This window comes from Kistimonas asteriae, assembly GCF_018263925.1.
Lineage (GTDB): Bacteria > Pseudomonadota > Gammaproteobacteria > Pseudomonadales > Endozoicomonadaceae > Kistimonas > Kistimonas asteriae.
The window spans coordinates 1-115,343 of sequence record NZ_JAEVHF010000009.1; the positions used below are offsets into that span (position 1 = coordinate 1).

95 protein-coding genes and 1 pseudogene (1 of these 96 running past the window's edge) are annotated in these 115,343 nt (G+C 49.9%); 24 read left to right on the plus strand and 72 right to left on the minus strand.

Annotation, left to right across the window (positions count from 1 at the left end; genetic code table 11):
• A pseudogene (locus KHS78_RS11330) lies at positions 1-122 on the plus strand (IS1595 family transposase); the annotation flags it as partial.
• Between the two features lie 328 nt (positions 123-450).
• Here the strand turns inward: KHS78_RS11330 and KHS78_RS11335 are convergent.
• The 8 genes from KHS78_RS11335 to KHS78_RS11370 all read right to left on the minus strand — a co-directional run bounded on the left by KHS78_RS11335 (position 451) and on the right by KHS78_RS11370 (position 8,280).
• Positions 451-1,179 carry a class I SAM-dependent methyltransferase gene (locus tag KHS78_RS11335; protein ID WP_211828548.1) on the minus strand — a complete coding sequence of 243 codons (729 nt, stop codon included), beginning with the start codon at positions 1,177-1,179 and terminating at the stop codon, positions 451-453.
• Positions 1,180-1,747: 568 nt separating this feature from the next.
• A complete protein-coding gene (locus KHS78_RS11340; protein ID WP_211828550.1) occupies positions 1,748-2,812 on the minus strand; it encodes a hypothetical protein in 1,065 nt (354 codons plus the stop codon).
• Positions 2,813-2,815: 3 nt separating this feature from the next.
• Complete coding sequence (locus KHS78_RS11345) at positions 2,816-3,754, minus strand: glycosyltransferase family 2 protein (protein WP_211828552.1); 939 nt, start codon at positions 3,752-3,754, stop codon at positions 2,816-2,818.
• A 2-nt stretch (positions 3,755-3,756) separates the two neighbouring features.
• A complete protein-coding gene (locus KHS78_RS11350; protein WP_211828554.1) occupies positions 3,757-4,620 on the minus strand; it encodes an SDR family oxidoreductase in 864 nt (287 codons plus the stop codon).
• A gap of 2 nt (positions 4,621-4,622) precedes the next feature.
• Complete coding sequence (locus KHS78_RS11355) at positions 4,623-5,027, minus strand: WxcM-like domain-containing protein (protein WP_211828556.1); 405 nt, start codon at positions 5,025-5,027, stop codon at positions 4,623-4,625.
• Positions 5,015-6,136 carry a CDP-glucose 4,6-dehydratase gene (gene rfbG / locus KHS78_RS11360; protein ID WP_211828558.1) on the minus strand — a complete coding sequence of 374 codons (1,122 nt, stop codon included), beginning with the start codon at positions 6,134-6,136 and terminating at the stop codon, positions 5,015-5,017. The genes KHS78_RS11355 and rfbG overlap by 13 nt, the downstream gene beginning before the upstream one ends.
• On the minus strand, positions 6,115-6,894 hold the full coding sequence (rfbF, locus tag KHS78_RS11365) for a glucose-1-phosphate cytidylyltransferase (protein ID WP_211828560.1): 780 nt from the start codon (positions 6,892-6,894) through the stop codon (positions 6,115-6,117). The genes rfbG and rfbF overlap by 22 nt, the downstream gene beginning before the upstream one ends.
• A gap of 114 nt (positions 6,895-7,008) precedes the next feature.
• Positions 7,009-8,280 carry a lipopolysaccharide biosynthesis protein gene (locus KHS78_RS11370; RefSeq protein WP_211828562.1) on the minus strand — a complete coding sequence of 424 codons (1,272 nt, stop codon included), beginning with the start codon at positions 8,278-8,280 and terminating at the stop codon, positions 7,009-7,011.
• Positions 8,281-8,841: 561 nt separating this feature from the next.
• On the opposite strand from KHS78_RS11370, the gene KHS78_RS11375 reads away from it, so the two are divergent.
• Complete coding sequence (locus KHS78_RS11375) at positions 8,842-10,050, plus strand: O-antigen ligase family protein (protein ID WP_211828564.1); 1,209 nt, start codon at positions 8,842-8,844, stop codon at positions 10,048-10,050.
• A gap of 31 nt (positions 10,051-10,081) precedes the next feature.
• Here KHS78_RS11375 and KHS78_RS11380 read toward each other — a convergent pair whose 3' ends face one another.
• The 27 genes from KHS78_RS11380 to gyrA form a co-directional block, all read right to left on the minus strand.
• A complete protein-coding gene (locus KHS78_RS11380; RefSeq protein WP_211828566.1) occupies positions 10,082-11,065 on the minus strand; it encodes a glycosyltransferase family 2 protein in 984 nt (327 codons plus the stop codon).
• 224 nt (positions 11,066-11,289) lie between these two features.
• Positions 11,290-12,153: a glycosyltransferase family 2 protein gene (locus KHS78_RS11385; protein ID WP_211828568.1), complete on the minus strand. Its 864-nt coding sequence runs from the start codon at positions 12,151-12,153 to the stop codon at positions 11,290-11,292.
• Positions 12,150-13,577 carry a mannose-1-phosphate guanylyltransferase/mannose-6-phosphate isomerase gene (locus KHS78_RS11390; RefSeq protein ID WP_246506382.1) on the minus strand — a complete coding sequence of 476 codons (1,428 nt, stop codon included), beginning with the start codon at positions 13,575-13,577 and terminating at the stop codon, positions 12,150-12,152. Before KHS78_RS11390 ends, KHS78_RS11385 begins: the two co-directional genes overlap by 4 nt.
• 37 nt (positions 13,578-13,614) lie before the next feature.
• Positions 13,615-14,580, minus strand: a complete 966-nt coding sequence (gene fcl / locus KHS78_RS11395; RefSeq protein ID WP_246506384.1) for a GDP-L-fucose synthase — start codon at positions 14,578-14,580, stop codon at positions 13,615-13,617.
• A 54-nt stretch (positions 14,581-14,634) separates the two neighbouring features.
• Positions 14,635-15,735 carry a GDP-mannose 4,6-dehydratase gene (gene gmd / locus KHS78_RS11400; RefSeq protein WP_211828570.1) on the minus strand — a complete coding sequence of 367 codons (1,101 nt, stop codon included), beginning with the start codon at positions 15,733-15,735 and terminating at the stop codon, positions 14,635-14,637.
• Between the two features lie 85 nt (positions 15,736-15,820).
• Complete coding sequence (locus KHS78_RS11405) at positions 15,821-16,699, minus strand: alpha-1,2-fucosyltransferase (protein WP_211828572.1); 879 nt, start codon at positions 16,697-16,699, stop codon at positions 15,821-15,823.
• 49 nt (positions 16,700-16,748) lie between these two features.
• A complete protein-coding gene (locus KHS78_RS11410; protein ID WP_211828574.1) occupies positions 16,749-17,750 on the minus strand; it encodes a glycosyltransferase family 2 protein in 1,002 nt (333 codons plus the stop codon).
• 29 nt (positions 17,751-17,779) lie between these two features.
• Positions 17,780-18,880, minus strand: coding sequence for a DegT/DnrJ/EryC1/StrS family aminotransferase (locus KHS78_RS11415; protein WP_211828576.1), 1,101 nt, complete (start codon positions 18,878-18,880; stop codon positions 17,780-17,782).
• Positions 18,881-18,916: 36 nt separating this feature from the next.
• On the minus strand, positions 18,917-19,576 hold the full coding sequence (locus tag KHS78_RS11420) for an acyltransferase (protein ID WP_211828578.1): 660 nt from the start codon (positions 19,574-19,576) through the stop codon (positions 18,917-18,919).
• A 40-nt stretch (positions 19,577-19,616) separates the two neighbouring features.
• On the minus strand, positions 19,617-20,186 hold the full coding sequence (locus KHS78_RS11425) for a GNAT family N-acetyltransferase (RefSeq protein WP_343216904.1): 570 nt from the start codon (positions 20,184-20,186) through the stop codon (positions 19,617-19,619).
• Entirely contained in the window at positions 20,187-20,582 is a 396-nt protein-coding gene (locus KHS78_RS11430; RefSeq protein WP_211828580.1) for a sugar 3,4-ketoisomerase, read from the minus strand.
• Positions 20,579-21,451 carry a glucose-1-phosphate thymidylyltransferase RfbA gene (gene rfbA / locus KHS78_RS11435; RefSeq protein WP_211828582.1) on the minus strand — a complete coding sequence of 291 codons (873 nt, stop codon included), beginning with the start codon at positions 21,449-21,451 and terminating at the stop codon, positions 20,579-20,581. The genes KHS78_RS11430 and rfbA overlap by 4 nt, the downstream gene beginning before the upstream one ends.
• Positions 21,452-21,453: 2 nt before the next feature.
• Positions 21,454-22,533, minus strand: a complete 1,080-nt coding sequence (gene rfbB, locus KHS78_RS11440; RefSeq protein WP_211828583.1) for a dTDP-glucose 4,6-dehydratase — start codon at positions 22,531-22,533, stop codon at positions 21,454-21,456.
• Positions 22,534-22,548: 15 nt separating this feature from the next.
• On the minus strand, positions 22,549-23,667 hold the full coding sequence (locus KHS78_RS11445; RefSeq protein ID WP_211828584.1) for a glycosyltransferase: 1,119 nt from the start codon (positions 23,665-23,667) through the stop codon (positions 22,549-22,551).
• A gap of 23 nt (positions 23,668-23,690) precedes the next feature.
• Positions 23,691-24,599, minus strand: a complete 909-nt coding sequence (locus KHS78_RS11450) for a glycosyltransferase family 2 protein (RefSeq protein ID WP_211828585.1) — start codon at positions 24,597-24,599, stop codon at positions 23,691-23,693.
• 532 nt (positions 24,600-25,131) lie between these two features.
• Positions 25,132-25,605: a transcription termination/antitermination NusG family protein gene (locus KHS78_RS11455; RefSeq protein ID WP_211828586.1), complete on the minus strand. Its 474-nt coding sequence runs from the start codon at positions 25,603-25,605 to the stop codon at positions 25,132-25,134.
• 19 nt (positions 25,606-25,624) lie between these two features.
• Positions 25,625-26,341 carry an orotidine-5'-phosphate decarboxylase gene (gene pyrF / locus KHS78_RS11460; RefSeq protein ID WP_211828587.1) on the minus strand — a complete coding sequence of 239 codons (717 nt, stop codon included), beginning with the start codon at positions 26,339-26,341 and terminating at the stop codon, positions 25,625-25,627.
• A gap of 162 nt (positions 26,342-26,503) precedes the next feature.
• Positions 26,504-27,679, minus strand: coding sequence for a lipopolysaccharide assembly protein LapB (gene lapB / locus KHS78_RS11465; RefSeq protein WP_211828588.1), 1,176 nt, complete (start codon positions 27,677-27,679; stop codon positions 26,504-26,506).
• Between the two features lie 3 nt (positions 27,680-27,682).
• Positions 27,683-27,994 carry a LapA family protein gene (locus KHS78_RS11470; RefSeq protein ID WP_211828589.1) on the minus strand — a complete coding sequence of 104 codons (312 nt, stop codon included), beginning with the start codon at positions 27,992-27,994 and terminating at the stop codon, positions 27,683-27,685.
• Positions 27,995-28,014: 20 nt separating this feature from the next.
• Positions 28,015-28,317: an integration host factor subunit beta gene (locus KHS78_RS11475; protein ID WP_211828590.1), complete on the minus strand. Its 303-nt coding sequence runs from the start codon at positions 28,315-28,317 to the stop codon at positions 28,015-28,017.
• A 228-nt stretch (positions 28,318-28,545) separates the two neighbouring features.
• A complete protein-coding gene (gene rpsA / locus KHS78_RS11480; RefSeq protein ID WP_211828591.1) occupies positions 28,546-30,225 on the minus strand; it encodes a 30S ribosomal protein S1 in 1,680 nt (559 codons plus the stop codon).
• 333 nt (positions 30,226-30,558) lie between these two features.
• Positions 30,559-31,248, minus strand: coding sequence for a (d)CMP kinase (cmk, locus tag KHS78_RS11485; RefSeq protein ID WP_211828737.1), 690 nt, complete (start codon positions 31,246-31,248; stop codon positions 30,559-30,561).
• A complete protein-coding gene (locus tag KHS78_RS11490; protein WP_211828592.1) occupies positions 31,244-33,496 on the minus strand; it encodes a bifunctional prephenate dehydrogenase/3-phosphoshikimate 1-carboxyvinyltransferase in 2,253 nt (750 codons plus the stop codon). Before KHS78_RS11490 ends, cmk begins: the two co-directional genes overlap by 5 nt.
• Positions 33,486-34,610, minus strand: a complete 1,125-nt coding sequence (gene hisC / locus KHS78_RS11495; RefSeq protein WP_211828593.1) for a histidinol-phosphate transaminase — start codon at positions 34,608-34,610, stop codon at positions 33,486-33,488. The genes KHS78_RS11490 and hisC overlap by 11 nt, the downstream gene beginning before the upstream one ends.
• A 51-nt stretch (positions 34,611-34,661) precedes the next feature.
• Positions 34,662-35,756 (minus strand): prephenate dehydratase, encoded by a 1,095-nt coding sequence (pheA, locus tag KHS78_RS11500; RefSeq protein ID WP_211828594.1) that lies wholly within the window; start codon positions 35,754-35,756, stop codon positions 34,662-34,664.
• A gap of 74 nt (positions 35,757-35,830) precedes the next feature.
• A complete protein-coding gene (gene serC, locus KHS78_RS11505; protein ID WP_211828596.1) occupies positions 35,831-36,913 on the minus strand; it encodes a 3-phosphoserine/phosphohydroxythreonine transaminase in 1,083 nt (360 codons plus the stop codon).
• A gap of 186 nt (positions 36,914-37,099) precedes the next feature.
• Entirely contained in the window at positions 37,100-39,703 is a 2,604-nt protein-coding gene (gene gyrA, locus KHS78_RS11510; RefSeq protein WP_211828598.1) for a DNA gyrase subunit A, read from the minus strand.
• 513 nt (positions 39,704-40,216) lie between these two features.
• Between gyrA and KHS78_RS11515 the strand changes: the two genes are divergently transcribed.
• The 4 genes from KHS78_RS11515 (at position 40,217) to KHS78_RS11530 (ending at position 43,944) form a co-directional block, all read left to right on the plus strand.
• A complete protein-coding gene (locus KHS78_RS11515; protein ID WP_211828600.1) occupies positions 40,217-41,560 on the plus strand; it encodes a TRZ/ATZ family hydrolase in 1,344 nt (447 codons plus the stop codon).
• 11 nt (positions 41,561-41,571) lie between these two features.
• Positions 41,572-42,291 (plus strand): bifunctional 2-polyprenyl-6-hydroxyphenol methylase/3-demethylubiquinol 3-O-methyltransferase UbiG, encoded by a 720-nt coding sequence (ubiG, locus tag KHS78_RS11520; protein ID WP_211828602.1) that lies wholly within the window; start codon positions 41,572-41,574, stop codon positions 42,289-42,291.
• Positions 42,292-42,379: 88 nt separating this feature from the next.
• Positions 42,380-43,096 carry an HAD family hydrolase gene (locus KHS78_RS11525; RefSeq protein ID WP_211828605.1) on the plus strand — a complete coding sequence of 239 codons (717 nt, stop codon included), beginning with the start codon at positions 42,380-42,382 and terminating at the stop codon, positions 43,094-43,096.
• A 62-nt stretch (positions 43,097-43,158) separates the two neighbouring features.
• A complete protein-coding gene (locus KHS78_RS11530; RefSeq protein ID WP_211828738.1) occupies positions 43,159-43,944 on the plus strand; it encodes a YciK family oxidoreductase in 786 nt (261 codons plus the stop codon).
• A 66-nt stretch (positions 43,945-44,010) separates the two neighbouring features.
• Here the strand turns inward: KHS78_RS11530 and KHS78_RS11535 are convergent, their stop codons facing one another.
• The 4 genes from KHS78_RS11535 to KHS78_RS11550 all read right to left on the minus strand — a co-directional run bounded on the left by KHS78_RS11535 (position 44,011) and on the right by KHS78_RS11550 (position 48,073).
• Positions 44,011-44,874 carry a nuclear transport factor 2 family protein gene (locus tag KHS78_RS11535; RefSeq protein ID WP_211828607.1) on the minus strand — a complete coding sequence of 288 codons (864 nt, stop codon included), beginning with the start codon at positions 44,872-44,874 and terminating at the stop codon, positions 44,011-44,013.
• Between the two features lie 239 nt (positions 44,875-45,113).
• Complete coding sequence (nfi, locus tag KHS78_RS11540; protein ID WP_246506392.1) at positions 45,114-45,830, minus strand: deoxyribonuclease V; 717 nt, start codon at positions 45,828-45,830, stop codon at positions 45,114-45,116.
• A 93-nt stretch (positions 45,831-45,923) separates the two neighbouring features.
• Positions 45,924-47,357: an ATP-binding protein gene (locus KHS78_RS11545; RefSeq protein WP_211828608.1), complete on the minus strand. Its 1,434-nt coding sequence runs from the start codon at positions 47,355-47,357 to the stop codon at positions 45,924-45,926.
• Positions 47,358-47,380: 23 nt separating this feature from the next.
• Positions 47,381-48,073: a response regulator gene (locus KHS78_RS11550; RefSeq protein ID WP_211828610.1), complete on the minus strand. Its 693-nt coding sequence runs from the start codon at positions 48,071-48,073 to the stop codon at positions 47,381-47,383.
• 541 nt (positions 48,074-48,614) lie between these two features.
• Here KHS78_RS11550 and KHS78_RS11555 point away from each other — a divergent pair.
• Together KHS78_RS11555 and KHS78_RS11560 are read left to right on the plus strand one after the other, a co-directional pair.
• Positions 48,615-49,844: an efflux RND transporter periplasmic adaptor subunit gene (locus KHS78_RS11555; RefSeq protein WP_211828612.1), complete on the plus strand. Its 1,230-nt coding sequence runs from the start codon at positions 48,615-48,617 to the stop codon at positions 49,842-49,844.
• A complete protein-coding gene (locus tag KHS78_RS11560; RefSeq protein ID WP_211828614.1) occupies positions 49,844-52,993 on the plus strand; it encodes an efflux RND transporter permease subunit in 3,150 nt (1,049 codons plus the stop codon). Before KHS78_RS11555 ends, KHS78_RS11560 begins: the two co-directional genes overlap by 1 nt.
• A 63-nt stretch (positions 52,994-53,056) precedes the next feature.
• Here KHS78_RS11560 and KHS78_RS11565 read toward each other — a convergent pair whose 3' ends face one another.
• From KHS78_RS11565 to KHS78_RS11580, 4 genes are all read right to left on the minus strand, one after another.
• Positions 53,057-53,722, minus strand: a complete 666-nt coding sequence (locus tag KHS78_RS11565) for a two pore domain potassium channel family protein (RefSeq protein ID WP_211828616.1) — start codon at positions 53,720-53,722, stop codon at positions 53,057-53,059.
• Positions 53,723-53,807: 85 nt separating this feature from the next.
• Positions 53,808-55,556 (minus strand): gamma-glutamyltransferase, encoded by a 1,749-nt coding sequence (gene ggt / locus KHS78_RS11570; protein WP_343216907.1) that lies wholly within the window; start codon positions 55,554-55,556, stop codon positions 53,808-53,810.
• A gap of 142 nt (positions 55,557-55,698) precedes the next feature.
• Positions 55,699-56,436, minus strand: coding sequence for a glutathione peroxidase (locus KHS78_RS11575; RefSeq protein ID WP_211828618.1), 738 nt, complete (start codon positions 56,434-56,436; stop codon positions 55,699-55,701).
• A gap of 106 nt (positions 56,437-56,542) precedes the next feature.
• Positions 56,543-58,315 (minus strand): acyl-CoA dehydrogenase C-terminal domain-containing protein, encoded by a 1,773-nt coding sequence (locus KHS78_RS11580; protein ID WP_211828620.1) that lies wholly within the window; start codon positions 58,313-58,315, stop codon positions 56,543-56,545.
• Positions 58,316-58,544: 229 nt separating this feature from the next.
• Here KHS78_RS11580 and KHS78_RS11585 point away from each other — a divergent pair, with 229 nt between their 5' ends.
• Positions 58,545-58,970 carry a YbaN family protein gene (locus tag KHS78_RS11585; protein WP_211828622.1) on the plus strand — a complete coding sequence of 142 codons (426 nt, stop codon included), beginning with the start codon at positions 58,545-58,547 and terminating at the stop codon, positions 58,968-58,970.
• Positions 58,971-59,081: 111 nt separating this feature from the next.
• Here the strand turns inward: KHS78_RS11585 and KHS78_RS11590 are convergent, their stop codons facing one another.
• Together KHS78_RS11590 and trhO are read right to left on the minus strand one after the other, a co-directional pair.
• Positions 59,082-60,905, minus strand: coding sequence for an ABC transporter ATP-binding protein (locus KHS78_RS11590; protein ID WP_246506394.1), 1,824 nt, complete (start codon positions 60,903-60,905; stop codon positions 59,082-59,084).
• Between the two features lie 135 nt (positions 60,906-61,040).
• Positions 61,041-61,970 carry an oxygen-dependent tRNA uridine(34) hydroxylase TrhO gene (trhO, locus tag KHS78_RS11595; RefSeq protein WP_211828624.1) on the minus strand — a complete coding sequence of 310 codons (930 nt, stop codon included), beginning with the start codon at positions 61,968-61,970 and terminating at the stop codon, positions 61,041-61,043.
• Between the two features lie 209 nt (positions 61,971-62,179).
• On the opposite strand from trhO, the gene KHS78_RS11600 reads away from it, so the two are divergent.
• The gene (locus tag KHS78_RS11600; protein ID WP_343216908.1) at positions 62,180-62,818 is read left to right on the plus strand and encodes a phosphoadenosine phosphosulfate reductase domain-containing protein; all 639 of its coding nucleotides are present in this window, start codon (positions 62,180-62,182) and stop codon (positions 62,816-62,818) included.
• A 251-nt stretch (positions 62,819-63,069) separates the two neighbouring features.
• The gene (locus KHS78_RS11605; RefSeq protein ID WP_211828626.1) at positions 63,070-63,687 is read left to right on the plus strand and encodes a LysE family translocator; all 618 of its coding nucleotides are present in this window, start codon (positions 63,070-63,072) and stop codon (positions 63,685-63,687) included.
• A gap of 50 nt (positions 63,688-63,737) precedes the next feature.
• On the opposite strand, the gene KHS78_RS11610 is transcribed toward KHS78_RS11605, so the two are convergent.
• The 3 genes from KHS78_RS11610 to KHS78_RS11620 form a co-directional block, all read right to left on the minus strand.
• Complete coding sequence (locus KHS78_RS11610; protein WP_211828628.1) at positions 63,738-65,195, minus strand: catalase; 1,458 nt, start codon at positions 65,193-65,195, stop codon at positions 63,738-63,740.
• A 227-nt stretch (positions 65,196-65,422) separates the two neighbouring features.
• On the minus strand, positions 65,423-66,820 hold the full coding sequence (gene nhaD / locus KHS78_RS11615) for a sodium:proton antiporter NhaD (protein WP_211828630.1): 1,398 nt from the start codon (positions 66,818-66,820) through the stop codon (positions 65,423-65,425).
• A gap of 96 nt (positions 66,821-66,916) precedes the next feature.
• A complete protein-coding gene (locus tag KHS78_RS11620; protein WP_211828632.1) occupies positions 66,917-68,089 on the minus strand; it encodes an amidohydrolase in 1,173 nt (390 codons plus the stop codon).
• 257 nt (positions 68,090-68,346) lie between these two features.
• Here KHS78_RS11620 and KHS78_RS11625 point away from each other — a divergent pair, with 257 nt between their 5' ends.
• Positions 68,347-68,844: an aminoacyl-tRNA deacylase gene (locus tag KHS78_RS11625; RefSeq protein WP_211828634.1), complete on the plus strand. Its 498-nt coding sequence runs from the start codon at positions 68,347-68,349 to the stop codon at positions 68,842-68,844.
• 183 nt (positions 68,845-69,027) lie between these two features.
• Positions 69,028-69,381: a hypothetical protein gene (locus KHS78_RS11630; protein WP_211828636.1), complete on the plus strand. Its 354-nt coding sequence runs from the start codon at positions 69,028-69,030 to the stop codon at positions 69,379-69,381.
• Positions 69,382-69,413: 32 nt separating this feature from the next.
• On the opposite strand, the gene KHS78_RS11635 is transcribed toward KHS78_RS11630, so the two are convergent.
• The gene (locus KHS78_RS11635; protein WP_211828638.1) at positions 69,414-70,409 is read right to left on the minus strand and encodes an ion channel; all 996 of its coding nucleotides are present in this window, start codon (positions 70,407-70,409) and stop codon (positions 69,414-69,416) included.
• A gap of 200 nt (positions 70,410-70,609) precedes the next feature.
• Here KHS78_RS11635 and KHS78_RS11640 point away from each other — a divergent pair, with 200 nt between their 5' ends.
• Positions 70,610-71,101 carry an aminoacyl-tRNA deacylase gene (locus tag KHS78_RS11640; RefSeq protein ID WP_211828640.1) on the plus strand — a complete coding sequence of 164 codons (492 nt, stop codon included), beginning with the start codon at positions 70,610-70,612 and terminating at the stop codon, positions 71,099-71,101.
• Here KHS78_RS11640 and KHS78_RS11645 read toward each other — a convergent pair whose 3' ends face one another.
• The 3 genes from KHS78_RS11645 to KHS78_RS11655 all read right to left on the minus strand — a co-directional run bounded on the left by KHS78_RS11645 (position 71,102) and on the right by KHS78_RS11655 (position 74,894).
• Positions 71,102-71,884, minus strand: coding sequence for a sulfite exporter TauE/SafE family protein (locus KHS78_RS11645; RefSeq protein WP_246506398.1), 783 nt, complete (start codon positions 71,882-71,884; stop codon positions 71,102-71,104).
• A gap of 181 nt (positions 71,885-72,065) precedes the next feature.
• A complete protein-coding gene (pyk, locus tag KHS78_RS11650; protein WP_246506400.1) occupies positions 72,066-73,523 on the minus strand; it encodes a pyruvate kinase in 1,458 nt (485 codons plus the stop codon).
• Between the two features lie 51 nt (positions 73,524-73,574).
• A complete protein-coding gene (locus KHS78_RS11655; protein WP_211828642.1) occupies positions 73,575-74,894 on the minus strand; it encodes a Na+/H+ antiporter NhaC family protein in 1,320 nt (439 codons plus the stop codon).
• 254 nt (positions 74,895-75,148) lie between these two features.
• Between KHS78_RS11655 and brnQ the strand changes: the two genes are divergently transcribed.
• From brnQ to KHS78_RS11705, 10 genes are all read left to right on the plus strand, one after another.
• Positions 75,149-76,522, plus strand: a complete 1,374-nt coding sequence (brnQ, locus tag KHS78_RS11660; protein ID WP_246506408.1) for a branched-chain amino acid transport system II carrier protein — start codon at positions 75,149-75,151, stop codon at positions 76,520-76,522.
• A 24-nt stretch (positions 76,523-76,546) separates the two neighbouring features.
• The gene (locus KHS78_RS11665) at positions 76,547-77,233 is read left to right on the plus strand and encodes a putative ATP-dependent zinc protease (protein ID WP_211828644.1); all 687 of its coding nucleotides are present in this window, start codon (positions 76,547-76,549) and stop codon (positions 77,231-77,233) included.
• Positions 77,234-77,388: 155 nt separating this feature from the next.
• Complete coding sequence (locus KHS78_RS11670) at positions 77,389-78,558, plus strand: alpha-hydroxy acid oxidase (RefSeq protein WP_211828645.1); 1,170 nt, start codon at positions 77,389-77,391, stop codon at positions 78,556-78,558.
• A gap of 304 nt (positions 78,559-78,862) precedes the next feature.
• Complete coding sequence (locus KHS78_RS11675; RefSeq protein ID WP_211828646.1) at positions 78,863-80,689, plus strand: diguanylate cyclase; 1,827 nt, start codon at positions 78,863-78,865, stop codon at positions 80,687-80,689.
• 172 nt (positions 80,690-80,861) lie between these two features.
• The gene (locus tag KHS78_RS11680; RefSeq protein ID WP_211828647.1) at positions 80,862-82,754 is read left to right on the plus strand and encodes a hypothetical protein; all 1,893 of its coding nucleotides are present in this window, start codon (positions 80,862-80,864) and stop codon (positions 82,752-82,754) included.
• Positions 82,755-83,069: 315 nt separating this feature from the next.
• Complete coding sequence (locus tag KHS78_RS11685; RefSeq protein ID WP_211828746.1) at positions 83,070-84,650, plus strand: cytochrome ubiquinol oxidase subunit I; 1,581 nt, start codon at positions 83,070-83,072, stop codon at positions 84,648-84,650.
• A 16-nt stretch (positions 84,651-84,666) separates the two neighbouring features.
• Positions 84,667-85,800 carry a cytochrome d ubiquinol oxidase subunit II gene (cydB, locus tag KHS78_RS11690; protein WP_211828648.1) on the plus strand — a complete coding sequence of 378 codons (1,134 nt, stop codon included), beginning with the start codon at positions 84,667-84,669 and terminating at the stop codon, positions 85,798-85,800.
• Positions 85,801-85,823: 23 nt separating this feature from the next.
• Complete coding sequence (gene cydX / locus KHS78_RS11695; protein WP_211828649.1) at positions 85,824-85,946, plus strand: cytochrome bd-I oxidase subunit CydX; 123 nt, start codon at positions 85,824-85,826, stop codon at positions 85,944-85,946.
• A gap of 761 nt (positions 85,947-86,707) precedes the next feature.
• Positions 86,708-86,977 carry a hypothetical protein gene (locus KHS78_RS11700; RefSeq protein ID WP_211828650.1) on the plus strand — a complete coding sequence of 90 codons (270 nt, stop codon included), beginning with the start codon at positions 86,708-86,710 and terminating at the stop codon, positions 86,975-86,977.
• A gap of 31 nt (positions 86,978-87,008) precedes the next feature.
• On the plus strand, positions 87,009-87,788 hold the full coding sequence (locus KHS78_RS11705) for a phage antirepressor KilAC domain-containing protein (protein ID WP_211828651.1): 780 nt from the start codon (positions 87,009-87,011) through the stop codon (positions 87,786-87,788).
• Between the two features lie 147 nt (positions 87,789-87,935).
• On the opposite strand, the gene KHS78_RS11710 is transcribed toward KHS78_RS11705, so the two are convergent.
• From KHS78_RS11710 to KHS78_RS11805, 20 genes are all read right to left on the minus strand, one after another.
• The gene (locus KHS78_RS11710) at positions 87,936-89,000 is read right to left on the minus strand and encodes an MrcB family domain-containing protein (RefSeq protein WP_211828652.1); all 1,065 of its coding nucleotides are present in this window, start codon (positions 88,998-89,000) and stop codon (positions 87,936-87,938) included.
• Between the two features lie 199 nt (positions 89,001-89,199).
• The gene (locus KHS78_RS11715; protein ID WP_211828653.1) at positions 89,200-89,607 is read right to left on the minus strand and encodes a hypothetical protein; all 408 of its coding nucleotides are present in this window, start codon (positions 89,605-89,607) and stop codon (positions 89,200-89,202) included.
• 268 nt (positions 89,608-89,875) lie between these two features.
• Positions 89,876-90,244 (minus strand): hypothetical protein, encoded by a 369-nt coding sequence (locus KHS78_RS11720; protein WP_211828654.1) that lies wholly within the window; start codon positions 90,242-90,244, stop codon positions 89,876-89,878.
• 129 nt (positions 90,245-90,373) lie between these two features.
• The gene (locus KHS78_RS11725; protein WP_211828655.1) at positions 90,374-90,811 is read right to left on the minus strand and encodes a hypothetical protein; all 438 of its coding nucleotides are present in this window, start codon (positions 90,809-90,811) and stop codon (positions 90,374-90,376) included.
• The gene (locus tag KHS78_RS11730; protein WP_211828656.1) at positions 90,804-92,603 is read right to left on the minus strand and encodes a GmrSD restriction endonuclease domain-containing protein; all 1,800 of its coding nucleotides are present in this window, start codon (positions 92,601-92,603) and stop codon (positions 90,804-90,806) included. The genes KHS78_RS11725 and KHS78_RS11730 overlap by 8 nt, the downstream gene beginning before the upstream one ends.
• A gap of 174 nt (positions 92,604-92,777) precedes the next feature.
• On the minus strand, positions 92,778-93,299 hold the full coding sequence (locus KHS78_RS11735) for a hypothetical protein (RefSeq protein ID WP_211828657.1): 522 nt from the start codon (positions 93,297-93,299) through the stop codon (positions 92,778-92,780).
• A gap of 11 nt (positions 93,300-93,310) precedes the next feature.
• On the minus strand, positions 93,311-94,327 hold the full coding sequence (locus tag KHS78_RS11740; RefSeq protein WP_211828659.1) for a hypothetical protein: 1,017 nt from the start codon (positions 94,325-94,327) through the stop codon (positions 93,311-93,313).
• A gap of 417 nt (positions 94,328-94,744) precedes the next feature.
• A complete protein-coding gene (locus KHS78_RS11745) occupies positions 94,745-103,981 on the minus strand; it encodes an LPD38 domain-containing protein (protein ID WP_211828660.1) in 9,237 nt (3,078 codons plus the stop codon).
• Positions 103,982-104,092: 111 nt separating this feature from the next.
• Entirely contained in the window at positions 104,093-105,229 is a 1,137-nt protein-coding gene (locus KHS78_RS11750; RefSeq protein WP_211828661.1) for a hypothetical protein, read from the minus strand.
• Positions 105,229-106,062 carry a hypothetical protein gene (locus KHS78_RS11755; protein ID WP_211828662.1) on the minus strand — a complete coding sequence of 278 codons (834 nt, stop codon included), beginning with the start codon at positions 106,060-106,062 and terminating at the stop codon, positions 105,229-105,231. Before KHS78_RS11755 ends, KHS78_RS11750 begins: the two co-directional genes overlap by 1 nt.
• Before the next feature lie 2 nt (positions 106,063-106,064).
• The gene (locus KHS78_RS11760) at positions 106,065-108,161 is read right to left on the minus strand and encodes a hypothetical protein (RefSeq protein WP_211828663.1); all 2,097 of its coding nucleotides are present in this window, start codon (positions 108,159-108,161) and stop codon (positions 106,065-106,067) included.
• A 2-nt stretch (positions 108,162-108,163) separates the two neighbouring features.
• Positions 108,164-109,933, minus strand: coding sequence for a hypothetical protein (locus tag KHS78_RS11765; RefSeq protein WP_211828664.1), 1,770 nt, complete (start codon positions 109,931-109,933; stop codon positions 108,164-108,166).
• A 7-nt stretch (positions 109,934-109,940) separates the two neighbouring features.
• Positions 109,941-110,609 (minus strand): acyl-CoA desaturase, encoded by a 669-nt coding sequence (locus KHS78_RS11770; RefSeq protein ID WP_211828665.1) that lies wholly within the window; start codon positions 110,607-110,609, stop codon positions 109,941-109,943.
• On the minus strand, positions 110,606-111,085 hold the full coding sequence (locus tag KHS78_RS11775) for a hypothetical protein (RefSeq protein ID WP_211828666.1): 480 nt from the start codon (positions 111,083-111,085) through the stop codon (positions 110,606-110,608). Before KHS78_RS11775 ends, KHS78_RS11770 begins: the two co-directional genes overlap by 4 nt.
• Positions 111,082-111,294: a hypothetical protein gene (locus KHS78_RS11780; RefSeq protein WP_211828667.1), complete on the minus strand. Its 213-nt coding sequence runs from the start codon at positions 111,292-111,294 to the stop codon at positions 111,082-111,084. Before KHS78_RS11780 ends, KHS78_RS11775 begins: the two co-directional genes overlap by 4 nt.
• On the minus strand, positions 111,291-112,676 hold the full coding sequence (locus KHS78_RS11785) for a hypothetical protein (RefSeq protein WP_211828668.1): 1,386 nt from the start codon (positions 112,674-112,676) through the stop codon (positions 111,291-111,293). The genes KHS78_RS11780 and KHS78_RS11785 overlap by 4 nt, the downstream gene beginning before the upstream one ends.
• Positions 112,677-112,678: 2 nt before the next feature.
• Complete coding sequence (locus KHS78_RS11790; RefSeq protein WP_211828669.1) at positions 112,679-113,794, minus strand: collagen-like domain-containing protein; 1,116 nt, start codon at positions 113,792-113,794, stop codon at positions 112,679-112,681.
• The gene (locus tag KHS78_RS11795; protein ID WP_211828670.1) at positions 113,791-114,114 is read right to left on the minus strand and encodes a hypothetical protein; all 324 of its coding nucleotides are present in this window, start codon (positions 114,112-114,114) and stop codon (positions 113,791-113,793) included. The genes KHS78_RS11790 and KHS78_RS11795 overlap by 4 nt, the downstream gene beginning before the upstream one ends.
• Complete coding sequence (locus KHS78_RS11800) at positions 114,114-114,716, minus strand: hypothetical protein (RefSeq protein WP_211828671.1); 603 nt, start codon at positions 114,714-114,716, stop codon at positions 114,114-114,116. Before KHS78_RS11800 ends, KHS78_RS11795 begins: the two co-directional genes overlap by 1 nt.
• A gap of 3 nt (positions 114,717-114,719) precedes the next feature.
• On the minus strand, positions 114,720-115,343 hold the 3' portion of the coding sequence (locus KHS78_RS11805) for a phage adaptor protein (RefSeq protein WP_211828672.1). 30 nt of this gene lie beyond the right edge of the window; 624 of the gene's 654 nt are visible here — the last part of the coding sequence; its start codon lies beyond the right edge, outside the window; its stop codon occupies positions 114,720-114,722.

The window sequence follows — 115,343 nt, forward strand, 5'->3', positions numbered from 1 at the left end:
ACTGTTATCGATTTAACCGGCGCTTTGATTTGAAGGCGATGGTATCAAGGCTGGGTTACATGGCTGCGCGAACCTGCCCCATGCCAGCAAGGCTTCTCAAGCTGGCTGAGCCACAGTGGTAATCAGGAAGAGCCATTAACGTTCACTCTTAGGTCGTTACGTGTAACGTTGCATTGAAATTGTGGAAGCAGTCATATGGACATCATACATTCTATCAATAATCCTGACTCTAAGAATTAAGTCTACTTATACAATACGGTTCAATTAGTTCAAAATCGTGCTCTGCAAGTATGAAACTCAACAAATCTATAAAAAATATGACCTATTACCAAAAAACTTTTTAGTCATAATAGAAGTCGATCTCTCTAGTAACAATACTTCCAATTACCGTACTTCATGGGGCATAGAACTTATCTTTATCTCTGGATTCAGCGCAAAGTTAATTGAAATTTATTTGCGTGCTTCTATATAAAGAGAGCCTGGCTTATACTGGTTTCCATCACTGTCATTATCCAAACCATATTCATTCCAATTTGGAATCTGGCTTGAATTGTATTTTTGCTCGAAAACTTCTTTATATCCGCAGCATATTAATTTTTCTTTCAAGTTTATTCTATCGTACATCCACTGATGATTTTCACCTCTTCGTCGAGAATCACCAAGAACAATTTTTTCAAGAAATCGTCTTAATGGTTTCTGTTGACTTGTACCAAATGATTCCTTTCTTACTGACTGTTCAATCATTGAAGCAATATAAGAATCGTGTTTTTTATGTTCATCTGGGTTTATTTCACACAAAGCGATATGATCGACATAAGCACTACAGATCTCTTCTAAATTTGGAACTACAATGCGATGTATACCCCCGACCTTAAGGACTCTTTTAACTTCTATTAAGAACTTTTCTGCAACATCTCTGTCCAGATGTTCAAGCATATGTGAATGGTAAACTACATCAATCGAATCTGAGCTGAATGGTATACCTTTGGCTAGATTATATACCATAATATTGTCTGGGAGTGATCTAAATCTATTTAAACGTTCTCCCCTGAAAAACAGAGGTAAAAATGATGACAACATCTTCTTATTTTTTAGTCGTAAATAAATTGACCAGTCAATGTTAGTTACACCAATCTTATCGCTAGTTTTTACACCACAGCCTAAATTAAGTATCTTCATAGCACTCCATATTTATATATTTCTAAATGTTGAATATAAGATTAGTGAAGCCTGTAAAAATTTATGAATGAATAATACAATATTTTCATTTTGCACTGATTAGTTCAGTTTAAACTTCATACAGACGTGTTAGCTATGTCACTTTTACAAAACATAGCATCAATAGTATTCATAGATCCTTTTAGCTCTAATAACTCTAACAATTCAGAGATGGCTGTAAACAAATTGCTAATTTCGTCGGTCTTAATCTAGCCAAGAGCAACATCATCGACCACTGCAAAAACGCTTACTATGTGGAAAAACACACATCTGCGACCTTTGTCGTACAAGCTTCTGGCAGTCTTTCCGTCTATTACAATGACTTCATTATGAATGCCTTGGTGACAGGATTTCGTCCAGTCGAAAAAACTTTTAAACTTCCTAGGTTTCACGACACTGTCAGTTTTAGCTGAAGTCAATTGTCTACGAAATCATTGGTATCAATACATTCATGATCTTCCTCTGCAGCCTTCTGGCTTGATCGCTTATGGAATAATGATACGAATCCAGGCCATTTTAAATTTTGAACCTATGAACATTTTTTAAAGATTACCATATGCCTATTAACTAATAATTTCATCAAATTAGCTCTTAAATCATCTAACGTTGTTTCATTTGTAACACATAGATCAGAATCTTTTTGCTCTACTTTTTTAAAAACAATCCCACCTCTCTCCATTACCTTATGCTTATCTTTAATACCTTGAATGTTGTTTTTGTAAAAGTCCCAACAATAGATAAAGCCTTCTTTTTGCATATTGGTTAATACAGCCTTTAATTTATTTTTATCTCCTGCATTAGAAAAATATACATTAACAATAAAACCACACTGCCTTGTAAAGTATGTCCGAATGTAATCATTTACTCGTAAGAATGTTACGAATAACATTTTGTATTTAAGAGAATGGATTTTTTTAAAAAAAAATTTAAGCCTTACTCGAAACATCAGCTTTTTAAATAACTTATAGTTTTTATTTTTTAGCTGCTCAATAGCATTGATCATCTCTTGATCAAAAAATTGTAAAACAATATTTTTAAAATCTTGATTATAATCAGAGTATTTTAAAACTAGCTCCCTGTATCTTTCTATCTTATCCTCATATAGCTTGCGATTTTGCAACAACTTATTCACCTGAAACATTCTATAGATATTCTGAATAGATGTATTTATGTGATAAATATTATTGTTTTTATTATACTCTCTAGACTCTATCAAATACTCTTGATCCCAAATGGGTAAGCCAAGCAAAATTAAACTATTAAATAAATCTATTTGAATATAGGTGTTACTCTCAAAATGATATGCTCTAAAAACATTAATATGGAACGTTGATTCTGATGATTTAGACCAATGATCACATTCCGTTAAATAATCCCAACCTAAGCTCTCACATACAGTTATTAAAATGCTTCTACATTTATCTATTTTTTTACTATCTATAACTAAGTCTATATCATGCGAAAAAAACGGGAACTTTTCATAATTGCGTAATATTGCATACTCTACTCCTGAATCATTTAGCAAAGAAAATAATTTCAGTACAAATTTACTTTCGACTGATTTGTGGAGATTGCATTCTATAATTTTTACCATGCTTTATCTTCTAATAACTTGACTATAAATTCTTTTGAAAAAAAACTCTGGCTTGATAAGCATTGATAAAAACAAGTTTGGCATCAACCATAAATATTTATTTTCTCCGAAACAGATACCTGCTTTTTTATAGAAAAGCATTGCCCAATCAGTTCTTAGTTTTCTTATTCTATAAAAGATATTTCCCCAAATAGATTCACAGTACACATCCCATGAAACCTCTTCCGCCCCTTTCCGTCTAAGTCTCATATTATAGTTGATAAAATGTGTTTTTTTTCTTTGTAACATTAGTCGTTTTACAGAGTCAGAGCTATCATGCACTCTGTATTTAAATAAGAATTCTGGTATAACTACAACAGCTTTTCCTGCTTCAGCAATTCTGTACCACAGATCAAGATCTGCTGCTGGAACAGTGTAAGATCGATAACCACCTGCTTTATAGAATGTGGGCAAATGAATTATAGCCGTAGGATCAATTAAACCTATCGTCTCGTTAGTACTATTTAGCTTTTTAAATTCTTCTATAGTACGAGCACCAAATGTACTGTTTGCGAGAATTCTACCTTTTTTATTTATTTGCTTCGCCCAAACACCAATAGCGCCGAGTTCATTGCCATATTTTAATACTGCATCGATTTGTTTCTCAAGACGGGTCGGTTCTGATATATCATCAGCATCCATAAGGGCAACCCATTCTGTTGTTACTTGTTCAAATGCAAGCATTCTTCCTTCAACATAGGTATAGGGGAGAGTGTTCGTTATTACTTCTATACGAGAATCCTGGTTTCGATAATACTCAAGTATCTCAGCAGTTTTATCTGTTGAATTATTATTAACAATAATGAATTTATAATCTCTATATGTCTGATTTAGTATGCTCTCTATAGCTTCTGATAAATAAGGCTCACCGTTTTTAACGGACATAATGACAGTCAGTAACATAGTTATATTTCCGAACTCTTCAGTATATTTATATATTTTTCTAGGCTTTCATTCCAATCGCCCATAATATTTATACCCAGCAAATTGAGTTTTAAGTTTTCAGCAGATTCATTGTATGATACAGGAGCCACCCGCTTGAACATTCCTTCTGGAGCTGGCTCTACCTGACAGTCTAGGTCAAATAGCGAAATGATTTTTTTAACATACTCGAACCGTGTTACGTTATTAGCAAAATTAACACAGTTGTAAATACCATGATATGGCCCTTCTATAAGTATATTTATTTGACTTGCTAGATCATCAACATATGTTGGATTGCCAACCTGAGTTGGATCAGAATATATCTTGCTATTTGATAAAGCTTCTAAATACCTTTTGTAAACGAAATTTTTTTCATTTTCGATACTACCACCAAACAGCCAACCAGTTCTTATTACAAGGAATCTATTTAAATGATTGATTACTATTTTTTCAGCTTCAAATTTTGACTTGTGGTGTATTGTCGTCGGTATAGCATTATCAAATTCATTGTACGGATAGTTTGTTTTTTTTGTTCCATAGATTCCTGTACTTGATATGTAAACGAATAAAACATCATTATTAATGCAATAGTCGACCAGGTTTTGTGTACCTATAATATTGACTAAATAAGCCTTATCTTCATCAATCTCTGACTGTTCAACATTTGTATATGCAGCAGCATGGATGATAACTTTTGGTTCAATATCTTTGAGTGTGCTGTTTGTTTTTTCTCTATTAGTAATATCTAATTCTTCACGACCAAAAGCAAAAACCTCATGATTTTTTAATATTTTTGATAGTGAAGAGCCCAGCATGCCGTTTGAACCCGTTATTAGTACTCTCATAGCTACCACATATAAGGAATATCATTTAGTTCGCGTGTTTCAGACTCGTGTGGATCATGCTCAATATTGGCTATATTCAGGATAATGCTATCGCGAGGCGATAGCCCCCTAAATGCAACCCAGATACTTGGCGATACAGTTAACCTAAAGTAATTTTTAGGTGACAATACAATTCTTTCAAACTCAATGCCATTATACAAAACAAACTCAACTTCACCTATTGGTACTATTAGGTTTAAAGTCATCTCGTTATGTTTTTTCCACCCCTTAATGGCTCCCGTTTTTATTGAAGAGAAATAAGCTTCACCAAATCCAGCAAAGCCATTATCACTTTTTTTCATCGCATGGTATATATTGCCTTTAGAATGCGTAATTTCTTTCAGAGGCGTTATTATCAGCCCGTCCATGACATTTTCTTACCTGTTGCAATTTCATGGTATTTGCAAATTTGCTTCTTAGTAAGATCAAGCATATCGTCTTTTCCTTGATAAAAAGCAAAGTACCATTCACTAACAAACTTTATGCATTCCTGATAATTCAATGTGGCTTCCCATTTCAAATTAAATAACGCTTTATCACAATTCAGCTTCAAAAGACCTGCTTCATGAAATGGTAAATTATCTGTCACAATATAAGCGTCTTCTGGCTTGTTAAAATCCCAATAGCCAGATAAGTCATGAATCAGCTCTCTTACCGTATGATTTACTTCAGATCTAGGGCCAAAATTATATTGTTCTCCATCATTTTTAATGTTTTGAGCCAAATTCTGCCCCAATAGCAGGTAGCCGCTTAATGGTTCGAGTACATGCTGCCAAGGCCTGGTTGCTGCTGGACAACGGATTTCAACATGCTCAGAGCTACTCCAAGCCCTCATACAATCTGCTACGATCCGGTCAACAGCCCAATCACCACCTCCAATCACATTACCAGCTCGCCCTGTAGCCATGCGTATATGTTCATTCTCTCCACTAAAGAAAGACTGCTGATATGCATGAAATATTATTTCAGCAGCACCTTTGGAACCACTATAAATATCCCGGCCACCCATATGATCGGTTTCTTTATATCCCCATACCCACTCAACGTTTTCGTAGCACTTGTCACTTGTTATTATTACAGCATTACATGGATGATTAAGAGAACGTAAACACTCTAGTAAATTTGCTGTACCAATCACGTTAGATGAAATTGTCTCTAATGGCTGTTTATAAGAAATTGAGACAATCGGTTGAGCAGCCAAGTGGAATATGTAATCTGGTTGAAAGGCTGTGATAACCTCCTTCAGATGTTCTAAATTTCGTATATCACATATATTATGATTTATCTTTTTCTCTAAACCAAGCTCTTCAAACATTGATGGCTTCGTAGGTATATCTTTTGAAATACCACAAACTATGGAACCTAATTCCAGCAACCATGTTGTTAGCCAGCTTCCCTTAAAACCTGTGTGGCCTGTTACAACTACCTTTTTTCCGTTATAAATATTATCAAACATCACTGTACCCAAACCTTCCATGGAGCCTTACCGTTATCCCACATTTCAGTCAGCTTTATTTTATCCCTAAGCGTATCCATTGGTTTCCAGAAACCATTGTGTTTATAGGTGTAAATTTGCCCCTCATGTGATAGACGTTTCAAAGGCTCTTGCTCAAATACTGTAGAATCATCATCATTAATATAATCGAATACAGATGCTTCACAAACAAAATATCCTGCATTTATCCAGTTGCCATCTCCTTTTGGCTTTTCCATGAAACTCTCCACTTTGTCATCTTCAGTTGTTATCAATGCTCCGAAGCGGCCTTCTGGTTGCGAGGATGTCATAGTCATTGCCTTACCATGACTTTTATGAAATTTGACTAGTTCTTTAATATTGATATCCGAAACGCCATCGCCATAAGTAAGCAGAAAAGGATTATTACCAACTATCTTTTGAGCTTTTTTTATTCTAGCGCCTGTCATAGCATTTAACCCCGTATCAATGAGCGTCACCTTCCACGCTTCACTTGTGTTCTCTAGTATTTCCATAGAGTTATTTTTTAGATCGATCGTTACATTACTTTGATGTAAGAAATAGTTAGCAAAATATTCCTTTATAAGATAGCCCTTGTAACCTAAAAGGATTACAAAATCATCATAACCGTGTTCAGAGTAGAGTTTCATTATATGCCATAGAATAGGCTTACCACCAATTTCCACCATTGGTTTTGGACGAATATCCGTCTCTTCGCTTAATCTTGTACCGTAACCGCCTGCCAACAATAATACTTTCATATTACTCTCACTTGGAATTTGTTTGATTAGTGTTTATTGAGAATTAGAGCTTATTAATTATATCTACAAATTGAAACGAATAATTGGCGGCAAATTTCAGAATACCTCATTGAGCTATGTATGATTTTTGCCAAGCCTCGCTATATTAATCAATAAGTAGACGCCTAGAACGCAGAATATTATTAATTGAGACAATATACTTCCTATAATTACGCCTAGCTCACTATATGAAGTAATAATCGGCTTCGCACTAAGTAAAGAGAAACCCGTAGATATAATATATCCATAAAAAATCACACTGTTTTTCTCAACAGCTCTTAGCCCTGCTCTTATGGGCAAGGATAAATATGACAGGCAGTACAAAACTCCAAACCAGTTCATCAGGTAGGAATATTCCAAGTACTCTTCACCATAGACAAGCGTTATAAGTGGCTCTGAGAATAAAACAACAATTATAATAATTAAACCAGTACCAATCCCACCTATACAAACAAGCTTCAGTAGATAATTTTTTAATTCTTTTATCCCTTTACGGAGTGCTCGGGTAGCCTGTGACGGAACAAAATTCTCCATGGCCTGAAATAATATGTGTGTTATACCAATAATGTTCTGACAAGCTTTTACAGCGCCAACGGCTATAGGGCCTAGTAACACACCCGCGACAACAAAGAAGTAATTACCTGTTGTCCATTGCAATAGTGCCGAACCTAGTAGCCATTTAGAAAAATCAAAGTTTTCCTTAAAGTTTAATAGGTGATGAGAGTGAAACAGTTTGATACTATTTCTTATTCTGAACGAAGGTACTATTGCGACTAAACTCACAAATGTAATTGCATAAAGCGTATTTGTTATAGTCAGTTTACCAAAGTAATAGAGGAGAAGAAATACAGATATCCTACCAAGATAGCTGATTGAATCACTTAGAAATGCTTTTGTTGGTTGTGATAATGTAAAAAAGAGTCTTCTAATAAAATCCTGTATTTGAAAAGCAATAAGAACAGAGAAAACTGGCACAATATATTCACTGATCTCACTAATACTTTCAAATTGATTTTGAAAAAAAATGCCAATACAAATTATGAGCAGATAAATTATGATCCATAACAGTTGGATAAATAGCATTGAGCCATAAAACTCTTTTAGCTTGTCACCCTCGTATTTCGGAGATAAACTCATCAATGGCTGTATTATCGTTGCGAGCTGTAGGCTGTTAAAAAATAAGACAACTAACCATGCAAGCGTGAAAACCCCATAAGATTCAATACCTAAAAGTCGCGCCAAGACAATTCCGGTTAAGAAATTCGCCCCACTAACTAATGTTTGATCAGCAATTGCCCAACTCACTTGAGAATTTTTCAATATCCGATTTTTTACATATGAAATCATGCAATGCGTTCACTGAAATCTATCATTGTTATCATGCATACAAACATCAACGTGACCTATTTTAACTATACAGTAACCTTTACAATGCAAATCCTGCCAGTATCGAAAATAGTATTCATCATTTGCATTCCTATTAGAGAAATGAATTCTCAACAAATTCCTTTTTTGCTATCGATAAAATCTATAGGAATACAAGCTCAAATAAACCTGCGTTATAAAATGCAGTAATTTATCTTTTAATAAAATTGTCTCTAGCCACATAACAAGGTTCGCACAAAAATCTACACGTTATCATTTAAGTCGATAAGTGTTTTCTAAAACCTTTATATATTGAAGTAATAACGCCTCGTTTTTCAATAGACTATTGAATGATAGTATTACTAGCTTCGCATACACCTTAGTAAGTACTTTACGAAAAAACCACACAACATCCTAGTTGGAGATTAATCTCTCTGACTGTTGCGTATTATAGTGATAACATTAGCGCCTTTCATTTATTTCTCATGACCACGGTACAGCAGCTTAATGAATAACATACTACTTAACGACTCGACCTCAAACATGAGGCACTTAGACAAGGCTGATGACTTCATCACCCGCTACCTCCTGCCATTCGGTCTTTTCGTCCAGCTAACCGCCATTACCTGGCTTGGAAAAGGTGGTGCTATATCTCAAACATACGTCTGGCTTATCTTGCCGGCCTTCATTTCAGCTCTATTGAAACTCCGGCATTTTCGTCACCTCAAACCTGGTATCCTTGAAGCAGCCTTTTTCATGTTTGTTGCCTGGGCTGCATTATCCTGGTTTTGGAGCGATACCGAGACAGAGCTTAATGACTTATTAAAGCGTTGTCTGTATGTACTGTTGTATGTATATGCTATTGTCCAATGCGCTAAGGACGCCTATAAACTGGAAAAGCTGCTGTTATTGGCGACGCTTGTTATCACCATCAGTGCTGCTTTCGCACTCATCAACCACTACATCATTCAAGATCACCAACTTGCTTATCGTTCATATAGACTTTTTAGTATGGGAATAGGTAAGTATGGTGATTTCAAACATCCCATCAATGCAGGTATTTTTTATGGTGTTTATGCTGTTTATCTCTTTACCTGGTTAGCTACAAGGGCAAAGACAAAACTTGCAATGACCGCTGCAATTATCGGAATCAGTGTTCTGTCTTTCTATGTTCTGATGACATGGTCAAGAGGCCCCATCATTGCGCTCATCACGTCTTTTGCTGTGATTTCTATTGTTATACGTAATTCAAAAACCAATATCGCCCTACTGGTTGGAGCATTGGGCGTATTATTTGTTGCGGTAAATTATGGCCATGCTCTGCTTTCACCAAAAATATTCGACACTGGTATGAATAATCGTACTAACATATGGCAGGCAGTAATTGAACTAATACGTCAATCCCCACTAGTTGGCTACGGTTTTGAACACCAAACCAATATTTGGATTGGTAATTGGTTAGTCCCTCACGCACATAACCTGCCTCTTCAAATGGTTCTTAACTATGGTTTAGTCGGGATAACTTTACTTATAGCAATGGCTGTCGGCATGCTCTTAGCCATAAAACGCTTTTGGGGCAATCCTCTGGCAAAATATGCATTTGCCTTAATGCTATTTGGAAGTGTCAGTATGGTATCTGATGTTTATAGCCTGATTAACCGACCAGGTGAATTCTGGCTGATTACATGGTTACCATTAGGTTTGGCTATTGCTGCAAAGCAAGTTCATTTAACTAAACAGCACACAAAATAGTATTACATTTTTAGGGTGACTCATCTTCACCCTAAATTTTCAATGCTGTTTTAATACCCAACTCCAATTTCTGCCTTGCAGTTGGGTTTTCTGCACTTTTGAGAAACAAATCTTTTACCATGAAACCATGAAATGCATTCTTTTTGCAGACTTCATAATACTTATCATTCAAATAGCTTAGGTTAATTTTATTTATAGAAAGGTAATCTCTAATCTTCCCAATAAAACTACTATAATCAATAAGATCCTGAAACGAACTTCTCTTTCGTGATTTAGACAATATATAGTTAGCGCTTAACTCTTGATTGGTAAAGATCCCACACTGCTCTCTAAGAAAATAATCGGTTGCACTTATTGTTGACGCTACCTGCTGTTGTTTTTTTTCTTTTGACGTTTGTTTTCCATGCACCCTGTAATTCAAAAGAATATCAGGACAATTTCCCAATCTGTAATTAGAGCCAAATGCAATATCTAACCAAAGAGCAAGATCTTCAGCATAGGGAAATCTATTAGTATAAGAGTGGGATCGTAGAACTTCAGCCTTCATCAAGACTGTCGGATGTGGAATTGTCTTTCCATAAAGTGCAAGATTAGTAATCAATTCATCATGGCTTGTAGGGTACTTTTTTATTCTAGAGCTACTACCAAACAGTTTCATTGCACTACCACAGAGATCCAGATTGTTTTCATCCATGAATCTCAGTTGAGTGGATAATCTATGCCCCATACATATATCATCTGCATCCATCCTCGCTACAAAATCACCGTTTACGTGCTGAAAACCATAATTTAGCGTATCAACGATTCCGCTATTTTCTTTTTTAAGAAAAACTATCCTTTTATCTTCTTTTTCAAAACCACGTATGATTTCAAGACTAGCATCCGTAGAACCATCATCTACGATGATAAATTCTATTTCTCTATAGTCCTGATCAAGAACAGAGCGAATTGCGTCAATAAGGTACAACTCTGCATTATGAACGGGCATTAACACACTGATCAGTTTTTTTTCCATTAATTCATTACTACTTAATAAGTATTATGCACGATAACATAGCACATTGAGACAATTGACATTCTTCAAATAATGAATGGATTATATATCAGCCGTGCGCACATAATTTCAGTTGAGAACATATGGCCATTACTGATTATTACGCACTCCCCACCTCACAACAGGTGGGCATGTTTAACGGTAGTAAGAGCACCAATCAAAATCATCTTATTCACAGCTAGAAATTAACCGGCAATCAATCTCACAACACCTTTTGATATTTTAAGTGGCGCATCAAAAAATGATATCTGACCCAGCAGCTCTTTCGCAAATAGTTTGTCTCGATTAGCGGTTTTGACAAACGTGCTTATGAGTAATCGTTTTTTTACTTCATTGTACTTTGGATGAGACGCATACGAGCCAATAATTCTCAGTTCATTTTCAAGCATGGACTTATAGTTAGAATGGAAGTTTCCGGTATGTTTACGATAATAGGCCAACACGTCATTTAAAATATAAATTTTATGCCCTGCATGTGTAATCTTAAGCCACATATACAAGTCTTCGATGCGTATGTCCGGATCATAGTGACCCACTTCATCAATAACCGATGAACGAATCATAGCAGTAGGCGCAGCAGGACCTGGAATTTTACGCCAGAACAAATCATCAAAATCAACTTCGCGAGCCGGTCTAATCTTCAGGCTTGACGCAATCTCTCCTGTTTCACTAATCGCAATCATATTACCGGCACAGACAGCAACATCAGGACGGGACTCAAGTAATGCTACTTGCTTTTCAATACGATCAAGAAACATCACGTCGTCCGATGCAAAGGGACAAATATATTGTCCTTTCGCGAGTGAAAGACCTTTGTTCAACGTGCCATTGAGCCCCATATTCTGCTGGTGCTCATAATAAAAACCGTGTTTTTCAGAAAGCTCTGCCAATATAGCCGGGCTGTTATCCGTTGAACCATCATCCAACACAATGAGTTCGATATTGGAATAGGTCTGATTCAGTATGCTGTTTATTGCATCCTTCACATAATTCTGGTGGTTGTAGCACGGTACAAGAACAGAAACTAAGGGTAGCGCTTTCATATTCATCGGGTACGGCCGTAATTATCTTCCAGGCGGACGATATCATCTTCACCAAGGTAGGCGCCGCTCTGCACTTCGATTAACTCCAGATCAACTTTACCCGGATTTTCAAGACGATGAATTGTACCAATCGGAATATATGTCGACTGATTTTCTGTCAGTAATATTTCCTGCTCACCATTGGTCACCAGTGCCGTGCCACGCACTACGATCCAGTGCTCCGCACGATGATGATGCTTCTGCAGCGAAAGGGTTGCTCCGGGTTTGACGGTTATTCGTTTGACCTGGAACCTATCACCCGCATCAATCCCATCATAATGCCCCCAGGGACGGTACACTTTTCGATGAGCACACGCCTCACTGCGTTGCGACTGAAGTAGTCTCTCAACAATCCGCTTTACATCCTGTGACCGGTCTTTACGAGCCACGAGAACCGCATCATCTGTGTCAACCATCACAAGATCATCAACACCTACGGCTGCAATCAACTTGCGGGATGAACGAATATAATTGTTATGGCAATCTTCCAACATAACATCGCCATTCACTACGTTGCCCTGACCATCTTTTTCGGTAATTTCCCACAGGGAAGACCATGATCCTACATCAGACCAGCCAGCGTCCAAGGGGATAACTACGGCATCTGCCGTATTTTCCATTACAGCATAGTCAATTGAATCTGATGGGCAGGATTCAAAAGCGGTCTTTTCCGGGCGTACAAAGTCCAGATCAATGGTCGCGTCAGACATAGCCTGTCTGCATGAAGACAGAATATCAGGGCGGAACGTTTCAAGTTCTTCAAGATAGCGGGATGCTTTTAACAGGAACATGCCTGAGTTCCAGTAATAGGCACCTGAATCGATGTATTCAACCGCTGTCGCTTCATCCGGTTTTTCGACAAACGCTTCAACAGAATAGATACATCCGCCATGAATGTCCCTGTCTTGTACAGCCTTGATATACCCGTAGCCTGTTTCAGGCTTTGTTGGGACTATCCCGAAGGTCACCAGCTGCCCATCATTTGCCGCCGGTATCGCCTGGGAGACAGCCTGCTGAAATGCTTCTACATCACGGATGTCATGGTCTGCAGCCAGAACAAGCAGCAACGGATCTTCATCACTATGATTTGATAAAGCTCTCAGCGCTGCAATGGCCAGCGCAGGCGCAGTATTACGGGCACAGGGCTCAAGAATAATGCTTGAGTAATCCTGCCCGGCTGCACGCAATTGCTCAGCCACAATGAAGCGGTGATCCTCATTACAGATCACCATAAGTGCCGAGCAGTCACTGATACCAGCCAAACGGCCAACTGTATTCTGAATCATGGATTCATTACCAGTTAACGGTAGAAACTGTTTGGGGTATTGCGCGCGTGACTCAGGCCATAAACGACTTCCTGAACCGCCGCTTAATATGACGGGTATTAGCAAAATATTCTATCCTGTTTAGCGTCTGGCCAGGGTCTTATCATGCACGTAATGTACGGCTGTTTTCTCGGAACCATTCATAAGTATCAGCCAACCCTTGTTCAAGGGGAATGGATGATTCCCAGCCCATACTACGGATTCTACAGACATCCAGAAGTTTCCTGGGTGTGCCATCCGGCTTGGACGTATCAAACCGGATATTACCTGTAAATCCGGTTACCGTAGCCATGGTTTCTGCAAGCTCCCTGATTGTGCAATCAACACCAGTGCCAATGTTGATATGCGACATCATTGCTTCTGTATTTGCTTCATAGATGGATTTATCCAGGTTCATGACATGCAGGCAGGCAGCCGCCATATCATCAACATGAAGGAATTCCCGCATCGGCTTTCCTGAACCCCAAACAACAACTTCACTGTCATTGGCGGATGCAGCCTCATGGAAGCGACGCATCATGGCAGGTATGACATGACTATTTTCTGGATGAAAATTATCATTCGGTCCATACAGGTTCGTAGGCATTACCGAGCGATAATCAACACCGTATTGCCGGTTATAAGACTCACAAAGCTTAATCCCGGCAATTTTGGCAATGGCATACGCTTCGTTTGTTGGTTCTAATGCGCCGTTTAACAGTTCTGTTTCAACGATCGGCTGTTGCGCATACTTTGGATAGATACAACTGGAGCCAAGAAAAAGCAGTTCCCTGACACCCGACGCATAGGCCTGATGGATGATATTCGACTCAATCATCAGGTTTTCGTAAATAAATTCAGCCGGATAGGCATTATTCGCATGAATACCCCCGACTTTTGCTGCAGCCAGATATACCTGATCAATACGTTCGCTGGTGAAAAAATCGCGAACCGATTGCTGATTGGTAAGATCAATCTCATTCCGATCAGCAACCACAATTCGATGTTGAGCAGATTGCTGTCTCAGCTGGCGGATAATGGCCGAACCGACCATTCCCTTATGACCTGCGACAAAAATATTTTTTTGCATAATTTATCCTGGTGTCTTCCTGTCAAATCATTAAAAGCGTCGACTGACAGGCTCTTACTCCCGGGATACTTTCACATTGAAGCCATGTTGCTTAAGCAATGCATGGCGTTGAGCGGATTCAAGGTCATTATCGACCATTTCACTCACCATCTCTTCCAATGACGTAGACGGTGTCCAGCCCAGCTTTTCCTTAGCGCTTGTAGGGTCGCCCAACAGTGTTTCGACCTCAGCAGGACGGAAATACCGGGGATCTACAGCAACAACCTTCTGCCCGATGGTTAGCGCATGTGCCCTGTCACCAGATATTGTTTCAACATAACCACATTCATCGACGCCATTTCCTTCCCAGCGTATCGTAATACCCAGGTTTTTAGCTGTCAGTTCAACAAACTGACGAACGGAATATTGAACACCAGTCGCAATGACAAAATCTTCAGGTGTTTCCTGCTGGAGCATCAACCATTGCATCTCGACATAGTCTTTGGCATGCCCCCAGTCACGCAGTGCATCCATGTTACCCAGATACAGACACTGGTCCAGACCCTGTGCAATATTACTCAGGGCCCGGGTGATTTTACGCGTGACAAAGGTTTCCCCACGGCGCGGGGACTCATGATTAAAAAGAATGCCATAGGCTTCCCGGTAGTTCACCGTAATCCAGTAGGCATATAGTTTTGCCACAGCATAGGGGGAACGCGGGTAGAATGGCGTCGTTTCCTTTTGAGGCACTTCCTGAACCAAACCATACAGTTCGGAGGTAGAAGCCTGATAGAAACGTGTTTTTTTCTCCAGCCCGAGAAAACGAATAGCTTCCAGCAAACGCAATGTACCTAAAGCGTCAACATCTGCGGTATATTCTGGCGACTCAAATGATACTGCAACATGTGATTGTGCTGCCAGATTGTACACTTCATCTGGCTGGATCTCATTGATAATGCGAGTCAGGTTTGAGCTATCGCTCAAATCACCATAATGTAATATGAAACGTTGATTATTAATATGGGGATCTTCATAGATATGATCTATACGATCGGTATTAAAGGATGATGCACGTCGCTTTAGACCATGCACTTCATAGCCTTTATTTAACAGAAACTCCGCAAGATAAGAGCCATCTTGACCGGTAACACCTGTGATAAGCGCTTTTTTTGTCATTTCAGTATTCTTTTTGCAAAATTATAATGAATAGGTTGGCGATATGATTTCACTAGTCAACAAGGAAAATAACTTGCTAGCTGTTTTAAAGTCTGACCCAACTGTCAGGTGCAATATCAGAATCACTGAATTTATCATCTACACACCACACTTTAGGCATACAAACAATTTTATCCGAATAATCTGATAGATAGGCTGGCCAACGACTAAACCCACTATTCGCTATAATGAAATGATGACATTGCTGCATAAGGTGGAAGTCAAGGTGTCCATCATAAGGGCTATGGCAATCCACATAATGTACAGGAAGTTCAGTGTTCAAATGGGCTTTAACCCAATCAATTTCATCAGAAAAAACAAAAAGTTCAGGGGCATCCAGATTACTCGCCATATACGACATTGCTTTCTCATAGTACGATAAATCCAATAAACCATGATAAGCCTGAACCTTGGGATCCGTATAATCACCCCGCCTTATATGCAGACAAACACTATCTCTAGTGTTCCTGATTTTATCTTCCCAATTACGTGTTTCCAGCGTTCCTTGGCTTTTAACTGTAAACTCCGCCTGTAAAACACTCTTAATTGGCTCATAGTAAACAATACTCGGAAAATTACCTTTCAAATACTGTTTACCGGGAAGATTAAAAAAATCTGGATCAAATGTGAGCGAATGTTCTTTATATTCACCCCATGTATTCAATCCAAATTTCTTTTTTAGCTTTTTCTTTATACTGTTAAACCATGGATAGTCACTTAATCCAATAACCTCTTGAATCTCATGATGAGTTGCAATGTCCGTCTTAATGTTCAAATGCTTCAGTCTGAACTCTGTTAACGTCCCTTCGCTGCAGTCACTGACATCGACTTTCAACGTGACATTATGATGGGTGGCTAAAGCCTTGGCAGCAGCATATACGCCCATCTGGTTCGCCAGTCCACCAACTGGTTTGGCAATAATCATTTACAACCACCTCATTTATTATATTTATATGCAGCGACTGAATTAAAACTTATTTTCTTACCAAATTGCAATTGAGTTTATATAAATAATACTCAATCCTAAAAAGAGTCAGAATTGACTGAAATCTATACTTAACCTTATATTCTGTAGAAAAGATAATTTTAAAAAGAAGACCCTTAGGAATATTGCGCGACGCTAACTTTATTTTTCTTTCAGCATTGATCACTTCTGCTTTCGTAAAGCTCTTTCTATAAAGCCTCAACTTTTTATTTAATATTCTTATCCACTTAAACGTCCCTATTACCCACTCACAACCCATCTCATCAATCAAATCTTCAGATTTCAAAAATGAAAAAAGTTCATATTGTGTATCCAAAAACTCCAGATGCCTTATATTGAACTGTCGAGTCAGTGAGGTCGGCTCACTAAAATAATAATACTTTCCAGATGCACGTGAAACTTTTGGCGCTTTATATAAGAGAACCCTTGTAACATATTCATCCGCATTATATAAATCAACACGACAATGATTATAGCAACTAGAATATAGTTCTTTTTTGTAAAGTCCTGCCCCATGTAACATCCAACTAGAAAGCGTTAACTGCATTGCAAGACGACCTTCCATTGGCCACTTGAAACAATCCAAATCTATTAGTTTTTCTCTCTTACCATCAGACGAATCGGAATAAAGATCCAACAAAACTATTGCTGAATCTGTGTTTATAGCCTCTTCGTAGGAAGTCTCCAAAGCATCATCACTGATAGAATCATCATGATCTAGCGGTAAGACATAATCAGCTACTGCATGATTCACAGCTGTTTTTCTCGCTCCTCCAACGCCTGTATTTTCTTGTCGTACCAGCTTGATTCTCTTATCAACTGCTCTTCTTTGTTCTATTATGTTTACACTATTATCTGTCGAACCATCATCAACGCATACGACCTCAAAATCTTTCATTGTTTGTTTTGAGAGTTTTTCTAGCGTGTTACCTATAAATTTTCCAGAATTATAAACTGTAATTAACACACTAACTTTAGGTACTGTAAGCATTACCAAATCATACTCAAAAAAATGCAAAATTACTGAAATGAGTTAATTGCCATTGTTATTTTTGATATTTGATCTGACATCATAACAGGACTAATTGGTAGACTAAGGACTTCTCGATGTAGCATTTCAGAAATAGGAAGCTCAATTCCATTTAAATTTTCATAAGCACCTTGCTGATGCGGTGGAATAGGATAATGAACAATCGTTTGTATACCATGTTCACTTAGATAGTCTACAAGTCGATCACGTTCATGAATTCGAACAACATATAAATGCCAGACATGCGCATTACTGTCATGCATAATTGGTAGTTCAATAATGGGGTTCAACAGATGCTTATTGTAGTATGATGCTACTTCTCTACGCGCATTAATTTCAGAATCAAGATACTGGAGCTTCACACGCAATAGCGCTGCCTGCATTTCATCCAGCCGACTATTCACACCTTGATATATGTTTTTATACTTTTCCTGAGATCCATAGTTACGAAGTGCTCGCAGTGTTTCTGCCAGTTGAGCATCTGATGTGGTAATCGCACCAGCATCCCCGAGAGCTCCCAAGTTTTTGCCAGGATAAAAACTGAAACCTGCCGCATCACCGATACTTCCAACCTTTTTTCCTTGGTAGCACGCGCCATGAGCTTGGGCACAGTCTTCAACTACCTTGAGGTTATGTTTTCTTGCAATTGACATGATTGCATCCATGCCAGAGACTTGGCCATATAAATGAACCGTAAGTATTGCCCGTGTTCTATCACTGATATGCTGTTCAACAAGAGTAGGGTCAAGATTAAATGTCTCTGGATCAGGCTCAACCAAAACGGGTTTTAAGCGATTTTCAGTAATAGCTAGAATAGAAGCAATATATGTATTAGCAGGTACGATGACCTCATCACCTTCTGCTAACTGCCCTTGCTCGATCCATGCACGCAGGATCAGTGTTAATGCATCCAGTCCATTAGCAACACCAATACAAAATTCTGTACCGCAGTAGGCAGCAAACTCGCTTTCAAACTGTGCGACTTCTTCCCCTAAAATATACCAGCCAGAATCTATTACCCGTGCAGCAGCATCTTTTAATGCCTGTTGGTACTGATGATTAATCGCTTTTAAATCAAGAAATGGAATCATGCTAATATCATTGCGTAAATAGTAAAAACGTAAATACTATAGATCGTTAATCTTCTTACATGGCACACCTGCTGCTATACAATTGGCAGGTATCTCACCGCAAACCAACGACCCTGCAGCAATCACTGAATTTTTACCAATTCTGCTACCTTTTAAAACAGTGACATTATTACCTATAAAAACATTATCGCCAATCACGATTGGCTTTGACTCTCCAGAAGTTGATCGCCGAGTGTCAGGTGAGAGCCCATGAAAATCACTATCATATAGTTGAACATCGGTTCCTATGAGGCAATCTTTGCCAATAGTTATACTCGACTTATCGGCAACTGCTGTAAATGAATTATTAATGATAGTGTTATCTCCAAATATGATTGAAGCACTTTCTTCTCTTACTTCAATATAATGATATCTAGAAAAGAAATCTTTCGAGTTTTTATAGCCAAATATCACTTTACCATCAACAATAACCTTTCCCTTTCCAACAACTTGAAGCGGCTGTTTAACTATAGCTTCAACATGAAAATCTGAAACATAGCGATAAAAAGCAATTCTAATCTTTTGATAAATTCTAAAAATTAGAAGCATCTTAAATCTATCTTTACTCTTTGACAATTCTTTACCACTAAAAAGATTAAAGTTACAATCAAAAATCTTTAAAAGACCAAACCCAACACACTTTTTATTTAACAGCACATATCAAAAAACATAAATCTATATTTCAGGACTCAGCCACTTACAAATATCTTTCCAGACTAACCTTTTGCTTTTGATATGCTTCCGGATAATAATGATAATATATGTCCGTATCATTCTCATCCGTTTTTATTGCACCCAACTTTTCATGAAATGCCAAGACAGCCTTATTTTCTCTTCTGACTTCAAAATGAGATCTACTAAACTTTTTTACCTCAAAAGCAAACTGATAAACAAGCATCGCACTCTCAACAGCTGCAGTTCTAGTTTTATTCTCATTGAGTATCCAACTACCCCAACTAAAGCTATTCTCACTCTCTTTAAAGTCATATAAACGCACAGTCCCAATTGGAAAACCATTATCTTTTCTTTCTATAATAAAATAATATTCAAGACCTATTGATTCGCGATTTTTATATTCTTTTAACCATGATTTCTGAAGCTCGACATCATCTTCTACAGATGAAAGGTATTTATTATACTTTTCTGAAATTCTCAGACTTAAAATGAACTCAGCATCATCAACGCAAGCCAACCTAAGCCTTATAGTTTTTGACTCAAGCATTATTAGGATACTTCCATTAATATCAAAACATTCATCATCTGGCACTCAGTGAACAGCTTTTAAAAAATGATTATAATCACGTATATAATCACTTTCACAATAAATATCGCTGGCAAGGACCATTAGAATACAGTCTTCACTAAAATCATACATTTCATGCCAGACCATTTTATCTATCAGAAGTCCTTTGTCAGGTGACTCCAAACAAACGTCTACTTTTCCATGACCGTTATCCAGTAGAAATGTGCAGGTACCCTTAACACACACTGCTACCTGCCTCAACGCTATATGCGCATGAAATCCTCGACGACAATCTGTAGGAGTACCATAGATGTAATAAACACGCTTAAGCGTAAAGGGTATGTTCTTGTGCTCTTCCAATGCAACGAGACCACCTCGTTGATCAACTATTTCTTTAAACACAATAATTTCAGGTGTCATGCTTGTGCTCCGGCAATTGTCATCAGATATTGTCCGTAGCTTGTTTTTTTCAGCATGCAAGCCTGTGTAAGCAATTCATCAACACTCAACCAACCGTTGTTAAAAGCAATCTCTTCCAAACAAGCAACTTTTAGTCCTTGCCGGTGTTCGATTGTTTGAACAAAGTGTCCGGCCTCAAGCAAAGCATCATGGGTTCCAGTATCCAACCATGCAAAGCCACGCCCCAGTAGTTCAACATGCAGCTGACCCGCATCAAGATACATCCGGTTTATATCCGTGATTTCAAGTTCACCACGTGCTGATGGTTTTATTTCACGACACAGGTCAACCACATGATTGTCATAAAAATATAAGCCGGTAACGGCATAAGATGACTTCGGATTTTTGGGCTTTTCTTCAATAGATGTCGCATGTCCATCATCATTGAAGGCGACAACACCAAACCGCTCAGGGTCTTTCACGCGATAACCGAAAACAGTTGCACCATCATTACGGCTGGCGGCTTCCTGGAGTTTGGGAGTGAATCCCTGTCCATAGAAAATGTTATCACCAAGTACCAGGCACACACGATCATTACCAATGAAGCTCCGACCAATGGTAAAGGCCTGTACAAGCCCTTTGGGTTCTGGCTGTATGGCATAGGTAAGATTAATACCAAACTGGCTGCCATCGCCAAGGACATTATAGAAATGCACCTGATCATCAGGTGTGGTAATGACAAGAATATCCTGAATACCCGCCAGCATCAGTACTGAGAGCGGATAATAAATCATGGGCTTGTCGTAAACTGGCAATAACTGCTTGGAGACCCCACGGGTAATAGGGTGTAACCGTGTTCCACTGCCGCCAGCAAGAATGATTCCTTTCATTGTTATTCACCCACTCCTAACCTTTCCCGCTGATAACTGCCATCTTGTACATGACGACACCACTCCAGATTGTCGAGATACCACTGCACGGTTTTTCGAATACCCGTTTCAAATGATTCTTCAGGTATCCAGCCCAGTGTTTTCTGGATTTTGCTCGCATCAATAGCATAACGCCTGTCATGCCCGGGACGGTCAGCCACAAATGTAATCAAATCGTTATAGCGTACCAGCCCGGCGGGTTTCTTCGGTGCTAATTCTTCCAGTAATTCACAAATGGTGGTTACTACATCGATATTACGCATTTCGTTGTGACCACCGATGTTATAGGTTTCACCGGCTTGGCCTTTTGTTAATACGGAATACAATGCCCTGGCATGGTCTTCCACATACAACCAGTCTCGTATTTGCTGTCCCTGGCCATAGACAGGCAAATCTTTCCCTTCGAGGGCATTGAGAATAACCAGCGGTATTAACTTCTCAGGAAAATGATAGGGACCATAGTTATTGGAACAATTAGTTAGCACTACTGGCAGGCCATAGGTTCTGTGCCAGGATCGCACTAAATGGTCAGAACTCGCCTTACTCGCAGAATACGGGGAGCTAGGTGCATAAGGAGTCGTTTCACGAAAAAGATCATTATCATTTTCCAGATCACCATACACTTCGTCCGTTGAAATATGATGGAAACGAAACTGGCCTTTTTCAGCATCGTCTAGTGTATTCCAGTATTCACGTACAGCCTCGAGCAATATATACGTGCCAACAATATTCGTCTGAATAAAAGCTGCAGGACCATCGATGGAACGATCGACATGGCTTTCTGCTGCCAAATGCATAATTGCAACAGGCTGGAACTCCTTGATGACTTTAACCATCAAATCACTGTCGCAGATATCAGCTTTAACAAAGTGATAGCGGGGATTTTCTGCCACAAAATTTAATGATTCAAGGTTACCTGCATAGGTCAATTTATCGACATTGACTACTGTATGTTCTGTCTCATTGATCAGGAAGCGAACGACAGCCGACCCAATAAAACCGGCACCACCTGTAATAAGAATCGTATTTTTACTTTGCTTCATAGTAAGCGACAACTGCTATACCTGCTCAATCAACTGCCTGTATTGGCGCCTGTAATCTTCAATAGCATGATTCGCCTGCAGGTAGGCCAAATGCTCTTTACCTGAGTGCGTAATAGCTTCCGGTGTCATTTGCAGATATTTTTCCATCGCCTGGGCTAATGCTTCAGCATCTTCAGGCATCGCCAACTGGCCTACCTTTTCAATCACCGGGCGAATGGAAGGTATATCACTCCCTATCGTTGGCAGCGCACCACTCATTGCTTCCAGCAAAGAGATTGGCATACCTTCACTTAATGATGGCAGCGCAAATACATCAAAGGCCCTGACATATTGCAGTGCATTGTCTTTCCAGCCAACGAGTTTAACGACATCATTCAGCTGATGCTCATCAATCTGTTTCTGAAGTGTTTGATCCAGTCGGCCACCACCAATAATCACAACCTGCATGTCAGGGTATTTGTCCTTAAGCAACCTCGCGGCATCAATCAGATACTTATGACCTTTAACCGGTACCAGCCGCCCGATTGTTCCGAAGACAAACCGCTGATGGTCGATAGACAACATCTCCCGTGCTTTCTCACGTGTATGTTGAACAGCATGGGCACGTTTAATATCTATCGCATTGTTAATCACAAGCGTGTTTTGATCATTCAGGCTGTTACAATGCTTAACTAGATCGTTTTTGACCGCCTCAGAAACCCCAACGAAACGCCAGTTTTTCTGTATCAGGCGATTAACGGCTTTCTGACGATAGCGACGATCAAAATCACCTAGCCCATGTGTCACACTGACACACAAGCGAAATGATAAAAATCGATTCAACAGTAAAAACAGATGCGTTGGCTTGAATCGATGGCAGATCACGACATCGAACGCGTTATCTTTACAGAAACGATAGAGGCGGTAGAGCGCCAAATAACGCTGCATGCCTTTCAATTGTTTACTACTGAAGTCAAAGTACACGGATCTATGAGCCGCACTTAGCTGATCGCCTTCACGTGGTTTTTTCTTCAAAAAAGCCGTTGTAATGTCAAAGCGATCACCATCCAGCCCTTTTATGATTTGTTCAGCAAGATCAGATTCATTGACATTAAAATTATTCTGAATTTGCAGAATACGTAGTTTTGACGTCATTAATGGAGTTTCAATAGGTTAAATCAGGCGACCAGCAGGCGAATAGCCTTTTTGGTATATGAAATTTTAAAGAGTGCACGCCAATCATAGCCCAGCGCTTCACGATAATACTTTAATGCAGGTTGTTTTTGACCAGCGAGGTAAAACGTTCTGAATAGCGATAAACATCGCTGTCCGGCATAAATACGCTTGTACTTTTGGAGGTGCGCAGGAATAAGATCTTCGCGAAAAACTTCCTCAATCAGACGTGTTCCAATATCGTTAGCGTATTTGAGGTTATGCCTGAGACTGTCAGAATGCTTATGTATACGATTTAACGGCTTATCAAGTGCAGCACTTTCAAAATTTGTCAGTGCATAGGCAAACACAGGAATATCCTCAGAATTACGAAACTGCTCAGGGTAACGACAATGCTGGAATATGCTCCTGTGCATGGCTGTTGCACCATTTGATGGTGTGATCGTTTTTTTCAACAGGTAACCGACAAGACAGTCACCGGGATCAGTGGGCAGAGTTTTCACACCACGGTAGCGCTCACTGCCATCGGCATCTGCCACCATGTGGCCGCCGACGATTATCCGCACAGTATCATGCTCTGAGATAAAGCGACGAAGGTTATCTAACGCATCAGGCATTAACTCATCGTCCGCATCAAGAAATATCAACCATTCACCGGTTGTATTATTGATTCCAAAGTTTCTTACTGCGGCAGGACCTGAGTTTTCTCTGGTCACAGCGTCGAATCTGCCCGGGTAAGTTGATCTCAGGTGGTCAATGACGTCTCTCGTATTATCCGTAGAGCCATCATCGACGATAAGGACCTCATAGTCATTTCCCGACTGTTGCAGGACAGACTCAAGCGCCCGTGGCAAGCTGTCTGCGTAGTTATAGGCGGGTATCACTACACTAAACAGGCATTTCTCAGTTTTCATCCGAATACATCTGGCTCGAGAATTTTCCGATTGTATAGATTCACTCAGAACAGGGGCGCATCCAGGTAACACAAAATCTCAGACACGCTACCGCCCGCCAACTTCATTTCGCATTTGTTGGAACTGCGGTCGGTTACATGTCATGACGTGTAGTTTTTACCTGCCTGCACCCACTCCTGTACACCCTTGGTGACTTTGCTGCCTGAATGGTTAAACGAGATATATGACGTTGGCTGGCTGCCGCAAAAACACCCGAACGAGCGTATTAGTAGATGACTGACAAAACTTCATACTTCACCCACTCGGCATAGCCAAAACAGAAAAGATATGTGAATTCTACGTGGTCATATACGAGATGCAATCTTGACTTTCATCATGAGCAAAAATTCTGTTAGTCAGGGGATATTGACACTAAAAATACGGCCAGACGGACGCGAGGCATCACTAGATAAGTAGTGCAATGGGAGCAAACACCCTGAAATCTTTAAAACAAAACAGACCGGTTTTGCCTTAAAAATAAATTTAAAATACTTCAGCTGTGTTTACGAAGATTTTCTGTGCGAACCACCAGTCGCTGTTCACGATTCAGCACATTGAGCAAGACAACACTACGCTCTTCGCCGCGATCACAAAGATATATCGCCTGAATCTCGGCGAATGGCCCATCTGTAAACCCAACAACCTGACCTGCCTCAAAAGCCGGGCTTCCCCTCAGACTGTGCTCCTGATGACGAACCCCTTCAAGCAATTCCTCAGGCACTTTGGCAAACTCATCACCAAAGCGAACAAAGGTCATAACACCACGTGTCGATCGAACCTTGCCATAATCAGGATTATCTTCAAACGCATCATGCTGAAGAAAGACATAACCAGGAAATAATGGCTCCACCCTGGCCTTTTTTTTCTCCAGCATGGGGCAGTAAGCTGTAAACCCCTGCCGCTCCAGGTTTTCGACAGCCCGCTGCTCCTGCCGGGGCTTGCTACGCAGCAAATACCACTCATCCATAAGAGTTGTTCCCTGTTGTTCAGTTCAGGCTGGCGATAATTGTCTCCAGCATGTTAACCGGTTCTTTAGCCTGTGTAATTGGCCGGCCAATGACCAGATAATCACTTCCATTCTGCACAGCTTGAGCCGGCGTTACAATACGACGCTGGTCATTTACGTCGGAATTTTCCGGACGAATACCGGGCGTAACCAGCTTGAAATTGGCACCATGAGATTGCTTGAGCATCGTCGCTTCCTGAGCCGAGCATACGACACCATCCATACCGCTGCCTGCTGATAAAGCGGCAAGATGCTGCACCATCTCTGCAGCACCAGACTTGTAGCCAATTTCGAGCAACGCTTCATCGCTCATACTGGTGAGCACAGTAACCGCAATCAACAATGGCAGACGATCAAGCTGAAGCCGCTCAAGCTCTTCTCGACAGGTTTCCATCATACGACGACCACCTGAGGCATGCACATTCACCATCCACACCCCCAGTCTGGCTGCAGCTGCAACCGCCTTACTGGTTGTATTGGGAATATCATGGAATTTCAGATCAAGAAAAACATCAAAGCCTTTGTTCTGCAGCGTTTCAACCACGCCAGGGCCTGCACAGGTAAACAGCTCTTTACCCACTTTCACCCGACACATCGCAGGATCCAGCCTGTCCGCCATGGCAAGCGCCGATGCAGCCTCAGGAAAATCCAGGGCGACTATGACTGGGGATAAGCAAGAGGAAGCGGATGAATTCATGGGTAATGCAATCTCGCAGAAATGAGCACAGGCGGGCAAAATTCTGACCGAGTATACAGCATGAAAAATGACAATGCATCTCACACACCACTCTGTACCGTCCACAAAACCTTCATGAAAGTCACCGCAACGCATACCAACTTACCAAGAAAAGCGGGTGATTTACTCGCCCTCAATACCCATAATTGGCTCGGTAGTTCCCCATTCATGACAACGGGGGCAGCGCCAGTGGAGCGTTTTTCCATCGAAGCCACACTGCGTACAACGATAAACAGGTTTACTGCCCAGCAGACGTCCAGTTAACTCACGCAACAACATCAGATTTTGCCGCGGACGACCTTCCGCATTCTCAATATTGAGATCAATCAGCGCATTCAAGCCCTTTAACGAAGGTCTTTTAACGATTTGCTCAGCGATAAAACGCCCCGCCTCCTTATCTCCCTGCTGTCGTGCAATCAACCTGGCAGAAGCCAGAACAACCGCCGCCGAAGGGTACTCACGCAGGCATTTTCCGAGATAAACCGACAAACCGCGACTGGACCACAACGCCTCAAAACTGCGCTCCAGTAATGGAATACTTTCAGAGATAAACAGTGGATTTTGCTGGTAGATACGCTGCAAAACGCGCGCTGACTCTCGATAGTTTTTCAATGAGCACTCAAGACTTCCAAGAATCAATGTTGCGCGCACATTATCCCGATCCCGCGCAAACGCCAGACGAAGATTCTTACGGGCCACCAACACATCATTACCTTCAAGTGCTGCCTCCGCCAACTCACAATGGTAATGAGCCAGCTGGTGCTGATACCGATGACTGTCAACGCCTTGCGCCTGGTGAATGACATCAATCGCTCTCTGCCACTCTTTTTCCTGTTCATAGACCGACAAAAGCAACTGGACAGACTCATCCGCTCCTGACCAGGGCGTTTTCAGCATATCCTCAAGCAGGGACTCACCGCGATCCAGCAATCCCGCCTTGATGTAATCATGCGCCAACTCCAACTGGACGCGAAGTGATTGTTCACGGGTCAGACTCGGCCTGGCAAGAAGGTCCTGATGCGCCTGAATCGCTTTTTCAATCTCGCCACGACGCCGAAACAAGCGCCCCAACACAATGTAGGTATCAACAGTATCAGCATTGATTTCCAGCGCTTTGATGAACGACTCAATCGCCTCATCGGTCTGCTCATTCAACAGGTAATTGAGACCGACAAAGTATTCACTGTTAAGCGATCCATCCTGCCGCTGATGTTGCGACTGCTTGCGCTGCCGGTATCCCAGGAAAAAGCCAGCCGCCATGGACACCAGTATCAGCGCCATCAAAAGGGGGTCAAACATGGATCAACTTAGCCCCTTCAGCGCATTCATTCTCAGCTTTTTGACCTCCGCCTCAAGCTGCTCGTTTTTACGCTTCAGAAGCACATGCCTGACACGAAAGCGCGCCACCAAGACCATACCGGAAAAGATACCAACGAGACCACCCAGCAAAAAGCCGACAACAACAACCGCCGAAAGAGAAGCAGGTGCCAGGGGGTAACCCAAAATGGTCAATGTGACCTCAGTCGGATTTTCCAGCACGAAAGAGAAAAGCAGGAAAAACAGCGCTATAGCCAGAACTGACCACAGTAAAAGACGTACCCACCTGATGACCATCTTGTTACATACCCGAATTATTACCGGCCAACACCGTCCAGTGCCGCCTGATTCACCCGCTCACGTAGCTCTTTGCCGGGCTTGAAATGGGGAACATATTTCCCGGAAAGCGCGACGGTTTCGCCGGTCTTGGGATTTCTACCTTTTCTGGGGGCCCGGTAATGCAAGGAGAAACTGCCAAATCCGCGAATCTCTATACGTGCACCAGAGGATAATGCACCGGACAACTGATCAATAATAGCTTTCACCGCGAGCTCAACATCCTTGAGCATCAACTGATCCTGAACCTCAGCAATACGTTCTATTAATTCTGATCGAGTCATAACGTGCTTCCCTTATCACGGTGCGCTATCACGCCCTCTGCCCCCGCTCCAGACGACAGCGCATTCAAAGACGGCATCACCGCTTGCCCTGACCACTGCCCGGCACCCACAAGAACACAAAATTCTAAGCTAGCCAATTCCCCCTCGATAATCAAGCAACTTATTGATAAGCATAAAAAAACCGCCGGTCTAACCGGCGGTTTTTTTACAGCAATTCAGTCGTAAGACTTACTTGCCTTCCATCTGCGCCTTGATCAGGTCACCGATGGTGGTTGGGCCAGCGGCAGGCTCTTCCTGCTTACCGCGAAGCTCTTTCATGGCAGCCTTCTCGTCTGCTTCGTCTTTCGCCTTGATGGACAGGCTGATGACGCGGCTCTTACGATCAATGCTGATGATACGAGCTTCGATCTCTTCGCCTTCCTTCAGCACGTTAGTGGCGTCTTCAACGCGGTCACGGCTGATTTCAGAAGCCTTCAGAGTGCCTTCGATCTCTTCACCCAGCTCTACGATAGCAGCCTTGGCGCTCACTTCCTTCACAGTACCCTTGACGATAGTGCCCTTGGGGTTAGTATCGGCATACATGGCAAACGGATCGGAATCCAGCTGCTTGATACCCAGGGAGATACGCTCACGCTCTGCATCGATAGACAGAACAACGGCTTCGACTTCTTCGCCCTTCTTGTAGTTGCGAACAGCTTCTTCACCACCTTCGTTCCAGCTAATGTCAGACAGGTGAACCAGACCGTCGATACCACCTTCCAGACCGATAAAGATACCAAAATCGGTGATGGACTTGATGTTACCCTTGATCTTGTCGCCTTTGTTATGCTGACCGGAGAACTCTTCCCATGGGTTAGCTTTACACTGCTTGACACCCAGGGAGATACGACGACGTTCTTCGTCGATATCCAGCACCATAACTTCAACTTCATCACCCAGGGAAACGACTTTGCTTGGGTGAATGTTCTTGTTGGTCCAGTCCATTTCAGACACGTGAACCAGACCTTCAACGCCTTCTTCCAGCTCAACGAAGCAGCCGTAGTCAGTCAGATTAGTGACGTGACCGGAAACACGGGTACCTTCAGGGAAGCGGTTCTTGATGGCGATCCACGGATCTTCACCCAGCTGCTTCAGACCCAGAGATACGCGGTTGCGCTCACGGTCAAACTTCAGGACCTTGACGTTGATCTCGTCACCAACGTTGACGATTTCACTCGGATGCTTGATACGCTTCCACGCCATGTCAGTGATGTGCAGCAGACCGTCAACACCACCCAGGTCAACGAACGCGCCGTAGTCGGTCAGGTTCTTAACGATACCCTTGACTTCCAGACCTTCCTGCAGAGTACTCAGCAGTGCGTCACGCTCAGCGCTGTTTTCAGCTTCCAGAACGGCACGACGGGAAACAACCACGTTGTTGCGCTTCTGGTCCAGCTTGATAACCTTGAAGTCCAGCTCTTTGCCTTCCAGGTGTGCAGTGTCGCGAACCGGACGGACATCAACCAGAGAACCAGGCAGGAACGCACGAATCGTGCTGACGTCAACAGTGAAGCCACCCTTGACCTTGCCGCTGATAATACCCTTGACCACGTCATTGGCTTCAAAGGCTTTCTCAAGCTCTTTCCAGGATTCGGCACGCTTGGCCTTCTCACGGGACAGCTTGGTTTCACCGAAACCGTCTTCGACTGCATCCAGAGCTACCTGAACAGTGTCGCCCACCTGAATGGTAAGCTCACCGTTCTCAGCGCGGAACTGCTCCACAGGGATAACACCCTCGGATTTCAGACCAGCGTGAACGATAACCCAGTCGCCATCAATATCAACCACGATACCATCGATGATGGAACCAGGCTTCATTTCAATCTCTTTCAGACTCTCTTCGAAGAGGTCGGCAAAGCATTCAGTCATTGTCATTCCTGTTAAAGATGTCAAACGAAACAGAGCAACGCTGCCTGAACAGGACAAATGCGTTGATGATTTCGCATGATTCCCACCGTACCACCAGTCTGTACGGGTTAATCATCACAAAGGGGTTATGGTCCGTCACTGGCTCTACGACCTGCAGCAGGATAAGGCTCCTGCCACGTTTCCGGTCGTCAAGACCATCACCCCACCTTGCACCAGTAAACAGCTACTGCCTTCTTTACGTTCTGCCGAACCATTAAACGGTACGACACAACTATAAGACTACAAGGCGGGTAGCGATCTACTGATGCATAATTCGAATATAGGTGCCGATTTTCAGATCACTGCGTTACGACGCATGGTATCCAGCACTTTATCCAGCACTTCCTGTATTGTCAGTTTAGTGCTGTCTATGATAATCGCATCATCAGCGGGCTTGAGCGGTGCAACTGCGCGGTTGCTATCCTGATCATCCCGTGCCTTTATATCGGCTAAAAGGCGGTCAAGACTAACATCTACCCCTTGGGCTTGCAACTGCTCGAAACGGCGTTTTGCACGCTCCTCAGTACTAGCAGTCAGGTAGAATTTAATATTCGCATCATCAAACACCACCGTTCCCATATCCCGGCCATCTGCAACCAGCCCCGGCATTTCGGCAAAGGCCCGCTGCCTTGACAACAGCGCCCTGCGCACCTCCGGAAGAGTAGCAATCTTAGACGCCCAGGCACCCACTTCCTCGGTACGGATCACATTTGCAACATGCTCACCTTCCAGCACAATGCCACCTTCTGAGGCATCATCTCCACCGGCAAGGAACTGCACATCCAAATGGGCTGCCAGCACTTTCAGGGATTCTTCATCCTCCAGGCTGACGCCATGATTCACAGCCGCCAGCGCCGTCAAACGATACAGTGCACCACTATCCAGAAGGTGCCAGCCCAACTCGCGGGCCAGCAAACGGGCAAGCGTTCCCTTACCGGATCCTCCCGGACCGTCAATGGTTACAACAGGAACATTGTTTTCAATCACGTCTGATCTTCTCAATCACTTTAAGTCTGAAGCCCACCGAATCGGCCAGCTCCACAAAATTGGGGAATGAGGTGGCAACATTGCTGCAGTCCCTGATGATAATCTCATCACTGGCACGCAATGCCGCCACCGCAAACGCCATGGCAATACGATGGTCGCCATGACTGTCAATGGTTGCGCCACCCATATCACCACCCAGAATTTCAATGCCATCCGGCAATGGCCGAGCATCGATTCCCAATGCCTGCAGCCCATCAGCCATGGACTGGATTCTGTCACTTTCCTTAACCCGCAACTCCTCAGCACCACGCAACCGGGTTACCCCTTCAGCACAGGCCGCGGCTACAAACAAAACGGGAAACTCATCAATCGCCAGTGGCACCAACTCTTGCGGTATTTCAATGCCTTTAAGCTGGGCTGAGCGCACACGGATATCAGCCACCGGCTCACCACCCACCACCTGTTCATTGCTCAGGGTAATATCCGCACCCATCAGCCGCAGAATGTCGATCACACCGGTACGGGTCGGATTAATACCCACATGCCTCAACAACACGTCGGAACCGGGTGCGATACTGGCCGCCACCATAAAAAAGGCAGCAGAAGAAATATCCGCCGGAATATCAATCATCGTTGCCGTCAGCGAACCACCACCCTCAAGGGCTGCACGATTCCCCTCCACGACGACGGGATAACCAAAACCTGACAGCATACGCTCAGTATGATCGCGGGTCACACCCGGCTCAGTGACGGACGTTTCACCTTCAGCATAGAGACCGGCCAGCAACAGACAGGATTTCACCTGCGCGGAAGCCATCGGCATGTCATAAGAGACACCCTTGAGTGAACGGCCACCACGGATTTTTAACGGAGGGCGCCCTTCAGGCATGGTCTCGATCTCTGCCCCCATATCTCTGAGAGGATCCACAACACGTCCCATGGGCCGCTTTGACAGGGACTCATCACCGATCAGCTCAACATCAAAATTCTGAGCCGCCATCAACCCCGACATGAGTCGCATCGCGGTACCGGCATTGCCCAGGTAAAGCGGACCTGCCGGCTGTTTCAGTCCGTGCAACCCGACACCATAGATGGTGACACGCCCATTATGCGGACCCTCAATCACCACTCCCATGTCGCGGAATGCCTGCAGAGTCGCCAGTGCATCTTCACCCTCAAGAAAACCATCAACTTCGGTGACACCCTGCGCGAGGGCCCCAAGCATAATGGAACGGTGAGAGATGGATTTATCGCCCGGCACACGAATATCACCGCACACAGAACCGCCCGGCCGGGCCACATAGGTCAATTGACTGTTTGTCATGGGTTTCAGATACGCCTGATTTTCCAACATGCTAGTAAAATGCTCCCGCGCCGCCCTGGCCCGAGTAAAGATACCGCGCATGGTTTGACTGTCACCGCTCGCCACGGCGTGATACAAGGTGTCCAGGCCGTCCCGGAAGGCATCCAGCGCCTCCAGCACCGCCTGACGGTTGGCCTGAAAAACATCATGCCACATGGTGGGGTCGCTGGCCGCAATCCGGGTAAAGTCCCTGAAGCCGCCCGCCGCATAACGGAAAATATCCTGATTATCTTTCTCGCCAGCCAGGGTATCCACCAGAGAGAATGCTAACAAATGGGGCAAATGGCTGGTTTTCGCCAATACCTCATCATGGTGAACGACATCCATGTGGAGCACATCAGCGCCACAAGCAGCCCACAATCCTGTCACTCGATTGATTGCCCTTTCAGCACTTTGCTCTGTAGGGGTCAGGATCACCTTGTGAGCCTCAAACAGATCCGGATTGGCTGCCATCACACCACTGCGCTCTGAACCGGCAATAGGGTGTCCTGGCACCAGGTTTTCCGGCAAGCCACCAAAGGCTTTCCGGGCACTCTCCACGACAACCTGCTTGCAACTGCCAACATCAGTAATGACTTTTCGGGACCAGTCGATTTCAAGACCGGCCAGGTCTGCCAACAAAGGGCCAATAGCCAGAATGGGCACCGCCAGCACCAAAAGGTCGGCCTCACCAACCGCAGCCTTCAGAGAATCTGAATATTCATCAATAATCCCCTGCTCCAACGCGATAACCAGTGATTGCTGATCCCGATCCCACGCCATCACACGCCGGCAAACACTCCGCTGCTTCAGCGCAGCGGCCAGGGATCCACCAATCATCCCCAGCCCAATCACCAGTACGGTACTGTCCGATAGCGTCGGCAGCGAGGGTTTATCCGCCATCAGCGATCTCCTTCAGGACGGCACTCAACGCCTCAAGAAACTGCTGATTCTCGGCCTTTGTACCTACCGAAACCCGCAGGTGGCATGGCATACCATAAGCCCCAATGGGACGAACAATCACGCCCCGCTGCAACAGTCGATCGAAGACGCTTCCGGCATCACCACCCGTATCAAACGTGATGAAATTGCCAATGGAGGGAATCCACGCCAAACCCAGACTGGAAAGCCCGACCTCAAGTTGACGCAGGCCTTCCGTATTTACTTGCCGGGAGCGTGCAAGATACGTACTGTCCTCCAGTACAGCAAGCGCCCCTTCCATGGCCACACTGTTCACGTTGAACGGTTGCCGGATACGATTTAGCACATTAGTAATCGACTGACTGGCCACTGCGTAGCCAATCCGCAACCCGGCAAGCCCGTACAACTTGGAAAACGTGCGTGTCACCACCAGGTTCGGATAACGTTCCAGCCAGAGCAGACCATTGGGGTACTCCGCCTCATCGACGTACTCGCAGTACGCCTCATCCAGCACGACAATGATGCGCTCAGGCACGCTATCCAGAAACGTCTGCAATGCATTACGCTTCAGCCAGGTGCCTGTGGGATTGTTAGGGTTGGCAATAAATATGACACGGGTATTTTCAGTGATCCTATCAGCAATAGCCGCCAGGTCGTGCCCCCAGTCCTGAGCCGGCGCGACAACGGGAACACCACCTGCGCCCAGGGTTACAATGGGATACACCGCAAATGCATGCTCGGAGAAAATCACCTCATCACCCGGCGCCACATAGGCCCTGGCGACCAGCTCCAGAACATCATTGGAACCATTACCTAACGTGATGCATTCAGCCGCCACGTCATGCCTGGCTGACAACGCAGCTTTCAGCGCGAAACCATTACCATCCGGATAACGGGCTAAATCACCGGCAGCCCGAGCCATGGCATCAACCGCCTTTTGCGAAGGACCCAGCGGGTTTTCATTGCTCGCCAGCTTCACTATTGCACTTTCTTCCAGCCCCAGTTCCCTGGCGACCTCACTGACGGGCTTTCCCGGCTGGTAAGGTTGCAAGCCCTGCACGCCCGGGTTTGCCAGTGCTATGTAATCACACCCCATCTCTGCTTTTACTCCCGATATTGCGGGCCTGTCAGCCCGTCACTACGTGATTTACAGAACCCCTTTGGGGTAGGAACCCAGCACCTTCAACTCTGAGGCAAATGCCTCAACCTCCTTCAGCACATACTGCACCTTCGGATCATCCTGGTGACCGGTAAAGTCAATGAAAAAGACATAATTCCAGGCACCGGAACGCGACGGACGACTTTCAATCCGGGTCAGATCAATGTCATAACAGTGAAATGGCGCGAGCAACCTGTGGAGACTACCCGGCTGGTTGCGCATAGAGACCACGATAGAGGTTTTGTCTTCATTGCTGGCTGGCACATCCTGATTTCCAATAATCAGGAAGCGGGTAGAGTTATCCGGCTCATCTTCAATCTTTTCAGCGACCTTGTTCAGCCCGTACAGCTCACAAGCCATATCACCGGCAATCGCCGCCGAATTCCACTCACCCTTGACTCGACGCGCTGCCTCCGCATTACTGCTGACAGCGACCTTCTCCACCATGGGCCAGTGGGAGTCCAGCCATTTACGGCATTGGGCCAGCGACTGAGCATGGGAGTATACGCGCGTGATTTTTTCCTCACGGGTATTTTCCCCGACCAGGAGGTGCTGATGGATTCGCAACACCACCTCACCACAAATACGCATGGATGAATGAATAAAAGAATCCAGAGTATGGCTGACCACTCCTTCCGATGAATTCTCAACCGGTACGACGCCGTAGTTAACTGCACCCGACTCCACTTCCCGGAACACTTCATCGATAGCCGCCATGGGCACACTGACCGCAGAATGCCCAAAATGCTTCAGTGCAGCCTGCTGGGTAAAGGTCCCCTCAGGCCCCAGGTAGGCAACCCGTACCGGTTCTTCAAGCGCAAGACAGGCCGACATGATTTCACGAAACAGCCTAGCCATTTCCTCATCATCCAGGGGGCCGTCATTGCGCGTCATAATCTGCCGCAACACCTGGGCCTCCCGTTCAGGGCGATAGAAAAAAGCATCACTGGCACCTGCCGCTTCCTTGACCCGGGCAACCTCCTGGGCCACTGCCGCACGAGCACTGATCAGCTCCAGAAGCTTGCCATCAATACTGTCGATTTTATCCCGAAGCCCCTTCAGATCTTTTTCCTGGTCTGCCATCTCTATCACCCGTTATCCGTTATCACTCGCCAAACAGCCATGCGTAGAAGACAGGCTTCTTATGAATAACACCATCAGCCGTAACGCCGCTCAAAGTCAGCCATAAAGGCAATCAGCGCATCAACGGCCGCCTCAGGCACTGCATTGTAGATGCTGGCACGCATGCCACCGACAACCCGGTGCCCCTTGAGGTTCAGCAAACCTGCAGCCGCCGACTCACTCAAAAACGTGCTATTGAGCGCATCATCCGCCAAACGAAACGGCACGTTCATAATGGATCGATAGATGGGATCAATGGGGTTACTGTAAAACCCACTACCATCAATCGCCGCGTACAGCTTACCAGCCTTACGCTGATTCAGCGCCTGCATGGCTTTCAGCCCACCCTGCCGTTTGAGCCACTGGAAGACCAATCCGGACAGATACCAGGCAAAGGTCGGCGGCGTATTAAGCATGGAGTCATTATCCGAGACCAACTGATAATTCTGGAGTGACGGGCAGGCATCCGAGGCAAAGCCCATCAGATCCTCACGCACGATAACCAGCGTGATACCCGCAGGGCCGATATTTTTTTGCGCACCGGCATAGATCAAGCCAAAACGACTGACATCCAGCGGCCCGGAAAGAATGGATGAAGACATATCCGCCACCAGCGGCACATCACCCGTGTCCGGAATATTAGCAAAGGCCAGACCGCCAATGGTTTCGTTCGAGGTATAGTGCACGTAAGCAGCATCGGATGACAAACGCCATTGTGACGCGTCAGGCACCGTCACATAGTTGCCATCCGCACTACTGGCAGCAACATTTACCTGACAATAACGAGAAGCTTCTTTAATCGCTTTGGAAGACCAGTGCCCGGTATCAAGATAGTCCGCCGACATCCGCTTACCAAGAAGATTCATGGGTAGCGTCGCAAATTGCGCGGTCGCCCCACCCTGCATAAACAAGACGCGGTAGTTATCGGGAATGGCCAGCAGATCACGAAGATCCTGCTCAGTCTGCGCAGCCACTGCCATAAACTCCGGGTTACGATGACTGGTCTCCATGACCGAAATACCACGTCCCTGCCAGTCCAGCATTTCATCGCGGGCTTGCTCAAGGACTTCAGAAGGTATTGCGGCGGGACCCGCACAGAAATTAAAGGCTCTTGTCATGACGGCACTGCCTGTTTTTCACCGTTATCGCACTTTTATCCGCTTATTTTCCTTAGACAGGTAATAACCGGAAAAGTTTGCTCTCTTGGCTGGATTTTCGTTTTTATTGCACTTCCAAGCACATCGACCAACGCCACTCAAAGCAACAGGCTGCCCTTATAATCTGGACAGCCTGCCGATGGACGCTTAACTTTCCGCTGCAGTTTCAGCTTCGGCATCCGGTTCCTGAACACCATCATCCACCATGGCAGATTCATCCTCCTCCGGCTCATCCACCCGTTCAACACCAACAAGGCGCTCACCGGCAGAGAGACGAATCAGACGAACACCCTGGGTATTACGGCTCATCACCGAAATCTCTTCCACCCGTGTACGTACCAACGTGCCATGATCAGAAATCAGCATGATTTCATCACCGTTAGACACCTGTACCGCACCGACCATTGGGCCATTACGGTCATTGCACTGCATGGCAATAACGCCCTGACCACCACGTCCGGTCAGACGGAAGTCATTCACGACAGAACGCTTACCATATCCATGTTCGCTGGCAGTGAGAATGTGGGCATCATCATCCGGAATAATCAGGGAGATCACATGCTGATCTTCAGCAAGACGCATACCCCTGACACCACGGGCGGTTCTTCCCATGGCACGCACATCGGTTTCCTTGAAGCGAATGGCCTTACCGCCATTACTGAGCATCATGACATCACGACCACCATCCGTGATGGCTGCGCCAACCAGCATGTCGTCCTCATTCAACTCCAGGGCAATCAGACCGGAAGAGCGTGGGCGAGAGAACTGCTCCAAAGGTACTTTCTTGACGGTTCCACGCAAGGTAGCCATGAAGACATAATGCCCTTCGGAAAATTCTTCAACCGGCAACATGGCAGTGATCTTTTCACCCTCCGCCAACGGCAGGATATTCACCACCGGACGACCACGGGACGTACGACCCGCCTGGGGAATCTCATACACCTTCAGCCAGTACACCTTACCCTTGCTGGAGAACAACAGGATACGGGTATGGGTATTGGCCACCAGCATATGCTCGACAAAATCTTCTTCTTTGACCGATGCCGCCGATTTACCACGGCCACCACGACGTTGAGCCTGATACTCCGTCAACGGCGTAGTTTTGGCATAACCCGCGTGGGACAGGGTGACCACCATATCCTCTTCGGTGATCAGGTCTTCAACGGTCAGATCACGACGGGAACTGGTGATCTCCGTACGACGTTCATCACCAAATTCTGCAACGACTTTCTGCAACTCTTCACGGATCACGTTCATAAGACGCTCCGGATCCGCCAGAATCAGACTGAGCTCAGCAATCCTGACCAGCAGCTCCTGATACTCAGTGAGCAGCTTTTCATGCTCAAGGCCCGTCAGACGGTGCAGCTTCATCTCCAGGATGGCATGTGCCTGCGCAGGTGACAGGTGATAAAGATCTCCCTGAACACCATACACAGACGGCAGATCATCAGGACGACAGGCGTTTTCTCCAGCACGCTCGAGCATTTTCTGCACATAGCCTGCATCCCAGCCTTTAGCCATCAGGCGCTCACGCGCCTCCTGAGCAGTCGGCGAATCCTTGATCATCTGAATGATCGGATCAATATTCGACAGGGCAACCGCAAGACCTTCCAGCAGATGCCCACGCTCACGAGCCTTACGCAGTTCATAGACGGTACGACGAGTGACCACTTCGCGGCGATGCCGGACAAACGCTTCGAGCAATTCTTTCAGGTTCAGCGTTTTCGGCCGACCGTCCACCAACGCAACAACGTTGATGCCAAATACATTTTCCAACTGGGTCTGGGCATACAGATTGTTCAGTACAACCTCACCCACTTCCCCCCGACGCAATTCGATAACAACCCGCAAGCCATCCTTGTCGGATTCATCACGAATCTCGGAAATGCCTTCAATCTTGCGTTCCTTTACCAGCTCGGCAATCTTCTCGATCAAACGCGCCTTGTTCACCTGGTAAGGAATTTCGTGAATGATAATAACCTGACGCTTACGCTTCGGATCATCCACCACTTCCGCCCTGGAACGGATATAAATACGGCCACGACCGGTTCGATAAGCCTGAAGAATCCCTGCCTTACCATTGATAATGGCGCCGGTCGGAAAATCCGGACCGGGAATGTAGGCCATCAGGTCATCAACCGTGAGATCGGGGTTATCAATCAATGCCAGGCAACCGTTGATGACTTCGGTCAGGTTGTGCGGCGGAATATTGGTGGCCATACCGACAGCAATACCGGCAGAACCATTGACCAGCAGATTAGGGATACGGGTCGGCATGACCGCCGGGATCTGTTCCGTGCCATCGTAGTTGGGCACGTAATCCACGGTCTCTTTGTCCAGGTCGGACAACAGCTCGTGGGAGAGCTTGTCCATGCGTATTTCGGTGTAACGCATGGCTGCCGCCGAGTCACCATCGATGGAACCGAAGTTACCCTGACCATCGACCAGCGTATAACGCATGGAGAAATCCTGGGCCATGCGCACAATGGTTTCATAGACCGCGGAGTCACCATGGGGATGGTATTTACCGATGACATCACCGACGATACGCGCGGACTTCTTGTAGGGTTTGTTCCAGTCGTTACCCAGCTCGCTCATGGCAAACAGCACACGACGATGCACAGGCTTGAGGCCGTCACGGACATCAGGCAAGGCACGCCCGACGATTACACTCATGGCATAATCGAGATACGACTGTTTCAGCTCGTCTTCGATATTGACCGGAAGAATTTCGTTCGCAGTATCCACCATAAACGCCCAATATTCCTTGCTACAGATGACCCGCCGGACAGATCCTGCCCTCTCCTGAAAGAGTCCAGGACAACAGGCGCAAACGAACCCCTTGTCCGGTTGCTGCCCGGCTTATAGCCAGACAAACCTGCCTGATCGACCAACGGTATCGGGAAGCGATGTAAAAGTCAGTGCCCAAAAGCCTGCTGACGAACATATACGGCTATCCAGCTCGCCTGAACACCGACAACTTCCAATGATTTGATAAACTCCGGCATGATACCACAGGCTGATTAGTGCATCACCAAAAATACCGGCATAAATCTGCCTACATAGCCTCGTAACAATTGGCCATACCCCCTACCACTCCCGGCATCACACCGCCATCAGCGCACGCTATCGCCTTGTGACCCACACATAGACAGATATACCCGGAAAAAGAATTTCCGACGGTCACGCCTGCCAAAAAATACGATATGATGCAGCCAAACAGTAGAAAGACTGCAAGTCTATACCGCCTGACAGGATTCCCTGATGACACAGAACGCCTCACACAGCATCAAGCAGGTCGACACCCTGATCCACGCCCGCTGGGTTATTCCGCTCAACACCAACCGGGACATACTGGAGCATTACAGCCTTGCCATACAGGGCGACAGCATCATCGACATCCTGCCAACCGCAGATGCACCCGGCCGCTATCAGGCCACCCAGGAACACCACCTGGATCGTCACGCCCTGATCCCCGGCTTTATCAACGCCCATGGCCACGCCGCCATGTCGCTGTTCCGCGGACTAGCCGACGACCTGCCACTGATGGACTGGCTGAACAACCATATCTGGCCTGCCGAAGGCCGCTGGGTGAGCGAAGAATTTGTCCATGACGGCACCCGACTAGCCATCGCCGAGATGATCCGCTGCGGCACGACCACCTACAGTGACAACTACTTTTATCCTGACGCATCAGCCACTGCCGCCAACAATGCCGGCATGCGGGCCCAGATTGTCTTCCCCATCCTGGATTTCCCCACCACATGGGGGAAGGATGCCGACGACTACATCGAAAAAGGTCTGGCGACACACGACAAGTTCCGTAACCACTCCCTGGTCCGGGTTGGCTTTGGCCCCCACGCCCCCTACACCGTTAGCGACGAACCCCTGAAAAAAATCGCCACACTGGCCGAACAGCTCGATCTACCGGTTCAAATGCACATCCATGAAAGCGCCGACGAAATCAATCAAGCCATGGAGAAGGATGGCCGCCGTCCGATCCAGCGCCTGGCCGACATTGGTTTCCTCTCACCGCGTCTACAATGCGTCCACATGACACAGATGAATGAAGCGGACTACCAGCTGATTGCTCGCAACGGATGCCACGTGGTGCACTGCCCGGAATCCAACCTCAAGCTGGCCAGCGGCTTCATGCCTCTCGACAGAATGCAACAGGAAGGTATCAACGTCGCCCTGGGCACCGACGGCTGCGCCAGCAACAATGACCTGGACATGCTGGGTGAAATGCGTACCGCCGCCCTGCTGGCCAAAGCGGTAGGCCATAACGCCACCGCCCTCAGCGCCCAGGAAGCCCTGGCGGCTGCCACCATCAACGGTGCCCGCGCGATGGGCATTGATGAGCAGGTTGGTTCACTGGAAAACGGCAAGCTGGCAGATATGGCGGCATTCGCGCTGGATGACATTGAAAATTACCCGCTCTACAACCCGGTTTCCCAGCTGGTGTACACCGCAAGCCGCAACCAGGCCACCCACGTTTGGGTCAACGGTCGCTTGCTGATGGACAATCGCCGCCTGACCACACTGGATGAATCCTTCCTGATTGAGAATGCCCGCCAGTGGCAACAAAAGATTACCGAGCGCGCATAAGGGACCCACGTATGACCGAGGAACGCTACAACGCCAACGTTGACCGCGATGAAATCGCCAAGTTCGAAGCCCTGGCCAGCCGCTGGTGGGATCGTGAAAGCGAGTTCAAACCGCTGCACGCGATCAACCCGCTACGCCTCAACTACATCGACGAGAAGGTCGGCCTTGCCGGCAAGACGGTCCTGGATGTCGGCTGTGGCGGCGGCATCCTCAGCGAATCGATGGCTCTCCGGGGCGCCACTGTGACTGGCATCGACATGGGAGAAGCCCCCCTTGCCGTAGCCCGCCTGCACAGCCTCGAAACCGGCGTAGAAGTGAACTACCAGCGCATCACGGCCGAACAGCTGGCGGATGAGCAACCCGCCAGCTTTGATGCGGTGACCTGCCTCGAAATGCTGGAACATGTCCCGGACCCGGGCAAGATCATCGATGCCTGCGCACGCCTGGTGAAACCGGGCGGGCACGTTTTCTTTGCCACCCTCAACCGGACGCACAAATCCTGGCTTTTCGCCATTGTCGGCGCTGAATACATCCTGAAACTGCTCCCCAAGGGAACACACGAGCATAATAAATTTATTCGCCCGCACGAACTTGCAGGCTGGTGTCGCAGCGCCGGACTTGATATAAGACATATGACAGGTATGGTCTATAACCCGCTGACCAACGTTTACCGACTGAAAGAGCAGGATCTGGACGTGAACTATCTGGTCCACACCTGTAAACAACCATAAACGGTCAACGTGTCAACGCGTAAAACACCGGACAACCGATGGGTTCTCAGCCAGACCACTGCAGGCCCATCGTTTATAAAGAACGAGAATGGACGAACTTCTGGATACCAACGATATCAACGCCGTTCTGTTTGACCTGGACGGCACATTACTCGACACCGCCGACGATTTCATCCATGTCCTGAACGCCATGCTGGCGGAAGACAATCGACCTCCTCTACCGTCCCCCATTATCCGGGCGAATGTGTCAAATGGCTCCCGGGCCATGGTAACACTCGCCTATGGACTGACCGAGTCAGCACCGGACTTTACGGCTTACCGTAACCGTTTTCTTGAGCGGTACGCCCTTCACATCGAAGACCTGCAGCGCGCCTCAACCCCCTCGTTGTATACCGGCATTCCTGAGCTGCTGACTGCGATAGAAGCCCACAACCTGCCCTGGGGCATTGTCACCAACAAGCCCCGCCACCTGGCCGAACCGCTACTGGAGCAGCTGCAACTCGGCCGGCGCAGCAGCGCTCTGGTTTGTCCGGATGATGTCCGGCGCAGCAAGCCGGACCCTGAATCACTATGGCTGGCCTGCGAACAGCTGGACTGTGAGGCCAGCCGCTGCATTTACATCGGGGATCACAAGCGAGACATTGATGCAGGACGGAGCGCCGGCATGACAACCATCGCCGCCCTGTACGGTTTCATCCCGGATACAGACGACCCTCTGGACTGGGCGGCCGACTACAATGCTGAGCAACCCGACCATATCCTCGAATGGCTTGATGACATTTGCTGGCAACTCCCTGCCCAGTGAACAATCCAATCCGCCAGGATGAAACGCACTTTATTCAGTTATTTGGACGCAGTCAGGACACCATGCCACAACAGCACCGTAACGAAGAAAACGTCATAACCACCGCTGCCAGCGAGTACGCAGCACCGCAGGATCTACTAAAAGGCAAGATCATTCTGGTGACCGGGGCTGGCGCCGGCATCGGCAAAGCCGCCGCGCTGACATTTGCACGCCATGGCGCCACTGTCATCCTGCTGGGCCGCACAACTGAAAAGCTGGAAACGGTATATGACATTATCGAAGAAAACGGCTGGCCTCAGGCTGCCATCTATCCCATGAACCTGGAAGGTGCGGCCATACATGATTACGAAACCATGGCGGCCACCATCGAGAAAGAGTTTGGACAGCTCCATGGCCTCCTGCACAATGCAGGATTACTCGGCAAACTGGGCCCCCTGTCACAATATGACCCGGATATGTGGCAACGCGTCATGCAGGTGAACGTCAACGCTGAATTCATGATGACCCAGGCACTCCTGCCGGTCATGCGGGAATCCGGCCTTGCGTCCATCCTTTTCACCACGTCAAACGTTGGCCATAAGGGTCGCGCCAACTGGGGCGCTTATGCGGTCTCAAAATTCGCCACTGAAGGCCTGATGCAGACACTGGCAGATGAAGAAGAAGGTATCAGCCAGGTTCGCGTCAACTGCATCAATCCCGGCCGCGTCCGTACCGCCATGCGGGCTGGCGCCTATCCCGGAGAAGACCCGATGACGCTGAAGGCGCCTGAAGAGATCATGGCGGCTTACCTTTATCTGATGGGTGATGACAGTCAAAAGGTCAATGGTCAAACCGTTAATGCCCAATAATGGGTGACCTGTGGCAGGCCACGCCACCCACACTCAGCCTGCCACGTCTCCTTATTTCCTGACACCTCAGAAACAAGGCAAGGATAAGTGTCCGTGCCTCGCGCGCCAACTGCCCCCCTGATACTCCAGAATATACGTCCCTCTTACCGGCGCCACGGAAAACCTTTCCCCTGTCGATGCATATTCCTTTTCCAGTAGGATGTCAGTACTCAGACAGGCATAGTCGCCGCCTAAAAATACCACTGGATTCTGAAAGTGCATATCTATCCTCACATCACGCAACCGCTCCTGACCAAAATCGACTATCTGCTGCCGTGAACACATCGCCGAACAGTCAACAATAGGCCAGCATAAAAGGTTGTCATCCTGAACCCATAACTCACTGACCAGCTTTTCAATTTCCTTATTCCTCACTGCATCAGTACACTGTTGCAACCAGGCCTGAAATGGCTCCAATTGCTGCCCTTCAGCGCGGCACGACGCTTTATTAATCATTTCAGAGCGAACAGGTATAGGCTTGTAAGGCTTGATCACAGCAGGATCCCAGGCTACAGACCAGTGACCATGGCGTATCTGCCAACTATCTACCTGATTCTCAAGGTACCAGGTCACACGAATATTATTGAAACTGCTCTCACGACCATCACGGTAAACAATGGTCTTATCCGTTAAATAAGTCAGACAGGCAATTTGCTCGTCACCAAAGAACCACTTATCTCTTTCAGCAACGATCTGAATGTTCGCAATATTACGCATTTTTTCAGATGCCACCGACTCAAGTCGGCCAACCGACATGAAATTATCGTCCGGCTCCAGCGACCAGCCAGTGATATCATCCCGGGCATTCAATGCCATTACATCTTCGCAGGAACATGTCGTGACGCTACGATTAAAAGCTTGGATAAACGTATCCAACGACGACAAAGTCATACCTTTTCTCACACCGCAGTACAGAAAAGATAACCATAGCCTTGATCAGCGTTTGGATGTGTAAAAAGCACAGGGAACATCACTGCAACCTCGCCCGGCTCACGTGATATGCCTGAATCCGCTCAATTAATCGGTCCAACAAACTTAAGGGGAGTTATTGCGGACGTGACGCCACAGGCCTTGGCGGGAAGCGCCAGCCCCGCCTCTTGTCGCAGTTCGCTAGAAATGCATTTTAATCATCACTGATCATGAATATCCCTGAGCCTTCTCATAAACGATGGGCGTCTTGAGGCAATTCCATCAGCCCAGCGTATAGGCTCAGGTAAACGGTAACGGGGCGCTGCCTGCTGCACCAACTTAAGGGCTGTATCCAAGTCTATCTTATGCCCAATAGAGACATAGACCGGTTTTACATTGGTGCGGGTTCTCAATACCTTGCCAATGCACTCTCCCTCATCCAGCAATGGCATACTGGCACCGGGTTCATTGCTCACGTCCTCATGCTGACCACACAATCGGGACTTACCAACACCAATGGTTGGCAAACCAGACAGCACGCCAAAATGACTGGCCACACCAAACCGGCGAGGATGGGCAATCCCCTGCCCATCACAAAACACAAGATCAGGGGTCAACCGTAATTCCCCAAGGGCTTTGAGTAGTGCCGGGCATTCACGGAAAGAGAGCAGGCCAGGAATATACGGCATGACCGTTGGCAAACGGGCGACTGAATAGTCCATAAATGCCAACGAAGGCCAGCTGAGCACAACTAATACTGCACGAGTCACCGCTCCCTGCGCCTCAAACCCGACATCAGCACCTGCAACACAACGTAAGGGCGGCAACCGGTTTTCACGAATAACACACCGTGACCACGATATCTGAAGTTCACGCGCCGCCGATGGATCACCCGTCCATTGAGGCATCACGTCATCATTACCGCACAAAATAGTCATCAGCAATGTACCGGCGAGGTTGGTTTCTGCCGGTTCAGCTTATCAGAGAAATGAAAAACAGGCGCCTGACCGACGCATTGAGGCGCGAAGCTGTCAGCTATTAACCGGTAAGAAGATAGTAATTTCCAGACCCGGAACAACATTACGGGCAGAGATTGTACCGCCATGACCTTCAACGGCCGCCCGTGCAATCGCCATCCCTAATCCACTGCCACTGTTATCACCGCCGCGGGTTTCATCAACCCGATAGAATGGCTCAAAAAGATGATTAACCGCATCATTGGGTACACCTGGACCGTAGTCGCGTACGGTCAGCGTAATAGCCTCCTGGGCTTTGACCAGAGAAACATTGATAGCCGATTCTTCCGGGGCAAACCGGATGGCATTACGAATAATGTTTTCAACCGCACTGGACAACCAGTTTTTGTTACCCTGAACCGTACATTCATCACAGTGAATCAGCTCAACGGAACGGTTTTTGGCACCTGCTTCAAAATCCGCATCCTCAACCAGCATTTTTACCGTATCATGCAGCCGGAAGGATTCTGCCTGCTCGGTTGAAGTGGCTGTCAGCATCTTGGACCAGAGGATAATACGCCCGATCATCTCATCCAGGCGACCAATTTCCCGCTCAATACGGTCATGCTCAAGCTCAGCCTGGCCAATGGTTTTATTACGCGCCAGAGCCAGCGACAACTGCAACCGGGTCAGCGGTGAGCGCAGCTCATGAGACACATTACGCAACAGCTGCAGCTTATGCTGATCCAGTCGCTCCAGTTGCTCCGCCATCACATCAAAATCTCGCCCAAGTTCACCAAATTCATCATGTCGTTTGCACACAACCCGCCCGACACGGGCCGATAAATCACCATTGGCAATAAGACCAACCGCATTCTGCAAGTTACGCAACGGCCTCACCAGATAAAGCGTCAAAATCAGACAGAGCAACACACTGACCAGCAAAGCGGTCCAGACATAGCCCGGATGGCTTCGGGTGATACTCTCTACACGGGAAAACAGGTACCTTGGCCGCTTCTTCACCATAAAGAAGGAGTAATCTTCAGAGCGCAGACGCACAGTGGCCGGCCCAACGATAACCTGCCCCTCCGTTAGACGGATTTCAGGCGTCGAACCGGGCGCCATTTCAAATACCGTTTTCCTGACTTTCCTGAGCGGGTAGCGCCCAAGACTGATCAAGCGCCCATCACCGGATACCAACACCAGGTAGGTATACGACGACAAAGGCATGGCACGACTGACCTTCTCCAGCACATCAATCGGTGCACTGTTATAGAAGCCAGCCCGATCAACCATCAGCGACTTGCTCTGCAACTCTTCGAGCAATGCCCGGCGCTCTGGAAGAAAATCACCGGGTTCTACGGTATACAACAGCGTTAAAATAACCGCTGTGACAAGGACGCAGGTACCCAGCCAGAACCACAGGAATATCTTCCAGTAGATTCGATACCAGATACGCAGAAAAAAAGTACGGACGGCTTTGAGGAAAGCCCCAGGCTTGTTTAACATTGGCGGATGCTTGTCACCGGAAGTCATTCACCAATATAAAAATATCCGGAACCTCTCACGGTCTTCAGCCTGGGACGACCATCGGGCTTATTGCCAATCTTGCGACGCAGGTTACTGACGTGCATATCAATGGCACGATCGAACGGTTCGAGCCGACGGCTGAGCGCAGTCTGGGTCAACTCATCACGCGTCACCAGCTCACCGGCTTTCTCGATCAGTGTTTTGAGGACGATGAACTCCGTCGCGGTCACATCCAGCAAATCGTCTGACACATAGACTTCATGATTGGCCAGGTTCAGCGTCAGATCATCGATCTCCAGCTGTTTTTTACGCGATGTCGTCTTTTCCGGCTCTATCTGGGTACGCCGCAGGATCGCTTTCATCCGCGCCACCAGCTCACGGTGCTTGTAAGGCTTCGGTAGATAATCATCTGCACCGATTTCCAGACCGACGATCCGGTCCACATCATCACCACGTGCTGTCAGCATCAATACCGGCGTCTGGCTCCGCTGCCGGATGGTACGGAGCACCTCAAACCCATTCAGTTTGGGCAGGGTCACATCCAGTAGCACCAGCTCATACTCACCCGTCAGCGCTGCCTCTACGCCAGCCGCACCATCATGAACCGCGGTTACATTGAATCCTTCCGTACCGAGCAATTCGACCAGGAGTTCACACAGTTCGATATCGTCGTCTACCAGCAGTATTTTGGTCATAGGCTGTCGTGCTTTGCAGATCCTGTTTATCTTGGAAATTCAGCAGGGAAAACTCCACCACTGTGCAGTACCCGTTTCGCCGTCGCGTTCCATCGTGGGTCTATTGTAATCCACCAACCTTTTGATGGGTTTTACCGATTGTAAGGATGCCGTAAAAAAGACGTGTCGCCGTGTATTGCTGACACGACAAAAGGCAGTGCTTACAACAGGCAGACACCTTTATACACAATGTGAAGTTTTCAATTGGGAATGAACGCTATACTCTCCCGTGTGTTAACGCAAGTCGAAACCTGCCGGAACGGAAAAAAACACGTATTTTTACAACTTCTGTCGCACCGGGTGCGCTCTTATAGTGGTACGATTACGCCAAAATCCTACCGTTGTCGTATTTCATTGCCATTCCATGACTGGCAATAGGCCCATTTCGGAATAGACGACGGCTTTTACAACTAGAACGCAACCTTTGCTGACAGATGCCCGTCTTACCGTCAGCAGTGATGGATGACTTGTCTGTGCCTGCACAGCTGAATGAGATACAGGAATGACCATAACCAACCGATTTTCTATCAAGACGAGCCTTGCGCTTGCCGCTGGCTTCTCACTCCTGCTTGCAGGGTGCAGCGATGATGCTGACAAGCAACAGGCAGCCGCACCGGCACCTGCGGTATCCGTAGTCAAGGTTGAGAACCGACCCGTTGGGGATTACAGGGAATTTGTTGCCCGAACAGAAGCCGTCGAAGAAGTTGATCTGCGTGCGCGGGTTGAAGGCTACCTGACCCGTCGCGAGTTCATCGAAGGCGACCGGGTTGAGAAAGGGCAACTGTTGTTTGAAATTGATCCTGCCCCGTTTAAAGCCACTATCAGTCAGGCCAAAGCCAACCTGAGCAGTAGCAAGGCAGAGCTTATCCGTGCAGAAAAAGCCCTTAAGCGTGGTCGTGAACTGTTTCCCAAAGGCTTTATCAGTCAGTCTGACGTGGACACCCTAACCAGTAATGACGCCCAGGCCCGTGCATCGGTACAGGCACGGCAGGCTGAGCTGGAAACGGCCATGATCAACCTGTCCTACACCCGCATCACCGCCCCCTTCTCCGGTGAAATCGGCAAAGCGCGCTACAGTGTTGGCAACCTGGTTGGTCCTTCCAGTGAACCACTGGCGGTTCTGACCAGCACGGACCCCATGTATGTTTCCTTCTCAGTCAATGACAAGGACGTGGTCAAATACCTGGAGCAATATGCTGGCAGTCGTGAACGCCCCAATGATTTCGACCTGTCGCTACGACTGCCTACCGGTGGTGAATTCTCTCAACCCGGCACATTCAACTTTGCCAATACCCGTGCGGATGAAACCACGGGCACAATCAACATGCGGGCCGAATTCCCTAACCCGGAAAACATCCTGCTGCCAGGTCTCTACGTCACCCTGATTGCCGAGAGCAAAGAAAAAACGGAAATGCCGTTGATTCCTCAGGCTGCCGTCCAGGAAAACCAGCAGGGGCGTTTTGTGCTAGTTGTGACAGACGACAACAAGATTGAAACCCGGATGGTTGACATGGGCCGCCGCCTCGGCGCGATGTGGGTCGTCAACAAAGGGTTAAAGATGGGCGAGCGGATCGTGGTCGAAGGTCTTCAGAAGGTTCGCCCCGGCCTCGTTGTGAACCCTGTTCTGAAAGACATCAACATGACAACCGGCACCCTGTCCACTCCGGCAGAATCATCGTCTCGTCCCACTACCGCCGGCGCCTCACCTGAAGCCAGCGCAGGGGCCCAGTAATGATCAGTCAGTTTTTCATACACAGGCCGAAGTTTGCCTTCGTCATCTCGATAGTCATCACACTGGCGGGGTTGATCTCCCTGTACACCCTGCCGGTTAATATGTATCCGGAACTGGCGCCACCCCAGGTCACTGTTACCGCCGTCTACCCCGGCGCCAGCGCCAGCGTGGTGGAAGAGTCTGTCATACGTCCGATTGAAGAACAGGTCAACGGCGTAGAGGATATGCTCTACATCGAATCGACCGCTTCCAATAATGGCTCTGCCACGATTACGGTCACCTTCAAGAGCGGTACCGATGATGACATGGCCCAGGTCAACGTCCAGAACCGGGTCGCCATTGCCGAATCCAGTCTGCCCGAAGAGGTACGCCGTCAGGGTATTACCACCATCAAGCAGTCCAGTAACATGCTGATGGGTATCAACCTGTTCGCCAAAGGCAACAAGTTTGACCAGATATTCCTGAGTAACTACGCAACCAATTATTTGACTGAGCCCTTGGCACGTCTTGACGGTGTGGCCAAGGTCGAGGTCATGGGTGAAATGACCTACAGCATGCGGATCTGGCTGGATCCTGACAGCATGCACTCCCTGGACGTCACCGTTGCGGATATCCAGCAGGCACTGCAGGAACAAAACACCATCGTTGCTGCCGGTAAACTCGGCCAGGGTCCTACGCTACCAGATCAGCAGTTCGAATATACGATTCAGACCCGTGGCCGCTTGATCAGCCCGGAAGAGTTTGGCCAAGTCATTATCCGTGCCAAAACTGATGGCGCCATCGTTCGGCTGCGGGATGTGGCAAAAATCCAGATGGGGTCGAAAACCTACAGTGCCAGCGCCAAGCTGAATAACAATCCAACGGCGTTCGTCGTTATCTATCAGCTACCGGATGCCAACGCGACCCAGGTGGCCAAAAGCGTTTACGCGGAGATCGACAAGCTTTCCAAGAACTTCCCCCAGGGTCTGGAATACCATATCCCCTACGACACTACCAAGTTCATTAATGCGTCTATTGATGAGGTGGTAACCACTCTTTATCAGGCGGTTGGTCTGGTTATTCTGGTTGTGTTCCTGTTCCTTCAGAACTGGCGGGCAACCCTGATTCCCTCCATCGCGATTCCGGTCTCCCTGATCGGTACTTTTGCGGTCATGAATGCCCTTGGCTACACCATTAACAGTATTACGCTGTTTGGTCTGGTACTGGCCATCGGGGTGGTGGTCGATGACGCGATCGTGGTCATCGAAAACGTAGAGCGATTAATCACCAAAGAGAAAATGGAGCCGGTAGCCGCAACCCTGGAGGCCATGCGGGAGGTTACCGGTCCGGTTATCGCCACAACGCTGGTTCTTTTGGCGGTGTTCGTCCCCGTCGGGTTTATGCCTGGGATTACTGGTGAACTGTATAAACAGTTCTCGGTAACCATCTCTGTTGCGGTTCTGATCTCATCCGTCAACGCACTGACCCTCAGCCCCGCATTGTGCGTGGTCCTGCTGAAACAGGGTCGCATGGGACATATGGCTTTCCTGAAGCCCTTTGAGCGGTTCATCACCAAACTCACCGCTGGCTATACCGGATGGGTACGTTGGATGCTGCGTCGCTCCACGCTGATGGGCGTCCTGTTCCTGGTATTGCTGGGCAGCACCGGTTTCCTGGCGAAAATGGTCCCCACCGGGTTCGTACCAGAAGAAGACCAGGGCTTTGTCTTCGTTGATGTTCAGCTCCCGGACGCTTCTTCCGTCAACCGTACCGAAGACGTCATGCATCGCATCACCGATCTGGTACTGCAGCAGAAAGGCGTCACGGACTTTATCTCCGTGTCCGGCTTCAGTCTGCTCGGTGGCGCTGGCTCCAACAATGCACTGGGCATTGCGGTACTGGAAGACTGGGCAGAACGAAAATCACCGGATCTTCAGCTGGACGCCATCCTCGGTCGCATCCAGGGTACGCTCTGGACACTGCCGGATGCGCAGGCCATGGCCTTCAACCTGCCCCCGATTCCGGGCCTGGGCAGCACCGGCGGCTTCGACTTCCGACTGCAGGACACCATGAGCCGCAGCCCGCAGGAACTGTCCCAGGTGCTCAACGGCCTGATCTATGAAGCCAATCAGAATCCGGCACTTAACCGCGTATTCAGCACCTACCGAGCCAATGTTCCCCAGTACTTCCTGGAAGTTGACCGGAACAAGGTCAAGGTGCAGGGCATCGCCATGTCGGACGTCTTCATGACCCTGCAGGCACAGCTGGGCTCGTTGTACATCAACGATTTCAACAAGTTTGGCCGTATCTACCAGGTGATCATCCAGGCCCAAACCGAGTACCGTTCGGAACCTCAGGATCTGCAACATTTCTATGTCCGTAACAAGGACGGTGAAATGGTGCCGCTGTCCACGTTCGCACGCCTGTCACCAATTCTCGGGCCAACCAGTCTGACCCACTTCAACCTCTACCGCTCTGCGACGGTGAATGGTCAAGCGTCACCCGGCCACAGTTCCGGTGATGCGATTAATGCCATGAAGGAACTGGGCGCCAAACTACCGGATGGTTATACCTTCTCCTGGGCTGGTCAGTCCCTGCAGGAGATCCAGGCGGGTAACCTTGCACCGATCCTGTTCTCTCTGGCGCTGATCTTTGTATACCTGTTCCTCGTCGCCCAGTATGAAAGCTGGAACATTCCGTTCGCGGTTATCGCTTCGGTACCAATCGCAGCGTTCGGCGCCATGGCGGGATTGTTCGTAACGGGCATGGTGAACGATATCTATGCCCAGATCGGTCTGGTACTGCTGATAGGGATCTCGGCGAAAACGGCGATCCTGATTGTCGAATTCGCCATGGTTCAGCGACAGCAGGGCAATAGCATCTTTGACTCTGCCCTTAACGCCGCCGGCCTGCGTTTCCGGGCGGTCATGATGACGGCACTCTCCTTCATTCTGGGGGTTATGCCGCTGGTAATCGCCAGTGGTGCGGGTGCTGCCAGCCGTCGCTCACTGGGTACAACGGTCATGTCCGGTATGCTGGCCGCCACGATCCTTGGCACACTGCTGACACCGGTACTCTATAAGATCATCCAGGCCATGCGTGAGCGGGTGAAAGGTGAATTGATCGAACATAACGATTCTGATCCTGATCACAAGAGCCACACAGCCTAAAACCAAAAAGCCCGTCATTTGGACGGGCTTTTTTATTGGTCAACGCTTGCTGATATGCATTTCTCAACGCTGGCTGATATGAATACCGACCAATCGTGCCACCAGCACCGTCAGATAAAATTGACCAATAAGCGCCTCCATACTGGTGATTGCCTGGGCGCCACGCGTCGCCGGCACAATATCGCCATACCCCAGCGTGGACAGGGTGACAAAACTGAAATAGATAAACGTCGAAATATCGTGAATGCTGGCTAACCCTTCGCCATGGAATGAACCGGGCATCCAGAACTCCAACAACGTGTAAATAAACGCTCCCTGCAACCCCAGCAGCAGATACACACACATACTGCCATAGATAATATTGCGATCGACCCGCTTCGCTGAAAAAATCAGCACAACCAACTCATAAATCACATAACTGAAAAACAACAGGTTGGTCATGTTATCGAGAAAGATAAACGCCGGACGGTTATAGAGAACGGGCAACCACAGCGTAATAAACGTTGGAAGCGCCAGAAAGCTGGCAATGATAAGGAACTTGCGCTTGTGGCTCAGAATATAAACGGATGCCACCAGCAACATCGATAATGACACCTTCAGCATAAAGCCGGCCCGAATCACATCCGGCATGAAGGGGAATACCACCACCACGGTCATCAACATCAATAACAGCATGGCAAACCCGAAACGGGGAACCTCAGACTGTCGAAACGCGCCCAGAAAAACCATTCACACTCCCTTCACACCCACTCACACGATACAGCGTTATAGCACACGACGCTGTCAGCCTTTACCGCCGTATATCCCCTACACATCAGTCTCCCATCACGGCGCCTTCACGGCGGGCATCTGCTGCGCCTTCCAGTCCCTTTTCCGTGATAACAATACCATGCAGACCACTGTTCAAATCACGCCTGTTGACCTGATACCCCATCGCCTTGAGAGGTGCTACCAGTTTCTCTGCGGCTGTTCCGGCTTCAATATCATAGGGGCCGAATCGATTGATCAGGTGGGGTAACTGGATCGCCTCATCAATCGGCATCTGCCAGTCCAGGTGGGCAATCAGGGTCTTTGTCACATACCCGATAATACGACTGCCGCCTGGCGACCCCACGACCAGGTAAGGTTTGTCATCACGCATCACAATGGTCGGTGCCATGGAGGAACGAGGACGTTTACCTGGTTCTATCCGGTTGGCTACTGGCTTGCCATCCTTGCTTGGACGAAAGGAGAAATCGGTCATTTCATTATTTAGCAGAAACCCCCTGACCATCAGCCGTGAACCAAACGCATTCTCAATGGTCGATGTCATGGAAACCACATTGCCATCGGCATCCACAATACTCAGGTGTGTGGTTGATGGAAGTTCTATTGATTCGTCTTCTGCCCGTTCCAGCCTTCTCTTACCGGGAGGTGTGCCAGGCTTGACGTTGGTAAGCGCACGTTTGGTATCCAGTAATTCACTACGCTGCCTGAGATAAGCTTTATCCAGCAGCCCCGCCGGTACTGTGACAAAATCAGTATCCGCCATATAGTGCCCTCGATCCGCAAACGCCAGACGGGACGCATCACCAATCAGCCGCCAGCTCTCCGGATTATCCGGGCCCAATTCCGACAGATCGAAGGGTTCCAGCATACCCAGTATCTGCCCTACGGTCAGTCCGCCCGAACTCGGCGGCCCCATGCCACAAACCGTGTCACCTCGATAGTCAAGGCAGGCCGGTGCCCGTTCCCAGACCTGGTAATTAGCCAGATCTTCACGACTCAGGACGCCCGGATTGTCGGTGACAGAGCGAACCGCGGCCACGATGTCACGGCCGATTTCACCGGTGTAAAAGGGTTCAATGCCCTTTTCTGCAATTAACGATAATGTATTGGCAAAGATGACATTGGTGAGCAATTCACCCTCTTTGAGGGCCTCACCACCGGGGAAAAAATATGTCGCCGTCACCGGATAGCGACGCAGGCGATTTTCATCCTTGGCAATCAAGGCTGCCAAGCGTGGGGACACCCTGAAACCTTCCTGGGCCAACCGGATGGCAGGCTGGAACAAGACGTCCCAATCCAGCTTTCCATAGCGCTCATGCAGGCTATACATAAGCTTCAAGGTGCCGGGCGTCGCCACCGAGCGGCCACCAACCACCGCATCATAAAACGACAAAGGCTTTCCTTTCTTATCAAGGAAAAGATCAGGCGTGACTGACTGTGGCGCCGTTTCACGACCATCCCACGTAGTCAGTTTTCCATCATCACTGTCGTAGTACACGACAAATGCACCACCACCAATACCAGATGACTGCGGCTCGACCAGATTGAGTACCAGCTGGACCGCAATCATGGCATCGACGGCGGAACCCCCTTCCCTGAGGATCTCATAACCTGCCTTGACCGCATGAGGATTGGCTGCCGCCACCATAAACTCATTGGCACTGACCCGTTCCTGCGTAGTAGTACCGGTTCCCTCCTCCGGTGCCACCGAATCAGCAACGTCCTGTGAAGCCTGTAACGAAGCACCCTGCAACAACAAGCAGCCAGCCAGAAGCCATGCAAGTCTGTTTCGCACTACGGATTCCCCCCGCCCTTTTTTATTCTCTCCCTAAAGCATACGGCAAGCGACGTAGAGATAAAAAGCGAAAGCAGGAATTGCCAGAAAAAAAACGGCGCCTGCGCGCCGAAAAAAAGTATGTGACTGGTTAAAGCGCTTTTCACCGAGCGGCGAAATACTGCTCCAGCTCATCCGCACCGCCAATCAGGCGACCATTCAGGAATATCTGCGGCACCGTTCCGGCATTGGCGACAGCCCGAAGGACTCGGGAGGCATGGCTGCCACGAACCAGAGGCATATTTTCATAGCTGATATCCCGATCTTCCAACATTGCTTTCGCACGGGCACAGTGAGGACACCCTTCACGGGTGAACAACGCCCAGGCATCGGGTTCCTGCCAGTCACTGCAGAGATAATTCAGCATAGTGTCGGCATCGCTGACATGAAAAGGATCACCGGGCTCATCTGGCTCAATGAACATTCTGTCCACAACCCCATCTTTCACCAGCATCGAATAACGCCAGCTGCGCTGGCCAAACCCCAGTTCATTCTTGTCAACCAGCATGCCCATACCATCGGAAAACTCACCGTTGCCGTCAGGAATGAACGTGATATTTTCGGCATCCTGGTCTTTTTTCCATTCATTCATGACAAAGGTATCGTTAACCGACACACAGAGGATGGCATCCACACCCTGTCGACGGAATACATCCGCCAGCTCATTGTAACGGGGCAGATGGGTCGACGAGCAGGTTGGCGTAAATGCCCCGGGCAGGGAGAAGACAATCACCGTCTTGCCTTTAAACAGGTCATCGGTGGAAAGATCCTGCCATTCCCCCCCTTCGCGTACACGAAACGTTACCTTTGGCACCGTCTGGCCTTCACGACTTTCCAACATTGCTGGCTCCTGATGTAAAACCGTTAATTGCGTTAGTACTTAGTATGCAGCCAACTGTTATACCAAAAAAATAACGATTTTTTATCGCGGCAATAGGCAACAGGTATTAAAACTCATCGTCGCCAAATGCCATTAATACCTGCTTGCCGGATTGGATATCCTTAAGCAGAATGGCGGTTTCCGACAGCACCTTGGCCATGTAAAAATCCGCAGACTTGATCTTGCTCTGATAAAACCCGACATCAGGATCACCGGCGGCCAACGCCTGCTCAGCCTTCAGGCTCATTTTCAGCCACAGCCAGCCGATGGCGGTCAGCGCCAGCAGGCGCAGGTAGGGTGTAGCCCCCTGGGCCGCCTCTTCTGGATCTTTCATACCTTCCTGTGCCAACCAGAACGTAGCCGCCTGCAGGTCTTCCCTGGCCGCATTCACGGCAGGATAGTGACGATGATGACTGAAGGTTTTCAGCTCCGTATCCAGCAGTTGCAGAAAACGGCGAATCAACCGTCCCCCCTGCATGGGCAATTTACGCCCCACCAGATCCAACGCCTGAATACCGTTGGTTCCTTCATAAATACGGGTGATACGAACATCGCGCACCAGCTGTTCAATGCCCCAGTCCCGGGTAAACCCTGAACCGCCCAGTGTCTGCAGGGCCAGGTTGCAGCAGTCAAAACCTTCATCGGTCAGGTGAGCTTTAACCACCGGCGTCATCAGCTGGACGATATCATCCGCCTGCTCACGTACGGTTTCATCATCATGATGATAACTGATATCAATGTGCATGGCGGTCCAATAGGCCAGGGCACGGCTCCCTTCATTCATGACTTTCTGACGCAATAACATGCGACGAACATCCGGATGAACGAGAATAGGATCTGCCGGCTGATCAGGTTCAACAGGACCTGAAATGGAACGACTCTGCAGCCGCTCCCGGGCGAACGAGAGGGCTGTCTGATAGGCACTTTCTGCCGCACCGAGCCCCTGCAACCCGACCATCAGGCGAGCAGCATTCATCATGGTGAACATGCAGCTGAGCCCCTTGTGAGGCTCACCCACCAGCCAACCGACGGCATTGTCAAAACTCATGAAACAGGTAGAAGACCCACGGATGCCCATTTTATGCTCAAGCCCCGTGCAACCTAACGTATTGCGTTGGCCGTCTTCCAGCACTTTGGGCACAAGAAACAGCGAGATCCCTTTCACGCCCTCGGGTGCATCGGGCAGTCTGGCCAGAACGAGATGAATGATATTCTCTGCAAGGTCATGCTCACCGCTGGTGATCCAGATCTTGTTGCCGGTGACGGCATAGCTGCCATCGTCCTGAGGCTCCGCTTTTGTGCGGATCATACCCAGGTCCGTACCACACTGGGGTTCCGTCAAGCACATGGTGCCAGACCACTGCCCACTGACCATATTCGGAAGGTACGCCTGCTGCAGTTGCTCATTGGCATGGGCGGCAATCAGGTTCATGGCACCCACCGTCAGCCCCGGATACATACTCAGCGACAGGTTGGCGGCACAACTCATCTCTTCCATGGCAAACCCCAGGAGATGCGGCATGGCCTGCCCTCCCCAGGCTTCATCCATGCTGATCCCTAACCAGCCACCTTCCGCAAAAGCCTGATAAGCCTGCTTGAACCCAGTAGGCGTGGTCACCGTCTGCGTATCCACATCGTAGCGGCAGCCTTGCTCATCACCGCTGGCATTGACCCTCAGAAACTCCTGTTCGCAGAGCCTGCCACCTTCATCCAGCACGGCGTCCAGAAGGTCTGCCGTGATCTCATGGTATTTAGCCAGTGACGATATACCACCACCCTCCAACAGCCCGTGAATGAGAAAACGAATATCTTTCAATGGAGCATTGTAAATAGCCGGCATGGCTCCCTCCTGACCCCTTGTCTTCACGATAGTTATAGGATGTATGGCACACTATAATTATACTTATTTTTATATTTGTATAATTTTAAGTAAATATATCGTATTAGAATATATGAATAGCACTACACCCGCACTTTATATAACGTTCAAACACAGCGGCGACTCCTGATCCCTGCGAGCGCTGTGATACAGTAAGTGAAAGCCGTTTTGAATCTGCCATAGTGCCTTTATGACAACGAATACCCCGGATAAATTACAGAAGAATCCCCTGATACGACTACTGCTGACCACCGTAGGCGTCCTTGCTACAGCGCTTGGCATTCTGGGGATTTTTTTACCGGTATTGCCCACCACCCCCTTTTTGCTGCTGGCAGCGGCCTGCTTTCTACGCAGCTCTCCGGCGTTTCACCAGTGGCTGCTGGGGCATCCGCACCTGGGGCGTTATATTCACTACTATCTGGATGGAAAGGGCATTCCGCGCAAGGCCAAAATCTATACCCTGATCGTACTCTGGCTCAGCATCAGCGTATCCATCATGATGGTTCCGCTTTGGCCTGTAAGGTTACTGCTGGTGGTGATTGCGAGCTGCGTCAGTGTCTACATCATCAGACAAAAAACGCTGGAGCCGCCATCGATACCGGAAAAATCGTCATAAACTGCGGCAGGACTGAAGGAACATAAGAGGCAGGCAAGGCCCAGAACACACCGTGTGCTGTAGGTCTTGCCTGATAAAAGTAAACGTCACTACGTGCTGTTTCGTTCGCCGTTATTGCAGGTGGCCATAGAGCCGGGCATAGAGGCCGTTCTGCTGAATCAGCTCATCATGCCCACCCTCTTCACTGATGCAGCCATCTTCGAAGACATAGACACGATCCGCCTGTTTCACGGCACTCAGCCGGTGGGCAATGATCAGCGTCGTCCGGCTGGCGAGGAACTCCTCCATCCCCTTGTGGAGCAGGAACTCCGTCGCAGTGTCCAGAGCAGAGGTCGCTTCATCCAGAATCACGATGGCCGGGTCAGTCACAATCATGCGGGCAATGGCCAAACGCTGGCGCTGTCCGCCGGACAGCCGAACCCCCTGGTTACCAATCAGGGTTTCAAGACCCGCTTCCATCTGTTCGATAAAGGGCTTGAGCTGAGCCACTTCCAGCGCCTGCCAGAGCGTCTCATCTGGCACATGCCGTCCCAGGCAGAGGTTTTCCCGCACCGTGGTATTGAACAGAACCGGGTGTTGCAAAACGGTGACCACATTCTCCCGTATGGCATCAACACCGACCTGCTCCATGGGCGTATCCCCAAAGTGGACACAGCCCTGTGTTGGCGTATACAGGCCCAGCAACACCTTGACCAGCGTTGACTTACCACCGCCACTGGCGCCAACCAGCGCCACCTTCTCGCCCGGCTTCACTGACAACGACACACCTTTGAGGATTTCGTTATCGCCATACGCAAAGTGGACACCCTCGATATCCAGTCCAACGGTTTTATGGCCACGGAAAGGATCCAGCAATGCGGTATACCGTTTCTCTTCCTCCAGCTCCAACAGGCTGTTGATACGCTTCAGCGCTGCATTAGAGGCAAAATACCCGTACTGCATGCTCAGCAGCTCATTAACCGGCCCCATCATGAACCAGAGGTAACCAAACACGGCAAACATCTCACCAATGGATAGGTCAGAGAACACCACCGTCAGCATGGCGCAGGCACGGAAGACATCCACACCCAGCAGGAACAGCACAAAGCTGAACCGGCTGGCAGCGTCGTTTTTCCAGGCAAAGGCGGTGGAGCGATCCCGTACGGTACGGGCATGGTCCATCAAACGACTGATATAGTGTTTTTCACGGTTAGCCGTCCGGATCTGCTGAATGCCGTCCAATGTTTCCGTCAGCGCCGCCTGAAAGACGTCAAAGGCGCTGTTTTCTTCTTTCTTGAGGTTCCGGATCTTCTTGCCCAGGCGCGTGGTAAACCAGATCACCACCGGGTTGAAAAACAGAATAATCAGCGCCAGCTGCCAGTGCAGCCATAGCAACACCCCTGCCGTTCCAATGATTGACAGGACCGCCACCAACAGGCGGCTGACCGTGGAACCAATAAACTGGTCAATGGTATTGAGATCTGTCACAAAGCGGGAAGCAACCGAACCACTGCCCAGCGTCTCATATTCCGACATGGAGACCCGCGACAGCTTGTGCAGAAGGCTGGATCGCATCCGGAAAACCACTTCCTTGGAAATAATCGTGAACTGCCGTGTCTGCCAGACATTGAAAATCAATGCCAGTAAGCGCAGGACGATGGTCACCCCCAGCACCAGCAGAATATAGAAAGACGGCCCATGCCACTCTTTCGGGATCAACGGCCGAAGGGTAGCTACGACCGCACCGGGCTCCTGCAGCAACACCTCATCCACCAGCAATGGCAACAAGAGCGGTGTTGGCACACTGGCCAGGGTCGCCAGCAGGGCCACAATGTTGGCAACCACCAGCTCGCGCTTGAACTCAAGCGCAATGCGGCGAATCCGTTGCCAGTTATAAACGCGGGAATCGTGCTGCTCTCCGGCCTCATGGCCGGCAGCTTGTACTGTTTCACTCAAAATGGCGATCCTGGATAGTCTTATGCGCTGCAACAGCCTCACCGTCCCCAGGTGTGGCTGGCAGGTATTACATTATCTTATCGGTATACGACAGATGGCTCTATAGATGATGCAGTTGACGCAGACGCCTGCGATTCAGGCATCTTTTTGCCGGGTATTGCCCAGCGGCATGGGTTCACCACGTTTCCTGGCCAGATCAATCTGATTCTGACGCTCGGCAGCCCGGGAACGGGATTGCTCCGTCTGGCTGTCATGGCAATGGGGGCAGGTCACACCACGCACGTACAACGGCGAACGTTTATCTTCTTCGGTAATGGGGCGCCGGCAGCCATGACACTGGTCATAACGGCCAGGTTCAAGGTCATGATCCACCGTCACGCGATTATCAAAAACAAAACACTCCCCCTGCCAGAGACTGTCTGATTCCGGCACCGTTTCCAGGTACTTGAGAATGCCGCCTTTCAGGTGATAAACCGCTTCTACCCCCTGTTCCAGCAATAACGACGTGGCTTTTTCACAACGAATACCCCCGGTACAGAACATGGCAACCCGTTGTTTTTTGGCCGGTTTGAGCTGCTTTTCAACCCAATCGGGAAACTGCCGGAAATTGTCGGTTTCGGGGTTGATGGCGCCTTTAAAGGTGCCCACCTCAATTTCGTAATCATTACGGGTGTCGACCAGCAGTACATCCGGCTCGGAAATCAGGGCATTCCAGTCTTCCGGCTCCACATACTCTCCCACCGCCTTGACAGGGGAGACACCGGGCACACCCATGGTGACAATCTCCCGCTTGAGCTTGACCCGGGTACGATAAAACGGGTTGTCATCCGACAGCGACTCTTTATAGGTCAACGCCGTAAACCGACCATCAGCCTTCAACCAGGCTTTCAATGCATCAATTCCGGCCCGGGAACCGGCCACGGTGCCGTTAATGCCCTCTTCTGCCAGCAGCAGTGACCCTCTGACGCCATTGTCCAGCAAACAGGACAGCAACGGTTCACGCAACGCCTGGTAATCTGGCAGGCTGACGAATTGATAAAGTGCGGCTACAACAACGCCTGACATGGTTTCCCCGAATTTGGATGATTCAACGTGTAATCAGGTACGGCATCCTTCCTGAACACTGACCACGGATTCTAGCGACTTCGCTTCTAGATGGGAATAATTATCAATAATAAACAGTGTCTGAAATCAGACATAAGAGACAAATGACTGCCTTGCCTTCGGGTATCCACGTACCCTATCCTAGCCTCCCCGCAAACCAGAACAACAATATGCCTATGACACTGGATCTTGAAAGCCTCAACCGTGAGCTGGCTAACCGTCACCCCGCAGATATCATTGCATGGACCCTCGAACAGGCAAAAAGCCCGGTACTGACGACCAACTTTGGCCCCCATGAAGCGGCCATTATCCACCTGTGCGCCAGCCGCAAACCGGATATTCCGGTGGTCTGGATTGATTCCGGCTACGGTACACCGGCCACTTACCAGTTTGCCCATCAGCTCATCCAGACACTGGATCTGAACATCCGCATTTATCATCCCCGCTATAGCCGTGCCTGCCGGGAGGCGATTTATGGCGGCATTCCGGATGTCGACACTCCGGCGCATGATGCCTTCACCCATGACGTCAAACTGGAACCTTTCCAGCGCGCCATGGCAGAGGCGAAACCGGACTTCTGGCTGACTGCCATCCGCAAGGAGCAAACCGCCTTTCGCCAAAACCTGGATATCCTGACGAAAACCCAGAACGGCATCATCCGGGTCGCGCCGGTCTTTTACTGGTCTGAGCTGGATCTTGAGGAGTACCAGGTCGAGCACGACCTGCCCATTGAAGACGATTATTTTGATCCGACCAAGGTGCTGGGCAACCGAGAGTGTGGTCTGCATACCAGCACAAGCCAACAGTAATCCCCCGATAATGAACCGGTACTCATACCCTGTGCCGGTTCAATCAACACGTCTTTCCGCCACCATTGCCTCCGGATAAGTGACCTGATCTGGCGTTACTCATCTTTGTGGTGCTTTTTTACATTTCCATTGAACTAATAACAGGTACTCCAGTCCAAAACCCAAATCAAGAAACAGGGAGGCATTTCGCCACTGGTTCAGCGATCGAAAGAAACAACCAATGGGCTTATTTGACAGGAGTAACGAGAGCAATGGGTATGGAGCAATGGCTGGCATTTGTATCAGCCACACTGATCCTCTTCCTGATACCGGGACCGGATATGGTGCTGGTCGCAGGCTGGAGCGCACGAAAAGGTTTCCGCATGGGGTTGGAAGCCGCGACAGGAACGGTATCCGGCCTGCTGGTGCATACCACAGCCACCGCTATGGGGCTGGCGGCCCTTTTGGCGGCATCCGCGAGTGCGTTCACCGTGCTGAAATGGGTGGGTTCCATTTACCTGGTCTGGCTTGGCATCATGAAACTGAAGAATGGCGAACATACAACGTCGATCGATAAGCCCAGGCGTGCCAGCAGCCCCTTTCTGCAGGCATTCTGTACCAACTTGCTGAATCCAAAGGTCATCCTGTTCTTCCTGGCTTTCCTGCCCCATTTTGTCGATCCGGCTATCGATGTGAAGGTGCAGTTCATCCAGCTGGGGCTGGCATTCACCCTACTGTCCTCACTCTGCTATCTCATTTTTATCGCCATTACCGTGAAAGCAGGTGAGGCGCTGGGAAAAAGTCGCCGGGCCCGGCAACTGGGTCGCTGGCTGAGCGGGACGGTGATGATTGGTTTTGGCGTAAGACTGGCGATGGCCAGCCATCAGTGAAAAGCAGCAGGTGAACTTATGAGAAACACCTGCTCTACCACTCAAATCCGTCAGATACCGGCGGTTTTCAACGCCGCCTGCACCCGACGGCCATAATCTTCATCACATTGCGTGAAATGAGCGACCATACGCTGCTGGATAGAGTCGCTGGCTTGGGACAGGCCACCCACAATATTCCCTATCAGCTGCAGCTTCTGTTCTTCAGACATCAACCGATACAAATCGCCTGCCTGGCTGTAGTTGTCCGAATCGCGACTATCATAAGCTTTGGTCCAGGCCTGCTCCTCCAGCGGCATAGGTGGCTCAGCTACTGACGGATCAGGAACAGGTGCCCCTTCACTGGCCCTGTCATTAGGGTAAAAATTGACCTTGCTGCTCTGATTATGTCCACCATACGGGCATTCTATACCTGCCATGGCGCCATCACGCTGATAATGATGTACCGGACACTGGGGCCGGTTGACCGGCAGCTGTTGATGGTTCGCGCCGATCCGGTAACGATGCGCGTCTGCATAGGCAAACAGGCGCCCCTGCAGCATCTTGTCCGGCGATGCCCCGATACCGGGCACCAGGTTACTGGGTGAAAAGGCCACCTGTTCGGTTTCGGCAAAGTAGTTTTCCACGTTACGGTTCAATTCAAGCTTACCAATTTCCTCCAGAGGAAAGTCCTGATGCGGCCAGACCTTGGTCAGGTCAAAAGGGTTGATAGCATAGTCACGGGCCTGCGCTTCGCTCATGATCTGCACCTTGACAGTCCAGCTCGGAAAATCACCGGAGGCAATTGCTTCCACCAGATCCCGCTGCATTCCATCTGCCGGTTTCTGCGCCGCCTCCTCGTTCGTCAACGTTCGGATGCCTTGATCCGTCTTGAAGTGCCATTTGATCCAGTAGCGCTCATCCGCCTTATTCCAGAGGCTCAGAGTATGAGAGCTATAGCCATTCATATGGCGCAAAGAGAAGGGAATCCCCCGATCAGACATCAGGATGGTCACCTGGTGCATGGACTGCGGATTGCTGGCCCAGAACTCCCAATGATTAGCGGGGTTTGGCAAGTTGGTGGCCGGGTCTTTTTTCTGGGAATGAATAAAATCAGGGAACTTGGCAGGATCGCGAATAAAAAAGACCGGCGTGTTATTACCCACCATGTCAAAATTGCCCTGCTGCGTGTAAAAACGTACGGCGAAACCGCGCACATCTCGGACAAAATCCCCCGAGTCCTGTCCGCCAGCCACCGTTGAAAAACGGACAAACACATCGGTCTTACGTCCAGCATTCTGCAAAAAGTCCGCCATGGAAAACGCGGATAGATCTTTGGTCAATGTAAAAGTGCCATGCGCCCCATAACCCCGCGCATGAACTACCCGCTCCGGAATCCGTTCACGGTTAAAATGCGCCAGCTTTTCAAATAACCGATAATTATCAAAGGTCAGAGACCCCCTTTCACCGGCGGAGATACTGTTATCATCATCGGCAATGGGCGCGCCATTCGCTGTCGTGAGTTTATTCATTACTTGATCTCATTCTGGATTGTCCAAGATTTTGGACAGAAGGTACTAATACATGATCAGGCAATGAGGAGGGGTGACGCCAATCAATTTCCTAAATAGATTTGATTAAGATTTACAAACAACTGCATGTTAATGGCTAACAATATTCATCACTGTAAAAGAACCATCGGTTGAATAATAACAGGCGCCCAATTAGGCGCCTGCATTGATACATCAATATAATCAGCTCAACTATTCAAAAGAAAATGAACACCCACACTGGCCGCATAACCCAAAGCGATCGCCCATGACCACCGTAAATGGCCCATAAAGGTATAGGTGCCTTTGGATGTCCCCATCAGAGCAACCCCAGCCGCAGAGCCTACCGAGAGCAGACTACCACCGACACCAGCTGTCAGCGTAATCAACAGCCACTGGAAGTTACCCATTTCAGGATCCATGCTGATGATCGCGAACATCACCGGAATGTTGTCCACCACAGCGGAAACCAATCCAGCCACGATGTTGGTTACGGAGGCACCCAGTTCGGCATACATGCTCGAAGAGATCATCTCCAGGTAGCCCAGGTAACCCAGACCACCAACGGCAAAGATAATGCCGAAGAAAAACAGCAGGGTATCCCACTCAGCCTTGGCCACCTTCAGAAAGATGTCGAGCTCACCTTTTTCACTTTCATCCAGTTGATGGTTCGGTGCCATCTTCTGGCTCCTGAAGGTTAAATACCATGTGTAAAACATCAGCAATGACATACCGGTCATCATGCCCATGAACGGTGGCAGCGAGAACACCTTCTCAAAGGTCACGGCCAGAATGATAGTCACCATGAACAGGCCGCAGACAACCAGACCGCCTGGCTTGATATGGACACGTTCATTAATCGCCGAGGGTTTTTCCGTCGGGACAAAGACCGTCATGATCAGAGCCGGCACCAGGTAATTCACCACGGCAGGCAGGAAAAGCGCAAAGAACCCAAAAAATTCCACCTTGCCCGCCTGCCAGACCATCAGCGTGGTGATATCGCCGAACGGACTGAAAGCGCCCCCCGCATTGGCGGCAACAACCACATTAATCATCGCCAGGGTCACAAATCGCTTGCTGTCGCCGCCGACAGACATAATCACCGCGCCCATCAAAAGGGCTGTGGTCAGGTTATCCGCCACCGGCGAGATGAAAAATGCGAGGGTTCCGGTTACCCAGAATAACTGGCGAAAACTCAGCCCCATCTGCATCAGCCGCGCACGCAGGGCATCAAAGACCAGCCGTTCTTCCATGGTGTTGATGAACGTCATCGCCACCAGCAGGAAGAGGAACAGCGCGCTGTACTCGCCCAGGTTGTGCAACACGGCGACACGCAGCGCTTCATGCTCCACACCGTAATCGTGGGCAATGGTGGCAATCAGCGCCCAGATAATACCCGCGGCGAGTATCACCGGCTTGGATTTACGCAGATGGAGCACTTCCTCGCCCATGACCATTATGTAGGCAAGGACGAAAATGGCGATACAAAGATAAGCCAGTGGATCTTCCGTCGCTCCCAGCACTTCATATCCACCACCCGATGCGTTCACCCATCCAGGGAAAAGCGCAAGGAGGACTGGCAACAAACCGTTTTTCAAAAATTTCATTATGAATTTCTTATTGGTTGTTTTGTTCAAAAAATTCCACACCTATGGAAAGGATAATAAACACAGACCGCATATACCACCTTCCTTCTGGAAAAACTAAGCAGGCATAGAAACCGATAGCAGACGTTTTGCCGCATGCAACATGAAATGGCTGCCCTGTTCGATCAATGCATCCGGAAAGTCATAATCCGGGTTGTGTAGCTGTGGGCAAGACTCTCCACTACCGAGACAACATAAGGCACCCTGGAAGCGACGTGTAAACTGTCCGAAGTCTTCGGACCATCGCATGGGACGGTCTACGGTCTCTGCAACAAGCCCCGCTTCTTCGGCCGCGCCCATCATGAGAGCCACGACCGCCGGATGATTCTCGGTTGCCGCAAATTCATCATGATAACGGATCGACCACTGCAAGCTGGCCTGTTCCGCTTCGTGCTGGACTAACGCTTCCGCTTTCTGCCTTAATGCCTGCATACGATGATCCGCTGCGGTTCTCAGCGTCACCATAACCGTGGCGTCACCCGGTGCGATACCAAAAGCCGGTTCCCCCAGCCGCGCATATACAACCGTAGCCAACGCAAACGCTTCATCATTTTCAACAGGCGTACTGAGTGCTGAAAAACGTTCCATCAGTCGACACATGGCTACCTGAGGGCTTACCCCATCCTCTGGCTTGGCTGCATGGGAGGTTTTACCGGTGAGCGTGATCGCCATACCACAGGACGCGCAGGCAAAGCTGCCGGCGCGCACCAGCAAGGTACCGAGCGCTGTGCCCGGAAGATTATGCCAGCCGATCACATAGTCCGGCGCCAGCGCCTGAAACCGTTCATCGGCCAATATCGCCATGGCGCCCGTGCCATCTTCTTCCGCAGGCTGGAACAGCAACCCAACCCGTCCCGCCTCCGGCCGCTCCCGCGCTAACCTGAATCCCAGTGCCAGCAGCGTTGCCATATGTCCATCATGGCCACACATATGGGCCTTGCCTTCATGTACTGACCGATAGGACGCCACGCTGGTTTCATGAACCGCCACTGCATCCATGTCAGCACGCAAGAGGACTGTCGGGCCGGGATGTGGATTGTCAAAGAGGGCCAGTACACCATGCCCACCCACCCCGGTCAGCACACGATCAGGCCTGATATGCGCGGCCAAAAACCGTTGCAATCGTTCAGCCGTATCGCTTTCAGCGCCCGACAACTCCGGATAACGGTGTAACTCCTGCCGTATCTGGTGACACAGTGCGAGTTCTGCATCCCCCAAGCTGGTCATCATCTATCTCCTGCTATTCCCCTGTGCGACGCCGAAGTGCGCCAGCACTGCAACACAGTAAGATCCGATGGTGTCATGTTAAGGAATACGGACACAGCCCGTATTTATCCCGATATTTATGGCCTCTACTTATAAAAAAACCATTACTCGCACTTAATCTGTCTTAAAACGACGCTGACACAAGCAAAAGATTCATTGACAATCCGATATACTTACCAGCAACTGAGACGTGTCGGTAAGCAGCAGTTGTCGGAGGCATCATGTCCATTTCATCGCAGTTAGAGACATTTCTCGCTGAAAACTGTACGAACTATGAAGTGGTATCCCATCCCTACTCTGAACGGGCGGCGAACACCGCCCGTTCAGCCTGTATTCCGGATCGAACCATGGCCAAGGCTGTGGTGCTGAAAGATTACAATGGCTATGTCATGGCCGTGATGCCATCACGCAACCGGTTGATGCTGGCATGGTTGAATATGCGCCTGGATCGGAACCTGAAACTGGTGCAGGAAACCACGCTGCAGGATCTCTTCCCTGACTGCCAGCCTGGCGCCATTCCCGCCATGGGAATCGCCTACGGCATGAAAACGGTCTGGGACGACGCCCTCAATACGGTTGCCGATATCTACATCGAAGGGGGGAATCACCGGGAGCTCATCCATATGCACCGCAATGAATTCCAGAAATTGATGTTCGGCCAGCCCCATGCGGCCATCAGCTGTGATATCGAAGAAGAACAAGCGTATCGAACCTGCTGACAACTGACAGATGCTCTACCATTTCTTATCGATGATGTGCCCTTCCGATCGATGGACTAATCTGCAACGATGTCACACGAGGCTATTCTGTAGCTTCAATAAGAATGAGTAAGACGCTTGCAACATAAATCATCCATCGACAGCCGTGGCGGCTGAGGATTCATAACAGACGCAGGTGATGCTATGAAGCAACGCTCTCTTCTGGCAAGACTCATAACCGCAGTGATTTTCTTCTTCGCTGCCATCTTTGGTGCGGTTCAGGGGCTGTTTCTGGTTGCCTTCCTGGCATCCGTCTTCCTCGGAGTTCTCGTGTATGACCTCATGGACGTCACCGTCCAACAGAGCCGACAACTTCCCCACATCACCGCTACCGGGCCACTGTGCATGCATTTCAACGGTGAAGCCTTTCCCGAGTGGCTGGAAGTCGCCTCCAGTCATCGCTACTACCTGACAGGCATTGCGCCCGAATATGTCTGCGAGAGCCTGGTAGAAAGAGAAGACATCATTTACAACGGGGTTCGCTACCACCCTGTTTGAAAGGCAGGGAATAATCCGGTCACCCAGGTCGCTTAACGGGTCATTTTCTTAACGAAGACCACCACATAGAGCGCGAGGATAAAGGTCCCCAGAAATGCCTCCACGGCTGCGATCGTGCGACCTATGCCCACCGGTGCGATGTCACCATAGCCCAGTGTCGTAAACGTCACGATGCTGAAATAAAGGCATTCCATTAACTGCCCCCAGTTAGCCTGCCACCCCTTCTCAGGGTGCACCTGAATGATCTCCCCCCCCCCACTGACGCCAATTATGGCATAGAGAAAGGCACAAACGACCACCATGGCTGCCGAGAAAGCGATAACCCGCATAGGGCGTTCACCATAGCCACACAGCAGGTCAACGGTTTTCGACACAAAGCGTTGCCATGAATACGGGGGCAACTGGAAACGGCGGTAACGCATCTCCTTTTGAAAGAACTCACCGGCCTCCTCCTGCAAGCCATGGAGCTCACATTGCCGACGAATATTCCGGCAGACTTCCTCAGCCTCTTCATTCAGCCGACGCACGCCTTCTTTACGGCCCGATTCACGCTTTTTGAGCTTCTTGCTCTCTGCAGCCTGAAGGATGACACTGCCCCATTTGATGTGCTCGATCTTCGCATCATCAAGCCGGATACCCAGCAGGTTGGCACGGGTCAGATTGGCGGAGTTGAGATTCGCATACCTGGCATCGACCTTGAGCAGGCAAGCACCCTGCAGGTTGATGTTATAGAGATGTGCATCGCGAAGATCCGCATGATTGAGGTCAACATCCGTCAGGTCATAGCCTTCCGAGCAACCGCGATTCACAAGGTGAACATTACGCAGATTGGCGTTCTTTAACTGGAAACCGGACAACGGTCGACCTGATTTGGCAATAGCCTCCACGCGCTCACAAATATCATCACCGCGCTTATCGGCTTCCGGATCATGCCAGAAACACAAGCCCCCTTCTTTGTCTGAACTATCTTCACAGCGCCTGCCCTGATAGTCCACATACGTGCACTGAACGCATCCCTGCGCATCCATTCCGTTGCCAGCCCCATAATCGTAGTTATCCCATTATTGGAGAGTATAGCCAGCCAGATCAGATTTTCTTCTATGTCAGGAGTTTCGTTTAGCGACGCTGTTTAGAAAGGTTTGATCTGATGCCCTGCCAAGGTGGGTCATATACTGATGTGCAGCCTGAAGACCATTCAGGTTCGACTTAACATTGAGAAGTAATCGCTATGAGTGTTTCAAAAAAACTGTCTCAATTTCTTGCGCAGCAGCACGTTGACTTTGAGCTGGTTCATCACAGCCCCAGCATGAGCGCCATGCAGAGTTCTATCGCGGCACGGGTTCCCAGTGAGGAAGTCGCAAAAGCCGTTATCCTGAAAGATCACGTCGACAATTTCCTGATGGCTGTTATTCCTGCAGGCCGGCGTTTACACCTGCATACCGTGGAAGAACTCACCGATCAGAAGCTACGCCTTGCCTCCGAGCACGAGTTGCAACTGAAATTCACGGATTGCAAAACCGGCGCCATTCCCGCTATTGGCCCTGCCTTTGACATGAGCATGGTCTGGGATGAGCGTTTCCTGCAACAACAGGACGTGTACCTTGAGGCCGGCGATCACGAAACCCTGGTGCACCTGTCAGGCAGCAACTTCCAGAAACTGGCCGCCACCGAGCAACATGATCAGATCAGTATGCCCGTCAAAGAGCAACCACCGGAATAATCACCCGACTGAATCCAGCATCGCAGCACCGCAGGCGAGCACAACCATCACGAACAGCAGCCATTTCAAGGTGGCCTGGGAGGCTTGTATGGCAAAGCGAACACTGTAGTGGGCTCCTATCATACAACCCACGGCCAGAATCATCCCCGGCACCCAAAGCACCAGGTCGTACCAGACGAACACCCCTAACGCCAGCAGGCTGAAGCAGGCGGTACAGACCACTTTCAGGGCATTGGCGCGTACCAGGTCATAACGCAGCCCTCCCGCCAGCGCCGCAATCAGCATGAAGCCAACCCCTGCCTGAACAAACCCGCCGTAGACACCTGCCAGAAACAGCCCTGCCCAGGCGGAAGGTTTACTGTGCAGGGGTATAACCGGCGTACCCGGTTCCGGCGCCACGGTTGATGGTTTGATGATCATGACCAGCGCCATCAACACCATGCTGCCCAGTAGCACCGGTTTCAACACCCCTTCCGGCAGGAAGGCGGCAGCAAGCGCACCGACCAGTGAACCCAGCAATGTCGGTATCACGACAGCCATCATGGCAGGGGCTTCCAGCCGTTTCTCGCGATAAAACCCCTGCATACCCGTTAGCGACTGCATGACGACACCGACCCGGTTGGTCGCATTCGCCACATCTGCAGGCATACCCATCAACATCAGTGCCGGCAGGGTCAGCATGGAGCCGCCCCCCGCCAGGGTATTGATAAATCCGGCGACCACACCCGCCAGCAACAGCGCCGTGACATTTACGAGGGTCAGTTCATACATCGTTTGTTCCATCAACAGATCGTGCAACAGCCATGGAAATCAGGCTGCATCCGTTCCGTCACTAGCGACCGGCAACCGGATACCATCAATGCACTGGGTTAATCAGGGCGGGGAGAAGGATGAGTCAGGATAGGGTTATCTGCAAGTATCAACAGAAAAAACCAACCCCCTGCAGAAACAGGGGGTACATTGGTTATACGGTCAAAATCTTCATGGTATTGGTTTCGCCGACAACAGCGAGCGTATCACCCTTGGTCATGATGACCTGGTCACCATCGTCCAGGTAACCGGCGTCCCGAACGACCTTAACCGCGGCAGCGTTCACGTCATGACCTGATGCATACACGGTTGGATCAAAGACAAACGCCTCGACCCCACGGTACAGTGCAACCAGTCGGCGCGTAGACTCCTGCCGGGTCAGTGCAAAAATAGGCAACCGCGAGTTGATACGGGACATCCACAATGGCGTAGAGCCGGATTCCGTCAGGCAGATAATCGCTTTAACACTCTGCAAATGGTTGGCGGCATACATGGTGGACATCGCGATCGTCTCATCCGTCCGCTCAAATGAGAACGCCATTCTATGGGTTGAGACCTGGCTCGCCGGCTGCTTCTCAGCACCGAGGCAAATACGCCCCATTGCTTCGACTACGCGTCCCGGGTTGGCGCCAGTCGCTGATTCCGCAGACAACATGACGGCATCGGTACCATCCAGCACCGCATTGGCGACATCAAACACCTCGGCCCGGGTCGGCTGGCTGTTGGTGATCATGGATTCCATCATCTGGGTGGCAGTAACCACCGGCCGGTTCAAACGGCGGGCTTCCGCGATGATCTTTTTCTGGACGCCAATCAGCTCGGCATCCCCGATCTCAACGCCCAAATCGCCACGGGCCACCATCACCGCATCGGATGCCAGGATGACCTCTTCCAGCACCTTTTCATCCTTAACCACCTCGGCCCGTTCAATCTTGGACATGATGGCAGCGTCACCACCCGCATCGTGCAATAGCTGGCGTGCCAACGCCAGGTCAGCCGCACAGCGGGGAAAGGATACTGCCAGGTAATCGAGGTCCAGCTTGGCGGCGGTTTTGATATCTTCACGATCCTTGTCGGTCAGCGCGGGCGCCGAGAGACCACCGCCCTGGCGGTTAATCCCCTTGCTGTTGGTCAGTTCGCCACCATTAACCACATGGCAATGAATCTGACGACCATCGACCCGTTCCACCCGCATGGTGATACGTCCATCATCCAGCAACAGCATATCGCCGGTGGCACAGTCATTTGGCAAGGCTTCATAGGTCAGACCCACCCGGTGCTGGTCACCGGCCGCCTTGTCCATATCCGCATCAAGAATAAAGTGATCGCCTTCAGCCAGGGTAATGCCGCCCTTCGCAAAACGGGCAATGCGAATCTTCGGCCCCTGCAGGTCTCCCATGAGCGCTACGGCCTGCCCCAGCTGAGCAGCCGTTTCGCGTACGCGATCAACCCGCTGCTGTAACTCTGCTGCTGTGCCATGGGAAAAGTTCAGTCTGACAACATTGACCCCTGCTTCAATCAACGCGGTCAGTGCGGCCTGATCATCCGTCGCCGGCCCCAGGGTAGCGACAATTTTGGTTCGCCTCGGCATTGCAACCGTTTTTTCCGACATGGCAACTCTCCTTGCTCAAAGACCTCAATAAACCGTAACACCCGAGCCCGTTTACTGACTTTTCTCCAACCGGGGAAAGCCGGACAGAATCGCCCCTGTCGCGCACAGCGCCAGTATCCACGGGTAATAGCTGTCACCCACCAGCGCCAGTGGTGACAGGCCGGCAATAGAACCGGCCAGCAGCAACTGTGCGCCCCAGGGGATGATGCCCTGCACGACACAGGAAAACATGTCCAGCAAGCTGGCCGAACGACGGGGATCAATGGCATTCTTTTCGGCAATATCCCGCGCGACCGTGCCACTGATAAGAATGGCCACGGTATTATTCGCCGTAAACAGGTTACAGACAGCCACCAACAGGGAAATACCGATTTCGCCTGCCCGGCCCTGCAGTCGTTCAAAGCGCCCTACCAGCGATTGAATACAACCGGTCAGCCAGACGAGGCCGCCCTCATGACGCATCACCGCGGCCAGCCCACCGATAAACATGGACAGCACCATGATTTCCAGCATGCCCTCAAAGCCAAGGTAGATGTTATCGGCCATAATCGCCATGGAATAGCCATCCTTGACCAACATCCCCAGAAACCCGGAAAAGAGAATCCCCACCATCAACACGACCAGCACATTCATACCACTGACCGCCAGTCCGAGTACCAGCAGGTAAGGCAATACCAGCCAGCCATTGAACTCGCTAGCCGCCGGTGCGCTCCCCCCATGACCGAGGATGAACAGAAGCACCATCGTCAACAATGCGGCCGGTATGGCAATGCGGGCATTCAGGCGGAACTTGTCGCGCATGCTGCAGCCCTGGGTGCGGGTAGCAGCAATCGTCGTATCAGAAATGATGGAGAGGTTATCGCCGAACATGGCGCCACCCACCACGGTCCCCGCGCACAGGGCCGGTGAAAGACCGGTCGCCTGGCTGATCCCGATCGCGATTGGCGTGATAGCGGCAATGGTTCCCATCGACGTGCCCATGGCGGTAGAAACGAACGCAGCCACCAGGAACAGGCCCGGCAACAATAACTGTTCCGGCAGGGCGGACAACCCCAGGGCAACCGTGGCATCTACACCTCCAATGGCGCTGGTGACCTTGGCAAAGGCGCCAGCCAGCAGGTAAACCATGCACATCGTGACAATATTGATATCACCAATACCCTGCAGAAAATGCTGAATGCGCTCATTCAGACGGGCATGGCCAATCAACATAGCGATGATGATGGCCGGTAATGCCGCCACCGGCGCCTTGACCTGGTAAAACGCGAACTCAACGCCGGCCAGAGAATAGTAAATACCGCTTCCGAAAAACACGCCCAGGAATATCAGCAGGGGCAGTAGCGCTCGGGGGTTGGCTGCAGGCTGTGTCATCAATATCCTCGTTCAGACCTGTAATGATCAGCGAAACGCCATCCACCGGGTCGCAAAATAAAATGCCGCATTGTATCCAGCACACGGCCTGATACAACTGGGCGATTTACGTAAACAGCCCAGTTGCCCGGGCGTGAAACCGAAGATCAAATGCCATGGTTTGCGTATTATTTTCCCGACACTGGAACTTCAACATGGATTTGTCCGTCTTATGACTAATACTTAGTGAACATCCGATTTATGATCAATGCTGCATGCTTATGGAAAATCCTGCCACCCCTAACACACTGACCGGCAAGGCTCTGCTGGCCATGGGTTTCATGACCTTTGCCCTGTTTCTCGGGGCCGGCAACATGATATTCCCGGTGCTTTCCGGCCAACTGGCAGGCACTGAAGCCTGGTCAGCGGCGGCGGGCTTTCTCACCACCGGTGTCGGACTGCCGCTACTGGGCATTATCGCCATGGCCCGGGTCGGCGGGGGCTTCAATGATCTGTCACAAGACCTCCCCCCCCGACTGATCGCCCTGATCGGCATTATCATCTATCTGCTGATTGGCCCAATGTATGCCGTACCACGAACGGCAGCCGTCTCCTTTGAAATTGGCATTACACCTTTCCTTGATGCCGAAAACAGTAATAGCGATGCGCAGCAACTCCTGTTCTCACTGGTCTTTTTTGCCATTGCCTGGTGGTTTGCCCTGTATCCCGGCAAGCTCATGGAAACCGTCGGCGAAATCATCACGCCGGCGTTGATACTCTTATTAATCGTGCTCGGTGTTTCCCCTTTCCTCAATCCCGCCGGCGATCCCGGCCCACCGATTGAAGACTACCAGACAACAGCCTTTATTCAGGGATTCCTTGACGGTTATATGACCATGGATGCCCTGGCCGCCCTGATGTTTGGTATTGTCATCATCACCAACCTTCGCTCTCATGGCATTACCGGTCGGCGAGCACTGACCCGCTATTGTATTGCCACGGGCGTTATTGCCGCTATCGGACTCTCCCTCGTCTATATCGCGCTTTTCAACATCGGCGCCACCAGCAGGGTACTGGCACCTGACGCCAGCAATGGCGGACAAATCCTGACCACCTTTGTTGAGTTCCAGTTCAGCCAATGGGGCATCCTCATCCTTGCCGCCATTGTGACCCTGGCCTGCCTGACAACCGCCATCGGCTGCATAACCGCCGTCGCGGAATACTTTGAACAACTCTGGCCTCGCTATTCCTATTTCTCCCTGGTGACCGCCATTACAGTAGCCTGTGTGGTGATGGCCAACATCAACCTTGACCAGTTGATTGAATTTTATGTCCCCATCCTGCTGGCGATATACCCGGTCGCGATGATTCTTATCCTGTTGGCACTGATCCGCGAATGGTTACCTGCCCCTAAATTATCGACACGTTTCACACTGCTCCTCGTTGCCTTGCTCGGTATTGCTGACGGACTGCATGTACTACCCTACCGGGCCATGGAGTACTACCTTTTACCCTTGAACAGTCTGCCGGGATTTTCACTCCATCTCAGCTGGGTGCTACCCGCCATTGTCAGCCTGGTCGTCACCAGCCTCATTGGCATTGTTTATCCTGAACGCCAATCTCAGACAGAGTCCGATACCGGCCAGTAAGCACGCTTTACCTGCAGGCCTTCTATGACACGCCATAGCAACACATGGATCATGACAACCTGCCTGTTATTGATGACAGGCTGTCAGTATGACCAGAACACGGCGCCACACTACTCGCCGGGCAGACCATCAGGCCTTACCTTCCCCCCCGAAAGGACCCACGTTGTGGATACCAGCCAGATTTGCCCACCACCGGATGTCAAAACACACACGGATACTGTCGAAATGTCAGCAACCATTAACGGGCTTCCCGTCATTGGTTGCGTCGAGGCCATCTTCCTGCACGCCGCCAACCAAACCCTGGACGCCCAGATTGATACAGGCTCAACAACCTCTTTTCTGGCAGCAGACCATATTGTTGAGTTCGACCGCGACGGCAGCCGCTGGGTACGATTCCAGATCAGCAGGCATGTTGGCGCCAACCAATCGCAGGCATTGACACTCCCTGTGTCCAACCGATCCCGTTCACAGCGCCACAATGGTTCGCGCAACACCACAAACCCCAGCGTCAGACTGAAAGTCACACTGGGTGACATTGACCTGTTTACTGACTTCACCCTGATGGATAGCAACCAGCTGAGTTTCCCTGTCCTGCTAGGCCGCAACTTCCTGAAAGGCAATGCGATGGTCGATAGCAGCAAAACACATATCGCCCGTAATCATGCTCTGATACTGACCGAGCTGGCAATGCCGCACTCAGTCAATCAGTGATGGTGTAACAAGACCTGCCTTGTATTTGCAAAAGTGACAACGGTAAGCATCCAGACAGAGAACACATCCGCCATGCAATACGAAAGAACAGGAAGATCGCTATGAACACAAAGGATGGCATGGGATCTCAAACTTATTGATCTGAAAGCACGGTAATGTTGGATAAAATCTGTTCCGTCGAGGATTTCCGCGCCCTGGCCAGAAAACGTGTTCCTCGCATGTTCTATGACTATGCAGACGCCGGCTCCTGGACGGAGAGCACGTACCATCGGAATACGCGTGATTTCAGGTCCATTCATTTTCGCCAGCGTGTCGGCATCGATATCACCAACCGCACAACAATGACCACATTGGCAGGAGAAAACGTTACCATGCCGGTCGCCCTGGCGCCGGTCGGTATCGCCGGCATGCAGCATGCGGACGGTGAGATTCTGGCCGCCAGGGCAGCCGAGGCGTTCGGCATACCGTTCACACTCTCCACCCTGAGCATCTGCTCCATTGAGGATGTCGCGACCCATACATCAAAACCCTTCTGGTTTCAGCTCTATATCCTGAAGGACCGTTCTTTCAGTGAGAGACTGCTTGAGCGCGCCATGGCGGCAGGCTGCAAAACCCTGGTAGTGACCCTTGACCTGACACTTCTGGGGCAGCGGCACAAGGATATCCGGAACAACCTGCGTGCGCCGCCAAAGATCACTCCGTCAACCCTACTCCAGTTCATCACCCGACCCCGGTGGTGCCTTGAAATCATGGGAACAAGCCGTCGAAGCTTTGGCAACGTGGTAGGCCACACCAAGGGTGTTTCTGACCTCAGCTCACTGGCCAGCTGGATTGCGGAACAGTTTGACGCCACGTTTACCTGGAAAGACCTGGACTGGATTCGCGCCCGCTGGAACGGCCCCCTGATCGTGAAAGGTATTCTTGATCCGGAGGATGTACCGAAGGCCATCGACGCCGGTGCGGACATGATTGTGGTTTCCAACCATGGAGGACGACAGCTGGATGGCGCACCGTCCACGATCAGCGTTTTACCGTCAATCCTTGAGGCTGCCGACGGGAAGGTGGAGGTTCACCTGGATGGTGGTATTCGCTCGGGGCAGGACGTGCTCAAGGCCATCGCCCTTGGAGCCAAAGGCGTTTATATAGGCCGCGCCTACATCTACGGACTTGGTGCCTGCGGTGAAGCGGGTGTCACCAGAACACTGGAGATCATCCAGAACGAACTGGCGCTGACCATGGGCATGGTCGGGGAACGGGATATCAATAAGGTTGGTCAACACACCCTCGTTTCTGATTCCGTCCAGAAAATCCGCTGCTTCACCTAATGCCCCCGACAACTCGATCGGTGGTGCTGATAATAGTCATCCACATTCGATCGATATGGCCAAAAGATATACGCAATTCATAATGTGACCATTTGTGACACCTTTGAACACACACGGTGTCGCAACAAGTCACGCCTCTGCTCAATCCCCTGTCATCAAACACTGTCTTCTAAGCCCCGACACCACGGCCACCGGGCATTGTAAGAAACACCACAACAACGTTACGATAATTGGCCTGAGGATTGCTCATGGCATGAGACCCTTTTCATAACAATAAATACTGAAAACAGGGGTTACATCAAGGATGTGTATTACCCGAACACACACTGTGCTTTCACATAAGCGGCCAATAGCAACGACATTTCTGTCCGTCGTTGCCTGTCTATTATCAGCGCCAGCCATAGCGCTTGATTATTCAGGCGATACGTTACTGACAGATCCGTCACCCATGCTGACATCTTTCACCGAACAGCTATTGACGCTCTCGCTGGGTATGCTGCTGGCGTTGATAATTTTCAATATTTGCATTTTCATTCGTGCCCGCAAGTCCAGCTACCTGTTCTTTGCCATTTATACAGGTGCAACCCTGCTCTACTTGGTCTCCAGTGACGCCTCTCGGCTTGACTTGCCAGCGTTTGCATTGGACAACTGGGTCAATCAACAACCCCTGTTTTTCGGCGCCATTGCCACCGCATTTGCGATTCGTTTTATGTTGTCCCTGATTCCGGTCAAAGAGGAATCACATTCCATATACGTTGTTTGTCGTACGCTCTATTCCACCCTGCTATTAATAGCGGGCAGCTGTCTGCTGAATCTCTCATCACTGGACCAGCCGCTGACGACACTCTTCCACGGGGTGCTGGCAATCACCTTTATCGCACTGAGTGCATCCAGCCTGATACTTATCAGAAAGAAACACAGCAATGCATCGTTCTTTTTCATGGGATGGCTGGCCATCAGCCTGGGAAGCCTTGCCAGCCTGTTAGCCATTGAAGGGTATGCTTCCGACGTGTTGCGCTGGACGCATTATCCAGCGCTGGTTGTCCAGGCGATTGCATTCAGCCTGGCGCTGCCAGCCTACACCACCACCCTTTATCGCACCTACCAGCAAAACTATGCGCTGATGGAAAATAGCCTTCAGCGACATTATCGTCATCGCCGTATTTACAATGATGCTGTCAAACACTACCTGGACAACCTCAACGGCATGGATGAGGAAGCCATAGGCTCGCGCCTGCTTTCCACGCTGAACAGCCTGTTACCGATCAATACCTGCGCCCTTCTGCATATCAGAAATAATCAGATATCGGTGATCGGCCTGAGTGGCCAGCAAAAAATTGTTTTTGAACAACTCGTGGACGGGCGCCTGACATTACTGGGTAACATTGCCCGCTCTGCCGAAGAAGCGACCCTGCAAATGCAGTATGACCACCATCAGGCCGCCTCGGTCAGTATTATTCCCGTGCTCTGGGAATCCAGCCACACCTGGACAGTGGTATTACTGCGCCAATACGACAAGACGCCGTTAGACAAAGATCAGCTGCAGCTGGCCAGCGATATCGCCTCCCATACCCGCACCCTGTTCCAGGCCAGCAAGCGTTATGACGAACTCCGCCGTGAAGCGGACCTGGATGACCTGACCGGCATGTGCAACCGCCGATCGTTTCAGCGAGATGCCACCGCCATGCTGGAACGCCTGCAGCAGGAAGCGAAACCCGCCACCCTGCTGTACATGGACATCGATCACTTCAAACCACTGAATGACACCTATGGCCACGCTTTCGGCGACAAAGTCCTGCAGATGTTTGCCGACGTCTGCCGCAACAACCTCCGTAACCGCGACTTGCTTGCCCGCATAGGTGGTGAGGAGTTTGTCGTCCTGATCCCCCAGGCGACACCGGCAAGAACCCAGCAAATCGCCGAACGCATCCGCACGGGCCTGCTGGCCCTCAAATTTGATGAACTGAACGCGGAGAAAGTCACCCTCAGTATCGGCCTGTCCAGCACAGAATACTGCGGCTATGACCTCGAACGCCTGCTGGAGGCTGCCGACCGGGCGCTGTACCAGGCCAAAGCCGATGGCCGAAATCGGATCCGACATTCTGAACCTGAAACACACTCCCTGATATAAACGACTGCAACGTGCTGCCTGGCGTGGATTGACGTATTAATACATATGGGAACCCGCGCCACCCCCTATACAATGGGAGCCAGAAAAAATCCTGGCGCAACCTGCCTGCACGCACCTTTCCGCCGCTCTCCCGACACCGGGCACCCGGCAGTAAAAACGACCAGAACAACCCATGTGGCCGGTACGAAAAAACAAGCAAGACACCATCCGCTCAGCAGACACACTGGCTATGGAGGCCCGTGGACAGGGGCTGCTCGACAAAATCCGCACAGCACCCCATAAAGAACCCTGGGGTATCACGTTCCTGATGCTGGCCTGGACTGCCGGCCCCGTCACATTTATTACCGCCTACAGTGCTTACTACATTGGCTACGGAGCTTTCCCTCCACTGGACCGGGCGATCTACTTCCTGGCCTATGCCCTGATTGCCGGCCTGCTTGGTATCGCCACCAAGCTGATCTACAACACCACCCACGGCCACCAGGAAAAGCAGGATGAGAAAAACCTGCTGGAGGTCATCGACTGCCTACCCGAACTGCTCTACATGGTGCGCGATCTTCGCCTGGAGAACATGGGCGAAGAGAGCCGACGGATAGAATCAGCGGGCATCATCCTGAGCAAGCTCGACCTCGGCCCCGCCTGGGTTGCCCTGGCGATTGAAGATCTGACCGGCGATGCACAACTGGCACGCCAGGCGGAACACATTGAGCTGTTTCGTCGAGCCGGCCTCTACAACCGGATGCAGGACATCATCCACACCATCCGGGAGCCCGTCGGCGACGCCTACGATGAACTGCGCCAGACCCACCCCCGCATTGCCGAGGCCATGCGACAGCGCCTGACCGGCCGGGTGCCCAGCGTACGACAGGGGTCCCCACGGGAAGAGATGTTCCTGGAGCGCATCCTGTCAGCCATCGAGCAGGACAATGAAAACCTCATGACCCTGCATGATGTGGAAGAGCTACTGACACTCTGCTTCGAGCTGATCTGCGGGCGCCGCATCCGTTACCTGAAATACGAGTACAGCGGTGACTGGAACCTCGCCCGCTCCATGGACAGCCTGGAAAAAGAACGTAACAACTACCGACTGGCACGGGCACGGGTCAATAGCCGTTTGCGGGCGCTGGCAACGTATCTGAACTATATTGAGCCACGGGAAGATATCAACGCAGCCCCTGGGCTCAGCCCTCGACACCTGCTGACGGTTACCCTGGACGCCATGGACAGCCTGTCCCGCCAGGTGACCGAGTGTCGGCGCATTACCAACAACACCGGCAAACAGCTGATGGCACTGCAGATCAAGGCCACGCAGCTGGACAAAGCCATTGACCTGTATGAACGCGCCTTCAACGCCCAGCAGAAACTCAGCCGCGAGAGCCGGCGTTTCAGCCGGGCACTGAAAGTCTGGCAGCTGCGCAGTAAACAATATGAAGAGACCAGCGGCGACAAGGTCAGGCGCTCCCTGAAAATCTCGGAGCAAAGTATCGCCCTGGACGATGACGATAAAATCAAGGTGGCACGCCAATTGGCCCAGCTACTGGAAGATAACCGTATACGCCGCACCAGCGACCGCAGCATGGACTATACCCGCAGCAGCAGCGAGAAGCGGCTGACCCAGTCCCGCGCGCGGGAACTGGCGGCGGAGATTGCCGTGATCCTCGGCCACAGTATTGAACTGAACAACCCGGCTATCCAACGAGCCATCGACAGTACCCCGGCCACCAGCCTCGGTGCGATCGAACCGGGCATGAGCCCGATGATCAAGGCCTCGGTCGGCAAAGCGATGGCGAATGCAGTGGACGTCAGCCTGGCGGCCATGGCAGAGCGGCTGGCACAGAACCTGATCCGTTATTACCGGGTACCGCTGACCCGCGGCACGATGGATTTCCTGGTCGATACCTACCAGGCCAACCGCGAGCGGCTGGAGTTTATCGCCGAGCACGAAGCGCCGGCCAGCAACCAGCAAACGCGCCTGAACCGGTCACCGATTGAAATACCGGACGTCCATAAAAGCTGGCAGATCAGTCTCTATAATGCGCGCCGTACCCTGGAACTTCACGCCTGAGAGGCGGTCAAACGGGTACAGATTCAAGCACAGTTGAATTATTCAACAAAATGGCTGATACAAGGCAGAAATGTTGACCCAGATCAACTTCCGGACGAACAGGACACCTATAATCGCGCTGCCAGTCTAGGTATGTAATAGCTCCGTAGATTGCACCGCTTCATCCTGGTACCGGGAGTGTATTACAGCCATCTGGCCAGCAGCCGGAGTGCTGTGGCGACGCAGGGAAACTGTCGTTCTGAATACAACGGGAAAGGTCTCCTGAGAACGGGCGGTGCAGGCACTTTTCCCCCCAGCCACACCAGCGAGGATAGAATGATCCCGGACGAAGTAATAGACCTCTCGCGTCTGCAGTTTGCTTTGACTGCGATGTACCATTTCCTGTTTGTTCCCCTGACCCTTGGCATGAGCTTCATGCTGGCGATCATGGAATCGGTCTATGTCATGACCGGCAAGCAGATCTATAAAGACATGACCAAATTCTGGGGCAAGCTCTTCGGCATCAACTTTGCCCTGGGCGTCGCCACCGGTCTGACCATGGAATTCCAGTTTGGCACCAACTGGTCCTACTACTCCCACTATGTAGGGGATATTTTCGGTGCGCCGCTGGCCATTGAAGGCCTGATGGCCTTCTTCCTGGAATCCACCTTCGTCGGTATGTTCTTCTTCGGTTGGGATCGCATGACCAAGGTTCAGCACCTGGGCTGTACCTGGCTGGTCGCGATCGGCTCCAACCTCTCCGCCCTCTGGATTCTGGTGGCCAACGCCTGGATGCAGAACCCCGTAGGCGCCGAGTTCAACTTTGAAACCATGCGCATGGAAATGACCAGCTTCGGCCAGTTGTTCTTCAACCCGGTGGCGCAGGTCAAGTTCATCCATACCGTGGCTGCCGGTTACACCACCGCCGCCATCTTTGTCCTGGCCATCAGCGCTTACTACATGCTGAACGACCGGGATATCCCGTTTGCCCGTCGCTCCTTTGCGGTTGCTGCCGGTTTCGGTTTGGCGTCCATCATGTCCGTTATCCTGCTGGGTGACGAATCCGGCTACAAGCTGGGCGACGTACAGCAGGTGAAACTGGCTGCGATCGAAGCGGAGTGGGACACCTATGAAGCCCCGGCGCCGTTCACCGCCATCGGCCTGCCGAATCAGGAAGAGATGCGCACGGATTACGCCGTCAAGATTCCCTGGGTCATGGGCATCATCGCCACCCGTACGCTGACCGAAGAAGTGCCCGGCATCAAGGACCTGCTGGTCCGCAATGAGTCCCGCATCCGCGACGGTATGGAAGCCTACCGCCTGCTCGAAGAGCTGAAGGCCGGTAACGATACGCCGGAAATCCGCGAACAGTTCAAGGAAGTCGAAGACACCCTGGGCTACGGCCTGCTGTTGACGCGCTACACCCCCAACGTAGTGGATGCCACCGACGCCCAGATCACGCTGGCGGCGGAAGACACCATCCCGCAGGTCGCGCCGTTGTTCTTTGCGTTCCGGATCATGGTCGGCCTGGGCTTCTTCATGCTGCTGATCTTCGTGACCGCCTTCATCAAGACGGCACGTCGCACGGAATACCAGAGCAAGCGCTTCCTGAAGATCGTCCTCTGGTCACTGCCTGCGCCCTGGATTGCCTGTGAAATGGGCTGGTTTGTCGCCGAGTTTGGCCGTCAGCCATGGACTGTTGCCGGTATGCTGCCGACCTCACTGTCCGCGTCCAGCCTGACCGCGACCGATCTCTACATGAGCATTGCCGGCTTCACCCTGTTCTACGGTATTTTCGCGGTGGTCGAATGTTACCTGATGATCAAGTACGCCCGTCTCGGCCCGAGCAGTCTGCACACTGGCCGTTACCATTTTGAAAAACAGGCTGAACTGCCAGCCGGAATGAGCACTCACTGACGGGAGGAATGAAAGAATGTTCGACTACGAAGTATTAAAACTCCTGTGGTGGGTGCTGGTCGGCGTGCTGCTGATCGGCTTTGCCATCACCGACGGCTACGACCTCGGCGCAGCCGGCCTGCTGCCCATCGTCGGCAAGAATGACAATGAGCGTCGCGTGGTGGTCAACGCGGTTGCCCCCCACTGGGACGGCAACCAGGTCTGGCTGGTCACTGCTGGCGGCGCGATCTTCGCCGCCTGGCCCATGGTCTACGCCACGGCATTCTCCGGTTTCTACTGGGCCATGGTGCTCGTACTGTTCGCCCTACTGATGCGCCCGATGGCATTTGAGTACCGCTCCAAGGTCGAACCGCACCAGCAGAAATGGTGTGATCTCGCCCTGTTCATCAGTGGTACCGTGCCGTCACTGGTATTTGGCGTAGCCTTTGGCAACCTGTTCCAGGGGTATGACTTCAACCTGGACACTTTTCTCCGTTCCACCCTGAACGGTTCCTTCTGGAGCCTGCTCAACCCGTTCGCCCTGCTGTGCGGCGTGGTCAGCCTGAGCATGATCCTGATGCAGGGCGCCTGCTGGCTGGGCCTGCGCACCGAAGGTGGGGTTGAGAAACGTGCAGTCATCGCCGCCCGTCGTCTGGCCATTGTCGTGATTGTCGCTTTCGCCGTGGCCGGCTTCTGGGTTGCCCATATCCCGGGCTTTGAAATCACCAGCGTGATTGACGGCAATGCCGCTTCTAACCCGCTGCACAAGACCGTTGTTGTCGTGGAAAGCGGTCGCTGGCTGGCGAACTACAGCAAGTACCCGATCACCCTGCTGGCGCCGGTACTGGGCTTCCTGGGTGCCATCGGTGTTATCCTGCTGGCGGGCCGTAAGGCTTCACTGACGTTTATCAGCAGTTCCATCTGCCAGCTGGGCATTATCACGACAGCGGGTGCCTCACTGTTCCCGTTCATTCTTCCCTCCAGCAGTAACCCTTCTGTCAGCCTGACCGTCTGGGATGCGACATCCAGCCAGCTGACGCTTGGGATCATGACGTTTGTTGCAGCGGTTTTCGTACCCATCATCCTGGCGTACACCACCTGGTGTTTCTACAAGATGTGGGGACGGATCGGCGTGAAGCATATTGAAGACAACGGTCATTCACTGTACTGAGAGCAGACGAGGAGAATAGCGATATGTGGTACTTCACCTGGATTCTCGGCGTTCTGCTGGCCTGCTCCTTCGGCATCATCAACGTGATGTGGTACGAATTTCAAGCGGGCGGTTTTGAGAATGAAAACAAGGACTTAGAGGATTAATGTAGTCTTTGGGAACCAATCACAGTGGTTCCCAAGCTATTTTATGGTGTCAAATGCGCAGTAAAACGCACTAAAAAACACCAATAGTTACGCGCCCTCTGTGCTAGACAGAACGGGCGCGTTTTTGATTTCAGGGTATCGTTTTTTGGTAGAAGACCGTTCGCTGAAAGGTACTGGGGAACGCCTCGTACTCTTATCAGCACCCGGCACCCCTTCTGGGTAGTGCTGCGGTATCAAATAAGAAACTTCCTGGTAAGCCTGTTCTAGATTCTCCAGACATTGGCGCTTGGTGTCTTTGCACCCTTCGCAACAGCCAGCGTTTACGTCACTGGTCGACTCACTTAACAGATTTGCTATACCGCGCAGGATTGAGAGGATTTTCATAATTGTTCTCGTACGTCTGCTCAACTTAAGGCTGCTGTCGATACTGTATATACATACAGTGTTTTGCACAACCGTACAGCACTCCTTTTTCTAGAACGAAACGTATTGACGCACGTACCACCAAACGCTAGGCTAACTGTGTGTCGGCAAAATCCGACACCGGGATTGACAGCCCGCATCGACCAAAGGCGCACAAGCCGCCCTCAGTGGCTTTTTTTGTGCGTAGCATCTTGCCCTCTTTATGGTGGGTTGGGTGAGGCAGCCGAAAGGCTGGCCGGTTTCCTTTGGCCCGGTACTGTCAACCTCGCTCAATCCGCCACCCAATGATTGACAGCTTTTGGTGGCGGTTACAAAAACCTAGCCGAAGGATGCGCATCATGAATAACAATACCGCTACCCTGCACACCCTCAATACTGAGTCTATTGCTACTCGCCTTAAGCTTTCCCAAAGCGCCGAAGAACATCACACCAAATGCAACGCTATTGCTGACCTCGCCGTGATGATTAAGGAGAAGGCGGAACAGGGCGACCGTGCAGACCAGATTCACAGCCTCGCCACGGCGATTGTTGATATGGCCTTTGCCGTATCTGACAACCTGGACGACATAGCTGACACTGCAAACCTGATCGCCAGTCAGCAGCACTAACCCCAACAACCAGACAAGACGAGGTGATGTTATGCGTGACATAACACTTTTCAGTCATCCGGTTTTTGGTGACGTGCGTACCGTTGAGCGGGATGACAATGAGCCGTGGTTTGTGGCGAAAGATGTAGCGGACATTCTTAGGTATAAGAGAACAGCAGACGCCATCAGAACACATTGCAGGGGGGTCGGTGAAATGGAGACCCCTATACACGGCGTAATCCAGACGGTAAAAATCATCCCCGAACGGGACGTATACCGCCTTATCATGCGTTCCAAACTGCCAGCGGCGGAAGCGTTCGAGGAATGGGTAGTGTCTGAAGTGCTGCCCTCTATCCGCAAGACTGGCGGTTACAAGGCGAAGTCGATCGACTGGAGCGACAGCAAGCAGATTACTGCTCTACTGGCCGAATCACTGGAACAGGTACAGGAAAGCCGCCAGATCATCCAACAGCAGACAGTGAAGATTGAGCGCGACCGGCCCAAAGTGGAGTTTGCCGAAAGCGTGAAGTATAGCGATAACTGTATCAGCATGGATGAAGCGGCCAAGAGGCTAAAAGTCGGCCCCCTGAAACTGCGCCAGTTTCTGCGGGATAACAAAGTACTGCGAGGCGACAACCTGCCTTACCAGCGATATGTCAATGGCGGGAAGATGATTGCGGATACCCGGGTGCGAGAGGACAAATACGGTCGGAGGCTGACTTACTGTGTCCCCCTGCTCACCCCTAACGGGTTTATCTGGCTGGAAAAATTGGTGCGAAAGTTAGATGAGGAAGGAAAGCCCAAAGCCTTGTCTGTTATGCGGGCTATTTGAATCATTGTATTCTAGTCTCTCGACTGAGGCATTTCTCCGCCGACCGCTAGGCTAAAACTGGTCAGTTGAGAAAGCTTCAGGCGGGGTATTTAACCCCAGCGTAATAGCGCGAGATTGCGAGTGTCCTAATTGACGTATTTTTATAATTTACTCATAGAATAAGTGTATTTTATTTGGATCAACTATTATGCCTCGTTTTTTTAAAAGCTCGATACGCTTACCAAATAATTGTTCAATTAGTGACCTTTGCTCGCTCCGTGAGGATAGATGCACTTTGCGATGACAGTTTGGGCATAATGAAACGATATTCTCAGGCACATCAATACTATAGGCGAACTCATCCTGGCACTCCATCGGAATCAAATGATGCGCCTCCATAAATTGTTGGCCCGAAGCCTTTGATATAAAAGTTAAGTGTTTTTCATCCACTTCACACTTAAAGTCTGCTTTTGCCAATGCAGCTTTAGAAATACCGGCATCTCTTGGCCAAGATTTATTAGCACCCTTAGTTTTTTGTGACTTTCTTTCAATGGGACCTGCATCAATTGCTGCAGACTCACATTCTTGAATTGCTGTTTGATATGAATCTTCTGAAATGGATGTTTTTATGTTGAGAATATTTATTCCTACAGCACCCTTGAGCTCAGAATACGCTGCAAACAGCTCTCTAAAGCTAAGTAAAAGTTCATCCTCTTTAATTTTACTTGTTAGAGAAAAATACTTACTGGCAATATTACCAAGCTCATAGCCTTTACCAAGAGGGCGTGTAGCACCTAGCTCCAACATATCTTTATCAAAGAGACTAATTGTTCTTAGGGTGTTTTGAGCCACATCTGCATTTTCTTTGATTACTATTCTCCCTCTCTTAACTCCATACTCGGTTTCGTACTGTGTCCATCCTTGATTCAGAGATATGTAAAACCCCGACATATCCGTTTTAAATAAAAGTACGATGTAATATCCGGTCTGAGCTGAAGTTGTTATAGCTGTATCAAAGAAGCACACCCAAGGTATTTCAGTAATAATGCCTTTCCCAATAGAACCAACAACTTTGAATGTTTTGGGCAGGCTCAAAAACTCAACAAATTCAACAGGGATAACGTCTACTAATTTTGACCATGAAGGAACAGCTTTTGTAGCTTTGATATATGTTGTTTTTTCAGATAAGTAGCTTTTTGAAAAATCTTCTATTAGTTCTACTATGCTTGGCATCAGTTGATATCACCTGTGTAATTTTTATGCTACCCACAAAATGTAAACATCTATTATTGATTCACTGCTTTGAAATTAGTGAGGTGTCCACAATTCGTGGGTAACTCCTGAACATAACGCCTCAATAATGGGCCGGAAAACCGCGCAGCGGTTTGGAGGTCCAGCCCCGCAGGGGCGACATTGATTGACTTGTAGTTGTTTACCGACAGTAACACCCTGTGGTGGAGCCACAACCGCTACAAGCGATAGTAGAACTGCTTGATTCTTTATCACTCTCTGGAAGCATACCCTGAAACCTGCTAACCAAATTTTGTAAGTACTCGATTTCTTTATCTTTTTCATCGATTATTGGCTTGTACTTGTTCTCGTAATTGGATGCCATGCTTGCTATTACATTTTGTTTCTCATTCCACGCCTGCTGCTCACCTGTTTTTGCATCAATGAATTTTCGCCATATAAAGCTGGCAAGCCCAATTTTCGATGAATGTCCCGCTGCCAATTCATAGTATTGAGCTTTAATGTCTTTCTTGAACTCTTCTTCTTCGGCAGAAAACTGACAGCAATTACCAGCAGTCTTTGGTACACCACATTTTCTACATCTAGTCATTTAAAGTCCCAATGGTTCGATTTACTTAATGCAACTAACAGTACGTTTATACGAGCTCCAGATAGATGCTCCGGGGGGCGACTATGTCTGGCCCACGTCCGCGCGCCAAGCTCCTAAGCCACTCACTTGCTGACAGCGTTGGAGTACACCGGAGCTAATCGGCCAGCGTATTAAACATCTTCAGAAAACACCCTGTGCGGACCCGCATGCAGGGTGTTGTGGGGGCTGAGGGTAGAGCTCCCTCGGCTACCCGATTTATGAGCATATTCTAACTTCCAAAAAGCCTACTAAAGAATCCCTTGTTCTTTCGATCTTTAGACTTTTCAAATTCTTGCAATAATGGATTAGCTGCTTTCTCTAACGGATCATGAATATCAATAAGCTTGGTGACAAGATCAAAAGTTGACTCATACTCAATTATTTCATGAGTATCTGTTTCCACAGCCGAATCAAAAAGGTGCGGAAATACATTTATCCAAGCGGTGTAATACCTTCTGCAGAACTTCTCAGTACCAAAGAGCTGACCATGCGGCCCACAAATAAGCGCATGAGTAATTATCTTTTTCACACCATTCGCAGCTTTGGCAAGCTCAATTTGCTTATCATTTAAAGTCACTAGAACTAATTTGTGCTTCATTTAATCTCTCTACTCATAACGCCCGCATCAACTGCCGGAGGCCAATGGCGCCTTTTGTGCGGTTTTTTTGGCACAAAAGGTGACAGTGGGGGGAGGTCAGATTGCAGGTGCTTGTTATGTTTTAGCTTCCTAAAGTGACTGAATTTGTTTTCTAATCGAATCAACCATAGTGCTTGCCATAGCATGATTTGATTTATTTTTACCTTCCCAGGCATCCCGTTCTTTTATGGCTTTAGCTAACTTTTCTTCAAGCTCTTCTAATTGCTTTTTTCTGTTCAAAATACATCCTCTATTTTTGTGCTCTTTACATAAAGAGTTCCAGAATTCTTTATAAGGCATTACATCTTCATGTTTAGCTCGCCAATGCGCATCAATTCCATCCCAACCATTGCCCTTGAATATATGCTTACATTCAGGACAAATTCTTGGGCGATCTTTAGATATACCTTTTTCACAACATGAACAATTCACTTTTCTCTCCCCAAAACATAACGCCTCAATCAGCCGCCGCCGTTGGCGGTCGGCTGGATTGACTTGTACCTTGCTGATAAAAGAGACTTCATTCAACTACTGATGGAGACTCAAATTCAACCAAGTCACTATCTTTTGATTTTACCTCTTGAACACCGTATTCAGAAACGATTTGAACAAATTCACAATATCTCTCTTCGATGAAGTTGTCGTAGTCGTCTACAGACATTTCATTTTTAGAGATAATCTCTAATGATTTATCATTGAATAATTGCGTCTTGTAAATTTTGTAAGCTGCGGATTGACTTCCAACAGAGTTCACTGAGTTTTTCAGTTGGTTATTTGGTGGGAAGTTTAGCCAATGTCCATTAGTCTTGGAGAACAAGAACATGGTATTCAATGCTAGATTGATTTCGGTGTCTGACTTTGTATACCCTTTTAACCCTTTTGGAGCCCATCGTGTTGGGAAAACATGATGTATTTGAGTAGAGTGCAACCCATCACCAAAGCCAATTGGTTCTCTTTGTAAAGGATCTTCTGGTTTTTTCGAGTTAATTAGACAATGAAATAGCTTTCCGATAGCACCATTGGGGCTAGCTGCCTTAATTTGTTTAGAGATATATGCGTCTTTTATCCATTTGGGCTTTTCTCTGTCGCCACCTAAAATCCATTTCTTTATATCTTCAAGATCCCTACTTTGCTTGTTATGAACTCCTTCTTGATATCTTTGCATAATTGAAGATGCAACGAACCAAGTTCTTAACTTACTTTTTGCACTGGCAATTTCAACCTGGTCTGTAATATTTTGGGAGATAAAATCAAACGCAAGTGCCATAGGTGCAAAAATGGCATCATAAGGAACCAATTTGTCGGTAACATCCAGCCCTAATCCAAGTGATGATGTTAGAAATTCACCAACAGCATCTAATTGCTGTGCAGCTTTTTCTCCATACATCTCATATGCTGTATGATCGATATTTTTTGGTAGATCTGACTTTTTAGGTGATCTTCCTGCTAAAAGAGCAACTACTTGCAGAAGTAGTTCACCATTTTTATCTATGTTATTGTAAAAGCCGTATTTTGATTTGAACTCAATTATGTCATCTTCTAACTTTACATCATGAGGGTAAAGAATTGCGACAACAAGTTCGAATGGTGTTAGTAACTTTCCACTTGTATTAATTGTTGTAAAGACCTTGCTAATTGAAGAAAGATCAAATTCATTTCCAGGCTCTATAACTGGAACTTGTAGATTAGATTTTGGCCTGAGGTGCTTCTTAACAACTTTTCTGATTATATTTTTATCTCTCTTATCGGCTATATCATCAGTTAATTCATCCAGAGTATTTTCAAACTGCCCAGTTAATAGTGGCGTCCAAAGTAGTTTGCTTTTGTGGAAATGCTCTAGTCTATCTTTTCTGCGTTTTTTTGCTGTCAAGTATCCATCATCAATTTCAAGCTCATCACAAAATTCTTTTACTGCGATTTCATCTTCAATATTGACCTTGCGCTCTTTAAGAAGTGCATCGACCTTCTTTATATCTATATAGTATTCACTTCCTTCTGCATCATCTAGGCCATAAAGAATCGATAGCCCGGCAGTTATACGTTGTTGTCCATCAAGAATAAGACTCTCACACTCTTCTTTGTGAGCTGCTTTGTTTCCAGCGCCATAAAAAGATCTCGGCCCTAGTTTGGAGCCATCATTAGATGTTAAAAAAAGAAAAGATCCAATTGGAAAACCTAGCCTTAAAGAGTCATATAAAGACATAACCTGCTTATTTGACCATTTCCACTTACGCTGAAATGCAGGAAGCTTGAAATCACCAGTTTTAGCTTTTTCAACGATTTCTGAATAATTCTGTGCGGTGGTCTTTGTGAAGCTCATTTTCAATATTTCTTGCTTTAATATTTTATTTACCTCTCATGAACTAAGAGGGGCTATACGTAATCTATGTAACTTTTCGTTTGAGGGTAACTGCATGCGTATGCAGGAGGAAGCGAGGTAACGCCTAAATCAGGTGCGCCGTAGGCGTCACCTGGATTTACTTGGTAAATGCAATTACTTTTTTCTCTGAGTTAACTTGAACAGCTTTTTATGAACCTCATCCTTTTTTATCCTCGAAGAAAAAGATGCAAGCATAAGCCTGCCTGGGTTCAGTGCCACTGTGATTGTATATAGTTGTAATAACCCAAGAATACCAAGAAAAGAGTAACTAACACCTCTTATCCAAAACACATATTTATGAGTAGTTATCATTTCTTTTAAGATTGGAGCAAATATTTGTATCACCAATGTACTGGCAATTATTATTAGTGAATAGATTATTGGCAATATCAAAGCTCTTGTTTTTGCTAGCTCTTCAATTTTGCCACTTATGTCATGCTTGCCAAATATTTTATTAAATGACTCAGGGCTAAATATGGCTAGCCATATCCCCATAACACCGAAGACGAATGATGCAATATCTCGTATTGAGTCATAAACATCTTTTTGATCAGAGTAAGATATCTTTTGACCGTAGTTGAATAGCACCCATATTGTACTCAGCAGCAATAGAGACAATATAATCTTCTTTATCATGTTATCTCCATTTAATCTAGTGATCGAAATATTCTATCCTGATTTTGCTGCAAAGATCTGATCAAAGATTGAGCATTAATAACCTCATCATTATCTCTTGTTATATCCAAGTCAACTTCATCCTTTGCCGATGAGTGACTTAGCCAATATGTGTTTCCGGCAATATTGAAACCAATATCGTCCCATCTGGTTTCATTGTTCTCATTCCACTCGCTTATCATCTGGTCTAGCTGTTCAGGGCTTGGTGTATAGCTTACTTCATACTTCACTTTTACATCAGTTTCTGCGTGAGTAACATCTTGAAGCAGTACCCTATCCATCATCCTTTGAAGAAAGTTTCTATCATCTGTTTCAGTGATCGATAATCTGTTTTTTCTTATTATCTTTGTAATTCTATTCGAATTTTGAGATATATATTCAATCTTACCATCTTTTTTGTAAATTGAATCATGAAACTTAGAATATAAAGATTGAATTTCATCTGTATCTGCTTCACGATATCCCATGATCAAATTTTGTTCGCCATCATCAGTTTCTTCAGTAACAGCATATGATGAAAACTTGGCCATAAACTCATTTATGTATTTTGCAAAGTTTTTATGGCCATTTTTACTATGATGAAACCGTACTGTTGCGAGCAGGTTTTGCTCAGGAATAATCCAGAAGTACGTTGCATAACCCGGAATAGTATTTTCAGGAAACTCATTAAAACTGAATGATGGGTTTGTTAGTGTACTATCTGCTGAAATTGCAGCAACAGCATTGCTTTGTGTTGTAGGGATTTGATTCCACATTGAAACAAGATACTGAGTCCCGCGCTGTACACAGTTTAGGCAATATGACTTTTCAAGTTCTTCTCCATCACGTACTTCATATGTTCCTCTCTGAACTAATGTAAGATTACTTATCCAGTTCCCTAAATCAGATAATACTGATGCTACATCTCCAAATTCAGACTCCTGTCTTCCATATTTATAATACCCACAGGAATTGATTTGATAGAAAAGAATTTTTGCTTCTTCAGACATGTTTTTCCTACATGTTAGTGATGATGTTGATTGAGCATTTAAAGTGTACTTATGCGAACTCTGTTCGCCTAAGTACCGGATGCATTACTTATACGAATCTACGTTCTACATTGTCCTGGATGGATCACCACTGATTCAATCCAGTTCGGGCAGTTACACGCAGGCTCTAGCCATTCCGCAACCACGCTACCGCCCGAAGGGGTCGCACGGTGGTTTTGTGACCGGCGGAGCATGGGCCTCGGTAGCTCGATGTTGAACGGTTGTTCTATAAATGGTGCTTATCTAATCACATTTAGGAAGGGGGGGCTATTGCTTGGAGGGGGTATCGCTTAGGTAGTTTTCCCAGCTCGCCGATCCGTTAAGCTGGAATAGACAAGCTGAAAAAAAATCCGTTGACTATGCAGGGGGGGGGAGCGATCAGTTCCCATACTTCCTTGCCGCGTCCCGATAGGCTGCATTTATCTGCCGATTCAGGGCCTCAATTCTTTGCCGCTTAAGACCGGAACTCATAAAGCGGTTATCCAATAACGTTCTAACCTGCTTGCGTAGCTCGCTGATCTTGCGAGAGTTCCGGTTGATACCCTTGCGCTTGCTCAGTGTGGCGTCGTGCTCCTTCTGAAGCGCTGCCGCCTTGCCTGCCAAGCCCTGCTTCTGGTACGACTTAATTGTTGCAGACAGCTCGTTAGCCTCGCGCATCATCTCATACAGCTCTGTGCTGTAGCGGGTTGCTCCCGGCTCCTTACCTCGCAAGAAAGAACCGAGTACCGGGATATGCTTAATACTGGCTTCAGGCTTATCCGGCGTATCTCGCACTTTACGGGAAAGGCCGTCAGCCCCCATAAGCGCATAACTACCCAACGTGCCGAAATATCCCCTGAACAGGTATTCAAGTCGCTTGGGTGAACGCATCCATTCCGGTGCAGCGTCCGGCATAGCCTCCGCTACCGCCTTCATGGTTTCCGAAGTCCAGGGCGTGTACTGACTCTCCGGTGTCTGGTACTGCATCCCCAGCGACAGGATAGGCGCACCGGTAAAGCTGTTTGTGTTGGTGCCAACATCAACAGCCGGAGCCATGAACTGTGGCATGCTCAACGCAAACACATCAGTCAGAACGCCGCCGATCATCTTACCGGCCCATTCACCATCCTCACCGTTAAAGATCACGTTATTGGCAATTTCCGGAACCGTGGCAAAGATAGCGCCCATCTCGAACGGCTTAGGTATCCGATAATGGTTACCCTCGCCGTCCCAGTAATGGTGCCAGGTCAGCTTTTCATGTTCTGGTAATGACTTGTACCGCTCATCGTCGGCAAACAGGGACCAGAGCGCGATACTGGCAGCCATGTAGATTGAACCGCGTAACAGCATTGCTGACGGGTTTTCAATGCCACCACGAGCCAGACGATCAAGCCCTTGTATCCGTGCATTCAGGAACGGAATAATCTCTGTCAGTATTCGGGTCGCCTGCCATTTACCGCGGCGGGTGAAGTTAAGAACGTCCTGCGCCTGGTGCGCGGCTTCCGCAATACTGGCTCCCTTGGCGATAGCATCCTCATACACAGCGAGCCTGTTCGCATTTTCGAACCGTCCCCCGAACTTCTGCCACTTCTGCCAACCTTTAGACAGGTCATCTATTGCGCGGCGGTGGTGCGCCTTGTACTGCCCTGGTGTTATGTTGCCGCGAATGTTGTCCGGGGTGATTTCATAGAATCCGCCACTGCCACCACCAGCCATCATCAGCGCCCAATGCTCATCAGACTCAAGCCCGTTAGCCACCCTTTTCATTGCCGTGCTCATAGAAGCATGAAGGGTCTTGCCGTTGATATCGGGGTGTACGGTCATCCAGGTCGACAGGGTATCCCTGACAAAGTTACGCGCCATGAATCCGGGGTCTGACGTTACCAGGTTGGTTAATAGCCGTTTGGGGAAGGCAAATATTTTCAGGATACCGTTCAGGGTATCCGGCCCCATTGCCTGCATGGTTTCAAGTAACTGCTGATCGTGCACCTGGTACACGTCCGTTTTACCGTCGCGAGACACCTTGACTGCTCCCTCGCCTAAGTCCTGAAACTTAACCAGCATATTGCCCCAGCGTTTCACCTGCTCATCGGTGAGGCTGTCGCCTTCTTTGATGACTCCAAGGTCGACTAACCGATCTTTCACCTGGTCGGAGGTCATGCGGTCGCCTGCGCGGGTTTTCTCCATAACACCGGCATCGGTGCCAATGTCGGCAATACGCTGCATGGCGATATTTTTCATGCTGGCATCAATCAGGCTTTCGGTGTTGCGATAGATCGCTTCCAGTGGGCTTATCTGTTCAACACCCCCTTCAAGACGTTTGATACCGCTTTTCTGGTTGCTCAATCCCTTGCGGCGTAACAGGCTGTTCTGACTACCGTCGTCGAGGCGGTTTACACGGTGGAATGGCAGGTAGTCATCAGACTCCCATAGTTTTCGATCTTCAGCGTTAATCAGTCCTGCATCTTCGGCAAAATCAAGAACCTGCCGGTTGAATTGCTGGTAGTCCTTCTGTACCTGCTGGAATTGTTTTTTCAGGTCTGGTCGTGCGTCAACGTAGCGGTTAATGCTGTCGATGTCGGCCTGGGTAAACAGGTTTTCACGGCCATCCCTTAATAGTCGTTGAGCTCGTTGCGCTGCTGCCCAATGCTCCCATAGCTCCAAGTTGCCCGCTTTGGCGATTGGCTCCATGATCTCCAGCAAGCCTTTGCTACCCTTGCGAACAATGACGCTGCCCTTCTCCAGCATGGGTGTACCCTTGCCGAGAATAGCTGTCATCATGCCGCTGAGGTTCTTAGTGCGCAGGGTTGCTTTATAGGCTGAATCACTGGCCTCTTTCAGGTTACCGTCGTTCGATGACTTCTCCAGTCGGGCGATAGGGTCAAACTGATCAATGATGCCGGCGTAGGCACGACTGGCGTATTCTTTCCATGTGTTCTTGTCGGCCAGCTCCATATCGCTGAACCAGTCTTTCACCCGCTCTACAATACCTTGCTGCTGTCGAACACCTGCGTTAGTGCGGCGCATAGCCTCAGCTATGTCTTCAGGTAGGCCGTCGATAACGTCAATGGAAGCGGTGCGGTAGCGGTTGGAACTATCTGAGTCTTCAGAATGGAACTTTTCAGTACGGCCTGGGTCTTTATTAGCTGACGACCTTGCAGTTGGCTGGATCGCTACGCTTCCCTCTTTTGTGGTGTCGCTAGCCCCAGAGATTCCGGCAAGGTCGTCTTTCTTTCCGCCTCCCGGTCCGTCCGGGTTGTTTTCACCCTTCAGCTTCTTCCGTGCCGCTTCCAGCAATTCAACCACATCATCCTGCGTCCAGTTCAGATCGGGAAACAGTTGGCGCAGTACCCGGCGAACCTTGGAGATAAACCGCTTGAGTGTGCTGCTGGTCGGATTGGTTTCGGCAAGGTGCGCCAGGTATTCCTCGGCAATCACCGCCTTGCGGGTCTGCTCATCCATGCCGGAAAGCTGGCCACCATAGCTGCTCTCAATGCGGGCTTTCACATCAGCCGGCATGTCGTTATGGATACGCGCCATTATGCTGTTCATGGTGCTGCCAAGCATGTTGGTTAATGCCTGATGTCCTGCGACTTCGTGCAGAATGGTTCGTACCGCATCCCGCGTGTCGCTCAGGTTGGCGGCAACAATCCAAGCTTGCCCGCTCCTGCGGTCAAAGACGCCTTTGATGCCGTTTGCACTGTCACGCTTCATGCCGTCGCGTACGTGTTGCGGTAGATCGGCTTCGGTATCAGCGACTTTCACCCGGACTCCAAGCGAATCGACAAGGCTCTCTGCTGCCTGCTCTGCACTCTGACGGTCAATGCCTGCCGACTCACTGCTCTGCTGCATCCGGTAAAGCACATCAAGGCCGTCATCCAGCTTCTTGCTGTCCAGGGTATTAATCAGCGTATCAAAGGCGCGATTAATAATTTCCCGTTCTGCTCCCTGCGGGTATGCCTGCTTCGTGTGATCGCTCAGGCTGCTGCCATCGTCCGTTACCGATTTCCAGCCTGCGGTAAGGTAGTGGTTCTTGTTGGTCAGACGGTCGTGAACGTAGCTCTCAAAGGCTCGGGCAAACAACTCAATGCTGGTGTTCCAGTAGGGCGTCTTCTTACCTTTGTCCAACGCCATCGCCCCTTTAACAAACTCTGTGGTCTGCACCTGGGGCTCGTGAAGCTTTGCAATGGCTCGGGCGTCCATTTCCTCCATCACCTGACGGTAATTGTCCGTGAACACACCACCCAAACCGTTAAGGGTGTACTTGCTTGGCCGGTAGCCGGTGGCTTTCTTCACCAGCTTGCCGATGGCTTCCACCTCATCCGTCCATGAGAAGGTTCGTGACCTGGTTCGGTACTGGCTGTTGTTAGCCTTACCTGAACGAATGACCTCTGCCAGCCGGTCAAACTCCTTCAGGTTGGCTCCGTCACCATTACTCTGCTCGATGGAAGTGCGCAACTCCTTGAGCTTGGCGTTCTCATCGTCAATGCGGCTTTGCTCCGACTTCTCGTTATTCTCAGCCGTCCGCTTGATAGCTTCCTCTATCTCTGCCTCGTTCAATGTGACGCTTGTCTTTTTCATGGCGGTCACAATATCGCGGAAAGCATTGAACACCTCCGGGCGAATATCCCGGTCGTTCGGTGCTTTTGAGGCTTCCGTTACCGAACTGGTAATGAACGGTGACTTCTCAAACCCTTGCCCCGCCATGATTGCAAAGTAATGGTCAAGTGCATGGCCCCATTCATGCGCCAGCGTACCGGCACCAGCACGACGGGTAAGGTTGATTTCATTCACGCCGGGAACAAAGTGTGCCGCCGCTCCCTTGCGGCCCTGGGCACCGAAAGCAATACCGAGCGTACCGCCAAGGGATAGCGCCTGTGGTGGTACTTCCAGCAGGTTAGCCAAATCCATAAAGGCATCATAAGCCCGGTTAAGGTGCAGCTGCCGCTCGCGGCTTGGCTCCTTGCCTCCACCCTTCATCCAATTACCGAAGTTCACGCCCCGGAAAGCAAAGGCATCTGCCAGCTCCTTGCTGGTAATATCCCGTCCTTTGCGATAGTCAGTGCCGGTCTTCTTGATATCCGTGACCAGTGTTTCAGGCTCCTGGAAGGTTTCTTCCGTTGTCCGCTTCACCAATTCACGGGCGCGTTCTATCGCAAGCTCTTGCGTGTCAAACTCGGGTTCCCGGGTACTCCATAAATGGTTCCGTTGCTTGCGCTTTATCTCCCACTTGCCGTCTTTTTCCACCACGGCATAACTACGCTGCCATGACTCCAGTTTCGCAGGCCAGCCCTGCTCTAAATCCTTTAGCCATTTTTTCGCGTCGGCAAAGGATGGCTGTACCCCTCTGACAAAACGGTTTCCACCTAACACTCCCGCCCGGTCGTTCAGCTCCTTATTCTGCCTAAAGCGCATTCGTGCCGGACCATCATAGGGAAAGAACAGATCAAGCAATGACGGCTTGCTCTGGGCATCATCCAGAATGCTCGCCCATGACCTTGTATTACCCTGGGCCTGACTGATCTCATCCGACAACAAGCCTTTGAGCGTGTCGCTCTCGCCTGCCAGGCGTTTAAGGGTTTCGTCCCGCACTAGCTCAACGGCGTCAATGTATGCCTTGATGCCCTCGTCTGACATCTTCGACGGTTTGGCCGCTACCTTGTCGTAGATGTGCTTGAGTATCCGGGCGTTAATCGGATCGATACCGCCATCAATCAACTGCTGGTAATCCGGCTTCGGCCAGACCTTTGCTTTAACGGCGAGCTTTACTTTCTCCGGGTCGGACAATCCTTTCAGGGTTTCCCAGTCAACGGCGTCACGGTTACGCAGGTTGTAGCTCAGCTCGTCGCCGTAATCTTCGGTGGTGGTTGCTTTTGCTTTAGTGCCGGCAGTCTTTTTCGTTCGCGGTTTGCTTTCAGTCTTGCGGCTCTCGGATTTGTCGGTGTTGGTATTCTCAGTGCTGGCAGAAGTGCTAGCCCCAAGCAAGTCATTTTGCCCGCGTGCTGCAGCCTGATCGCTGGCGGAATCTGAGCCAGACAATACAAAGTCATCACGCTCTTTGTCGGCATCGGCTTTCTGTTGGGTTTGCTGTTCTTGCTGGCGGGTTTCGGCTTCAGTGGCCTGCTGCTGTTCGGACTGCTGCTGAAGCTCTGCTTCGGTCTGGGTGGTTAGATCAAGGGTGGGGGAATCGCTTACCGCTTCTGCTTCGGATTCAGGGGTACCACGTTGCTCGGTTTGCTGTCCTCGGCCTGTTTCTGCTCTCTCGCCAGCCGTTTGGCTCTGCCTTCCCGAAGCGCCATAGCGAACGCTCGAGCCTGATCCTTCGTCAGTGTCATTTTCTTCCACCTGGTTATTTTGTTCATTGGCGGCGGCTTCGGCCAGCATGGACAGCTCGCGGTCTTCCGCTTCAACCGCTTTCCAGTCTTCACCGTCGAAGGTGTCCGAGTCAAGGCCAGTCTTCCCTTCAGCATAGCCAATATCGGCAAGTTCAAACTGATCGAACCAGTCATCACCTGTAGCGTTTTCCTGCTGTTTATTGGCGAAATTCTCCTTGTCTTTGGTACTACCGGTAAACTTCGGGTCAACCTCCGCGTCGTTCAATACCCGAATCAACTCTTTCCGATAAGCTGGTGACAGAGGTTCACCGTTGAGCGCGGCATTTATGGCCGGTGCTGTGGTGTTGTTGGCCTGTGCTGCACCAAAGAGCGAATCGTCACCCATCACCGCCTGATAATCATTCATGGCGTCACTGAAGCGAGGGCGTCCCCGTACCTCATCCATGATCGCATCGGTAAGGGTATTGGCTCCGAACTCTGAGCCGTCACTTTCTGTGTAGCCATAGCCCGCCAGAATGCGGCCCATATCGTCCAGGCTCTTGGCGTTCTTGCCGCGGTTCACATAGAGTGAATTGCGACCACCACCCTTCGCCTTACGCCATGCGTCAATGCTCTCCTTAACCGTTGACTCAATGGTGTCTGTGTTGATACCTCCCAGCTTGCCAATGGCAGTCAAGAGTGAATCGTCGTCCTGAATATTGGCCGTAGCACGCTTGGCAATACGGGCGCTGTGATCTGCCTCCTGCGCCACAGCCTGAAGATAGTCCCGGTACTCCTGCTGCTGGAGCCTGGTATCCACAAAAGGCTGATCGTTGGCGCTGGTTGTGCCGGTCAAGCGTTGCTGTTCTTCCGTGTTGGTTACTCGGATATCCGACACTAACGCATTGAACTCATCCATGCGTTTTGCTTCCAGAGCGGCACGGGCTTGGCGTAGCAGCTCGGTACGATTGACCGTGGCAATGGGGCGTTTGCTGGCACGAGCCTGCTCCATGGCCGCCTTTTCCAGCTTCTTAGTGTCCTTGATAAGCTGGCGTAACTGGTTGAAGCTCTCCCGGTCGCGTGGGTCGCCCTGGAACTTGCGCATGAGTTTGTTCAGCTCTGCGGCCTTGGCAGAGTACTTCTGATAGTCCGCGTCGGTGCCATCGTAGGCAAATCCCGGATGCTGGCGGGCTACCTGTTGCTCACGGCGCTCACGTCCTGCCCAGTCGATGTCTGCCAGATCGTCTGAGGCGGTACCGGTTGAATCAATGAACGTCCGGCGCTGGTCTTCAAGCTGTTCGGCCTGTGCGGTGCTCTCGTCAATGCGCCAGTAACCGTTAGCCACCTGCATTGGTGTGCCGGTCATGCGGTTACGCTGCATGTAGGCGGTGGCCTGTGCTTCGGTCTGGAACAGATCGGCAGCCTGCCCTGTGTCTACCTGCTGCTGTACCGGCTGGTTCTCCAGCACCGGGCGTGATGCCTGCTGGTACTGCTCAAACCGGGCAATGTCAGACAGAGGGATAAACTGGCCTTCCAGTACCCTGTCGAACTCTTCCGCTGTTTGTACGCGGGTAATGTTGGCTCTCTGTTGCTGCGCGTCGGGCATACCCACCAGCACATAACCACCGTTGACCTTCGCAACATGGAAGGGGTATTGGGTTAAGTCGTGCCGGCCGACATGGCGGTTCAGCTCATCCAGTGAGGCAAACGGCTTGCCGTCATTGCGTCCTATGCGCTGCTCGCCGGTTTCGTTGAACGGGTTGGATTGCGGTCTTTCAAAGCGTTCTGACTGTGCCTGCTCGGTAGGCTCTGTCCACTGGTTCCAGTTACCAGGACGGGTTTCGCGCTGCTGCTGTGCTTCCCATGGGTCTTGCGGTTGGTTCGATGGAACCGGGTTCATGCCTGTATTCAGGTTGCCTGCTACCGTTTGTGGTCTGCTGTGTGCCTGCCGCATCCGGTTTTCAAGGCTGGCGTTTTCCATAGCCAAGCGGCGAACGTCGCTCAATACCTGGTCACGCTGTGCGCGGGTATCTTCAAAGAGCTGTTTTGTCTGTGGCGTGTTGCCTAACGGGTTTGAAAGCTCACCCTCAAGGAATTTAAGCCGCTCCTCAAGCTCCGGCATCTGCTGTTCTGCCAGTGCGCTCTCGTTCAGGTTGTCACGGATACGGTTAGCGATGTCTTCCTGGCTCGCTTCAACACGGCCACGGTTCATGTAACCACCGGGCGCACCTGCTGCACCACCCACCACACCGCCAATCAGTGCGCCTGTGGCGGCGGCTTCCGGTACGTTCTGCCAAATGTCACGCTGGTCGAGAGGCGCAAGCTCCATATTAGTCGCAAGCTGCTGCCCACCGGTTTCGATGGTTTCCTGTATCGCTTCAGTGCCAGCACCGGCAAAACTGTTTTTGGTAACACCCTGCGCACCACGGCCCATAACGATTTTACCGAGTGCCGGACCGAGTACCGCCATTGAGATACCACCTGCGGCTGCGGCCTTGGCAAAGGCACCGGTCGCCAGATCATCGGCAAGGCGCTTTTTCGCTCCATCAAATGCGGCGCGGGTGTTCTCCGGGTTGACCTGGTACTCCTGCCGGTAGTACTCCTGAAAGGCGTCTGACTCGTAGAGGGTGTTGTCATCAAGCGCCATCACTTCCTGAATGGTCTGCTCGCCAGCACCACCGCCGATCATGGCGGCCCCTACCGCTCCGAAACCTGCCGCGTTACCGATGCGGTCATTCCATTTGTCCAGGGTGGCAACCTTATGTGCTGCAGCCTTGGCATCAGCGGCGCTCTCAGCGGTATCCAGTGCTTTTTTCGCCTTGCCATAACCGGAAGCCGTACGGCCTAATGCTTTCGCACCCATGCCGGCTGCACCACCACCCACCAGCATGGGAGCCATTGAGCCAAGCCCGGACAATCCGCTATACAGTAAACCTTTGCCCGTGATCTCCTGCCCGTCACCAAAGCCGAAATTCTCCACCGATTCAATGGTGGACGGTCGGCGGTCCATAGCCATTTCATCAGCCATACCACGAAGGTACTTGCTGGCAGAGTTCTGCTGGCCAAGAGTTACCCCCTGCGCCATGTCCGCTGTTGCTGACAGCGCACCGCTACCAATAGACTTCAGGCTGTCCCACTCCGACATTACGTTGCCACGTGGCGCGGTTACCTGGTCGAACTTCGCTCGGAAAGCATCGGCCTGCCCGCTACCAAGCCCGTATTGCTTGATCGCGTTTTCCTTGAAGTCATTACGGATTACTTCGCGCTGGTAGTCATCGGCGTTCTGATAGTCGTCAGACTGTAGAATCTCATCCCAATTCATCAGCATTCCTGGCTATTGGTGGCTATTGGTGCAATCTGTATTTATATACAGTTATTTTAAACCATTATGTGCTACTCCCCAACAGTGAGAATCACTGCCTGGAGTGGCGGTTTAGCGGGTATAGTTTTGCAGGTAGCGTTGCGCAGCGTAGGGGTTGGCGGTACCGGGGGTGTACTTTGGCGCTGGCGTGGTGTTCACAGCCTGCGGAGTACCGGCTGGCGGCGGTGGGTTGTTACTGCCTGTCGTCGTGTTTCCAGATTTACCCGTCAACGCATTAACCAGCTCATCTATGCTGCCAGTGTCGCGCTCGCGTGGCTGCTGCTGGTACCTGCTGCCTGTGGCAAACCCAAGCCCGCCCGGATTCTGCTCGTACCACTCGCCATAGGTTGCGGGTGTCTGGCTATGAAAGTAATTCGGGTCAGCCTTGTAGGTAGTCTGTGCTTCGCGAGGGCCGTATCGGGTAATGAAATCATCATAAGCCTGATGTCGTGCAGCTTCCGGGTCTACAAACTCAATACCTCCTTTCTCTCCCGGTTTGTTCCAGCGCCCTTCCTTGAACTCTGCCCCGGCGATTGCGCTTTCATAGGCTTTTTGTGCGGCTCCACTCGCACCTTCCGCCAACTCCTTACTGCCAAGGATACTTTCGCGGGCCGGTACGGTGGTGCCTTTCATTTGTACCGTGTAGTTGTTCATGTTGGACAACTGCTCTTCCAGCTTGGCCAAACTCACACGCTTCAGGGGTTGGCCGTCCTTACCCATGATGCTGACAATCTGATTGCCTTTCTCGTCCTGGTCGATACTCACACCTGCGGCATTGTTGATGCTGCTATAAGCATTGCCATTAAGAATCCGGGTTGCGTCCTCTAACTTGCCCTCCTTGAGCGACTTCAGGAAAGCACCGGCATCCTCAGCGGCTTTGTAGTCTACCTGGTAGCGTGTGTTGGAGTTTTGTGTGGTGGCGTCTGGCGCATATTGGGTATTGCCACGGCTCCCGGCAATGGGCCGGCCCCGTCCGTGAAACTGGGCATAATCGTTCCAGCTATCGCGCCACTGGTTATGCTCATCATTAGCCATTTTCTGCTTGGTCGCATCCATGGCAACCCGGTTACTTTCAAGCTGCTGGCGGCGCAAGGCATCGGTATAACGCTGTGACTTACGGCGCTCTGATTCTCGCTCACTCAGGCTAGGCACACTGCCGATACTGTCATACTTGGTATTCCAACGGCTTCCGTCATCTGCGGTGTACATTAGTAGGCGCTCCCTATTTTAGAGTCAGTGATACCCATACCGGGTGTCAGCTCCAGAGTTTCAACCATGCCGTTTTTCCAGCGGTCTGACGCCTGCCCGTAAAACTGGTTTTGCAGTCCGGCAATCTGGCCGACTTTGCTCTGGTTGGCCTGCACATTGAACTGTCGAGCCTGCTCATTGAGCGCATCATACTTGTACTTCTCGTTGGTAAGCTGCTGCCCCATGCTGGCGTAGGAATTGATGGCGTTACCGTAGGCATTCATGCCCTGGTTACTCAGGCCAAGCCCCATTTGTGCCGCCTGCATGCGCTCGTTCATATCCTCGTCGCGTGCCTGCTGGCGTACCTGGTTCTGGTTGGCGCTGTACCCTGCCGCCTTGCTCAGTGAATTGCCGGTCTTCATAGCGGCATAGCGGCCTGAATTGGGGTTCACCCCCATGCGCTGCAGTGCGCGGTTGGCTTCCGCTTCCATGCCGTCAGCATTAGCGCTGTACCGTGCGCCACTGTCGGCAAGGCGCTGATTCAGCTCTGCCCCACTGACACCGGCATTCTGGGCAATGTATTCGTACTGAGGCTTGTACTGATCAAAGAGATCAAACAGGTCATCACCGTACTCGGTGATCTGATCGACTAATCCCTGCTGCTGCTCAAGGTTGAGGTCTTGCTGTATCTGCTCAGGGTTGTACTGGTAGTAACTGTTAAACCCTTCATCCTTAAAGTCAGACTGAAGGTAATCTTCAAGTCCTTCATTCATGCCATAGAACTGATCAACACTTGGCTGGTATGTGTCTGGCTGGTAGGCGGTGGCCAGGTTATCCGTGTACAGCAGCTTCATGGTTATTCTCCCGTAGCGGTCCAGTTAATGACGGAATTGGATAAGGAAACGTCTGTTGCACCCTTCTCATAGGTGGCGGTATCGACTTCGAGTAAATTGGTTTCGGTGGTACCGGGTTGCACCTGTCGGCTGTAATGGAAGGTTGCCCGAACATTGGAAACGGACACTGACAGGTAACCGGAGTCCACCCATACCGCGTAACCGTCTGTGGTACTTAACAGCTTCTCGCTGACATTGGCCTGAATGAAGTTATCGACACGCCCCGTTTTGTTAAACAAGTCTTCATAAATGAATTGGCCACTAACAGAATCCGTGTCTGCCCATGCGCTTGTGTATTGCGTTGACGGCGAAACGGCGCGAATGCGCTGTAATCCGTTCTTGGTCAGATACTTTAAATCCGCCTCGCCCTGCTGGTAGTAATAAACCGGCGTCATGCCCTGCCACTCCCTGACATAACCGGTACGGGCTTTGACTTCCGCTTGAAGGTCATACACATAGACGACTTTATCCAGCGTCCATCCAGACATGCTGGGCGGTGTGGCAGTCAGTGAATGATTTTCCCAACCAGAGCTATCGCTGGTTTTGGTCACGCTGATATTGGAGCCGGTAACCTGTCGCGTCGTGTACTCATACTGCGGCTCACCACTTTCAAAGGTACCAATATCGTCAAAGTAATTAGCGGTCACCTTTACATCGGTGGCGTTGTTGACGTTGGATGACAGGGAAAAAGAGGCACTGTTCAGGCTATGCAACAAAACGTCTTTTTGATCGACAATAACCCAAGAGCCCAACGTATTTTTGTATCGCAGTGACACCTTGGCCTTACGCTTTTGGTAGAGGTTTCCGCTGCCGGTATGCCTGGAGCTGGCCACACGGCCCGCGTAGCTGACACGTTGAAGGTTCTGTATGCCGGTTTCAATAAACTCTATCGGCATTGAAGCGGCGCTTGATGTCTGACTAAAGCTCTTGGCCTGGGTCTGCCCCCCGGCTGACAGCACCAGCCTTGCCGTTGGCGTAAACAACCATGCGCCAGCTTCGCTAGGATGTGGCTCTGGTGCTGTGTTGAACAGTTCAAGACGCTGACTTTGGTCGGAATAGTCTTTGTTATAGATACCGATATCGCGGGGATACAGGGTAATTTGTGGCTGGCTTTTAAAGTATGCCGGAATCTTCACCTGCTGCCCGGATACAGCGGTGCCAGTTTCTATCCTGCGTACTTCCTTGTACGGTACATGGCCAACACCTGCCGCATAAACAAACGACTGAATGCTGCCATTTTTGATGACCATATAATCGTTGTTCTGGATACCATCAGGCCCAGTGACAATGAGATAGCCGTTACCGTCCGTCGATGTACCCATTTCCAGTGAGCCACTGCCCACGGTTAAGAGTGAACCGTGTTTTAACTCCCCGCTTTCAAGCTGACTGATATTAACGGCGCCATTCACGGCAACGTCACTGTTAAGGGCAATCACCCACTCCGGTGCTGCTTCCGTTCCCCGATTGATAACGGTAAACGGCTGCGTTGCTATCTCGGGATGCTGGAGAATCAAATCCTGCACGGTGATAACCATGCTGCCCCGGCCAGGGACACCGGCCACCTGGTTGAATTGGCTTTTCAGCCCGTTCTTATTGACGTGCCGTATCCAGTAAAAATACTCAGTGGTGCTTGAGGTAATGTCGGTGTAGCGAGCCTGCTCGGCCTCGTGAACCATTTGCGCTTGGCTAACATCATCAACCTGCGCCCGGTACACTTCGGTTTGCGCATGTCCTTTGTAGTTAGCTGGCTGCCAGGACACCAGGACTGCACCAAAAGCACTTGCGGTTTGCAGGCCGTTCGGTGTCGTTGGAGTATCCGCCCGCTCTGCCGGTATTTCACTCTCAGCTCCAGGGTCAAATGGTTTCAGGCTATCGGTAATGCTGGCGTTGGGCTTTGACGGGGAGTTGAGCGCACCGGGGTTTGCTTCAACAACCCCAAGGTCGGCAAGATCACGTACCATTAGAACCCGGTCACCGGCATTCCCTGTACGCCCCAGCATGGTATCAATGATCTGTCGCACATAGCGGTCAACATTTGAAGGAAGTGATGGAAAGCCCATTCTTAAAGCTCACTCATGCTTGACGCGATAGTGATCGCATTCACAGTGTCCGTACCGGATAGCGCAAACTGCCAAGTGGTACCGAGTCCCATCGGTAACCTGAACCCTTTATCATTCGTAACCGCTATATCCATGATCTCTACACCGTCGCGGTACAGCTGAAAACGAAGGTCGGTGTAACTCTCCGCCACAATTCGGCAACTGCTGAGCTTGATCGGTTGGCCTTTGTACTCCCGGCTTAACCAGCGGTAAGGCATCAATGTGCTGCCTTGGTTGAATGCGGCGACATCAGAACCCACATGTAAAAACAGCGTATCGTTTTCAAGGTCAGCGTGTCCGCAGGCTGGCGCAAGGCTGAGCTTGGTCAGTGAGCCGGTCTGAAGATCAAAGATAAAGCCATCAGTGGTCGTAAATCCGTAATACTTGCCGTCGTGCAGGTAGGCGTGTACTTCCTCCGGCTTGTAGTCTGTTCGCCAGTCTTCTGGGTTGATAACGTCGCGGGTTAAAAGCTGCGGATTGCCGCCTGCCACCGATACCAGTCCGTCCGGGCTGGCGTAGACCGCCTGATATCCCATATCCACCATTGACCGCTTGCTTGAACAAACCTGTGAGGCGTCAAGCCGTTCCAGGGTCATTGCGGTGGGTTCGGTGCCAAAACACAGGTACGGATTACCGGTAGTAGTGACAATCAGGCTGTTTCCTGCTGCGACTATGGCAACAATTTCGTATTCCAGCGTCTGCCGATACTCAGGTGGCCATGCGTAGAGATGATAGGGTTCAGAGAAATACAGCTCTTTGCCTCGATACCCTGCCGCAACGCCCCCGGGTAACAGAGTAATATCTTTCAGGTCGGCAGGCGGTGCCATCCAGTTTGTTGATACCAACTGCTCGCGTCGGTCTTCAGTGGGCGTAACGTCGTTTATCTCACTCTGGCCTACCGGGATATCTGTCGCTGTTGCCTGCTCCGATGTACCGATGTTGTAATCCACTTTGTCACACAACCACCAGTAACCGTCGCCGCGAGTCACATACACCCGAAAGTGTGAGATATTCAGGTCAACACCTGGCGGCGTAGTATCGACATTGAGCCGTACTACTTGCCCCTGCTCCCACTCAACAGAGTTAGACGGCATAGACGGCGGACCTTCCTCGCCACTTTCCGTCACCCAGGTAAATACATAGAAACGGGTTTCCACATTGACGGCGGCAGACTTTGGCGTACCGTCTGACCAGTCGCCTGACGTGTTGGACTGCTTCGTATAAAGCAAGTCCTCTGTCGTCTCCCAGTACACAAATCCTTCAGGCTCATCATCATGCAAGCCACGCATGATAATGCTCCCGCTCGCGTCGATGCCTTCCGGGTAACCTTTTATTTCCGCCACGGGTGCAGTGCCTGGCTCCGGCATACCGAGCTGACGTGTGTTCACCGGGTAATCACTGCCACCGGATAGCGCCAGTACGTTATCGGTCCAGCGTGCACCTTTGGTGTGGCCCGTCATATAAACCCGGTTATTGGCATCCTCCGCAATGGGCGACGGCACAATATCCACGTCACCGGAAAAACTGAACCAGTGCGCATTACCGGCATCACGGTAAAGATAGATACTGCCTCGCGGCTCTGGCAGTGTGTGAACTACTCCCGGGGTTTTATAGGCGCGCAAGCTGCCATTGGTGAGGCGGCAGTTTTCTGCCAGTACTGCGGCATTCTGCGGCAATAGGTAGGCAGCCTGTTTCGGGATCATGCCCGAAAAGCTGGCGAGTTCTATTTTCATTATGCTGTCAGCCGTTATGTTGATGCGTCCGTGATACCAGCTTGACCACCCAGCCTGCCGGGTCGACTTCCCAGGACTTGACCGTTGTGCTGGGGCGCAGTGGGTATTTATGGTGATTGTTATGCCAAGCGTCTCCCAGTAGCAGTGGGAACGCCAGAACACTGTTTACATCGTGCCCGGGGGTTTCAAAGTTTCGATAGCCCTGCTTGTGCAGCAGAAAAACAAAGCCTATGCGGTAGGCCAGCAAGTGAAAGAGTGCGATCGGCAAAACATAGGCGTTAATGAATAGTTCGAAGGGCAAGACTACAAACAGCAGCAGCCCCGTGCCTGTTGCGATAGGAACGCTGTGGTTGTGGTAAAAGCGGTATGCGGGAACCTTCATTAATGAACGCACCCGTTTTTCCTGTGAATCTTTCGGCCAATACCCTTTGAGCAACATGCACCGCCAGCCTGACAACACGGGAGAGTGCGGGTCGCCATCCCGATCAGCATAACGGTGGTGGTCATCGTGAAAGCGTGCCCAGCGAACCGGCGAGCCCATCCAGGCCAGTACGCCAATCCCCACAAAGAACCAGCGCCAGAACGGGTGGCATTCAAACGCACTGTGCGACAAAAGCCGGTGATAGCCGATAGAGACTGTCACTACCAGCACGTAATAAATGACGATGGTTATCATGCGATTTCGAAACAGACCAGATAGGCTTTTTCTGTAGCGGTAAACGTCCGAGGCTGTGACAGGGTGAACACCTGTGTGCTACTGAAGGATTGCCCGGCCACGTCTACGGCTCCCTTAAATAAAACGGTCTTACCGCAATCAATGGTGACACTCTGCCCCGGATTGATTTCGTGAAACGCTTTCCCTGTCATAGCGCCCTGCTTTAAATGGCAGCAGAAATAGTCGCCGCTCTGATCGCAGACCAGAATATAATTGCCTTTCTCAACCTCAAGCTCTGGCGCAATCCCTTCACCCACCTGAGCCAGCGTATTACCGCTGGTATCGGTACGACGGCCAGCGCCACTGGTCAGCCAGGCAATCGTGTTATCGGTATTGCGGGTATCATTAATTCTGACCGGGAATCGGACGCCTTCATAAACCGGCGCGTGATAGACAGTGATAAGGTCACTTTCAAAAACAACCTGGGACTGCATCATAAAATGATCTCCTTGTCGTTGGGGATGCTTGGGGCTGGCACATTACTACCCCATACCGCCTGTAGTGCTGAAACAAAACCATTGAATTGATCGGGGGAAAACGCATTAAAATCTGACGGTTTATTAATTTCGTATGTCAGCGTGACACCATTCGACCATGTAACCGTCGCCTGACTGTCATCAATAAACTCCAGGGTTTGAATAATCACTCCATTTCTCCCTTGATATTTTCAAGCCCCACAAAGCTACCTACATTTGCAACACCTAAAACAGAACGCCCACCTTTGGCGGGTATTACATATCCTTTTCCCGTAACAGTGGTTCCAGACATTCTGTTTTCAAGCACATTAAGCTGCGGTTGACTGGTTGTGTTTTTATCTCTTGTGACTGTCATCCAGAAATGCTCTGCTGCCGTTGTGGTAGCTATCCGGTATCCGGCAAGATCAGGGTTAGAGTCCTCCCCCCACCCTCCAGCTTCATGGGCAACGTAGATATCTATTTTTGAAGATGATTCACCAGCAGTTCCAGATGAATAAAATCGTGGGGATTTTGCCCCTGGCCCATCAAATGAGCCATCCGTTCCCTTTCCTGGTGCAGTGTTTATCGGACTTAAAAGACCGTAAGTATTTGTTCCGCAATACCCATACCCCCGCCCTCCAGGGTGTCCATTTTGCGGTGCTGTACCCAGATGGCCTGCCGGCACCAATACTGATTCAGTATTGGCAGTCGATGGCGTCGAGCCATTGGTGTAATTAATCACATCGTCAACCAGTTTATTGTCGACTAGATCCTTAGAGGTTAACCGCCCTTTGGTTATATCTAATATGTTGCTCGGCAGCACTTGTACATCATAAAAGTTTGTTACGACTTCGATTACCCCTGCACCAGCGCCGCCACCATAAAGCCCGCCCGCTACGCTGATTTTCCCAACAGGAATACTGGTGTGTAACGCATCCCAACCATGCTCTGCATGCGTAAATCCGTGCTGAGTAATAGAATCGCGGTGCTTGGTATTAACCCCCATCCCTTTACCACCCTGACCAAAAACAACGCCATTGATGACAAGGTGATTTATTTTTGAGCCTGCAGGCCAGCCATTCCCAGTATCAAATGCGCATTGCTCATTCAGTTTCTGATACGCATAAAACCGCTTTAGCACTTCATTAGTTGCCGCATCTGTGTAACTGATAGAAGTGACACCGTAATCATTGGGCAACTGACTATAAAAGCTATTAAGTTCTGCAGCGGTGTAAGCAACTGTCGCACTAGCATCACGATTAACCTGCCTGATCGTATGCTCACGAATATTACTCTGCCGGGAGCGAATCGTGACACCGGCTGCAATTTCCAGCGTATCAATAACGACCGGATCGGTATCAGACCATAAGCCATTGGTTTGCAGGTAGGTTTTAAGGTTGAAATTTTCCTGGTTGGCATCAATCACCAGAGCCAGGCCCGATGAGGTAAATTTCCCCCAGCCCGACTGCTGGCGATTCCAACCAGCAAGTTTTTGCCAGTTGCCAGCATTGTTCTTATAAAAGGGTGTCGCTTTCCGCCAGCGGTCAGTATCCCGAAAATGAATAGGCGGCATTCTTACGGCTCCAGTTGAAACCAGAAATCGCCATAAACACCCTGGGCAGGGTCGGGCTCCTGATCGGAAACAAATTTTGTCGCGCCGTCCCAGGTTATACAGTCAGCAACACTGTCGCCTTTCTCGCCCTTGTCGCCTTTGTCACCTTTCAATGACGCGATAAAGTCCGCTTCAGTTCCTGAATTGCCGGCTGCCTGCCAGACCTCATAGGCGCTTAACCCATCGGCACCGTCCGCACCGGGATTACCCTGGTCACCTTTGGGGCCTTGGATACCCTGTTGACCGTCAGGCCCCTGGATACCCTGCTCTCCCTGAATACCTTGATCGCCAGCATCCCCTTTATCGCCTTTGTCACCTTTCAGGCTGCCGATAAAATCGCTGACAGTTCCGCTATTGCCTTCATCAATCCAGTGCTGGTGCGCACTTGATCCGGTGTCGCCTTTTACTCCCTGTAAACCCTGGTCACCATCATCACCTTGGACACCCTGCGGGCCTTGCTCTCCCTGGATGCCTTGCAAACCCTGATCGCCTTGGTCACCCTTATCGCCTTTGTCACCTTTGAGGTCAACAAGCGCGCCCGGTGTTCCATCTGGCTTTTCAAACGATAGCGACGTACCAGACCAGTTATGGGAAGGCTTATCGCCGGTATCCCCTTTGTCGCCCTTCTCGCCTTTTATCGCAGCACCAGCGCTCCACTCTCCGGCAGTGTCGGTAACTTTGCTATAGAGCTTGCCTTCATCACTCGCGTAGAACGTAAAACCTTCAGGCCGGGTATCGTAGGCGCTACGCGACGCAATCAGGCCAATGGCATCAATCTTTAGCCCGTCGCCCTTATCCCCTTTTGGCCCCTGGTTACCTTGCAGCCCCTGTTCACCCTGGATACCTTGGTCGCCCTTATCGCCCTTCTCTCCCTGGTCGCCTGTATCACCTTTAAGGCCGGTATCACCCTTAACGCCCTGGATGCCCTGCGCTCCCTGCTCACCTTGGATACCTCTTAGCCCCTGTTCACCCTTTGGCCCAGGCATGCCAACGCCTGCCAGCTCCAGAACAACCGGTGCAGGCTCAACAACTTCTACGACAACATCCGTTTCTTCAATGTTGATGATAACGTCTGTCATCGGTTCACCATCCGTACCTGCTCAGCCACAATGGTGTCGCGCACGCCTGCGACGTCACGGCGGACAAAGAACCAGTATGTTGTCGGGTTCAACTGGCTGGAGTCCGTTCCAAAGCGAGCCTTTCCATTTCCAAAACCTTCCGCGTAGGGTGCGGCACTTGTGGTAATAAGCGCCTCACTGTCCGGTGCGTTCGGATTGAGCTTGATATACAGCGTCCATGTATCGCTGCTGATATCCACTGCAGCACCGGCCTGCTTTACCTGGAAGCTGCGCTCTATCGTGTCACCGATAAAGATTTCAGACGGAAAGAATCTACTCATTAGACGAATCTCTGGCGAATAGCTTTGACGGTCGCACCACCGGTACTGGCAGCAATCTTCAGGTCATTGAGTTTCTGCCGGAAACGATTGCGGTTAAACATTGCGGTCTTTGGTTCACTCCACTTCTGATTCGGTATCATTTGAAGCTCGGCCATCACTCCCCAGGGCACAAACTCATACAAAGCGCGGTGAACCTGCTTCGGCAATTCCATACAGGTAAATGAAGGTCCCAGCGAGCAGGCGACCGTTAGCTCAACGTCGGTTGCCGGTGTCGGGTAAACCTGCAGCTCATCGTTAATAAATTGATAACAGTGCGGGGTGCCAGTGGCGTGATCACCGGGAATATCCAACTCTCGCAGTGGCGTGCCATTGATAGAGACTGACAGCACATCAGTCACTTCCGCACATTCCGGTGTTGCCAGGGTGTTGCGGCTCATCCCGGCAGGAAAATAAACCGTCTGCGGCTCATCCCGCCATACCGGAACCTGGCGGCATACTTCAGTCAGCACAACGCGCAGTGTGTCGGCTATCGCCATTTCAGGGCAGCCGTTGACGTGGGGCTTGATCCGGCGCAGGAACTCGGAAAGCGGGATATTGGCCATGGATTATCCTTTGTTGCTGTCGCCGGTAATGGGTCTGGAAAACATCAGGTCAATGTTCCACTTGAGGCCCAAGTCATTGGCGGCAAGCTTCAGATAGTTTTGCGCCTGCATCAGATTGCCCTCGGTCTCGCCATCGGTGAGATAGGCAAAGGCCATCATTGAATGTTTGAGGGCGTTCAGGTGGATGAGTGGGATTTCAATGTCATTGGCCGCCGCGTCTGTTACCGTGCTCGGCTCCCGGCTTACTTGGAGCGTGACCGTGTGTGACACATTGGGATACGGATAGAGCCAGAACACATCGGGAGTTCGCTCGTCGTACACCATGTATTCGACATAGTTACCGAACCCACCAAACGGCGTCTGACTCCAGTTGCTGTCGATTGCCGTCAGATCATCCATGCTGATTGTCTGAATGACTCGCCCGGTGTCGTCATTGGCGACAGGCCCGAGAATACGGTAAGCACCCGCCGGTTTGTCCTGCTGGCTCTGCTGCTCGCAGTCAAATGACACGACAGCACTATTGGCGTCGGGTCGCTGCTGAACTACCCACAAAAGCGCCTCGTTGTAGCAATCCAGCAGCGTGGTGTCATCCCAGCGATAAGCGGCGGCGTCCTGTAACAGACGCCT

Coding starts and splice junctions, on each gene's coding strand:
- KHS78_RS11335 (WP_211828548.1), bottom strand. CDS start 1,179: ATGAAGATACTTAATTTAGGCTGTGGTGTAAAAACTAGCGATAAGATT.
- KHS78_RS11340 (WP_211828550.1), bottom strand. CDS start 2,812: ATGGTAAAAATTATAGAATGCAATCTCCACAAATCAGTCGAAAGTAAA.
- KHS78_RS11345 (WP_211828552.1), bottom strand. CDS start 3,754: ATGTTACTGACTGTCATTATGTCCGTTAAAAACGGTGAGCCTTATTTA.
- KHS78_RS11350 (WP_211828554.1), bottom strand. CDS start 4,620: ATGAGAGTACTAATAACGGGTTCAAACGGCATGCTGGGCTCTTCACTA.
- KHS78_RS11355 (WP_211828556.1), bottom strand. CDS start 5,027: ATGGACGGGCTGATAATAACGCCTCTGAAAGAAATTACGCATTCTAAA.
- rfbG (WP_211828558.1), bottom strand. CDS start 6,136: ATGGAAGGTTTGGGTACAGTGATGTTTGATAATATTTATAACGGAAAA.
- rfbF (WP_211828560.1), bottom strand. CDS start 6,894: ATGAAAGTATTATTGTTGGCAGGCGGTTACGGTACAAGATTAAGCGAA.
- KHS78_RS11370 (WP_211828562.1), bottom strand. CDS start 8,280: ATGATTTCATATGTAAAAAATCGGATATTGAAAAATTCTCAAGTGAGT.
- KHS78_RS11375 (WP_211828564.1), top strand. CDS start 8,842: ATGAGGCACTTAGACAAGGCTGATGACTTCATCACCCGCTACCTCCTG.
- KHS78_RS11380 (WP_211828566.1), bottom strand. CDS start 11,065: ATGGAAAAAAAACTGATCAGTGTGTTAATGCCCGTTCATAATGCAGAG.
- KHS78_RS11385 (WP_211828568.1), bottom strand. CDS start 12,153: ATGAATATGAAAGCGCTACCCTTAGTTTCTGTTCTTGTACCGTGCTAC.
- fcl (WP_246506384.1), bottom strand. CDS start 14,580: ATGCAAAAAAATATTTTTGTCGCAGGTCATAAGGGAATGGTCGGTTCG.
- gmd (WP_211828570.1), bottom strand. CDS start 15,735: ATGACAAAAAAAGCGCTTATCACAGGTGTTACCGGTCAAGATGGCTCT.
- KHS78_RS11405 (WP_211828572.1), bottom strand. CDS start 16,699: ATGATTATTGCCAAACCAGTTGGTGGACTGGCGAACCAGATGGGCGTA.
- KHS78_RS11410 (WP_211828574.1), bottom strand. CDS start 17,750: ATGCTTACAGTACCTAAAGTTAGTGTGTTAATTACAGTTTATAATTCT.
- KHS78_RS11415 (WP_211828576.1), bottom strand. CDS start 18,880: ATGATTCCATTTCTTGATTTAAAAGCGATTAATCATCAGTACCAACAG.
- KHS78_RS11430 (WP_211828580.1), bottom strand. CDS start 20,582: ATGACACCTGAAATTATTGTGTTTAAAGAAATAGTTGATCAACGAGGT.
- rfbA (WP_211828582.1), bottom strand. CDS start 21,451: ATGAAAGGAATCATTCTTGCTGGCGGCAGTGGAACACGGTTACACCCT.
- rfbB (WP_211828583.1), bottom strand. CDS start 22,533: ATGAAGCAAAGTAAAAATACGATTCTTATTACAGGTGGTGCCGGTTTT.
- KHS78_RS11445 (WP_211828584.1), bottom strand. CDS start 23,667: ATGACGTCAAAACTACGTATTCTGCAAATTCAGAATAATTTTAATGTC.
- KHS78_RS11450 (WP_211828585.1), bottom strand. CDS start 24,599: ATGAAAACTGAGAAATGCCTGTTTAGTGTAGTGATACCCGCCTATAAC.
- KHS78_RS11455 (WP_211828586.1), bottom strand. CDS start 25,605: ATGGATGAGTGGTATTTGCTGCGTAGCAAGCCCCGGCAGGAGCAGCGG.
- pyrF (WP_211828587.1), bottom strand. CDS start 26,341: ATGAATTCATCCGCTTCCTCTTGCTTATCCCCAGTCATAGTCGCCCTG.
- lapB (WP_211828588.1), bottom strand. CDS start 27,679: ATGTTTGACCCCCTTTTGATGGCGCTGATACTGGTGTCCATGGCGGCT.
- KHS78_RS11470 (WP_211828589.1), bottom strand. CDS start 27,994: ATGGTCATCAGGTGGGTACGTCTTTTACTGTGGTCAGTTCTGGCTATA.
- KHS78_RS11475 (WP_211828590.1), bottom strand. CDS start 28,317: ATGACTCGATCAGAATTAATAGAACGTATTGCTGAGGTTCAGGATCAG.
- rpsA (WP_211828591.1), bottom strand. CDS start 30,225: ATGACTGAATGCTTTGCCGACCTCTTCGAAGAGAGTCTGAAAGAGATT.
- KHS78_RS11490 (WP_211828592.1), bottom strand. CDS start 33,496: ATGGCGGATAAACCCTCGCTGCCGACGCTATCGGACAGTACCGTACTG.
- hisC (WP_211828593.1), bottom strand. CDS start 34,610: ATGGGGTGTGATTACATAGCACTGGCAAACCCGGGCGTGCAGGGCTTG.
- pheA (WP_211828594.1), bottom strand. CDS start 35,756: ATGGCAGACCAGGAAAAAGATCTGAAGGGGCTTCGGGATAAAATCGAC.
- serC (WP_211828596.1), bottom strand. CDS start 36,913: ATGACAAGAGCCTTTAATTTCTGTGCGGGTCCCGCCGCAATACCTTCT.
- gyrA (WP_211828598.1), bottom strand. CDS start 39,703: ATGGTGGATACTGCGAACGAAATTCTTCCGGTCAATATCGAAGACGAG.
- KHS78_RS11515 (WP_211828600.1), top strand. CDS start 40,217: ATGACACAGAACGCCTCACACAGCATCAAGCAGGTCGACACCCTGATC.
- ubiG (WP_211828602.1), top strand. CDS start 41,572: ATGACCGAGGAACGCTACAACGCCAACGTTGACCGCGATGAAATCGCC.
- KHS78_RS11525 (WP_211828605.1), top strand. CDS start 42,380: ATGGACGAACTTCTGGATACCAACGATATCAACGCCGTTCTGTTTGAC.
- KHS78_RS11530 (WP_211828738.1), top strand. CDS start 43,159: ATGCCACAACAGCACCGTAACGAAGAAAACGTCATAACCACCGCTGCC.
- KHS78_RS11535 (WP_211828607.1), bottom strand. CDS start 44,874: ATGACTTTGTCGTCGTTGGATACGTTTATCCAAGCTTTTAATCGTAGC.
- nfi (WP_246506392.1), bottom strand. CDS start 45,830: ATGACTATTTTGTGCGGTAATGATGACGTGATGCCTCAATGGACGGGT.
- KHS78_RS11545 (WP_211828608.1), bottom strand. CDS start 47,357: ATGTTAAACAAGCCTGGGGCTTTCCTCAAAGCCGTCCGTACTTTTTTT.
- KHS78_RS11550 (WP_211828610.1), bottom strand. CDS start 48,073: ATGACCAAAATACTGCTGGTAGACGACGATATCGAACTGTGTGAACTC.
- KHS78_RS11555 (WP_211828612.1), top strand. CDS start 48,615: ATGACCATAACCAACCGATTTTCTATCAAGACGAGCCTTGCGCTTGCC.
- KHS78_RS11560 (WP_211828614.1), top strand. CDS start 49,844: ATGATCAGTCAGTTTTTCATACACAGGCCGAAGTTTGCCTTCGTCATC.
- KHS78_RS11565 (WP_211828616.1), bottom strand. CDS start 53,722: ATGGTTTTTCTGGGCGCGTTTCGACAGTCTGAGGTTCCCCGTTTCGGG.
- KHS78_RS11575 (WP_211828618.1), bottom strand. CDS start 56,436: ATGTTGGAAAGTCGTGAAGGCCAGACGGTGCCAAAGGTAACGTTTCGT.
- KHS78_RS11580 (WP_211828620.1), bottom strand. CDS start 58,315: ATGCCGGCTATTTACAATGCTCCATTGAAAGATATTCGTTTTCTCATT.
- KHS78_RS11585 (WP_211828622.1), top strand. CDS start 58,545: ATGACAACGAATACCCCGGATAAATTACAGAAGAATCCCCTGATACGA.
- trhO (WP_211828624.1), bottom strand. CDS start 61,970: ATGTCAGGCGTTGTTGTAGCCGCACTTTATCAATTCGTCAGCCTGCCA.
- KHS78_RS11600 (WP_343216908.1), top strand. CDS start 62,180: ATGCCTATGACACTGGATCTTGAAAGCCTCAACCGTGAGCTGGCTAAC.
- KHS78_RS11605 (WP_211828626.1), top strand. CDS start 63,070: ATGGGTATGGAGCAATGGCTGGCATTTGTATCAGCCACACTGATCCTC.
- KHS78_RS11610 (WP_211828628.1), bottom strand. CDS start 65,195: ATGAATAAACTCACGACAGCGAATGGCGCGCCCATTGCCGATGATGAT.
- nhaD (WP_211828630.1), bottom strand. CDS start 66,820: ATGAAATTTTTGAAAAACGGTTTGTTGCCAGTCCTCCTTGCGCTTTTC.
- KHS78_RS11620 (WP_211828632.1), bottom strand. CDS start 68,089: ATGATGACCAGCTTGGGGGATGCAGAACTCGCACTGTGTCACCAGATA.
- KHS78_RS11625 (WP_211828634.1), top strand. CDS start 68,347: ATGTCCATTTCATCGCAGTTAGAGACATTTCTCGCTGAAAACTGTACG.
- KHS78_RS11630 (WP_211828636.1), top strand. CDS start 69,028: ATGAAGCAACGCTCTCTTCTGGCAAGACTCATAACCGCAGTGATTTTC.
- KHS78_RS11635 (WP_211828638.1), bottom strand. CDS start 70,409: ATGGATGCGCAGGGATGCGTTCAGTGCACGTATGTGGACTATCAGGGC.
- KHS78_RS11640 (WP_211828640.1), top strand. CDS start 70,610: ATGAGTGTTTCAAAAAAACTGTCTCAATTTCTTGCGCAGCAGCACGTT.
- KHS78_RS11645 (WP_246506398.1), bottom strand. CDS start 71,884: ATGGAACAAACGATGTATGAACTGACCCTCGTAAATGTCACGGCGCTG.
- pyk (WP_246506400.1), bottom strand. CDS start 73,523: ATGTCGGAAAAAACGGTTGCAATGCCGAGGCGAACCAAAATTGTCGCT.
- KHS78_RS11655 (WP_211828642.1), bottom strand. CDS start 74,894: ATGACACAGCCTGCAGCCAACCCCCGAGCGCTACTGCCCCTGCTGATA.
- brnQ (WP_246506408.1), top strand. CDS start 75,149: ATGCTTATGGAAAATCCTGCCACCCCTAACACACTGACCGGCAAGGCT.
- KHS78_RS11665 (WP_211828644.1), top strand. CDS start 76,547: ATGACACGCCATAGCAACACATGGATCATGACAACCTGCCTGTTATTG.
- KHS78_RS11670 (WP_211828645.1), top strand. CDS start 77,389: ATGTTGGATAAAATCTGTTCCGTCGAGGATTTCCGCGCCCTGGCCAGA.
- KHS78_RS11675 (WP_211828646.1), top strand. CDS start 78,863: ATGTGTATTACCCGAACACACACTGTGCTTTCACATAAGCGGCCAATA.
- KHS78_RS11680 (WP_211828647.1), top strand. CDS start 80,862: ATGTGGCCGGTACGAAAAAACAAGCAAGACACCATCCGCTCAGCAGAC.
- KHS78_RS11685 (WP_211828746.1), top strand. CDS start 83,070: ATGATCCCGGACGAAGTAATAGACCTCTCGCGTCTGCAGTTTGCTTTG.
- cydB (WP_211828648.1), top strand. CDS start 84,667: ATGTTCGACTACGAAGTATTAAAACTCCTGTGGTGGGTGCTGGTCGGC.
- cydX (WP_211828649.1), top strand. CDS start 85,824: ATGTGGTACTTCACCTGGATTCTCGGCGTTCTGCTGGCCTGCTCCTTC.
- KHS78_RS11700 (WP_211828650.1), top strand. CDS start 86,708: ATGAATAACAATACCGCTACCCTGCACACCCTCAATACTGAGTCTATT.
- KHS78_RS11705 (WP_211828651.1), top strand. CDS start 87,009: ATGCGTGACATAACACTTTTCAGTCATCCGGTTTTTGGTGACGTGCGT.
- KHS78_RS11710 (WP_211828652.1), bottom strand. CDS start 89,000: ATGCCAAGCATAGTAGAACTAATAGAAGATTTTTCAAAAAGCTACTTA.
- KHS78_RS11715 (WP_211828653.1), bottom strand. CDS start 89,607: ATGACTAGATGTAGAAAATGTGGTGTACCAAAGACTGCTGGTAATTGC.
- KHS78_RS11720 (WP_211828654.1), bottom strand. CDS start 90,244: ATGAAGCACAAATTAGTTCTAGTGACTTTAAATGATAAGCAAATTGAG.
- KHS78_RS11730 (WP_211828656.1), bottom strand. CDS start 92,603: ATGAGCTTCACAAAGACCACCGCACAGAATTATTCAGAAATCGTTGAA.
- KHS78_RS11735 (WP_211828657.1), bottom strand. CDS start 93,299: ATGATAAAGAAGATTATATTGTCTCTATTGCTGCTGAGTACAATATGG.
- KHS78_RS11740 (WP_211828659.1), bottom strand. CDS start 94,327: ATGTCTGAAGAAGCAAAAATTCTTTTCTATCAAATCAATTCCTGTGGG.
- KHS78_RS11745 (WP_211828660.1), bottom strand. CDS start 103,981: ATGAATTGGGATGAGATTCTACAGTCTGACGACTATCAGAACGCCGAT.
- KHS78_RS11750 (WP_211828661.1), bottom strand. CDS start 105,229: ATGTACACCGCAGATGACGGAAGCCGTTGGAATACCAAGTATGACAGT.
- KHS78_RS11755 (WP_211828662.1), bottom strand. CDS start 106,062: ATGAAGCTGCTGTACACGGATAACCTGGCCACCGCCTACCAGCCAGAC.
- KHS78_RS11760 (WP_211828663.1), bottom strand. CDS start 108,161: ATGGGCTTTCCATCACTTCCTTCAAATGTTGACCGCTATGTGCGACAG.
- KHS78_RS11765 (WP_211828664.1), bottom strand. CDS start 109,933: ATGAAAATAGAACTCGCCAGCTTTTCGGGCATGATCCCGAAACAGGCT.
- KHS78_RS11770 (WP_211828665.1), bottom strand. CDS start 110,609: ATGATAACCATCGTCATTTATTACGTGCTGGTAGTGACAGTCTCTATC.
- KHS78_RS11775 (WP_211828666.1), bottom strand. CDS start 111,085: ATGATGCAGTCCCAGGTTGTTTTTGAAAGTGACCTTATCACTGTCTAT.
- KHS78_RS11785 (WP_211828668.1), bottom strand. CDS start 112,676: ATGCCGCCTATTCATTTTCGGGATACTGACCGCTGGCGGAAAGCGACA.
- KHS78_RS11790 (WP_211828669.1), bottom strand. CDS start 113,794: ATGACAGACGTTATCATCAACATTGAAGAAACGGATGTTGTCGTAGAA.
- KHS78_RS11795 (WP_211828670.1), bottom strand. CDS start 114,114: ATGAGTAGATTCTTTCCGTCTGAAATCTTTATCGGTGACACGATAGAG.
- KHS78_RS11800 (WP_211828671.1), bottom strand. CDS start 114,716: ATGGCCAATATCCCGCTTTCCGAGTTCCTGCGCCGGATCAAGCCCCAC.